Source organism: Anaerobiospirillum sp. NML120449 (genome assembly GCF_023051105.1).
Lineage (GTDB): Bacteria > Pseudomonadota > Gammaproteobacteria > Enterobacterales > Succinivibrionaceae > Anaerobiospirillum.
In genome coordinates this window covers 57672-173014 of the sequence record NZ_JALKIL010000003.1, presented here as the reverse complement: position 1 = coordinate 173014, position 115343 = coordinate 57672, and the positions used below count along the sequence as shown (strand labels likewise).

The following is a 115343-nucleotide window of genomic DNA, read 5'->3' as shown; positions in this document are numbered from 1 at the left end:
GCAGCCCGACAGCAATCTGCTGGGCGGCAGCTACAGCATGCAGTCACTGCCACCACGCCCTGCAGGCAGGGGAGCTCCCGAGCACATGACTGCAGCTGCGGGTGTTGCCCGACCTGCAGGTCAGGCCGTACACCAGTTCAAGACTGGCATCAGCCATAATAAGACGGGAGGTGCACTTCAAGGCACAGCAGGTCATGGCAACGGTGTACGTCTGCCTTCGCAGCCTATGCTAAGTGGCATTGGTCGTGATGATTCTGATTACCAGCTGCCTCATGAAGCCCAGATACAAATGGCAGCCCGTGCTAAGTCACAGGCAGCTGCACAGACAAAGGCACCGGCTCATAGCCAGGCACCATACCAGCATCAGGAAGCGGCTCATAGCCAGGAGTCAGTCCAGCCTGCAGGGCACAATCAATCACGGACAGCTCAGCCATCTCAGCCTCAGTCATGGCAGCATCGCCCTTATCAGGGGGAGCATGATTATGAGACAGCCAGCAATTATGGCCCCGCATATCCCTCTGCACATAATTCAATCCCGGCATGGGGAGTAACTCAGAGTGCTGATCCTGGTAAGGCTGTCCCTTTGTCGGGCTCTGTAGCTCAGGCCTCTGGGGCATCTCAGCCTTTGCTGCAGCAAGTGCCTCAGGACCACTCTTACCCTCATGCTCAACAGCATGCCGGTGCTGACGGAGCGCCAGCTTTTTACCAGAGCTCTGAGGTACAGGTAAATGCCTGGCATGGCCCTCAGCAGACAGCTGATATGCAGGGCACAGGTGCGGGCGCTGCTGTAGCAGCTGGTACAGCCATCAGCTCAGCGATGAGCAGTCAGAATGGCACGTCAGCTCTAAGAGGCAGTAGCAGAGGAAATTCCGGTAAGGATGGATTTAATCCAGATCTGGCTATTGCCCTTGCGTCAGCACGCTCACAGCTTATGCCACATAAGCGCAAGGTACGCCGATCAATTGGCAGTGCTCCAGTACTGCCTCGCGCAGCATCTTTACAGTCAGCACAAAAGCCTGCAGCAGTGCCTGGCCAGTATGGTCCTGCAGCAGCTGCGGCTGCCCAGGCAAATGGCAATGGTCATAGCACTGCCACTGGTGCTGGCAATTGGTCCGGCAACAGCTACGGACAGGGGCAGGGCTCCTGGTCAGCTCCATCTGGTGCAGGGGAGCATGGACAGGGGGATGCGCCGTATTACAGGGGCGCGCCTCAGCCTTTTGCAGGTCCTACTCAGGGTGCAGTGCCTCACGGAGCGGCTGTCCGCAGTCAGAATGCAGGGTATCAGGACCCATCTGCTCAAGGAGCGGCTGTCCACAGTCAGGAGCCTGGATATCAGGGGGCTCCAGCATCTGCAATGCCATTGTCATCTGCAGCTGCATCAGGTGCACCGGCTGAATTTCAGAGCCGCCAGCAATGGCAGGCTCAGCCGCCGCATGGCCAGAACATGCCTGGCCAGAAGCTGCCAGGCCAGCTCGCCAATACCAGTATGCCTAATGGCCAGGTTCCTGATTATCAGGGACTGCCTCATGCATGCCCAGCAGGTGTTGAGCAAGGCAGTGCAGATGAGAGCAGATGGGCGGGCGCTGCTCAGGACAGTACTCATACACGTGGTGCAGAGGGCTCAGGTTCCGGTCATGATTATGGGGCTGGAACAATGGGTGGTGCCGCTCCTGCTGCCATGCAGCATGCAGCTTTTAATCAGACGGCTGTATCAGGATTTGATAAGGCAGGCGCGCCATTGCCTGGCGGTCAGGCGGGGGCCTGGGGATCTGCAGGTCCTGATGGATACCATGGGGCCGCCCTGGACGGCGGTCATGCCTTTGGTCCTGAGTCGGGATTCGGTGCTGGTTTTCAGGGCATGCCTGACACAGCCATGAGTGCTCAGGGATGCAATGGCCAGTGGCATGGTGATTTTGCTCATGCAGACACAGCCGCCGCTTCCCCTTTTGCCTCCTCAATGGGGGCGGCCCCAGGCAGGTACGCCGATTCTGGCAGGTACAGTCAGCCCGGTATGTACAGAGCTAATGAAATTGCTGCCAGTCACAGTATGTCTGCAGGGTCTGGTATGTCCGGAGCTCCTGGTATGTCCGCAGAACAGGGATGGGCATATGGAGCGGGAATGACCGGAGGACCGCGCATGGGCGGTGGTCCAGGCATGGCTGGTGTACCGGGCAAGGACGGAGGTCCAGGTGTGGCAGGTGGCCCAGGCATGGCTGACCACCGTGGTATTGGGGAGCCTGGTATGTCAGGTATGGGCAGCTGGGGCGGCGGTTCTGCGCCTGATGAGGCTGATGCATCTGCATGGCCAGAGGCAGCCTCAGCTGTGCCTGGTGTAGTGGGAGAGCCTGGCTTTTATGATCGTGAGGAGCTTGAAGGGCTTGTAGAGCGTGTCACCTATCACAGTGAGGAAAGCGGCTATTGTATTCTGCGCATTAAGGTAAAGCAGCTTCCTGATCTGATTACTGTAACGGGACAGGCCGCTTCAGTGACACCAGGCGAGTATGCCCGTGCCCGTGGTGTGTGGGTGGTTGATAAGGATTATGGACGTCAGTTTCGTGCTGAGAAACTGGAGATTTTCCCGCCTAATACCCTTACAGGTATTGAAAAGTATCTGGGATCAGGCATGGTTAAAGGTATTGGACCAGCCTGTGCGCGAATTCTGGTAGAGGCTTATGGTGAGGAGGTCTTTGATGTCATTGAAAAAGATCCCGAAAGCATGCTGGAGCTGCGCGGTATTGGCCGCAAGCGTGTAGACCGTATTGTTGCCGGATGGTCTGATCAGAAGGTTATCCGGTCCATTATGGTGTTCTTACACTCTCATGGCGTATCCACCTCCAAATCAGTACGTATCTTTAAGCGCTATGGACCTGATGCAATCGACAAGGTCACGGAAAATCCTTACTGCCTTGCAAGGGATATCAGAGGTATTGGCTTTAAGTCAGCCGATACCATTGCCCGCTCTCTTGGTATTGGTCCGCATTCAGAGATCAGAGCCAATGCCGGTGTAGCCTGGACACTGTCAGAGTTTTCCAATGACGGTCACTGCTGTGTGCCGCGCTGGCAGCTGGTAAAAAAGGCCATTGAGCTGCTGCAGATCCCTGAGGACATTATTGATAATGCCATTGATCATGAGATCAGAACCGGTGAGCTGATCTGCGCCAACCTGCCGCGCAAAAACTCCCTTTATCTGGCACCTTTATACCGCGCTGAGATACGTCTGGCTGAAAGTCTGGCAGATCTTTCCGAGGGCTTTTTGCCATGGCCGGAAATCGATCCTCAAAGAGCTCTGCCATGGGTGGAGTACAAGCTGGGCATAACTCTGGCCGAATCACAAAAGGAAGCGGTTGCAACAGCTCTGAGCTCACGTCTGCTGGTTATTACAGGCGGTCCTGGTGTAGGCAAGACCACCATTATCAAATCCATTCTGACCATTCTGAGCGTCAAGAACATCAAAATATCACTTTGTGCCCCTACAGGACGCGCAGCCCGACGCCTGTCTGAAAGCTCAGGCTATGAGGCCACCACGATTCACCGCCTGCTGGAGGTGGATCCGGCAACCATGCGTTTTGTCCGTGACAGTGACAATCCTCTGGACTGTGATCTGCTGGTAGTAGATGAGTGTTCCATGGTTGATATCCCAATGGCCAACAGTCTGCTTAAGGCCGTTCCGCCTCATGCAGCCGTTATTCTGGTAGGCGATGTCGACCAGCTGCCATCTGTTGGGCCAGGCGCCTTCCTTGCTGACGTCATATCCTCCATGTGTATTCCGGTAATTCGTCTTACCGAGGTTTTCCGTCAGGCCGCCACCTCATGGATTATCCGTATCGCCCATCAGATTAACCGGGGCGAAATGCCTGACTTTCCGGGCAAGGGCGTAGCCGGAGACTGCTATTTTGTCACCGAGGAGGATCTTGAGCTTATCAACAGCACCATTGTTGAGCTGGTATGTCAGAGACTGCCGCGCGCCTATGGCTTTGATCCGCTCAGAGAAATACAGGTGCTCTGCCCTATGAACCGCTCTGAAAGTGGAGCCCGTGCGCTTAATCTAGCTATTAAGGCTGCACTCAATCCGGCAAACGAGAACAACAGTGTGGTCAGATACGGCACCACCTTCAGTGTGGGCGACAAGGTCATGCAGATCGAAAACAATTACGATCGCGAGGTCTATAACGGCGATATGGGCTTTGTAACAGGCATCAACTTTGAAGATGAGGAAATGACCATTAATTTTGAGGGTAATGAGGTGGTCTATCCTTTTACCGAGCTTGATGAAGTAGTGCTGTGCTATGCCACAACCATTCATAAATCTCAGGGCAGTGAATTTCCTGTTGTGGTCATGCCGGTGACCATGCAGCACTATATGATGCTGCGCCGCAACCTCATTTATACAGGCGTTACCCGTGGCAAAAAAATGGTAGTGATGGTGGGGCAGAAAAAGGCCCTCGATCTGGCTATCCGCGATTTGCGTACAGAAAAGCGCAACAGCGGCCTGTGTGACAATATCCAGAAGCTTCTTTACGAACCTGATCTGGTGGAAATAGCCTTTTCCAGCGACTCAGGCCCTGCCGGCCCTGACTCAAGTGAGCTCATTGCCGCAGCAGATGCCGCTGCCGCAGCTGCCGCTGCAAATGAACAAAGCAACGGCGCTGACAGCACCTTCAGGCAGATAGTGGGCGGCAAGCGGGCAGGCAGCAAAGACGCTGCTGAGCAACCACGTAAGCGCCGCCGCCGCACCGCCGACCAGATCTCCCAGGAGGAGGCAGCATCAGCATCGTCAGCCACTGCCGGTGCAGCGTCTTCGTCCGCCACTGCCGGCGCAGCGGCCGCACCAGCGGCAAGTGCGGCTGCAACCAGCAGTGGGGATGATTCATCTCAAAAAGGTAGCGATGGCAAGTCAGAGACAGGCACTGCAGTGCGCAAGGCTCGTGCTGGCAGGAAAAAGGCTGCAGCGAGCTCTGCCAATGCGACAGCTGCGGCCCCAGGATCGGCTGCAGGCGCGGGCGCTGCCGGTACAGCCGCCTCAGCGTCGCCAGCAGCCGCTTCTGAGTCTGTGCTTGACTGGGGTGGTGATGCTGACTTTGCAGCAGCGGCTGCAGCGGCCTTTGCCTGGGGCGACAGCGTAGAGGAATTTCACAAAAGGCAGGCGGCTCAGACAGCTCAGACTGCTCAAACAGCACCTAAGCGCAAAAGGGGGCGTCCAGCAGGCAGCTCAAAGAAAATCAAAGCTGCAGAGTCAGCACAGTAACCGCTGTTTCTGTAATTATTGCTTTATAAATCGCAAAAGACAGCATTTATGACCATGGATCAGCATCTGATGGCGCTTGTCTTTTTGTCTTTGCTGCTGGCATAAATTGCTGTCTGTCTCAATTGGCAATGGTCAGGTGCGGACAGGTCCTGATGAGCTGTGAGGGGAATTGAGTGAAGTCACGCCTGATCTGAAATGCTGGGCGCGCAGCTCAGGGAAAACAGGCAAATTCAGAAAATGTGCAGAAAAAGCAGAAATTGCTGAAATTGCAGCATTTACCTGATTTTGCAAAATCAGAGAATTATCAGGCCTTTCTGAAAATAGTGAACTCGGCGAGCTGAGCGAATGATGCAATTTACTGAATTTGTGTGGCGGCCTGGATTTTTTGGTTTGATTTTGACTTTGAAATTCAGTGGTTGCCGGTCTGGAAGTGAAATTTAAAGCGATCCTGAGTTTAATGTGAGCTGCTCTGTTAAACATATGGGATTGTGCCCGGGCATAAAGCGACACAGCCCCGTCACTTTTGAGGTGGCGGGGCTGAGGGCGCGCGTGCAGTGTGCGCGGTGGCACGCGGCTGGCGCGGGACTATGGCGCGAGCATTGGCCAGGGCCTGTGCTCTGGCACTGGCTCGGGCCAGTGCGCAGACAGGGGCTGGTCTGCGCTGGTGTTATTCGAGGAAGGTCAGCTGAGGCTTCTGGTTTGTGCAGCTGTCACGGGTGAATGGACGCTTTGGTCCATTGGTTGGGCGAAGGTTGTCGGCATCATCTTCCTCAGGAATGATGAAAGTGACAGGGCGGCGTGGCTCTGACTCACGTGAGGCTGATGAGCGTGATGGCTTTGCCACTTCGGCCTCTGGCTCGTCGTCCTCTGATGGAGGCACCAGCTCGTCTTCATGACAGGCAAGCTCAATGGTGTTGAGCCACATGTACATTGGAATGGACATGCCGGCATCGGTAATGACCACTTCTGACATGGCATTGTAAGGGATAACCACAAATTCTTTTCTGCCGTCAAAAGTGCTGTTAAAGGAGATGCGATTCTGCCAGATTTCCAGATCGGTAATTCGGTTAGGGGCAATGGAGATTACAATCACGCCGTTAACAACATAGCGCTGCGGTACGGTTACACCAGGACGGGTGGCGTCCACGATCATACGGGGATTGACATTGTTGTCACGCAGCCAGTTGTAAAAGGCGGTAAACATGTAAGAGTAAGTACTAATCATGATAAATACTCCATTGCGAGGTACATTTGATGGTTGGCACCTCTTTTGTGAAAATCCGGGCGCGATATGCATCTGCCATACTGACTGACTGGCTGTTATCAGATTGTTCCTGGCCCGTTATGGCCATGAGCATACCGTCAGCTAATGGTGTCTGAACTGTTAAGACCGGGCTGGGGACAAAAAATTCCCGGTGGCCGCTGCCTGTGCAGCAGAATTTATTCAAATAATGCCATGACTTTAGACAGTCAGAGCAGTTTTCCCCGCCGTTAAGAGAGAGAAACGGTCCAAATCAGTAAGCTGATTATACTCTACAAAAACTTTGTCTGTGCCTGGGACAGGTCATTTGTCCACATGCCTTATTTCTTTGAGGGCTCTATCATTAGTCCACATGCCTTATTTCTTTGAGGGTTCCATCATTAGTCTCGTAGCCAAAGAGATTGGAGATGAGGCAATTAAGTACTACTCAGCCGCTTGTACAAAAAGAATGCAGTCGTGATATGCGCCAGCATGATGAGCCACCGGGAGAGAATCAGGGCTCAAAGAAGCACGATAAACAGCTGGCCATGGCAGTAGCCCACCCTGAGCATTGGGGTAATTCCAGAAAAGTCTCCCTAATGTCAGGCCAGGGCACTTTTGCCTGATTTGGTGCTGTTCTGGGTACTTTTGCCTGATTTGGGGCTGTTATGGGCAGTTTTAGCCATTTTTGAGCTGTTTTGCTCACTTTTTGATGACGTTTAGCTGTTTTTTGGGGGCCGGATGGAGGAGGGGGACATAAGGTGCAGCTGAAGTCGGATTGCGCACAAAAAATGTGAGAAATCTGTGATCCATTTCAAGCATGCTGCAACAAAACAGGGAAATCAATGTATGGTGATCGGCTTTTTTTGATTAAAAATTCACGTCTTGTACATTTTCGCTGAAGAGTGCAGTCCATGTCGCTTAAAAGTACCAGAAAATCAGGATTTCCAGGCTTCAGAACGGCAGTGTGTGTCCTGCATGGAGCTGCAAATGATTTATATGCAGGTTATGTCATTTCAACACCTTGTTTAAGGTGAAAATAGCATATTTATCGCGGGCATTCACTGGTCAATAGATAGTGCCCAAAATTATCATTAATGCCGCTGCAACAGCCCGCCGGGAGCGTGTTCCCTTGTTGAACGGAATTTCCTTTCTGACTGACAATGGACCTGCAGTCACGCATGAGCTCCGGCAGGCGGCGATAACCTTGAACATCGTATCTGTACAGCAGCTCTCCTGATAATTCGATCCTTATTCTCATACCCGGGCCCTGTCGCCATTGAGCGCCGCAGCTGCAAAGCTGAACATACTGTACAACGCAGTGCCGCGCAGTACAGATTTACTGTAAAGCGCAGCGCGGGCACTGAGCCTGCTTTTAAGGCCGGTGATACCCGGGGTTATGAGATCTGTGCAGATAAGTCTGCAGGGGCTTGCGTGATTCTCAAGAAACAGCAATAGCAAAACGTATAATCAAAGGTATCACAATGAAAAGCTTATTTACTAAATCCTTAATGTCCATAGCTCTCTCTGCCGCCCTTTTCAGTAACTCTGCCTATGCCGAAGGAATTGACCGCAGCACACTGTCGCGCAAGCCCATAGACAATCTTGTATACGCGTCCTCATCAGAGCCTGTAGGATTTGATCCGCATCTGACCAATGATAATGAGTCGGCCAACATTCTGGTCAATATTTATGAGAGCCTGCTTAAATTTAAGCCTGACAGTGCTGATGTTGAACCGGCCCTGGCCAAAAGCTGGACCATAAGCGATGACGGTCTGACCTACACCCTGAAACTGCAGGAAGGCGTCAAATTCCATGATGGAACTGACTTTAATGCCCAGGCAGTCAAATATAATATCGACCGCCAGATGCCGGGCAAGCGCCTGCCTGGGATGGGCTATGCCGACCTGGTCTACTCCGATGTCAAATCATCCCGTGTCATCGATGACCACACTATTGAAATCACCCTCAAAGCTCCATCCACTCCTTTCATTCGCAACCTGGCCATGGCATTTGCTGCTCCCGTCATTTCCCCGGCAGCCCTTGAGAAGCACGGCAATAATGTCATGGAGCACCCGTCAGGAACCGGCCCTTACCAGCTGGTTGCATGGGATAAGGGGCAGCAGGTAGTGGTAACCACCTTTAAGGACTACTGGGGTCCTAAACCTCCGGTTCAAAATGTTATCTACAAGGTGATTAAAGACACCTCAGCCCGCGTGGTTGCTCTCAACAACGGAGAGGTGGACATCATTACCGGTATTGATGCCAATGTGGTAGATCGTATTGAAAAAGGCGGCTCCAAAGTCTTCACTGTTGAGGGCAACAATACCAATTACATCAGCTTCAACTCCCGTCCGGGCTTTGTTACTGCTGACCGTGAGGTACGCAGGGCCATTGCCCAGGCCATTAATGTCCCTGAACTGGTCAAAACACTCTACAGGCAGTATTCCACTCCGGCCCATTCCTTCTTCCCACCAATTGTACCGGGCTACTCTCCTGACACCAGGACTGTTACCTATAATCCTGATGAGGCCCGTAAGACTCTGGCTGCCAAAGGCGTAAAGGAACTGACTCTGCTTACCTACTCAGATGTACGTACCTATAATCCGGCCGGTGGCCAGGTGCTGGCTGAAGCCATTCAGGACTATCTGAGCAAGGTGGGCGTCAAGGTCAATATCCATGCTTACGACTGGACCAGCTACAAGAACCGTGTGGTCACCGACTCATGGGATCTTTCCCTGATTGGCTGGACCGGTGACAATGGTGATCCTGACAACTTCATTAACATTCTGGCCTCCAAAGACCCGCTAATGAACCAGGGCATGTGGCAGAATCCTGAGTTTATCGACATCATCCAAAAGGCAGTAAGACTGCCTGACGGCCCGGAGCGCATTGCTCTTTATCAGAAGGCAGATGGCATTGTGGCTGAAGATGTCGGCGCTTTCCCTATTTCCCATGCCATGACCATGGCTGCTCACCGCCCTAATGTTGAGGGTCACATCATCCATCCTAAGGCTGTATTCCGCTTCTTTGAAGTAAGAAAGAAATAGCAGCTCCCGCCTTTCATAATCTGATGGTGTCGACAGCGCCCGGCGCTGCCGGCACCATCAGAAAATCACCTCTGGCTGCCACTGTGCCTGTCCCGTAGCCTGGATTTCCTGCAGACAGGAATCTCATGCAGCAGATTGCTCCGCAGCAAGGATGCACCGCAGCAAGACTACGGTGCAGCAAGACTGCGGCACAGCAAGGATGCACATGCCGCCTGGACTTACGCCCGGTCTGCTCCGCAGCATATCTCCCGGGCAGAGCTGCTCCAGTTACAGGCAGTGTTCCAGTCAGGGCTTTACTCATAAGGATGGAAAAATGAATTTATTTAATACCCGCCATGTACTGGCCGCCCTCAGTGCCGCCGTGCTTTCCGTAACTCTCCTCAACCCGGCAGCCTTGGCATCAGGTCTGTCCCGTAAGGCCCAGGACAATCTCTTCTACGGTGTAGCCTCAGAACCAATAGGTCTGGATCCGGCTCTGGTAGATGACAATGACTCCAGCAACGTCAACTCCAATATCTACGAAACCCTTCTCAAATACAAAAACGACAGCATAGATCTTGAGCCTGGCCTTGCTCAGAGCTGGACCATCAGCGATGACGGCCTTACTTATACCTTTAAGCTGCGAAAAGGCGTCAAATTCCATGATGGTACAGACTTTAATGCCAGGGCTGTAAAGTACAACTTCGACCGTCAGATGCCCGGCAGGAGAACAGCCAACATGCCTTATGCTCCGGTAATGTTCGGCGATGTCAAATCCATCACCGCTGTAGATGACTATACTCTGGAGATTGTGCTCAACCGCCGCTCGACCCCGTTCCTGCGCAACATGGCCCTGTGCATTTCAGCTCCAATAATTTCTCCTGCAGCTCTTGAGAAATACGGCAACAATGTATCTGAGCATCCTGTTGGTACAGGTCCATACAAATTCGTTGCCTGGGATCGCGGTCAGCAGCTGATTCTGACAGCCAATGAAAACTACTGGGGCGCCAAACCTCATGTCAGAAACGTAATCTATAAAATCATCAAAGATCCTTCAGCCCGTGTGGTAGCCCTCAATAATGGTGAGGTCGACATCATCAACGGCATTGACGCTCATGTTATCGAGCAGATCAAGAAGAGCGGCTCTCAAATCTACAAAGGCGAGGGCATAAATACCAGTTACATTGCCTTCAACAACCGTGACGGCTTTGTAACTGCTGATAAAACGGTACGTCTTGCCATTGCTCAGGCCATCAATGTTCCTGAGATGATTAATACTCTCTACCAGGACTATGCCAGCCCGGCCCACTCCTATATTCCACCTGGTCTTGCCGGTTATGACCCTGCAGTCAAGGCTCCTGAATTCAACCCTGAGGCAGCAGCAAAGGCTCTCAAAGAAAAAGGAATAACCAGACTGCGTGCTATTACCAGCTCCTCAGCACGTGCCACCAATCCTCTTGGTGGTCAGGTCCTGGCTGAAGCCGTGCAGGCCTACCTCAAAAAGGCCGGAGTAGAGCTTACTATTGATGTCTATGACTGGGCCGGTTTTAAGAGCCGTCTGCTCACCGAAAGCTGGGATCTGGCCTTTGTGGGCTGGATGGGCAATGGCGATCCTGACCAGTTCATTAAGAATCTGGCCTCAAAGCAGCCGGTAGCCAACAATGGTCTGTGGCATAACAAGGAGTTTGAAAAGATTGTCCAAAATGCCACCTGGGTACCGGACGGCCCGGAACGCTCCAGGCTCTACAGCCGCGCTGACGCCATTTTGATGGAGGACGTAGGTATTCTGCCGCTGTTCCACTCCAGCATCTTACTGGCCTCTCGCCCTGGCATTGGCGGCACCCTCATCAACCCTCTGTGCGTATTCCTCTTTGCTGAGACCACCAAAAAATAGACAAAGCAAGCTGCAGCCCCAGCTGCAGCCACTGCTGCAAACCAGCCCAGTGACTTACTGTCAGGTAATACGACCAGCAGTACAACAGTGACTGGCAGTACAAATGCGGTCTGCCGGCCACAGTTCTGAGCTCACTTAGGGCTTATTGACAGCAGCGACATCTTAAAGGGGCAACCAGGCTGTCATTCAGACGTTACACTGAGCAAACAGGTCTGCAACATTTACTGCAGCAGGCAGAGCCTCAAGGCTCTGCCTGCTGTGCTTGAAGCTGACCTCCTCTGGTCAGCTGTTTTTACAGGCCAGAGTAACCATATCAAACCGCAAAAAGGCCATAGAATAGCCGTTCTATGGCCTTTTTGCTGTCCATATAGTTACCCTGGACTAACTTTTGACATGCGCCCTGTCAGATATGTGGTGCCTGGGGTTCGCCGCATTCTCGTATGCAGGTTAACACTGGTGTCAGATTTCAAAAGCTTTGACCCAATGAGTACTGGTACTAAATTACAAAAGTTTTGCCCCTCCCTCTGACATATCCGGATAGAGGGGGATATCAACATCCCAGCATAGATGATTTAAGGCTTTATCTTGAGCAGGGAGACTTACATGAGCGCTGATCTGGCTCTATGACAGGCAGTCATGCCCTCCGGGCCGTCAGCCTGGACAGGCATGTCGGCTGATAAGGCAGAACTGGGCCGAAACGGCCGGGCAGCCAGACTTGGCAGTCAGCCTTGCCGGGCAGGATGACCGAGCAGCCAGTGATGACAGTATGGCTGGAGAGACGGACGCCAGGCTGGACGTACGGCCGTCCTGGGGTGCTGGCGGCTGCAGGGCGGCTTAGCCTGGTATGGCGCAGCGCAGGCAGGGTACAGAGCTGAAAAAGCCCTCTCAGAGTCATCTGAGAGGGCTTTTGTGTGACCGGCCCTAAGGCCGGTCAGGCAGCCTGCAGGCCGCAGGGCGGCATGCAGGTGCTGTGGCTGTTAGCCAACAATAACGCTTTCCAGGGAGCGGGAGATATCGCTGCTCTTTGGAGGCTTAACCTCGGCAGGCTCGATCTTCTCGCCATTGCGGGCCTCCTTGGCCTCCTTGGTCTTGTCAGCTGCAGTAGTATTTTCACCACGCATGGCTGACTTGGCAGACTCAAGACGCTCTTCGCTCTTTTCCTTGTTCTCCTGAGCCAGCTCCTGACGGGCACGAGCCTCCTTCTGAGTGGCCTCCTGGTAAACCTTGCGATCCTGAGCAGATGGCTCAGCAGGGGCCATGGCAGCACGCTTTACGATCTGCATCTTTTCGATAGTGGCCTGAGGATTGTCCTCTTCACCAATATCGATGCTTACCTCACCGTCAGTGATGTAGCGCTTGCCATCAGGGCCGGTCTCGTAGCTGTAGGAAGGAGCACCTGCATACTGGCCACCGGCGCTCTTGTGAGCCTGCTCGTGTACCTGGACCTCTTCATGACGGGCCTGCATGTCCTGGATTTCCTGAAGCTCTTCTTCAGTCAGCTCCTTGCCATTGGCACCCTTTTGCTGCTGGGTGGAGCTCTTGCTGTTGTCTACAGGACGGCCTTTCTCATCAACAGCCTTGGATTTTTCTTCTTCAGCCTCAGCAGCAGCGCCCTTGCCACTGCCAGTTAAGGCCTGGGAACTGGTCTTTTCACCACCGCCTACCTTGTCAGCGCCGGTTGAAGTATTGCCAGGAAGAGTCATTTGCTTGCGTACTTCAGCATCGGACTCAACGGCTGCGCCCTTACCGCTGCCGGTAATGGCCTGTGCGGAGGTCTTATCTTCGCCGCCAGTCTGGTCAGCAGAAGCAGGCTGAGCAGACTTGAACATCTTCTCAAAAGCTTCATCAGCAGCCTCGGAAGCAGCACCCTTTCCGCCACCAATAGTGGCTGGCTGCTGCTCACCTTCGTCCTTGCCATAGTTGATATAACCCTGGAGGGCTACATAACGCTGATGGGAGTACTGCTCATCACCTTCGGTCTGCTGGGTCTGGGAAGTTGCAAGCTCTACCAGATCATCCTGGCTCTGACCGGCAACACGGGTACTCTTTGAGTTACCGGTGATTTGCTGAGCCTCAATCCTGCTCTGAGAAACATTAATATTGTTCTGGGTACTGTTTACGATTCCTATGCCTGCCATAAACACCTCGACAAAAAAAATGACTGCATTGGCAGTCCCCTGTGCTGGCTTCCAGCACCTTATGAGAGCACCGCACTCACGGGGAACTGAATAAGAACTACGACCGGTAAAGATTTACCGGCTGTTCCAGACAGGGCCACGCGGGCCCGATTACTCTCTGGCTATAGATGCATCAGCACAGCGTACTGTCAGCTGTGCACGGAGGCCTGGATCTCAGAAAAAGCCCATGAAATAAAACTTCTCCTGAAAAGATCTGCATACAAACTGGCTCCATACATTCCTAACGGCAGTTCCTGAACATAATTAAGAGATGTGGAAAAATATTATGACAAAAATTCAGTCCCCTGTCAGGCCCGACGCAGCTCTTGCAAAAAGCCGATATCTGCGGGCTCCCTGCGCACTGTCTGCACCCTGTTTGCCCCTGTCTGCACCATTTGAGCAGTCCTGAATTCCCCAATACCCGGAGCACTGACAAAGACCCGCATGCCACGTAAGTCTCATGCCTGTCCTGGCAGTGCTCTCACTGCCATGGTCCTGTGCATCAAATGGCAGCACCATATCCAGGCTCCATGCGGTGTAAAGGCTATGGCCCTGCCAGGGACAGGGCCATGGCAGCACAGATAAATGGGATGAATACTGGGCTCATGAATATATTCTGTGGAAAACTACTGCAGCCATCAGTTGCAGGGCAGCAGGGCAGCAGAGAAGAAATCAGCACTTGTCCCTTTAGTGTGCACCATACTTCAGGCATTCATACAGTTATGCTGCAGGCTGCGCCTGGCATGAGTTCCCGCTTTGCGCGAGTGCGCACAGAGCCGCATGAACGTAACGCCCGGCAAGCGGCAAGTATCAGGGGCCGCATGCAGGGGCGGACGCAAAGCCGGACGGGCGGTCCGGATGCCAGGCGGTCACCTGGCTGGGATAACTGGCAGCTTGACGGTCAGTTGGCCAGGAGAACGCGCCGCAGGGCCGGCTGGCGGACGGCAGGCCCAGGCAGCTGGGCGGGCTGCAGGCCGAAGTCAGGTGCAGGTGGTGGGCACAAAGGGCTGGTTTTGGCCGGTGCAAAATAAAAGGGCCCGCAGCATGTTTTGTTCATGCTGCGGGCCCTGTTGTTAAGGCTTGCCTGACACCAGGCCACCGGCTGAGCTGGCGTGCTCAGCCTGTGTGTGCCGCTCCGGAGGCTGCCCGTATCCCGTTGCCGTTGACGGACTGTGGTGCCGGGAGCGGTGGCATGGCTGTCAGGCGACTCTGGGATTATTGGTCCTGAGTGTTGTCTACCACCTTGACTGTGGAGGTGTCGCGGGCGGCGGCCTTGTCCTCGCTGTTTCGGGTAGCTTCGGCAGCGCTGACGCCCTCGCCGGTACGGCCCGACAGTGCGCGGGCTTCCTTGCGGGCACGGGCCTGAGCAAGGGAGCTCGAGGTAGTGCCTATGGAGCTGCCCGGTGCAGTAGCAGTAGTGGTGCGTCCACCCATAGCGGCCTTGGCTGCCTTGGCACCCTGAGCGGCACGGGCACCGATAGAGCCGATAATGCCGCCCTGAGTGGCGCTGCCTGGAGCTGCTGAGCTTGAGGCTGTGCTTCCTGCGCTGCTGTCGCTGACAGTCTCGGCTGAAGGGGCGCCGTCACGGGCTGACTTGAGTGCAGCCTTGCGGGCACGTGCATCAGCAAGAGAGCTCATGGTGGTGGCGCGGGTTACGGCCTTGCCATCAAGCTCACTGTTCTCAAGACCATGAGGATTCATGGTGTCCTCAGACTCTACCACCTTGGCCATACCGGCCTGAGCAAGGGTAGATGAGGCAACACGCTGAGCGGCAGTGGCATCGCGGGCAGATGAACCACGGTCAGCGGCAGCACGATCATCATTGTCTGCTGTCTGACCTGACTGAGCGGTGCGGGCTGTTTCGGCACGGGCAGCGGCACGGGCCTGAGCCAGAGCCTCTTCCTGAGCTGCAGCCTGAGCGGCTCGGGCAGCCTTGAGAGCGGCCTCACGGGCAGCTTCCTTGGCAGCCTCAATAGCCTCGTAATTGGCCTCGATCTGCTCTTCACTTACTGTGGGACGGTTAGCTTCAGCGCTGTCAGAGTCGCTGTCTGTGCTTTCAGCCTGAGAGGTGTCACCGGCAGCCACAGCAGCCTGAGCCACTGCCTGAGCAGCAGCGGCCTGTGCGGCAGCTGCCTGAGCGGCAGCCTGGGCGGCGGCCTGAGCAGCCTGATCGGCATGATAGCCCATCTCGCGCAGGCGCGCTGAGGTAGCAGCAGAGGTGTCCTCACCACGGGCAAGGGCAGCTGCCTGCTCCTTGAGTACAGCCAGAGTGGCATCATCAAGGCGGCGCTTGATACCCAGAGCATCCTCACCGTGAGGAGCGCTGTAATGCAGCTTCTCTTCAATGGCGGCAGCCTGGGCGGCCTTGGCGGCGTCAGCACGCATACGCTTTTGCTTCTTGACCATGGAAAGCCAGGCAAAGAAGGTAAAGACAGACACGATGAAAACAATGATGGTGGCCAGAGCATTGATTTCAGGTGACAGACCACGGCGTACTGAGGAGAAAATGAGCATTGGCAGAGTGGTTGAGTCCGGACCTGCGATAAAGGAGGCCACAACCAGATCGTCCATGGACATGGTAAAGGCCAGCAGGAAAGCGGCAACCTCTGATGGCATCAGGGCTGGCAGGATCACAGCAAAGAAGACCTTGACCGGACCTGCACCCAGATCCATGGCTGCTTCCTCAATGGAAATATCCAGCTCACGGAAACGGGAGCGGATTACTACGGTAGCGTAGGAGGAGCAGAAGGTTACGTGGGCAATCCAGATAGCCATAATGCCACGGTCGGCAAAGATGGAGATCTCTGAACTGAGGGTTACAAAGATCAGCAGCAGGGCCAGACCGGTAATAACCTCTGGGAGAATCATTGGTGCGGTAATCAGCAGCACAAACAGTGATTCACCTCTGAAGCGGCCTACACGTACCAGAACGAAGGCGGCCAGGGTACCGATAACTACAGAGGCGCAGGCTGTCATGAAAGCCACGGTCAGAGATACACCCACAGCGCGGAAGATATCAGCGTTGTTAAAGAGGGCGCGGTACCACTTCAGGGAGGCCTCAGTCCATACCGTAACCATGCGTGACTCATTAAAGGAGTAAATAATGAGGGTCACAATTGGCAGGTACAGGAAAATCAGTGCGCAAAGAATAATGACATTGCGCATCAGAGCATTCTTGCTGCTATTTGCGTGCATTGAGCTTCTCCTGTTCCTTGCGCTCAATCTTGTAGAAGAGCAGTATTGGTATTACCAGGATAATCAGCATGACTATGGCTACAGCTGAGGCTAAAGGCCAGTCACGGTTATTGAAGAACTCCTGCCAGAGAATACGTCCAATGAGGATGGAGCCCTTGCCACCGAGCAGCTCAGGGATTACGTATTCACCGATAGCCGGGATGAAGACCAGCATGGAGCCGGCCATGATTCCAGAGCGGGTCTGAGGTACCAGAGTGGTAAAGAAAGTCTTTACCGGACGGCAGCCCAGATCGTAGGCAGCTTCAATAAGTGAGTAATCAACCTTCATCAGGGCCGAGAACAGCGGAAGCACCATGTATGGCAGATAACAGTAGACAATGCCTATGTATACGGCGGCATCGGTCTGCAGAATCTGGATTGGTGAGTCGATGATTCCCAGAGCCATGAGAATATCGTTGATCAGGCCATCCCTTTTCAAAATGGTCATCCAGGCATAAATACGCACTACAAATGAGGTCCAGCTTGGCATGATAACCAGCATGAACAGCACGTTGCGTACGGCAGGACGGGCCGTAGCCAGAGCCCAGGCTATAGGGTAGCCGATGAGCAGGCAGAAAAAGGTTGAAAAGGCTGCTACCTGCAGAGACTTGAGGTAGGAGCGAATATAGGTGCCTTCCTCATCGGTGAAGATCCAGGTGTAGTTTTCCAGATGCAGAATAATCTGCATGGCACCATCTTCAAAAGTCACCAGAGGAGAGTAAGGAGGAATCGCAATTGCCGAAACTGACAGACTGATCTTGAAGATGATCAGAAATGGCAGCAGGAAAAAGAGAATCATCCACATGTAAGGCACGAAGATAAGGGCATAATCGCGCCAGGTATGGTGATGATTGGACATCTGAACCTCGCTGACAACACGCTTCTGTGCAAAGGCACGTTTTATAAAGGACATATTGGCAAAGCCGGTGGACATGGCAATGTTCCTGAATTCTACAAGTGAGCCGCTGATGCCGGCACTGACCTTTCCTGCTCTTACCGTCGCTGCGGCCATGCTGCTGACAGGCAACCTGCCATGCCATCCATGGCCCAGGGCAACTGCCGCCGCAGCTCACGGTCCCAGCCGCAGCTCAAGGTCACAGCCCCCAGGTCCCAGGTCCCAAGCCCCAGGCCCGTGAACATGAGCCTGACGTCACAGCAGCTGCCCGCGCCTGCGGGGCCTTGCCTGAGGCAGGGGCGACAGCCGGTATATGACAGCTGCAGCAAGCTCCTAAGGGCGGCCATTATTACCGGGGCGTTACGGATAAACAGGAAAGTAAATACGGTAAAGAGAATACTGCCCAGTACAGTCAGTCTCTGGGGCTGACCTTACTGCCCTGCAAGCCTCACTGCCAGAGTGCAGGTACATGCCATGGCCCTGCGCCGCTACGCTTTTCAGCCACCTCACTGTGCAGGACATACAGTGCACGCAAGCTTACACTCACAGCTGCACAGGCCTGTGCGGGCCAGATCTGCAACTGACAGAGCCTGTTGGCTGGCCAGCAGGCCGTGCGGCTTGCGCACCGGCCTGAACAGCAAAGCTCATGACCTGAGACAGCTCATAAGCTCAAGCTTTTGTGGTGCAGCATATTTCGCTGTGTGCTGTGGCAGCCAAAGATCAGATGGCAGCCAAAGAGCAAGCAGATGGCGGCCACTGAATCCTCAGGCTGAGCGGCGTCGGGGGATCAGGCCTGGCTGTCATGCCTGTCTGATGCTTAGCGGTATGCCTGCCAGCGGCCGTGATGCAGCCTGCAGGGCCAGCTGCCATGATGGCAGCACAGGCACGGCAGGAGGGCAGCCCAATGGCAGCTGTCCAGGTCCGTTCAACGGGCTGATGGAACAGCGGGCTGGAGGGCAGCTCTTTACGTTAAATAGTCAGTGCGATACAGGAATCAGGGTCCCAGCTTAAATAGACGTGATCATCCCAGGTTGGCAGACCCTGCTTGAAACGGTCAACGTTTGGCAGGGTGGAGCTGATGATACGGCCATTGGTCAGACGCACATAGTAAATGGAGATATCGCCAAGGTAGGCAATATTCTCTACTACGCCCTCACACCAGTTGGTGTTTTCCTCAGGTTTCTGATGAGAGATGTAGATCTTCTCAGGGCGCATGGCGATGATAAGCGGCATGCCGTCAGCAAGGTCGATATCATGGCTGAGCTCAATCAGGTGATTGAAGTCACGGGCCTTAATCAGAGACTGGGTGGCTGAAGAGGTAACCAGGGAGCATTCAAAGATATTTACAGAACCAATGAACTCAGCGCAGAAGCGGCAGTTAGGGTTCTCGTAGATTTCGCGTGGGCCGCCAATCTGGATAAATTCACCACGATCCATAATTGCAATACGATCAGCCATGGTCATGGCTTCTTCCTGATCGTGGGTAACCATCAGACAGGTAACGCCTACGGAGTTGATGATGTCCACAAGCTCAAGGCGCATCTGCTCACGCAGCTTCTTGTCAAGAGCACCCATAGGCTCATCAAGCAGCAGCAGACGTGGCTCTTTGGCAAGGGAGCGGGCCAGGGCAACACGCTGACGCTGACCACCAGAGAGCTGATAAGGCTTGCGGTCAACGTAATCTTCCATGTGCACAAGGCGCAGCATGCGCTCTACGCGCTCCTGAATCTGATCCTTGGGCAGACGGCTCTGCTTGAGGCCAAAGGCAATGTTCTGGCCTACGGTCATATAAGGGAAGAGGGCGTAGGACTGGAACATCATGTTCAGAGGGCGCTTGTAAGGTGGCACGCCAATCATTTCCTGACCGCCGAGCATGATGCTGCCTGAGGTTGGAGTCTCAAAGCCTGCCAGCATACGCAGCAGGGTGGACTTGCCACATCCTGAGGAGCCCAGCAGAGCAAAGATCTCGCCTTCATAAATTGTAAGGTCGACATCATCTACAGCAACGAAGCTGTCAAAACGCTTGGTCAGATGAGAGATGGTAAGAATTGGCCTGCGGTTCTGAGCGGCAGGAGATGGTTTCTGTCCCGGAAGGTCGCCCGGGCGGTGTGCGGCAGTGCCGCTGCGGCTCTGAGCCGGCTGAGTATTGTTAGGTACAGTACCGGTGCCGGCTCCTGCTACAGAGCCGGAATCTTTGGAGGCAGCATCGGCTGCCGGCAACTTAGGAACATTAGTAGTCACTCAGTTAATTCCCAAATCAGATTGCAAAAAAGCTGAAAAACAGCACCCCTGCCTCACCGCTGGTCCGGTACAGCCCTCAAAAGGACTGCGCCGCTGCGCACTCAGGCAGCCTGACTAAAACAAAATGCTGATTTATATCAGGCCAGGTCTTTGCCTGCAGCCGTACTCACCTGCTGCAGGAACATGCAGTTTGCCTCTTAATTCCTTACATATCACAAGGCCCATACGAGATAGCCATACACAAGCCTGGCTGCTGGACCATTGCCATTGCCATTGCAATTGGCATTACCATTACCATTGCCACTGCAACTGCAATTGCCATTGCAATTGCCATTGCCAGGATCATGGACTGCAGGTCCCCATGGCAGGGCAGCCTGCAGACACCATTTATCCATTGGGCTCATGGCAGACAGAAAGCACCTGCATTGCATGCCCTGTCAGACTGTAACAGCCGACAATAGCCTTTAAGTTCTCTGCAGGAGCCGCAAAGCTCTCAGGGACTTAAAAGGATTATGAGGTGATCTAAAGGCATGTGACGGCCAGAAAGTGGCTTAAGCTGGCCCACAGGGGCTCTGGTATTTTGGCTGCGATATGCAGGCTTACGAAAGCGAAACTGCCCGAATACCAAAAGGCTGAAAAACCGCTGACATAACAGAATCTGTCTCCGGGTACTGTCCCTGATCATAAATCAGCTGCATAAACGCTGAGCGAAAGAGCAAAACTGTATGCCTGTTCATCCCTTAAACAGCTCGCCAGCGGCACAAAAATGAGCTTCGTGACGAAAAATAAGCTGTCCTGGGTGCGGAATTTTCCGACATATTACTGTATATCCCACATAAAAGGTGAATTATTTTCACTTTTGACAGGGCGGTGATTTACGTGCACCACAAATGCCAGCAAATCCCGCGCAAATACAGGCCGGGCAGCGCATAAATTAACCTGAAGAAAACATGGACTTTATCTCGCCCCGCCCCGGCAGATGCAGCTGCCATTACCTGCGCCTGCCAGACAATCACCATCCCAGGCCCTATGAGGACAACACAATACTTCCGCTGACAAAGCCAGGAGCATTCTCAGGCCCGTACATCAGCCCTCCCAGGAGCGCTCAAATGGACATTACCATGAGCCTGAGCCGTCGCCTGAGCCAACGACAGAGCCTGAGCCTGCGCCGACGCAAGCACCAGGTGCGCCCATGGCAGATGCTATCTGGTCAGGCCACGGAGCCCGAGACTGTGCCGGCATCTGAGAATGCGCCAGCTCATTAGACTGTACACTCAGCCATCATTTGCCCACCCGATGGACCTTTAGACCGGCTGCAAAAGAAGCCCAACCTCTGAACACTCTACAGGACCATTCATCAAGAGCCTGTCTTTGTCCCGACCTTGTCCCTGTTTGTGAACAACAAGTGGCATTACCTGGGCAACCATTCAAATGCAGACGATATCAATTCAACCATTTGGCTGTGTACTATCTGAAATCTGGACTGGCAATAATGCAGACAGAAAGGCTGCAATAGCCTCTGCTGGCACAGTCAGGCACGTACAGCCTGTCTGTCACAGGCAAGGAGGTCAGCAATCTGAGCAAAGATGAAGTGGCAAGCAAGTCAAACATGGTCCAGCAGCCAGTCTGAGTGCAGAAAATGAAGAGGACATCCAGCATCAACTGTGGAATATAAAAACGGGCAATATGACAGCTCGGGTCATGACCTGAACATTGCAGGGAGGTCAGAAAAAAATCAGCCCGGGCATGGTGATATGTTTCATATCTATCAGAAAATCAATGCATCAAAATTGTGCCCGGAGTGATATATCAATTATAGATTAATGTCTATTTATAGATAGGCACGGATACATTCATTTTCTGTGATGAGGAGACTGCTGATCTGCGTTTGAGTTTCCTTGATTATCCCTGTTTTGATGCGTACGGTAAGCACAGGTCAAAATTTAACAAAATGGCGGATCTGCCGATATTGTCAGTCGAAGCAAAATGAATAATAGCTTCAAAAGCTATGAATCGACCTGCATAAAAGGTTACATTCTGTACTGCAGGCTCCTGTCGTGAACAGATCAAGTACAGGTGCTCTCTTAATTCCTGACATCAAAAAACCTTAGCCGGCTCTCACCAGCGGCCAGTGCTGTAATTTTGGAGTATGTATGCAACATCCATCACAAGATAATGCAGTTCATGCGACTGCTGGCTCAACAGGCTCCTCAAAGCTGAAACTTAGTCTGATCACAGTTGCCCTGTCCTGTTTACTTACTGCCTGCGGATCTGGCGGTGGTGGCGGTGGCGGTGCCAGCAGCTTCATTCCAGGCCCCGGCGGTGGCGGTGGTGGTGGCGGCGGTGGCGGCGGCACCTCACCTGTTACTCCACCACCTCCAGACGGAGGCGATGGCGGAAGTGGTGACGGCAGCGGCGGCTCAGGCACTGGCGGCCCATTCAGGCCAACCGAAATCCCTAATGTATCCAATGTAAACCCGACAAGCTGGCAAAGAGCCAACCCATGGTCACTTCCATATCTGGGCATTATTGACTCTGCTTTTACAGCAGGAAACGGTCTTACCAATGTGGGCGGGGCATCACCGGGCAACTATCGCTCACACGGCGCTATTGTTTTTTCCACTCTGTACGCAAATCTGAGCCCCGAGCTGAAAAGCGGCGGCGTACAGATGCGTGGCTATACAGCAGGTAATGCTGCTAATGCGACCAGAATCAGCGTAAGTCTGGACTACTTTAAGGATGCCTATAACAACGGCGCACGTGTTTTTAACAACTCATGGGGCGGTTCACCTAACTCAGCCTCAGCCCATGGCAATGTCACTGCAGAAACCAGAGTTGTAACCGGTCTTCCGTCAAACCCTGGTTCAATAAAGGACAACAGTCTGGTCGCCGGTATATGGGATCTTGCTGCTAATAAGGATTCGATTATTGTCTTTGCTGCAGGTAATGACAACCTGACAGAGGCCGATGCCTATGCTCAGATTCCTACTGCATCCGGTTATCAGGGAGCCCGTAAAGGCTGGCTGGCCGCCACTGCACTTAATGGAGAACACGGTGCTATTGCCGGAAATGGTCAGGGCAATGCATCTCCAGTACAGTATGCCAACTACATTGGTAAAGACGCCATGCTTTGGGGTATTGCAGCCAATGGTAATGCCAGTGGTGAGGTAGGTACCTCCTTCGCAGCTCCTCGTGTCAGCGCAACAGCCATGAATGTATGGTACAAGTACCCATGGATGAGTAATCATCTCGTTACCATGTCCATTCTTACCACAGCTGACAAGATGTCAGATGGCAAGAAGGACAGCGGTATCACTACAGGCCCGGACAGCATAACCGGCTGGGGAGCCCTGAACAAAGATCGAGCCATGAATGGCCCTGCCATGCTGCATAATGACCTTATAGGTCAGTTTGCCGTGGACTCAGGTAGATTGACAGCTGATGGCTATACAGGCTCTGCCAAATTCGTTGAAGTCAAAGTCAAAGACGTAGGTGATCCCCGTCTTAATGACACCAACTACACCTGGTCAAATAACATTACCGGTCCTGGAGGTATTTATAAGACCGGCTCTAAGCCTCTGATTCTGACTGGCAATAACACCTTTACAGGCGGCATTGTTGTCCATCAGGGCCAGATGCACCTCAGAGGCAATAATACAGCCCCTATTTACAACGGTACTGGTGGTGAGCTGGTGCTGGGTAAATACAATCCTGCTACCTCAGGCACAACTGATCAGATCACTTTGACCTCTATTTCAAGCAAAGGTAAGACCTCTGTTGTAGGCCCAGTTCAGGCTGGTGCTGTTAATATGAGCGGCAGCTCGGCCAAACTTCATATTGACCTGATTGACGGCTACCTCAGTGCAAGCAGTGTCAACCTGGATGCCAGCAATAACAAGGTATATCTGTACTCATATCAGGCCACCAATCTTGGAACCGTAGGCAGCTCTGTTACTCGTGATGTAATTAAACCAGGCAGTGGCAACTACACCGGAGCTTATGACTCAACAGAGGCAATGAAGTCTATCTCTGGACTCAAAATAGGTGGAAATACAGCAACCTCTGGAAATCTGACAAACAGCAATGGTACCTACCAGGTAACCTACGAGATCCCTACCCGTACCAAAGCCGTAAGGTCTATGGGTCTGGCCAATGAGCAGACTCTGAATACAGCAGCATCGCTCGATGGTCTTATTGCGGGCCTGCAGAACACTCAGAGCCAGCAGCAGGCTGCGATTGCAGCTGGGGCCGGTAACAGTGCTGCACGCAGCGCTGATGGTGCTCAGGCAGTGGCTGCCGTATCAGCAGCTGGCGATTCTGGAGTTGCTCCGGAGCAGACTGAGGTTTACAGCTCACCTGCCTATCAGGCAGCCCTGAAGCTGGTTAACACTCCTGCAGCAGATTTTGCCCGTGCAATGGACAGTCTGTCAGGTGAAATCCATGCCAGCTCTCAGAACATCATCGCCCGTCAGGCTCAGGTGGTTAACCGTACCTTAGCTGAGCGTATGGCTGCCGTACGTATGCTGGGCATGGACGGTTTCTACGGTGATGCCGGATATAACGATATCGAGCTTTCACAGGACGGCTTTGCCGGTACTGATACCTCAATCTATACTGCTCATGTTGGTTTTGACCGTCGTATTGGTGATAACTACATGATTGGTGCTGCACTGGCTCAGTCTCATGCCAAAACCACTTTTGGTGAGCTGGGCGGCCGCACTGAGATTGATCTGAGCAATGTCTCTTTCTATGGTTCATACAGACAGGACTGGTTCTATGTAGCCTCCCGTCTGGGCGCAAGCTACATTGACTCTGACATTAGACGTGATGTCATGGATGCTCAGGTACACTCAGATCACACTGACTGGTATGCCAACTGGTATAACGAAGCCGGTATGCAGCTTGAGTTTGGATCTGTGCGTTTCAACCCTTATCTGGGCCTTGATATCAACAGATTCCACCGTGGTTCTTTTGCAGAAAAGGAATATGCTCTGGGCATAGAGGACAGTGCTGAGGACTACAATGGCCTTGATCTGTATATTGGTGCACGTATGGCCATGCAGATGAGCTCCTGGCTGCAGCTTACTGCTGAGCTTGAGCATATGACTGCTCTTAAGGACGTAAGCTACGACTTTGACGGCTCTTATCTCAATACCGGAATAAATGCCCATATCAACGGCATAGAGCGCTCAGATAATCTGACCTCTGCTGCCCTTGGTCTGTGGGCAACCTTTGGTAACTTTACCTGGGGTACCCGTCTGCGTTCGGGCTTTGCTGATGCCAGCGATCTTGAGGATCTGAGCTGGAACGTCAGCATGAACTATCAGTTCTGATGAACTGACCTTCCAGGTCGTTGACCAAAACAAAAAGGGCTCCCTCAGGGAGCCCTTTTTGCTGGTTAAAAGAAAGATCAGGCAAGTTTGACCATGGTACGTAATGCTCTGATGGTTACTTCCAGCTCGTGGTCTTCAATTCTGGTGGTGTTTTCCAGAGCTTCAGTAAACTGAGAGCAGGCCAGCTCACGGTCACCACCAGGGGCAATGGCACAGTGCTGGGCATCAGCAGGACCCCAGCCTGAGGAGTCCTCTTCAAAGGCATTGCCTACAGCATCCCAGTCAATTTCATTGTTTACCGGCTGGGCAGGTGCTGGCTCATCACTGTCCTCCATATCAAGAAGGGCACAGGTTGCAGCACGGCAACGGGCAAAAACAGCAAGGTAAAGAGCATGATTAAGCTTTTGCTGTTCGTCAGTGCAGTGTTCAACCAGATCAGCGGCTGCCTTGAGATGCTCATTAAAAGTACGGTGGGACTGGTGCAGATAAGTAGGGTTAAGTTTCTCACTGAAGGAGAACATTTCGCGCCATACCTGGAAAATTTCACAGAGCAGGCCAAAACGTGCTTCAGCCATACGACGGACTGCAGTACTGTTACAGCTGCAGCTGCCGTAGGCACTGCCACTTTCACCGGTGTTGTCACTGCTGGCGTTGCCACAGGCATTGTCAGCATCATGGGCTGAACCCGCAGCAGAGCTGTACTGCTCAGAGGCTTCCTTGAGGGCAGCGTCTATCTCAGGGCCTCGAGCACGCAGATAAATACCAAATTCATCTGCTTTGCCGCCAGCATAAAAGAGCATGCCCAGTGACATGGTGCGGGCAATCAGACGCATGCCGCTTGAGGTGTCCAGAGGTAAAACGCGCATGAGACGGGCGGCTTCCCAGGCGGTCTTTACCAGGTCAAGACGTTGCTGTTCCTTGTCAGCATCCTTAACCAGCAGGGTCTGCAGACCAAGCACAGCCTTTACTTCCTGAGTAAAGGCCAGCTCTTCAATTAATGCCATCTGAGCGGCATGAGTCTGCTGAGCCTGAGCTGCAGCTTCAGCATCTGCTGCAACCTGCTCAGGACTGTCTTTATCTTCAGTTGCACCATTGCCCTTATTAGCAGTGCGCACATTGCTGCGGGTAGCTGCATTTTCAGCAGCTTTGCGTCCTGAAGAATCGGAAGTGCCACCTGTTACAGTCTTGCCATTACCCTGGCCAGATGGGCTGTTGCCCGGAGCAGCAGCTGGTGATGAGAAGTCAAAAGTTCTGGCTGGGGCTGATGCGAACATGCGGCTGCACCAGGCGTTAACCATTTGCTCCCACTGACGGTCTGCGTACTCAAGTGCTGCAGGCAGGCGGGAGCTGTCATTGTCTCCGCTGTGCAGTTTATGGCCTGCGGCAAGTTCCAGTACGCGGGCGCTGATGTCCATGGCTTATCTCCTCTACAAACTACAGCTAAAGTTTATAGCACAGTGCACAATCTGACCACTGCAATATGCAGCTTTTGCGGCAACTGCGATATTTCTGCACAAAAAATCCGCGCCATATCCACACCTGTAAAACTCACACAACAGATTTTCACACATCCTTAGCCAAAATCAGGAACAGCCAGTCCGCCTTCAGAAATGCGCTCTGCAGCGCACTGCCTCCATCCTCGCATTCACGTTTGAGCGCATTGCAGCTCTGTATGCGGCTATGATTAAGCGTTTTGCAGGCCAAAATTAAGCCTTGCTTGCAATGCTCTGCAGACCGTCACACAGACTTGCTGGAGCGATCTACAGACCGTCACACAGACTTGCTGGAGCGATCTACAGTCCGTCACACAGACTTGCTGGAGCGATCTACAGTCCGTCACACAGACTTGCTGGAGCGATCTACAGTCCGTCACACAGTCATGATTAAGCGCGCTGGGGCCAGCCATACAGTCATGAGTATGCGACTGCACTCCGCAATACCGCCAGACTTGCAGGGCTCAAAAGTACGCCACTGGTTTATGCCTGCTGCCTAATGAAACCTGCCATTCATACCTGCATGCAGTTACTGTTTCCTGGCCTCTCAACGGCACTGGAGCACTCTGATGCAAGGATCAATGCATGTTTTCATTTAGCAGCGTTCATATTCAGCCATATACAAATATATTATGAGCAGCCACAGCATGTGCTCCTGTAACTGCTGTTGATCTTTGATCAGAGCTCAGATCAAGTCCACAGTCACTAAAGGCTGACACGGGTATCAGATACCATAAGGCTGTTAACAGACTGAACAGCTGTCATAAGCAATATTGGACGGGTACACGACATGTCTGCTGGAGCAATTCAGGGTATAAGTGCTTACACCTGCTGATCTTGATGAAACTGTGTCTGGTGAAAAGAGGTTGCTTGCATTAAGATCGGGGCAGTCCCCAGTAAACAAGGCAGGGAGAGAGCATGGAAAATTTCGACTATCAGCGCCGTACCTTTATGATGTTTGGCCGCGCCCGTGAAAATGAGGTGGGTTCCCAGGTAAAGATTGAGGGCGGACGCAGAGTGCTTCTGCATTATGGCGTTGAGGCTCTTGATAAACCTGATCTGCTTGACCGTATTCGTCGCTCCCTTGATCGTGCCGGTCTTGAGATTTTTGATCTCAAGTTTGAGGACGAAAACGAGCCATCACTGGACTCAATCTATAGAGGCATTGCATTTTGCCGCCAGCATCATATTGATACCATTGTCGCAATTGGCCGCTCCAATGTGATTAACAGCGGAAAAGTACTCAGTGTCGGCGCAATTTACAATGGTGATGTGCTCGATTTCTTCGTTGGAACCCGTGATCCCGCTCATTCACTGGCTTTAGGTGCTCTGGTAACTACTCCTGATGCCGGTGCTGAATGCTCTCCTGTCTGTACCATTGTTCAGATCCGTGACGGTATCAGTCGTAAATTTACCCGTTCCAGCCCGCAGTTCCTGCCTCGCTTTGCCATTCTGAACCCTGAGCTGTCACTGAGTACCTCACGTGACGACACCCTTCTGGGTTCAATGGACATGATTACTCATGTCATTGAATGCTATTTCACCAATACACAGAATGTTCAGATTACTGATGAGCTCTGTGAAGGCTTGCTGCGTACCATCTTGCGTATTCTTCCGCAGATCCTTGAAGAGCCTAATAACATTGAAGCCCGTGGCAACCTGATGCTGGCCGGTACTCTGGCTCAAAATGGCATGTGCAGCCTTGGTCGTGAGCCTGACTTTGCTCTGCATGCTCTTGAGAGTGCCTTAAATGCCGTTTACGGTACCTCACATGGTGGGGGACTGGCTGTTCTTATCCCGGCCTGGCTTACCTATTGTCTGCCCGCCAATATCATGCGCATGGCTCAGTTTGCCAACAGGGTATTTGGCATTCCTATGAACTTTGATGATCCTGAGTCTACTGCACGATCCGGTATCAACGCGCTGCGCAACTTCTTCAGTGACTGCGGTCTTCCGCAGAATTTTATAGACATGGGCATTCCGGTAGTAGACGTATCCCGTCTGGTAGCTGAGCTCAACCTCTCCGAGAGCAACAGCCTTGGCTGTTACGTCAAGCTCGATGCCTATGCCTGCGAATCAATCTACACCATAGCCTATACCTGGCGACCAGGCCAGGAAGTCCGCCGCCTGGGCATATAGCCTTTCATAATCTCACCACACAGCCGCCGTAGCCGCAGCAACCTTAAAAGCAATCGACAGTCACAGCCACAGCAACCGACAGCAAAAGCTGCAGCTGCAGCCTTAGCCACGACCATAGCCATAGCAATGGCCATAGACATGGCCAAAGCCATCCAATGGCAAAACTGTAACCCTGCCCGTGATAAGCCCCGTCATTCTTACAGGGGCATAATCATATCTTACATAAGAAGCACAAAATCCTGCCAAATATTCTTTATAAAATAATATGTATAAATATCGATTATCGTAGATATAAAGGGCGATTAAAAAGGCGGGTGTTACCCCGCCTCGATGATAAAGAGAGAAAGAAATCTGTAATTATTAACCGCCTAACAGGCTCAGAGCGATAGTTGGACGCTGGTTAGCCTGAGCAAGAACGGACTGTGATGCCTGCTGGATAATGTTGTTCTGAGTCAGTGCTGCAGTCTCAGAGGCGAAGTCTGTGTCTCTAATTCTGCTACGGGCATCGGACTGATTTTCGGAGATGTTAGCCTGATTACGGATAGTGCTCTCCATTCTGTTTTGTAAAGCGCCCAGTCCGGCACGCTTGGAGTCAACAACCTGAATCAGGGCATCAATGTGCGCGAGGGTATTGGTTGCAACCTGAGCAGTACATACACCAAAACGTACTACGGCAGCAGCACCACCTGCACCACCAGATAAAACCAGACCTTTGTCGCCAGTTCCTTTAACATCATTTTTTGAAATGCCTGCAGCGTCGCCGATTGAGGACAGGGTAAATGCCATGCCCCAGTCGAGGTCCAGGGTGTTACCTGCGTTTGCACCTACCTGAAAAGTTAATTTTCCATCGGCTGGAATAAGACTGTTAGGATTGTTGGTTTTATCGTATTTGCCATTGAGGACCAGCTGACCTGCAAAAGTGGTTTGCTTGGCAATACGGGTAATTTCAGCAGACAGCTGGGTAACCTCTTCCTGAAGAGCTTTGCGGTCTGCAGCAGAGTTAGTACCGTTGGCGGACTGTACGGCCAGTACACGGATACGCTGGAGCATGTTGGTAGTTTCGTCCAGAGCACCTTCAATTGTCTGGGCCAGAGCGATACCATCATTGGTGTTACGGTTGCCTTGATTCAGACCATTGATCTGGGAAGTCAGTCTGTCGCTGATCTGCAGACCGGCAGCGTCATCCTTGGCAGAGTTGATTCTCAGGCCTGATGAGAGGCGCTGGTAGCTGGTATTCAGGCTAAGAGTGGCATTGCTAAGCTTGCGTTGAGCATTGATGGAACTGACATTCGTATTAACGTACAGGGCCATAACTTTTCTCCTTTATAAAGCAGAAAGATCGACCTTACAAAGACAAGGTCATTTCACTTTCCAAGGCCTGTCTGCCTCGGACAGTTGAGCAGACCTTTCTATATTTCTCTTAAAAGTAGTGGAGCAACGCATATGCCAATATGACGCATAAATCTATGCAAATAGGTAAAATTTTACTGCAGGTAAGGCATTAATATGCCGTTCGTCTCTCTGCATGAAAATACCACATAGATGTAACTTTATGGGTAAAACACGCCAGATTAGCTGTTATATAAGAGTAATGACTGCAAAATGACAGAACATATTTGCGTTTCTTTATAACCTTGCCATTTTGTGCAATTCAATCCGTACTAACATGGCAAGATGATCCTTTAGATTCCCTTAAATACAGGAACCATAAAGCATTTAGGACTGCTTGAGCATAGTTTGATCTGAAAGTCATGATAAGGAGGATGATGACGCTTCGCTGCTAACATTCTCAATGATTTCACATTAAACTGACAAATAGTAATACATAACGATTTATAAAGAATTTCAAAATAGACGTAGTTCAATGTGTAGGGTCATTAAAAAGGCGGGTGTTACCCCGCCTCGATGATAAAGAGAGAAAGAAATCTGTACTGTTAACCGCCTAACAGGCTCAGAGCGATAGTTGGACGCTGGTTAGCCTGAGCAAGAACGGACTGTGATGCCTGCTGGATAATGTTGTTCTGGGTCAGAGCAGCAGTCTCAGAGGCGAAGTCTGTGTCTCTAATTCTGCTACGGGCATCAGACTGATTCTCGGAGATATTAGCCTGATTACGAATGGTACTCTCCATTCTGTTCTGCATTGCACCTAGTGCAGCACGCTTGGAGTCAACAGCCTGAATAAGCTTGTCAATGTTTTCAAGTACATAGGTGGCACGGGATGCAGTAGAGATAGCAAAGCGAATCTTTCCACTACCTGCATCTTTTGTAAAGCCTTTCTTTGCATTTGTATCTTCAAGGTCGGCTTTAGCTGTAATACCAGACTGTGATGCGATGCCACTTAAGGTGAACTCTGAGCCCCAGTCAAGAGTAAGGGTGTTGCCGGCGTTAGCACCTACCTGGAATACCAGCTTTCCATCGGCTGGAATTAAGCTGTTCTTGTTATTGTTGGTGTATTTGCCGTTGATGACCAGCTGACCTGCAAAGGTTGTCTGCTGTGCAATACGGGTGATTTCCTCAGACAGCTGGGTTACTTCTTCCTGAAGAGCATCACGGTCTTTCTGGGAGTTGGTACCATTGGCTGACTGTACTGCCAGTACACGGATACGCTGGAGCATGTTGGTGGTTTCGTCCAGAGCACCTTCAATTGTCTGAGCGAGGGCGATACCGTCGTTGGTGTTTCGGTTGCCCTGATTCAGACCATTAATCTGGGTGGTCAGTCTGTCGCTGATCTGCAGACCGGCGGCGTCATCCTTAGCTGAGTTAATGCGCAGACCTGATGACAGTCTCTGATAGGAGACATTGAGGTTCAGAGTCGCATTACTGAGTTTGCGCTGGGCATTAATCGAACTGACATTCGTGTTTACGTACAGGGCCATAACTTTTCTCCTTTATAAAGCAGAAAGATCGACCTTACATAAGACAAGGCCGTCTCACTTTCCAAGGCCTGTCTGCCTCGGACAGTTGAGCAGACCTTTCTATAATTCTGTTATGCAATATTGAGCAACAGGTATGCCATAAGTTTGCGTAAAGGGCAGGATGCAGGCAAAAAATATGTAGATAAAGAGCATAAATAAGCGCTTTGTCCGTCAAGGTCAAAAACTTACATATGGAGATCTGGCTATATTTCTAAGTCGCATAACATGAATAAGTGTAAGTTAACTGGTGCTCAAATGTGCTCAAGTACTTTAAATCCATAGCTTGCTACGCCTGCGAGCATATGAACTTGCCATTGGTGGCAAGAATGTAAATCCAATGCCGTACGAATCATGAAATATGGCAGCAATACGAACCTGTATGGCGTAGAGGAAGCCTGTACCAGGCTGAAGCATCCCAAGGGTATAAAAAGCCCGAATCATCAATATTTGCCAGCCACATTCATGCATTGTGTGGGGCCAGAGCGTGGACCAGAGTATGGACCAGAGCGTGGGGGCAGAGCGCAGGGAGGCGCGCGTGACCATGGTGTGGGGCCATGGCTGTGAGGCATGGGTAGCAGTATGGATATGAGTGCTTGCTTATGTTCTGAGGTTTTTTGCGTCTGCAGGTGTGTTGTAGAGGGATGTGCTGGGAATTAGACGGATGGCTGTGTTTTCAAAAGTGTTTTGCATTGTCTTTTCTCCTGATGCAGAAAAGCTCTGATGCGTTTGTGATTGTGCCCGGTAATATGCTGTTTATACAGGCTGTTTGCGGTTCGTCTGGACTCTTCTTTGCCATCACGAAAACACACTTGTTTAACCATTGAAGATAGCATGTTAGTGACGAGGGTCACATATAGTCACAGGTGGTATTTGCTGTGTTAAAACCAGGTAAAGCTTTATGGCAGTAATGCCATTATTTTTTAACAATAACAGATCAGCTGCATAGACAGCATTCAGGGGGATTTTCCTGGTATTAATGGACTCCGTATATGTTTGAGTGGAAGGTAGATAAATCAGGTAAACAGGCTGTTTTTGTGGCTTGTTTATGAGTTCATCCATTTCAGTTTTGCTGTGGTTTCTGGAGCCTGCTGAGCGGATGTGGGTGCATGGACAGGTGGTGAATGATAAGCAGTCATTTTGCCAGTGCAATATGACAGTATGCTCTGTCATTTGCGGACATTTTTCTTAGTGAGTTACTGCCGGGAAGATGCGGTGCTGGCGGTACTTTTGGCTGAGATAAATGATCAGAATTCAAACTGTCAGCTGGAGCTTTTTATTATCATTTATCATCGATATTTCAATTGAGAAATGGCATGTATATCGTGATTTAACAATGTGCTCCAGTTGAGAATCTGTTGATAAATTTTATCGTTTATCTATGCAGGTACCATAGATATGCGAATGTCTCTTATGGTTTTATTCATCACCTGCAAAATAGATATAGACAATGCCCCCTGGGTGTGCAATTAATTAAATCAGTCCAGCGAGCAAAAAGGCCTTGTTGGACAGATTCATTACTAAAATGAATAAAGCATGGCTATGCTTTAATCAGTGAGGTCTGAAGGGCGCTCAGTTACCATCAGAGTCGCTTTGTGAAAGTTTCAGATCTCGTGGCACAGCGCAGCTGCGCGGCCCGCAGATGGTCCACGGAACCGTGGGCTCATTATGTTTCCACAACCTTTTTGGTTATGGAAAGTATTCCTTGTACGAAAAGTAAGCCATCGGCTTTTATTGCCTGTTCCTGTCCTCTGTCAGGGATAAGGCATAAAACTTTGATAACGGTAAGACGCTGTCAGCGTCGTGATGCCTGAAATTAAATCCTGAAATCACTGCGGATCTGATACCAGCTCTGGTTGTTCCAGCTTACTGGTAATCAGAACTGTTCGCTTTTTGCGGATCCTTGAATCCGGCTTCAATATGCCAGCCCAGCTTGTCATTGCTTTGATTGGCCATGCTCAGTTCAGGTGTCATTATTTTTTGAGCAGAAAAGAAAAGGTTGTTGTGCTGCCTCAGGCAGTGAAAATTTGAAAATTTAATTGCTATCAGCTGACTGCCAGCAGTTTTGGTCCAATGGCAAACAGCGGCAGTGCTTATCCATATCTGATCAGGACAATGTTCATTTCGTTATGGAAAGCATTAATAACTAAGATGACAGTCTGTACAACTGTACTCATACCTTACCCGTATCCATTACCCGTTCCGTATCCGTACTTTAGTCTGACCTTTGTCCTTACCACTCGTGTATTCACAGTATTACTGTACCTGCTCCACGGACCTGAAAGTGTCCTGTCCTGTAATGTCCATTCCAGGTGATATGCGGTTCAGGTACTGTTCGAGCCGTGCCTTAACCCAGGGAGTCTGGCATAAAGACTTCTTTGTTCAAAGACTCATGTGTCACTGAGCCTGTTATGACATAAGCATTTGTGTGCCTGGTGTAGTGGCGTGGCGTGGAGTGGGGCGGTGTGACGTGGTGTGGCGACGGCGGTGGCGTGGTGCGGCGAGTCGGTAGCGTGGTGCGGCGGTCTTCTGGTAGTAAACAGCTTATATCAGCCCAGTCATATGGGATTTTTTAACGTAAATTAAAAGTGGGCTAAGTGCCCGTAACAGTAACGGCTTGAAAGCCAGTAAGAAGCCGTAAGGAGTTAAACATGGCATCCCGTAATTCCCTCATTTCTGCTCTTAATCGCCTCAATTCCAGGTCTGAGAATGTAAGCACAGCTGAACTCGACCGCGTCAGCATCATCCATGCTGACAGCATAAATGGCTGTGAGGATTATGACTTTGCAGGTGATACTGCAGTGACAACTGTTGTCAGTGACATCGAGCTCATAAGCTGCGAGGGTGACACCGCCAGTTGTTCCGAGCATAGAGAACCATGTTGTGCCGCTTATGAAGCCGGAGACAGCTCTTATTCTAAGGCTGTAAGTGCTGACGAATGCATGGAGTTAAGGGATTACATCATGCCTGAGAGTGCAGGCGATCCAGATGAAGAACAATCCGTCTGTACCTGCTTATGGATTGATGATCTGCCCGATAGCTGTGGCAGAGCAGACTGTGATTCTGTCAGCAGCGCATCTTGCGACCATTGCGCAGATGCCGATGATTATGTTGATGCTGGTGCCTTTTGCAGCGGTGAGCGTGAGTATGATTATTACGCTGGAATGGGATATTTCTCTGAGCGTAGCGCTGACAGCCTCAGTGATGCTGGCTGTGGCTGCGGCTGTGCCGGTAAGAGGGAGTCCTTATCTGTAATCTACAGTGCTCTTGAGGACTTTTTCGGAGCTGAGGGTAAGCTATCTGGCCTTAACAGCAGTGTAAACAACAATGTAAGCAACAGTGTAAGACGCAGCTCCTGCCATGAAGAGCTGTCAGAACATGCTCATGCTCTTTCAGGTCTCAACTTATCAGCTTTACAGAGCACCTGTGCTGGCAAGTCCGATAACTGGCGTCGTTTCTGTAATCTGAACGTCGGCAGAGCAAGCCGTTTTTATGAACCAGCACGTGCATCTGGCAGTGCTGCCGCACGTGCCTCATCCTCGCGTTCTGTGTCTGTTTCAGGCAAGGGACGTCGTTATTTTTCCGTCAACGCTGACCGCTGATTTTTGCCTGGCTTGTGCTGCCTGAACTTATGTCGCTCAGCCATCTGCTCTGAGTCATGGCTGCACAGAGCTGCCATGGTCTTGCAGATCAAAAGGCCAGTCATGGCTTATGGGCGTAGTGCGGGCTCTTACATGCCTTTGCAGGTGACGAAGTCATGCATTTGTACTCATACGTACGCTTTATGTACGCCATCATATGTACGCACTCATGTGTACGAATGCCTCAGGCCTGGCTCGTACAGCTTTTATCCATGCCTGCTCCATGCTGACACCATGTGAGCACCTGCGGCAGTTTTCGTTGAACGTTGATCTTTGATCGATAATTTTGCTTTGCTTTGTGTTTTGATGCACATAGTGTCTGAGGCCTCGTTTGCAGGCAGGACATTTTGATAACAGTTACGGGGAGAACCCTGGATGTTTGCCCATGTTAAATATCTGAACAAGGCGCTGGGTTTCTTGTTTTCATCGCGCATTAACTCCGATGGCCACTATCATCGTGATGACATGCTGCTTGGCCATGGCCTTGATAATGTTGCCTCCATTAGAGTGGTTACCGGCCTTGCTCTGGTCAGTGCGCTGCTGGTACTGGTTGCCTTCATGCTTGAAGCAACTGCCGGTATGGGCCTGCTCTTTGTCATTATCATGCAGGCTCTGTATCTTTACGTGGTAACCCTGCCACGAGTAGGTATGGGCCCTGGTTCGGCTGTGCTCAACTCTCCCATGCTGGCACAGCGTTCTTACCGTTCATATCTGCAGGGACGTGTTCTGTTCACCCCTTTACGCCTGTCTTTATCATGGCGGGCCCGCACCCCTGAAACCGTAGCAGCTGATCGCATCAGAGCCGCCCGCCTTGAGGCAGCCTGTCAGGGCGTAAAGTCCGGCAGCGTAAGTGCCGCCTCCGGTGCAAGTGCACGTGCTGGTGCCAGTTCCTGTGACGGTGCCAGTGCCCGTGCCGGTGCAAGTGCTGGCGAGGGGCTTGCCGGTGATTTGCTCAAAGCAGAGCAGGAGCACAATCTGCAAGCCTATATTGCCAATGGTGGCCATAAGAGTGGCCGTATGATTATGAGCACTCCGGTAACAGTAGAGGATTACATCATTGCTCAGGGCGTACTGGCTGCACAGCGTGCACCAGGCTCAGCATCTGCTCAGGCAGGCCGCACAATTATCAACAGCGGTCATATCAAAAGTCTGAGTGTTCCATTGCTTTGTGACCAGCCCGTCTATGCCGGACGCCTTATGACCATGGAAGCCATTGCTCAGACTCTGGCAGTACGGGCCCAGGAACTGAGTATCGAGGCCGGTGCCTGCGGTGAAGAAGCTGCTCAGGCCGTGCGTCAGGCTCGTGAGCGTGCCGGTGGCAGTCTGTCTCAGGGCGCTGCTGTCAGCGCCGCCATTAAGGAAGTTGCCAGCTCCTGGTCATCACAACAGGGAGCTGCCCGCTCCTGGGCATCACAGCAGGGATCAGCCTTTGCCGCTGGTGGAGCCAGTGATCCTTATGGCGCTCAGGGCGCTGCTCTTGATGGCACGGCAATGCTGCCTGCAGTTAACGCCAAAGCACAGGTTCTGCCCTCTGATCTCTGCCTGTATGGCTTTGGTTTTGAGTGGCTGCCCCGTCATACCCGTGCCCTCATGCACATAATGGAGGCAGGCAATAATCCTTCGCCTTTTGGCACCAATGGATCGCCTGATATTCATGCTGTGGCCTGCGATGACGGCTATGAGCCTATTGTAGTTCCCGTACGTGATCTTGCTGGTCATACTCTGCTGCTGGGTACTACAGGTTCGGGCAAGACCCGTTTCTTTGATTTGCTGGTATCTCAGGCCATTATGCGTGGCGATACCGTAATTGTGCTCGACCCAAAGGGCGATCGTGATCTGCAGATGTCCCTTATCAGGGCCGCCCGCGCCGCTGAGCGTGAGCCCCTTGAGAATATGGTATGCCTTGATGTGGGCCGCCCGGCAGCTCCTTCCCTTAACAGTGAGCGCGGCCGTGCCTTTGCTTCAGCAAGCACAGGTGTGGCCTCTGTACCTCAGGCCTTTGACAATGCAGTAATTACCAGTAAGACCATGAACATAGCCCCTATGAGCGCTTTTGAGCTTGCTGCCAACTCAAGAGTTCGCAAAGGACTGTCAAGTCTGGTAAGCGCCGAGCACTATGATGCTGCCGGTCTGGAGCGCTGCGGACGTGCCTCATCCCGTCTCATTGCTGCATGGCACGAAGAAGTCCATGGCAGCACCATGGCTGATAACAGACAACAGGACAGCTCAGCTGACGGCGCCCGCTCCTGGAGCTGTGAGCACAGCGAAGTGCTGAACACAGAGCAATCCATTTATGATGGCCGGGAATCTCAGAGTGGTCGCAATATTAGTACTTATGGAAAGCATCATGATTCAGGATCGCCTTTAACCGGATCACTGAACGCTGACCAGTCTGCTGCCGGACAGGCAGCCGTCGGTCCGGGAGCAAGAGTGGTGATTGACGGCTCTGATCTCATGCCTGACAGCGACTTTCTTAAGGGCATAGCCCAGCTCAGATCCCTGCGCACAGACAGCAGTAATGGCTATGACAATACTATTTATGATACCAGGCTTGATGACCGTCTCTTTGATGAAATCAACAGAGGAATTAATCCTACAGCAACTTTTGAGCGCGCTTCGGAAATCGGTTCGCGTCTGAAAACCCTGATTGACGGTCCTGACAGCGTCTTTAAGGACTATGCCATTATGGCCGTAAGCGCCGCCGTTGAGTGCTGTCGTCTGCTGGGTGAAAAGGTCACTCTGTCCAATATTCGCCGCTATGTCTGTCAGCACCGTAATTATGAAATGGCTCTGCGTCAGATCATCAATCTTACTGTTATTGCCATTAACAATCCGGCCTGCTCGGTCTACTACAACCGTATTCACGGTATCTCAGACAAGCGCCTGATAGTAAGCCGTTTTGCTGTCAGTGCCCTGATGGGCGACAGCTTTAAGACCGTGTCCCAGTCTCAGGTAGAAAAAGCCGTAGTCAGACTCTCGGAGATTGGTGAGATTGCCGCCAGTGACGGTCAGGCAGCTGCACAGCGCCTTGCCGCCATGGAAGCAGAAGATGAGGACGGCCTGCATCAGGATGTAGAGGAAATGCCTTCTGATGATGAGCTGCTCAATGAGCTCAATGGATCGTCTGCCTGTTCAGCTGACCTGGCTGGCAGCAGTGCCGGATGCGGTGAAGGCAGTGACTGTGCTGACGATGATGAGGACAGCTCCCTGAACTCACGACGCAGCCGTCGTGCCTACAGACGCGCTCATGCAGCATCTGCAGCTGCCTCTGGCGGCGAGGACGGCAGTGCTGCCATGGGAGCTGGCTTTGACATGGCAGCTGCCATGGGCGGCCGTCTTAATGTCAGCTCCGAAGGTGGAGCCTCGGCTCTGGACCTTGATGAAATGGAGCGTCAGATTGAATCTGATGCCCTGGCAGCTGAGGAGCGTGCCGCTGCAGTGGCAAGCAAGAGCAAAACAAAGACAGTACGCTCCAGTGCAGCCCGTCCGGCAGCCCTTGTTGCCCTCAAGGAATTTTATGACTGGCTTACTGCCAGTGGCTATGTACGCTCTGATACCTCAATGAGCCAGATCTTTCAGGTATGCCTGACCAACAGCCTCTACTTTGACAAGACAACATCCTCTATCAGGCCGTCCATTACCGGGCTTACTTCAGGTGACCTGCTCGAGCTGCTGTCCTCAGAGCAGCCTCAGGCTTCGTTTCGCAGCATAGTACGCAATAACATGATTTTCTATGCCGGTCTGCACTGCCTTAAGGACAGCAATACCGGCCGTAATCTGGGCAAGTTGCTGCTGTCAGACCTGGCCGCTACTGCAGGTCAGATCATTGCCGGTAATATCAACGATCACCGCCGTATTTCAGTCTTTATTGACGAGGCCTCAGAGCTTGCCAATGAGCCTTTGCTGCAGCTGCTTAACAAGTCGCGTTCGGCAGGATTCAATATCACCATTGCCACTCAGTCAACAGCTGACCTTGCAGCCCGTATGGGCTCACGTGACATAGCCCAGCAGTTTATCGACAACTGCAATAATGTCATTTCTCTGCGCGTTATGAACAGGGAAACGGCCTCAGTTGTTACTTCAGGACTGCCAGCTACTTCACGTACCCATATCAATACTTCAGTGTCCTCGTCCCAGGTAGGATCAGGCACGTCATCATCCATTTCCCGGGGCATGATGCAGGAGGAATGTGAGAAGTTTCCGCCTTCCATGCTCTCGCTGCTGCCTAATTTTGAATTTGTCGCCCGCTTTGCCAACGGTCATTTCTACAAGGGTTTCATTCCCATTATCGACCGTCGCGGCTCGGGCAGCTTCCGCCCTGATTTGCATACTCTGCAGCAGTGGCAGGAGCATGCCGCACAGACAGCCGCACGCAGCCGCAGTAACTTCTCAGATGCCCCTGCATCTGCCTCAGCCAGCGCAGCCACCGCGTCTGCCACCGCTGCCGACGCCGCGTCTGCATCTGCCAGTTCCTGCCCGCCAGACTCAGATAACCGTGCAGCAGCTGACAGCTCTGGCCTTACTCATACTGATAAGTCCACTGCCAGCAGTGCCTCAGATCCGGTATCTCCACAGGATTGCAGGGCAGCATTACCGGCTGACAGAGCAAGTGGAAGCCCTGTGCCTGATTCAGCCTCTTTCTTTGTCCCCGGACCTCCTGATTTTGCACCAGCTGAAAGTCCATCACTGCCTGCGTCAGCAGCCTCACAGCGTGCATCATGCTCACAGCCATGGCATGGGGCTCAGGCTCATCAGCCATATCTGTCTGATCAGGCTCTTGAGGAGTCCGCCAGACACCATGGCAGTGCCGGCCTGGAGCACAAAGCTTTTGAAATTGATGATCCTGTGGGCTACAGGGACGGCATTGCTCCTTTTGCCATAAACATTGAGCCTGTAATCAGAGTAAGCACAGCTCAGAATCTGACTGTCATGCCGCTGCGTGATGAGGACTTTCTGTCCATGCACATAAGCTCATCGCGCATGCAGGCGCACAGCAGTGCTGATGTTATTGGCTCTGATGGCAGCACCCGTGCAGCTGCCCATGGCATTGGTCACGGGGGCATCCCGGAAGCACCAGGCGCCACGGGCCATAACTGTGATGACGTTATCCATGAGCTGCTCAGCTGTGACAATCCTGAGCGCCCGGGATGTAATGACAGAGTACTTGTCTCCCCTGCTCCTTTAACTGCCGCCGCGCTCAAGTCCACTGTACCTGGTATGGACCGATCCTGTATTGCCAGCTCGCCCTTCAGTCAGCAGGCCCGCTCAGCCGCCCATGACCATAATCAGGCTTATGCCGGATCAGTTAATGGCAGCAGCCATGGCAGCAGCGATGGCCGAGCCCATCAGGGCCGCCAGCGCAGCAGCATGCTCACCCGTGCTGCACTGCTGCCTGTTTATGTATTCAGACTTGTTAAGAGCGGCTGCATACGGGTTATTTATGCCCTGACCGCCCTTATTTTCAGTCAGATGCTCATACGCATGTACAGCCTTGCTCTTGAGGCAGGGCTGATACTGCTTATGGTGCTGGTACCGGGGATGATTATCGATGACGGACAGCTTGATTCGCTGCTCTCCTCATCCCTTGAGATGGGCCAGAGTGTAACGGCTTACAGCGCCATTGCCCTTGAGGTAATGCTGCGAGGCAGCGGAGAGCTCAGTGCCCTGCTTTATGAGCACACCAGCTTTACCGACAGATGTATGGCCGTATGGCAGGTAGTCAGCTCCTCATGGCAGCTGCCTTTGACCATGGCCGTAACCGGCATGCTCTGGGGCCATCATGTGGGACTTACCAGTGAGCTCCATCACCGCTCCCTGATGGGCCTGCGTTATTTCACCCGCATACGCTCGCCCCTTAATCTGGTGATCAGCGCCCTTGCAGTATTAATGCTCTGGCAGGGCTGGTTATTCTGCATTGAATACACCCTGGTGGTGCTGTGGCTGCAGTGCTTTATTCAGGCCTTTGCCCTGAGCTGTTTCTTCTCCCGCCACAGCCGCTGACCCCAGCCCGGCCCGGCGGCCATACAGCGCACAGCCCCGGCCCGGCACCAGCCTGGTACAGCTGCGGCTGTGCATTGCCTGGCAGTGCCTGTGCCCTGCACCGCCTGTTCAACTGACAGGCGCGGAGCATGGCTTAAAGCGGCCCCACCTGCCAGCTGCAGTCAGGGCATGACCATGGCCATTGGCCATGGCTGGCCCGGCACACAGGCATGCAAGCCTTCATTTGAGGGACAGTAATGAGACGTCCCTTAACAGTTTTTACTTCCCGAGCTTTAAGCATAAGGAAGATAACAGTATCCAGTCGTGCTCCCATGCAGGACTGGCGATAACAGTTCCGGCCCGGCTTATTGTCATTGCTATCAGTGACACGGGCCTGAAGATAACGGTATCAGGGTTTATGTCCCGCATAAGCTCTGGTGATAACAGTATCCAGTCGTGCTCCCATGCATGACTGGTGATAACAGTATCAGGCACTGCCTGTCAGAGCGGCTGCTCTGAGATCGGGGAGCTGTCATTGCTGCAGCTCCCCGGCCAGCGCCTGAGTTCTTACATCTCAGCCATGGCAGCACGGCCCAGGGCCGCTGCTGCAAGTCAACACAAACAAAGGTAATAAACAGTCAGGGGCGGCCGTGGCCGCCAGCATAATCGGCGTACCCCCAGTTACGGCGCCTGCCGCCGTCAGAGCCGGGCCCGGTTGCCCAAACCTGGAGCCAGTACAGCCTGCTGCATGCACAGTGCTGCAAGGCCAGGGCTGCCAGGAGGGCTGCTGGGCCGTACAGGATGCTCATTGCCATATGGAGCGCTGGCGGTGCGCTCGATGCTGCTGCAGTTGCGCTCCGGTCAGTGCTGCGACTGTGCTCCCGGTGCAGCTGCGCAACCCCCTGATTAATACCCATGAAACATGCTTATCAAGCTTAAGGAGTAACACTATGACCTGTTGTCATAAAAGGCTCAATCTGAGCATGCACAAGGTCGATCTGGGAGCTTATGCCTCCTTTGTTCAGACCAGGCCTGACAGTGCCCGTCTTACTGTTCAGCCCCTGTGCCATCACGGCCTCAATCTTACTTACTGTGTCCCGGGCACTGTGCCTTCATATCAAAACGTCTCCTCCAGTGCAGCCACAAGTGCAGCTGATGGCAGGTATCTGATCTCAGGTGCAGCCCGCAGCCCAGGTGCGCTGCGGGCTGCCTCAGACAGCTCCACCTTCCCGGTCTCGGCCCTGCCCCGTATGTGGCAACTGGTGCGCTCATTATGCGGCCTGTATCAGCGCCCGCAGTCGCAGGAGCCAGGTACAGTATCCCGCCTTACCAGGGTTCAGGCCCCTGCACCGTCTCCTGTCCCTGCTCCAGCACCAGCACTGGATCCCGCTCCAGCGTCTGCTTCAGCTCCGTCCCCCGGTGTTTCCCTGAATAAGGGCTCAGGCACACAGTCTTCTCAATCCCAGGAGAGCAGCTCCGAGTGCCCCGTCACTGGTGATAAAGCCAGTCAATCCGTCCGCTCCCTGACTGCACCAGCTGACTCAGGATCAGCTCACAGTGTTCACAGCCACTGTGAACAGCGCCTATCAGCAGCCAGGGGCGGAGCAGCTGCGGCCGCCGCACGCAGCTCTGTGCTCCAGACCATGGAGCTTTGCGGGGCAGGCCACGGCAAAACAGCCGCTCACAAGGCCACTTTGCAGGCAGCCAGCTGCGAGCTTATGGGCCTTGCAAAGTACGGCCTGAGCAAAGGGGCACAGCCTCATGCCCTTAGTCGCAGCGCCCGCACCAGACAAAGCCGCATGCAGTCCGCCCGGGCTGCTGCCTGTGTCCGTGACTTTATCCACGCGGCCACCCCGGACAGCGCTGCTGCCATCAAATGCGGTCAGCCCGATGACAGCATGGCCGCTCTCAAGGCAGCTCGTGCAGGTATGTGCAGCTCCCACGTCCCTGGCGCAGATAACGTCCAGTAGTACACAGGGGCCTGCATTGCAAGGCCGTCCTTCCCGCTGAATGAAATCTTTCCCCAATTGAGGTGACCGCAGCTGACCGGGCATGACAGCCCAGGGCTGTTGCCTGATCTGCAGCCAGGGCAGATGAACATACGTCCGGCTGTCACCTCAGCTGCAGCTGCACATACGTCAGGCTGCAGCTTCAGGTTTAACTTCATTGAGCTGGGGAAGTCTGAGGGGGCCTTTAATCAACAGGCATGGTCATTAGTGAGCCCTGGAGGGGCTATGAGAAATTTGTTTAAACCTCTGCTCTTTGTCTTTAATCACCCGCTTTCCAGCGTGTTTTCCCTGATTAGGACAGCTTTTTCCCTTACTTTGATTGCCGCTGTTGCTGCTTTCTTTGTGCCTTTTAACCACTTTGTCGCCGAGGAGGATAAAGACAGCCTCATGGGCACTCTGGGTTCACTGAGCCACCGCCTGGCTCAGGACTTTACCCATGATGTACTGCCCCTGCTTACCTTTACCACACTTGAGCCTTCTGATACTGACCATATGGGCCAGATAGTGGGCCAGCAGCTGGGTGGCGTCTATTACGGCAGCGACCAGCAAAAGGTCTTAAATCCCGATGGCCATATGAGCGATGAGGAGCTCTTTGTGCTCTCAGGCGAGTCCATGCGCAATATCACTGCCTCAGCTGCTGACTTTCAGGGCAGAGACAGCCGTGAGCTGTACATGGACATGCTTCATCTGTGGGGCAGTCCTGCCTATACAGCCGCCATGGCTCAGGCCAATGAGCAGACAATGGCCCGCGACTATCTGGGCATGTTCAGGCTGCCAGATCACATGTCAGTGCAGCAGGGCATTGATAACCTGACCGCACTGCGTCAGGTGCGTCCCTTAATAAAGACCATTGACTATCAGCCCCGTGCCCTTGAGGACGGTGCCGCAGTCACCGGAACCAGCCCGGCCGCTCTGGCATCTGCAGCGCCTGAGCACTCTGCCCCACAGGCACAGAATGCTGCCAGAGCACAGGATGCTGCCATAACACCAGATGCTGCCAGAGCTCCGGCCGCGCCGGCAGCTCAGTCTCGGCCGGGTGCTGCTGCATCGGGCCTGGCTGCAGCCTCAGGCAGCAGGACAGCGGCAGCTTCGGGGAATATGGCTGATTTCACTCCTGTACATCAGGCCATAGCAGCAGGCGGCCGTGCCGGATGGCTGCATGTGGAGCACTTTTTAACGCAGACAGTGATGGCCTGGCATGAGCTTGAGCGTCAGGGTACAGCCTCGCACGACAGCTTTATGGCCTTTGCCGGGCTGATGCCGCACCGCCTGCAGGCAGCCATTGAAAACAAGCTGCGTGCCTGGGGCAGCCTGGGCATACTCGATGAGGCCATGGCCGCTCAGCTGTGGCAGCAGGGCCTGCGCAAGGCCGATAACAGCCCTGAGTTCAGACAGGCCCTGGCTGCAGCCTCTGCCGCCCGTGCCGCTCAGGGCAGCGCTGCCAGCGGCAGCACCAGGCAGAGCACACAGACGTTGTGGCCTGAAGTGCCTTTTGAGCAGCAGGGCCTGGTAGAGCAGGTGCTGAGCACCTTAAGCCCTCTTGAGCAGGCTGAGCTTGAGTCCTTCATCATTGCTCATGTGGCTCTTAAGGACAGCATGGCTTACAGCAGCTCCCCTTTATGGCAGGCCACTGACGGCCTTGATGTCAGCATTGAGCAGGCCGTGGAAAAGCAGCTTGAGGCTTATGGACTGTTTGCCCTCAAGCCTGAGCATCTGCAGGCCCTGCATGATGGCCAGCGCAACTCATATCTTGCCTGGCAGTCCCATTATCAGGCTGACAGCACTCAGGCCGGTACCACGCAGCGCAGCTCACAGAGCTCAAAGAGCACAGCCCCTGAGCAACAGCAGGACAGGACCCTGAGCTCCTCATCCCGGGCAGGACAGAGCAGGTACATTCATGAGCCAGCCACCGGGGCAGCCCATTCCAGCCCTGCAGCTCATAACAGCTTCGCTGCCACTTCCCGCCCTGCAACACCTGAGCTGTCGGCAGGAGCAGCGCTCATGGAGCACGGGGAATTGTCCGGGCTTCACGACGCGCACAGCGTTCACAGTGTGCAGAGTACTGGCCTTGCAGCCAGCCTTTCAACCAGCCTTGCAGCCAGCCTTGCTGACGGCGGTGTGGGCAGTAAGGGCGCCAAAGCCGCAGCAGCATCAGCTGAGCTTGAGCAGGCCCGCAGGGCTTTTGAACTTACTGCTGTGCCTGAGACTGTCACAGCCGCACTTGACGGAGCGGCAGTTTACAGCTCATCAGCTCCGCGCAACAGCAGCACTCAGGGGGCTCAGGCAGGACGCATTGAGCTTGCGCAGCTCAGTGAGCGCAGCGCTCAGGCCGCTGCCGGGGACGGTGGCTTGTCTGTGACTGCCGACATGGCTGACAGCAGTGAGGTGGATGATGCCGACGCTGTGTCTGACACTGACGCTGTGGCTTACATCGACACTGTAGCTGATAACAGAGCTGTGACTGCTGCCGGTAAGGGATCTGACAGCGGCGCCGGGGATCAGGGCGGGGACTTTGTCTGTCCTGTGGATCTGGATCGCAGCAGTGCTGTCTATAGCTGGCTTACAGCCATGGACGACAGTCAGCGTCAGGATCTGGCCACCTTCCTTGAGCAGCTGCAGGGCTGGCAGTTTTATCTCAATCTGCACGGCCTTGCCGATCCAGTAGTTTTCAGTGCCACGCTGCTGCCTGATACTCTGGCAGCTCACCTTGCAATGCTATCTGAGCGCTATCAGGAGCTGCTGGTCTTTGGATCACAGCGGGCCGCTCTGGCTCATGAGCGCCATATTGTCTCCCTGGTAAGCTTCAGAGCCAGTCAGACCACTGTTGATGAGCTTTGCGAGCGCAGGGGCTGTGAGCTCAGCCCCTCCTCTACTGCAAAGGTACTGGCTGCACTTGATGACAGTGAGCTCAGGGAGCTTGCACGTGCTCTGCTTACTCTGGTTGAGGATGGCGCGGCTGTGGAAATGCTCGTTCCTGACAGCATGATGTCATGGGCCATTCATGCCATGCCGGGCTCACTTTATGACCTTGCGCTCAACTCCCTTGAGAGCAGCTCCTGTGGCTATCTGGCCCTGACCCGCAACTGGGTAGAGCAGCACCCTGAGCATGACGCAGGTCTGCAGCTGCTGGCCACCCTCAATGCCCACGGCACAGCCAGTGCTGCGCCCGCCCCGGACCCTGCCTCTTCCGAGGCTACTGACCTTGCCTCTTCCGAGGCGGCTGACCTGGCCATGGCCGTAAGCTCACAGTCAGGCGCCCGCGCTCCTGCAGCGCCTGATCGTGAGACTGTAAAGGCGGCAGCCGCACCGGAAGACACTGAACTGAGCACCAGGTCACTGTCTGCAGTGGCTCCGGCCCGTGCGGTCACGGTCCCGGGCTCAGAGCGGACTTCAGCCAGGGATAACATGGCCTTTCCCAGGCCGGGCCGGGGTAACACAGGTATGGGCTGACAGGGCAGCCCCGCCTTTAAGTCAGGCCCGTATAGCTGTGGGGCCGGGGCCGGATCGCTCAGAGGCGGCCCGGGCGCGCGCAGAGGCTGAGCGCGCCTTTATGCCTGACCCGGCTACCGACGGGCAGCCGGCCATACTTGCCACCTCTCAGGGCGCTGCAACCTGGCATTACCCCGGCAATGTCTATTCCCATCAGGAGCGTGAACTGAGCTACAGGCGCCAGAGCTCAGCCTGGCAAAGAAAGCAGAGCCGCCTTGCAGGCTCCTATGCCGGTTCCGCTTACCAGGACCCGGCCTCAGCTCAGGACTGTGCGAACTGTTATGAGCAGGGAACTGACTGGTTTAAATGGCGCGGCCGTGACCTGACCCGCACCGAGCGCCTGCAGCGCGTGGTTGATAAAGAGGCCCTGACCAGCCTTTTTGATGACAGCCTCGAGCTGGCTGCCCGGCGCTCGGTCCAGGCGGTTCAGTCCGCCTCAGCCCCGTCAGTGCAGCTGTCTCAGTCTGACCGGCAGACTAAGGCCGGTCAGTACGACCAACAGGCTAAGGCCGCTCAGTACGACCGGCAGGCTCAGGCCGGTAAGTCCAGTCAGGTGGCTCATGCGGTCCCTGATGCCGCCACCACAGCCTCAGCTGTGGCAGGCGTATCTGCGGCCTCTGACGGCCCTGACAGTAAGGCCGACGCTCAGATAAGGCGCGTTTCGCTTTACGAGCTTATGACCTCTTACAACAGCCCTGAGCCGGGGGACGGCCCTGGTAAATCCCGGCCCCAAAAGAGCAGTGACCGCAACATGGCCGGCTCTTATCAGAGGTCGCATCAGGGCGGAGGCGAACCCGATGAGGGGACGGCAGGGCGTACTTTCAGGGGCTCTGACAGTGAATCTGCTCAATCAGCAGCTTTTCTTACAGGAGCTGACAGTCACTTGCCTGAGCGGGGCGCTTTTCTTACCAGCAGTGAAAGGGCAGACAAAGCACAGATAAATGAGCTGTCCCCATCATCGCCAGCCCAGGCCCAGGCTAAGGACCAGGCCCATGATCAATCCCAGCCCCGTGACCCCGGGCGCCCGTCTGCTGCCATGAGCGCCCTGAGGGGGACAGCCATGGGCCTGGCATTGCCTGAGTCATCACAGACACAGCGCAGCCGGGCCCGAAGCGGGAGGCCTGCAGAGGCCATGAGCTCTGCCCCGGCGCAGGACCAGGCCGCAGCTGCTGGCACTTACGGGGCAGCCAGTGCACAGGCGAGCGCGGATCACTCCCAGCAGGCAGGTGCAACCGGCAGTGATGAAGGAGCGTCGGGCCGTAAGTGGCTGAGCTCCCGGGCCGGGGCGCACGACAGTGAGTCCCTGTATGGCTCAAATCTCAGTGAGCGCAGGGTGCTCATGGCTGCCGCCGGTCACTCAGGGCCATGGGCAGATGTCTATGGCAATGGCCCGGCCATAGGCAATACCCAGGCCGCTGCCATGGCCCTTGCTCAGGCCGGTGAGCATATACCAGGCTACGGCCCTTCAGCACTGGCAGCTGCCGCGCATACAGGGGAGGCCAGTCTGCCCCGGCGCGCCCTGCCGGCCCGCAAGTCAGAATCTGACCCGCAGATACACAGGCGCAGTGGGCCACACCGCTCCCTGAACCACAGCCCGGCCCCGGCCACGGCTCCGCCCCCAGGGCAGAGCCGTCCAGCCCTTAAGGGCAGCAGCCTGACCCTGTCAGCGCTCCCGGAGCTGGCAGCAGGGCTGAGCTTGCGCCCAGTGACACAGGGATGGCTTACGCATAAGGCCCCGGGGCTGCTGATGACAGCCCTGAACCGTGCTGCCAGCACAGCTCTGGGCACAGTTGCCGCCCGGCATGCTCACACAGCCGTGGGCACAGCCGTAAGCACAGCCATTGGCACGGCCATAAATACCGCCGTGGGTACAGCTGTGAGCACAGCCGAGGCTTATCTCAGTACCTGTCTGTCAGAGCTCCATGGTGACTTTGATGGGCCAGGTGAGACCGCAGACCTGACAGAGATAAAAGAGCTCACCGGGCCGACCGGGCTTGCAGAGCTCACCAGACTGACTGGGCTGCCTGGATGGCCTGCGCTCACAGGACTTGCCGCGCTTGCAGATCACTCTGAGCTCAAGGCTGTTAAGTATGTGCAAGCTGTGAAAGCTTTTACTGCCATCAAAGCCCTCAAAGCTCTCAAATCCCTGGCGCAGCAGGCAGGACTGAGAGCTCTGAGCCGCCTTGATGAGCATGGTGACTTTAATGCCCCTGACAGTGTCCATTACGGGGCCGGTGTCAGGACCTCTGAAGCCGGCAGCTCTGAGGGCAGTGCCACAGGCCGGGAGGAGCGCCCCGCAGGCCGGGGCCTGCTGGTAATTGACCTGCTGCGCCATGGCAAGCTGCCGCGCAGCGCGGCTGACAGAGCCCCAGGGCAGTCTCAAAAGGTCTCTGACGGTCAGCTGCCCGGCAGCTCTGAGCAGCCGGGCCGGGCTGCCCGGACGGACCTTAGCGGTAAGCAGGCCACGGATAAGCTCTCTGACAGTCCTGAACACCAGTCTGATCCGCCTTACCAGGGAGCTCAGTCTGAGAACTCAGGCGCCATGGCCAGTGGTAGGCAGACGGCTGCTGGCGCCCCTGATGGGCAAAAAGCCCTGACAGCCGCCAGAGCCATTCATGAGCAGGTGCACAAGCAGGAGCAGGCTCAGGAGCCCGGGCAGGTGAACACAGCGCAGCTGTCTGAGGCAGCCCTGTACTCAGGACAGCAGGCCAGGTCCGGGGCTGCGCAGGCAGCACTTGCAGCACAGGAAGTACTGGCAGCACAGGCCGGCGACCCGGTCAGTAATGCTGCGCGCACCGGCAAGGACTCAGGTCCGGGCCTGGCAGTTGGGGCAGCTGATACCGGGGAACAGGCCAGCGCATCTGCAGGTCAGGCCCATAGTGGATCTGATGATGAGCTCAGCACCGGGTCGCGCCTGCAGCGTGCTTTTGAGGCGGGGCGTGCGGTTAGAGAGGCTCTTATTGAGGCCGGATCGGCTCTTATCAGGGGCATGGACCCTGATAACACCAGGGAGGCCGGATCTGATCGCGATGACAGTGGTGCACTGCGCCCTCTGTACAGCCAGCGTGAGGCTCACATCAGGCCCGTGCCCGGCATGGAGCCTGAAGGCAGCCAGCCTTTAAGTCCGGCAGCGGAAAACAGCACTGACAGTACAGCCCGCATGGCCAATGCTTCTGACTCCGTCAGCGGCGCCCGGCCGATTAGCGCCGATCAAAACACAGCCGGAGGCGCCCGCCCTCTAAGTGCCGATAAGGACACAGCCGGCGGCGCGCGCCCTGTCAGCTCTGAGGGCATTAACAGAGCAGGCCCAGCTGACCGTGCAGGCCCTGACGGCCATGCTGACCAGGCAGCCTCTGTATACAGCGCTGACAGTAAAGCCCAAAGGGCCTGGTCTTACGGGGCTGGTAAAGCTGACAGCTCTTACGGGGGTAAGGCAGGCAGCGACGTCCTGCAGGGCGCACCTGCCACTGAGCGCACTGACGGGGCCGTGGGATCTGACAGTGGCAGCTCCGCACCGCACGGTGTCGGGCAGGACGCTTTCGCCCGGTCTGTCTCTAAGGCCGGTGCCCAGGGGCACACCGCGCCTGCGCTCCTGGCTCAGGGGGCAGCTGCTGCTTCAGCCCGGCCTGAGCACAGGCCTGATGCCCTTGAGGAGGGGCTCTCTGACTGGCGCCGCCGTGGCCGTGGGCTGTATGAGCGCTGCCTTATTGAGCAGGGCTATCTTCAGGCCAGCCACTATCAGCCTCTCAGTGCGGACAGTACCAGGGCCGCGCAGCTGCTGTGGCTTAATGCTGCGCTGCAGCACTGGACTGATCCCCGTGCCATCAGCTCCCTGCTCAGGGCCATGGCCGGCCCGTCAGTACAAAGGCACACAGAGCCCGGCAGTACAGCCCCAGGCCATGGCACTGCAGGCAGCATTATGGCGCCAGGCAGTGTCGCAGCTGCAGGCGCTTACGGGCTCTCAGAGGGCGCCGGGGCGCTCACAGGCTCACTGATGACTGTTGCCAGGCTGGCGCCGGGCTTTGACTGTAACAGTCTGCCTGATGGCGCTGCGCAGCTGTGCGCTTACGGTCCTGGTCTGTCAGGGCCGCTGACCCTGTGGCAGCTGTCTTTATATGCCCCGTCAGCTATGGGCTGCTCGGGGGAGGACCTGGAGGTCAGAGACAGGCACTACCGCGCCGAGCTTGCTGCCTGGGCCCGCAGAAAGGCACAGGCCGCCCTGAGCGGCAGCTGCAGCTGCAGCGACGCTCACAGCTGTGCGCTGGACTCAGGCTGCAGCAGTGATAGCGGCCTTGAGGGCGGCGCAACGCCTGTAGATGATCCCCCGCCTGTCAGCGCCCGGCAGATAGCCGCCGCCTGGGGGCTGGAGCCGGAAGTGAGCGTGATTGCCCCGGGTGATTTGCTGCTTGAGCCCCTGCGCTGGCGCCAGCTTAGTCGCAGTGACAGGCGCTTTGCCCCCGTGCTGGGCGCCGCCCCTGAAGGGGGCGGTCAGCGACCAGACGCAGCAGCCCCATGGACCGCCGCTGCTACCGGATCTCCAGCTCAGGCCCGAACTGCAGTGCCGGTCTCTCCTGACTCAGCTGCAGATATCAGAGCAGCTGCGCCTGTACAGGACGGAGGCGCCCTGGGCATAGCTGATCTGGCAGGAGCATCTGCTGCCACCGCCCCCGGAGCAAGTTCACAGGCCCGTAGCCTGGCAACACCATCGTTAACACAACATAAGGAAAGTTCTATGCAAATGAACAACAGCAGTGAAAGCAAATACCTCAGTGACAGCTCCAGTGGCCCAGCCGCCGGGGTGACCGTGGAGAGCGCAAAGAGTCAGAGCGCCGTACCTGCAGCGCCCGCATGTGCACAGCCGGGAGCTGGCTCAGCAACGGCTGCAGCCCAGGTTTCAGTAGCGGCTGGCGATGTGGCAGCTGATGAGGCTGCTGGAGCCGCGCAGCTTGCAAAGTCCCTGTATACCTTGCAGGGAGCGGCCGGGCGTGAGGCCCTGCGTGAGTTGCCGCCTGAGCAGCTCTTACATGACAGCCGCACCGATGATCCCCGAAATCTCAGGGCACGTGAGCTGCTCAGTGAAGCCAGGCGCAATCATCAGCGCCTCGACAGACTGGTTGAGTATGCCGTACGCAAAAAGGCTTTACGTGAGCGCACCGGCGAGGCCCCTCCTGAGCGTCCGGGACGCCAGGGTGGACCAGCTTCTGAACACCCTGAAGCCGGGCGTCCTGCGGCCGGGCGCAGTGCCGCCCCGGCACAGAAAGCAGGGGCTTTCCTGGCACAGCCAGCAGGTGCTTTTAATAATGGCCATGACAGAGCCGGAGCCATGGCCCATGGTGAGGGCAGGGCCAGCTTAGATAAGCGCACTTTTGCAGCCGCCACTGGCAGCGGCGCCGACCGTGGGGCTGATACAGGCGCGGCAGGCGCGCCGGACAGAGCAGTGAGCGCGGCCATGCATCCAGAGATGGGCGGGGCTTATGCCCAAGAGAGTGATGAGGGCCGCAGGGGTGGCCGGGTTACGGTGAGCATGACAGGATCGGGAGCCCGCTACCGGCTGCATAAGGACACACTTTCAGGCAGATCAGGGGATGAGGCTGCCCAGCGGGCGCGTCTTGAGTGGTACCGCTCTTTGCCTTTTGCGCGCCTTGATGAGCTGTGGCACTCAGGGCAGGACCTGACTGAGCAGCTTGCTTTGCCGGCCCACGAGCTCTTTGATCAGGCCCGCAAGGTCTTAAAACGCAATATCAAGGCTCTGCATGAGCAGGGGCTAATCAGCAAAGCCCAGATGCTCTCTGTTTATGACAGTGACGGGCGGGGCCTTTATCTGGGCGGCGATCCTGTGCTGGCTTCGCTCTCGTCAGCCCTTGCCAATGTGTCCAGTGAGGATCTGCCCGACATACCTGAATTTCGCCGCGAAAACACCAGCTGGCTGGCCCGCCTCACTGTAGAGGGCTCCATTGAAGGCCGCCACCTGGGCATTTTCAATGCCCATGACCACAGCGATCAGGCCCGCGCTGCCCAGACCATGGTACTGCGCTCGCTGTGGAGCTCCTGCCTTACCTCCATGTGGTGGTCAGAGCACCGCCTGGAGATAGCAAGAGCCCACCTCACTGCTGAAGACCACAATAAGGCCGCTGCACAGCACTCAGCACTGACTGAGCCCCAGCCCCTGGCCACCGGCGCAGCAGCCCCGGCCGGGCACAGTCATACCGGCAGTACTGCAGACAGTTCTGCTCAGCCGCTTAACCCCAGTGCAGAACACAGCTGTGCAGGCAAGACAGAGCAACAGTACCTGGCCCGGGCCGATCTCATGAGAACACAGGGCAATGAGGGCAGCAGCTCAGGGCGGGACAGAGGCGGAGTCATGCTTACTCTGGCAGCGGCCCTGTCAGCCCTGGCTCTGGGTGTGGCTGTACCTCAGGCGGCTGCCCAGGAGCCCGGTGCTGTTGAGCAGGCCGGAACAGTGCTCAGCGAATTTGCCCGCCTGCACTCCCTGCAGCAGCGCTTTAAGAACAGTCAGAGCGCTCAAGACACGGCCTGGGCCGTACTGGAAGCAGCGCGCAGCCTCGGGCAGCTCAGTGAGCAGGCCGGAGGCCCCGGCAACAGCGCCCATGGCAGTGCCGGCGACCCGCCACCATGGGCCGCTCAGGGCCCGCTTAAAGTACCTGATGACACTCAGGCAGCCGCAGCAGACAGGGGCCGCCCGCCTCAGTCGCCCATGGCAGCAGCTGCCACGGCCACCGGCTCTCTCAGAAAAAGCGCCGCGCCTGATTTGAGCGCGCAGGCGGCCTCCCGGGGGCACTCTCATGCCAGGGCACAAGCACAGGCCCACGATCAGTTACAAGCCAGGGCTCGTCCCCGGCCCGGATCTGAGCAGGCCAGAGCAGAGCATGAACTCCCCTGGTGAGCCCGGAACCCGTCCGGCTGCCCCTGGCAGTGTCCACGGGCAATTACGCAGCAGCTCCCAGGAAAACCTTTATTCACTACCTTCATGGTCACAACATAAGGACAGCACTATGCAAGAGCACAATCTCAATAACAATATGGCCCCGGCTGCAGCCGGATCCTTAAAAATCACAGCTCCTTTCAGGGATTCAGACCCACGAGCTGACCGACAGGCTGACCGCCGCGATGACAACCAGGCTGACCGCCCAGCTGACCGCCTCGCTGACAGTCTTGCCGGGTATAGGGCTGAGGGCGTTGCATATCACGCCAGCCATGGCCCGCACGACATTCATGGCCCGCATGGCAGCCATGCTCAGGCAGCCGTGGCTGCCATGCTGGCAGCCGGTGTGGCTCTGGGCCTGCCTGAAAGTGCCGCCGCCAGTGCCAATGCCCCTGACTATGCTCTGATGAGTACTTTAATGGGCGCTGATGAGGCGGATATGAGTGGTGGTGTCCATAAAGCAGGGGCTGATTTTAATGGTGATGCCGTGGTGCAAAATGCCCTGTGGGATGGGGACTGTGCTGATGAAAGGGGCGCGGGCGCTGCAGGAGTAGAAGCGCATTACTGTGCTGTTCAGGCCCGCAGCCCGCAGCGCCGTGTGCAGCCATGGAACGGAGCTGTGCCTTCAAGTGAGGACATGGAAGAGGCCGCTGCCGGCCTTGGGGTACCAGGTGCCAAAGGCTATACCCCGCCAGATGATCAGGGCGGATCTACCCCATGGTGGCGTCTGCATGTCATAGGCGAGGCTCAGGCTGCTGACTTTGCCCATGGTGATGCAGCCTCACGTGAGCGTGAGGCCGCTGCTCTGTGGCAGCGCATCAATGCCCGTAATAACTCTGCTCTGGACCCGGCTGCTGAATCCCCGGTCAGCACCACCGCCGCCGGTCTAGCCGGCGCATACGCAACCATCTCGGAAAATGACCGTAATGTTTATTCAGCCGTCACCGCCCCGGCTCCGGCCACTGCCTTAAATGCAGATGGCGCCGCTGCGCCGGGTGCCACAGCAGCAGGCTCAGGCCAGACAGCCGCTGGTGCGGGCCAGCATGGCCCAGGCCAGACAGGCGATGAAGTGATAATTGATGTTTATCAGGAGTCCTTTCCCATACGCAAAAATCCCCGCAATCTCATGGAGCTGCGCAGCAATGCCATAGCCTTTGATACCGGACGCATTATCAGACGCGTATATAACCGCAGTGCCCTGCTCTCAAGGATACATGACTGGTCAAATCTCGATCTCACCACCGATAAGCAGCCCTATCTGTTCATGTCCTGGGATCATGTTCATTCAGCTGTTAATGACGGGGTACCTGCACCAGGCACTGCCCCTGCTGCCTACGGCAGTTATGAGGGCAGCATGGCCTCTTACTCCCAAAGCGACGCAAGCCTCAATGGCGCTCCGCCTGCCCAGACTCATGGCGGTACAGCTCCGGCACAGTCTGTGACAGCGGCAGCTGCAGCAGCTCCAGGTGCTGCAGTGGCCCCGGCTGATGCCGCAGACTCTGCAAGGAGCGATACTGTGAGCACAGCAAAGGTCAGAGCTCCAGCAGCTACTGCCACAGCAGCTGCAACAGTGGCTCCATCAGGAGTTGCAACAGTGGCTGCAACCGCAGCTGCAGCCGCCGCTGCAGCAGCGGAGAGTCAGGGGGCATACATGAAGGCAGTGCCGGGCTTTCCGGGCATAAAGGCAGCCAGGACTTACATCCCGGGCTTACCGGCTGTTACGGCTTATTCGCCAGCCCGCATGGCTGTGCCTCATGGCCGGGCTAATACTCACTCAGCTCCGGTAGCAGGAGCTGCACAGGCAGCAGCCCCTGACCCTTATGCACCTGCAGGTACCGGCTTGCCCGGCAGTGGCAGCAGCTGGGGTTACAGCCTGAGCTCATTGCCTCCTGCTATGCCTTATCGTGATCTTAATCCTCAGGCGGTAGCTGATTTGCAGGCCGTTACTGACCCATTACGTCTTAGCCGTGTCAGCGAAGAGCTCAGTTTGCGTGAAAGTCCTCAGCGTCAGCTTGATTTTCACAATGGCAATGGCGGGCGCCGCGCCATTATGCTGGCTGCGGTCACCCGCCCGGGCGCAGCTGCAGCAGCTGACGAGGCCGCTCAGGCTCAGGAGCGCAGCGCTCTGGACAGCCACGACCAGGCCCTGAGCTCATAAGAGCACTGGGCGCATGGTAATAAAGCCCGAACGGGGGCAGATACAGGCACTGTCCTGCGGATAGAAACAGGCCCGGCAGGCATTAAATGGCCCGTAGCTGCAGCTGCCACTTGTCTGGTCTTGCAGGCACCCAAAGAGCCGGGACAGCAGGCGCTACAGGCGCTGGCTCTGCAGGTGACCAAAGCGCCAGCTTTGCAGGCAGTAAAGGGCCGGTCTTATCAGGCAGGTAAGGTACCTGTCCGGGCGGCCGGACAGGCAGGACAGGTCCTTTGATAACAGTAATGGTGCCTGCCTGCTGCCAGCACAGCAGGAGCGTGCCTGTACTTGCCGGTCCTCACCGGGACTGAAGATAACAGTGGCCCTGCTTTCAGGGCCTGGATTACAGGCTGACCGTCCGACGGCAGCCTGAAGTGAGATTTACCTTTTTTTATCTTTTGAGATAACAGTTGAGATAACAGACAGGGAGAACAGCTATGCGCAGTGTCAGCTGGATAGAGCAGCGAATGGCGTCCATGAGTCAGGTATGGGCGTCATTTTTTGAGCGCAAGGGAGCTGCCATGGAAGGACGCCATGGTCATAAAGCCGCAAGGCAGAAATCTGCAGAGCCTTGCCCACATGGTCAGCAAGGCGCCGGTGGCGCACAATACGGACAGCCGGCCGGATCAGGCGCAGCTTATGGCCAGGGCGCGGGTGCCGCTAACTTCGGCACAGCAACTGGTGCGGGTTATGGTGCGGGCGCCGCTAAAGGCGGCACAGGGACGGTTGCTGGAGGGGCCAGCCCGGGCGTGCAGCCGGGCGGTCTTTATATGCTTGATGACAGCTGGGATGAGGTCAGAGACGACGGGGCCGCTCCCTTATGCCTTAATGCCTCGCAGCAGGGCACAGGTGAGCTTGATGCTGCGCTGATGCGTCCGAGTTATGCCTTTGCCGAAGATGGCTGGGTACGCTTTGAGGTCTTAAGTGATCAGCAGTTAATCGATCACTGTCAGGGTGAAATAGCTGTCCTGCTGCGCAGCTTTCAGGGCAATCCTGAGGAAAGAGCTCTGCTGCTCATGCCTCTTATCCGCATGCTGGTCCGTCAGTGCGGCCCCCTGCCTGTGGAGCTGACGCGCTGTGCCATGGACAGGGCTGATATGCTGCGTCGCTCCCTGCGCCTTGCCAATACCGCCCTTGAGGTCTATGGCACTTTGTCTGCCAGTCTGGTCAAAAGCAGCACTATCTTAAAATCCCTGAGCGCTCAGGCAGCCCGCCAGGCTCAGCAGAGCGATGCTGATGAGGACAGTGAGGGCGGCGCTGAAGAGGACATGGACAGCAGCGTAAGAGACAGCAGCGCCAGGGACAGCACTTCATCAGGACGTGCCCGCAGCCGTGGCCGTGCCCCGGATGCGCAGCCCGGCGCCGCTGCAGGCAGCGCTGCGGGCAGCACGGCTGATGGCGCTGACGGGGCTGATGAGGAGATTGAAGACAGCCGCAACTGGCGCTTTTTTGCTGTGGGCAGTCGCCCTGAAGGGTCCGGTGAGAGCTGCAGGGTGTTTAAAGGCTATCAGTGCTCCCAGCCTGGCCTTATCTGCGGAGATTCCACTGAGCTTGCCATGTATAACAGCAGCTGGTGCACAGCTCTTATGTTTGATAATGACGAATATGAGGGCATTATTCATGAGAGTGACTGGGAGAGCAGGTGGGACTGTGCCGGTTATGAGCTCAATGATTTGCACCATGAGCTCAACGACTTTATTTCCGTACTGCACAACAGTGAGCTTCCCGGCCAGATAAGCGCCGACCTGCTGGCCCGTCAGGCTACGGGCCTTGATTATTACGAGCATAATGCCAGTGGCAGCACCTGGCTTGCCTCCCCGGCGGCTCACGTAGCAGCAAAAGGCCGTGCAGGCACAGGCGCTGCAGCCGGCAGCAAAGCCGCTGGCAGCAGGCCTGAGAGCACTCACAAATGGCTGGAGCTTACAGGTAAGGAGGCCTGTAATCTGGCACGCACCTTATGGGGTACGGGAACAGGCAACTGCTATCCCCAGGTAACAGCCTCGGCCTGGGGCAAAGCTCTGAGCAGCATGGGAGCCACTGCCCTGTACGACAGTGAGCTTCAGCCAGGGGCTCAGCCTTATGGAAATCAGCCAGCCGGGGCCCTGCCCGCAGCAGCGTATGGCGGCACCACCTGTGCCGGTGGAGCATGGGACAGCGGCGCATGGGGCAGCGGCGCATGGGGCAGCGGCGCATGGGGCAGCGACGCATTTGCAGGCATGGGACAGGGCCAGGGTATCTTTATGCTCCCTGAGCTTGAACGTGTGGGTAAAAAGGGCAGACCATTTTGCGGCGACAGCCTGGATATGCGCCGCCTTGCCACCTCAAGAGTGCTCGGTCCCATGGTGGGCATGGCTGCCTCAGATGATGAATGGGCGCGCTGGCATGAGGAGGCCTTAAACCGCTGCCGCTCCAACATCATGGTCAGAACAGCAGGATTCAGTGAACTCTCAGTTAACCGCGACCACAACAGTGATGGTGTGCTCAATGCCTTTAAAAAAGAGCATTTTGGCCCTCTGTGTCAGAGCCTGTACCATCAGGCCGTGCAGGCCTCACTGGGCCGCTATGATCATGAGCAGCTTCAGGTAATAGTACAGCTGTCTCTTATCATGATCTGCTTTGCCCATCAGCTCTGGCGCATTCCTTATGAATACGAAATCTGCTCAGATAATGGTCAGCGTTATGATGCTGCCTGTGGCACCGTAAGTTTAAGCCAGTTCTGTGAAAACACAGGAGCTCACATGCTCTATGTGCGCTACCGCGCCCAGTGCGAGCGTCTTAATCCCTGGACAGCCACTTTTCATGACAGTCTGTCTGATTATCAGTATCACGATCGTATTGAAAGATATGGCGTGGAGGTCTTCAGGCATTTCTGCTCTCATACCACAGCTGTTATCTCCCAGATTTTCCCATATCAGGAGCTGCGCCTTGCAGATCATGTAGTACCCACCCTGGTATCAGGACTGTGTGACTTTCTGGAGGCCGTGGAGCAGCCTGTATGGGAGCCTGTCCACGCCCAGTACATTATTCAGTATCTGACCCGTGAGCAGCTGGCCTGCGGCCTGATGCTGCGCACCCAGATAAAGCACGATCTGTCCCGCCTGCACGCCCTTGGTCTGGCCTGCAATATCGATCTTAACGCTCCGCCATCATGCGCTGCTGCCGCCTGGCAGCGCGCTCTGGCAGCAGCACAGACGCCCCTTGACTCAGTAACATACGCCCAGGAGCCTGGCCTGAATGCCGACGCAGACACTGCCGCATCCGCGTCAGCCGCTGCCGCAGACACCGACAGCGCCTGGGCTGCCGCAGGCGGCGCTGAGGCTGGCGCCACCGGTCTTTCAGCTGGCCTTGACAGCCATGATAACAGTACAGCTGATGCCAGGGTGCCGGGCAGTGTGGTGGCTCCTGACAGCTCTATGAGCGCTGACCCTGATGATCCCGAAGCTGCCTTTGACATGGAGGATGACGAGTTTGAGCTGGTCATTCCGTCATCTGCCATGCAGGCCGTACAGGGAAGCGGCGCTCAGGCGGGCAGCAAGGACGCTGTAAGCCTTGCAGATACAGATATGGTAATGGACTTTGATCCAGATGCTCCTTTTGATCCTGAGGACCTGGAAGGCAGTTATCCTGACATGGGAGCCGATGATTTTTCAGGCATTGATGACCTGGCAGCAGCAGACCTGTCCTGCCTGAGCTCAGCTGTTGACGATACATCCCCGTCAGACTGCACAGGCCTGGCAGCAGACACTTCTGTGGCACAAGCAGGTGCAGCTGCAGCCTCAGCTGAGGCTGATAAAGGTGCCCAGGGTGGTGACAATATGGACGCTGACTCTGATGCTGATGATTCCTGTGACGCTGCTGACAATGACAGTGACAGTGACAGTGACAGCGCCATTGCTGATGAATGGGACTTTATTGATCCTGAGGCCCTGCTGGCCGCGCAGAAGGAAAACATGTCAGCCGACAGCAGTGAGAGCAGTAACTGCAATATAGCAGACAAAACTGAAAATAAAGTGTGTGATGGCGACAGTAAACAGAGCCTTTGCGGGTCTTCTGAGGTCTCATCAGCAGGGGGCGAAGAGGTTCAAAACGGGGCGGCAAAAATTGCCGGAGGTGCTCACGAGGCTGACAGTGAGGCCATTTGTAGCGGCAAGAATCATACTGGCAGTAGAGCTGTAAATACCTGCAGTTCAGGTGATGACAAGGCCGAATCAGGCAGTGCTGACAGTGCTGACAGTGCTGATAATGCTTTACAAATTAATATCGACAGCACTGCAGCTGACAGCTCCAGGCATAACAAGACCTCCAGCTCACATTGTGATTACACTTTCCTGCAGTATGCCGACGACAGCATGGTCGAATACTGCGAGATACTTGATATGGAAACTCAGCTGCTGTGCGGTATGAGAGCCGCTCCTGCAAACGCAGAAAAGGCTGTGGTTGCAGCGCAGGCAGCTGCTGCAGCTGACGCAGCTGATGCATATGCTGCAGCCGTTGCTGCAGGCGCTCATAATGACAGGAATGGGGAGCTTGCAGACTCATGCAGCCACGACGGCATGGACAGTCTTCCTGCGGCTGATAAAGCAGCTAAAAATGGTGCATTTAACAATACACAAAATAATTTGCAGAGTATTAACAGTGATGACGCTGCCTGCACTGATACTGACTTTGCTGATGTTGACTGCACTGATGGTACTCTGGCCGGAAATAAAGTAAGCAAAAGTGCTGAGCAATCTATGAGCAGCGAGCACTCAGCTGGCGCTTATTCATGCCTGTCAGGCATTACTGAGAATGCGAACGGGAGTGTGAATGAGAGTGAAACTAATATTAGCTCCCAAAGCTGTGCGTCCGTTAAGCAAAGTGATGAAACAGATGATTTGCAAAACGATTTGCAAAACAGTTTGCAGAACGATTCATCAGCTGACTCACAAAATTATGTGAAGCATGCTTTACATAATTGTTTACAAAATACTATGACGGATGATTTGCACAACAGTGTGAACAATAACTCACACTATTCTGAGCAGGATAATTTACAGGAATCTGAGCAGGATGATTTACAGGAATCTGAGCAAAATAATTTACAAAATAATTTGCAGGATGATTTACCTGTTGAGCAGCCAGATGACCAGAGCAATGATCTGCATAATGAGCAACACAATGACTTGCAAAATGACTCTCAGGATAATAGCCAGCCTGATTTGAAAGCTGTAAGTACCGACAGCTGCTGCAGCGACAGCTGTGCAGCAGGGGCTGATGCGGCTGCAGGGGATGAGGAAGATGCTGAGCTTAAGGAGCTGCCTGAGCTTACTGATGAGCTGCGCCTTGAGCTGCAGCTCAGAGAGATGAAGGAGCTCTTTGAGAGTGCGCTGCGCCGTGTGAGCATCAATCGCAGTGATTCTGATGTCTATGTCAGCGGCAATTACGTATTCTTTGTGGATCGCACCCGTGCCTGGGCCGTGCTTAACAGCAGCTGGCAGGAGTATATCTACGGGCCTTTCTCCCGTCAGTCCGAGTCCAACAGTAATGCCCTTGGTATGGAAATTCTGCAGTCCTTTATTGCCGCTCCCCCTCTTTCAGAGACCAGTACTGTTATCCAGCCATATCCGGTACTGATAAGAACAGCCACCGACGTCATTATTGCCCGGGGCTATTATCTGTGCTTCCGTGAAATGGATCTGGGAGCTCAGGTGCTGATGCAGGAGTATAACCAGCAAGAGGATCATGCCTTTCTGGACTGGCAGCTGCGCGTAGCTGTAAGCCTCTATCTGCTGGCCTGCTCACGAGCAGGTCGTGGTCAGGATCCTCTTAAGGTCGATCTGGGTGAAAAGGCTCTTATGACAGCCCTGAGCACCCCGACCGGCTTTAAGGGCGCAGCGCTGTCACCGGCCTCAGCTGAAGCTGGCGCCGCCGCCGGCAGCTGTGCCGGTGGCGTTGCCAGCGGGTGCGGCGCCAGAGAGGGAGGCGCATGCGGGAGCAGCGCATACCGGAGCGGCGCATGCCGGAGCAGCGCATGTACTGATTGGGACGGAGCTTACAGTGACCCTGGCTCCTATTACACCAGTGGTATTGGTGATAACTGCGATGTCTTTAACGCTGGGGAATTCTTTGGCTCTGGTGAGGACAGGTTTTATGACAGTCTGGACGCTGGCGAACTGGATGACATTGAGGATGATTATGGCCTTGTCTTTGACAGTGATGGCCGTCTGGTCACTTACAGCAATGATGAGGTTATAACTGAGCAGTGTGATCGCTCAGAGGCTGATAACAGCAGGCTGATGCGCTGCCTGTCAGGTCGTGGCTTTGACTGGAGACGCGTAAGCCTTCATGGTTTTGGTCCTGAAGGCCCGCGCGTCAGAGTAAGAGCCTCAACCTCAGTTGAATCAATACTCTCAGGATCTGCTGTTATCAGGGAGATCTTTGGCCGTGTGGTCATTAAGAACAGTTCTCATCTGAACTTCAGGCCAGGCGAGGATCTGTCAGGGGTGGATATTGAGATTCATGCCATCAATATTGATCCTCTCTTCACCAGCTTTTCTGTTGAGCGTCGTCGCACTCGAGAGATATTGGGCCGCAATGCCATAGTTGACAGTGCCGCTCAGGCCCGTAAAGCCCTCAATCTGTCCAGTGCTGTAGAAAAGGAAAACCAGAAAGCCCTGCGTGAGGCCTGCTCAGATGAGTTCTTAAGAAACAGCCTTGAGGACATGATTACCCCTGAGCAGATGGAACTCAATGCCAAAAAGCCCCGCACCCGCAAGAGCAAGGCAGAAAAAACAGCATCTGAGTCTTCAGGTGCCACGGCATCAGCAGGCAGGGGCCGCAAGAGCGCCGCCACCACTGCCACCGCAGCTGAAGCAGCGGCAGGTGCCGGTGCCGTAGGTGCCAGTGCCGGAGGTAGTACTGAGGTCATAAGTGACGAAGCCGCTCCGGTCAAAGCCCGTAGTGGCCGTAAGCCAAAGGGGGCCAGTGCAGCCAGTGCAGCCTGTTCAGATACAGCTGCACCTTCAGCCAGTGCTGATGGTGACAGTGCTGTATCGGATGCGGGCAGCGATATGCCTGTTAAGGCCAGACGAGGTCGCAGGAAAAAGTCAGAGGCTGCTGATGCATCAGCAGTATCTGGGGCTGCTACAGGATCCGGTGGCGGTACAGGATCCGGTATTGATGGCGATGCTGATACTGGCGCAGCAGTCATTGGCGCAGCCGTAAGTGCTGATAATAATGCTGATGCTTCAGGCCAGAGTGTGGTAAAGCGCACCCGTGGCCGCAAGAAGAAAGCTGACAGCGCTGCTGATGCTCAGGAGGCTGGTTCAACACCGGCTTGCAGAGGCAGGGGCAGACCAAAGGGCTCAACCAGAGCTGCTGCCGCAGGTACTACCCAGGGTACAACAAGGGCCGGGGCCAAAGGCAAGACCAAAGCCGGTGACGGTGGTCAGGCTGTACGCTCAGGTGGGCGCCGCAAGCTCAAGGACGAGGCTCTGGTAAAGGCCGATGCCATTGAAGAGCGGGCAAAGGCTCGCGACGAGCAGGTTCAGACTGATCCTGAGTATGCACGTGTCATACAGCGCCGCAGCGCTCTGGCCCGCCCTGAGGTCAGTCCTGAGGAGCTGGCTGCTGCCCTTGCAGATCCGACCTTATGCCCTGACTTTGAGATCACATCAGCTGATGAGTATGACGACTGCGTATAGCTGACAGCACAGCTGACAAAGGGCCGCTCTATACTTATGGCCTGCCAGTGCCATTACAGGCCATGAGCGGCCCGGAAAAGTGCTGCTTATCAGCTGTTTAACGGCCCTTAATACTGTCCACTGGCCATACTGTGATCCTCCATCTGGTCTCCAGTGAACAGTCGGTGGCCATTAGAAAAAAACTCCACTTCTGGTGATGGGGGAACCTGATTTTGAGCCAAAGCTTAAACATGCTCTGGAAGAGTATAAGAAGTGATGAAAGGCACCCAGTACGGGTGCTTTTTTGTTTTAAGTAGAACTGTACTAAAAGAAAGACGTAATCCGGGCTTCTGTGGTACATGGCGCCATGGGAGCGGCTGTTGAAAGTATGGCGGGCATAGCCTAATGCGAGCGGCTGTTGAGAGTGGGCCGGACATGGCAGCATGGGGCGCGGACAGCCTGACAGCGCAGGCCTGGTCTGGCCAGGCCTGACCTTGACAGGACAGGGATTGAGCAAGGGGGGCGTGACATCCTGACAGCACGGGCCTTGACTGGACCTGGCGGGATTTATGGTGTATGTGAGGTGGAGGCCATGGTTTTTATGGCCACAGGTGTTTGAGGGCTGCTGTGCAGGGGAGGGTTGCAAACAGGGAGCAAAAGCTTACATGAAAGCCGCTCAGAGCGCATTATGAGCTCATATCCTGTGATTGCATTGACTGAGTCTGTCTCATCTTGCGGGGCCACAGTTATGGCCCCTGCCGGGCAGATCTGCAGCAATGTGATGACAGGGGTAAACCGGCCCTGCCAGGTGGCTTTATGAGCCTTGCCTGGATCAACAGGGCTGCCTGCAAACATTACAGCCCCCTGGAGTATTGTATGCAAGTCAATAATACAGTTCTTGCTCATGTTGAATCATCTCAGGACAGCTGCTGGCACAGCTGTGAAGACACCATGTCAGCTCATGCTCATTTACCTGCCGAGGCTTATGGCCGCTGGTGCCTGAGTCGTCTGTCAGGTGAATCTCTGACCGCCCTTACTCTCGACCTGCCCCGCTGCTGCTCAACTGTCGGCATGGCTCTTAACTGTGCCAACAGCAGCCATGAATCATCAGGTACCCAGGTGCCAGCCAGGTCAGATAAGGATGTCCAGACTGCACAGTCGTACAGGGATGAAAGGGACGTCAAGGCAGTCAGCTCCTGTATGGCTCAAATGTCCGGTCTGCAGAGGTTATGTGGTTCTGCGTCTGAACACGCCTGTGCGTCTGACAGAGAAGCCCGTGCAGCTGCTGCAGCTGCATCAGCTTCAGGTGAGGCTGCAGCGTCCACGGGCAATTTGTCCGGAGGCTGTCACAGCAGTGGCACTGATTGTCAGGCTGAACATGGGGAGAGAGCTGTGAGCGTGTTATCTGATGGCCAAAACATCAAGAAAGACTGTGAGTCTTTGGAGGGCAAATGCACTCAGAGAAATGACAGTGCGGGCAGAGACGCAGACACAGGAGCGGGCGCGGGCAGAGATGCAGGCGAAGGCGTGGGCACGGCCAGCGGCGCGGGCGCTGGCAGCGGAAGCTGTGCCGGAGCAGAGGATGGCCGTGCGTACGGGATTTGTGAGGCCGATCTTGATGAGATTATAGCCTGGTGGGAAAGTCAGGGCGGTGATGCTGACGATGGCCAGAGCACGTTGCTGGTTGCCACATATGGCAATGACAGCTGCAGCAACTCTCAGAGCGCTGCGGCGGACAGCGTGCTGCGCGGTGGCGGTGGCCGCAGGGCCTACAGTGATCTCATGGCCAGTGAGCGCAGGGCTGACCGCATATTGTCCGCGCGCTGTGTGCATCGTAACCTCGGAGACATCCTTGCACGCGCGGGCATGACCTCGCTGTATTAGCCAGTCTGCAGGCAGGTCCCTGTCAGGAACTGGCGGCCTGTCTGCCCATGTCAGGCACTGCGTCGCATTGTCTGGCTTTGTCTGACATTGTCAGTCAGGCAAGGTCTGTCTGTCTGGCAGTGAGAGGCGGGCAGCTGTGGCTTTAAAGGCCTGTCATGGTTACATGACAGGCCTTTTTTGCGGGCAAGGTTTGCGTAGGGATGGGGATATTAACAGGTGATGATACGTAATTGCAGCCGGGAGTATTAGTGCTGGACCTGCGTGGGGACGGTGCTCTGTATTTTGTCCATTATCTCGTGTGGCCTGTGGTCGGTACCGGGATCCTGGATGGCGGTGGGGCCATGGGCGCCCATATGGGCCTTACGGGGCTGCCCCTGGCCCTTTAAGTGCATGCTTTTTGGGGTCAGGTGTGAGCTGTGAGGTTTTTCCTGTGTGCTATCCCTGATATCATTATATGTTTAGACAGACAAAGCGCTCAGCGGTCTGTCCCAAGGCCCTTGTGGCGCCAGGTTATTGTAAAAGTTTCTATATATAAAAATATTTAAAAACAACTATGAAAAATTTAATGAATCTCAACAGATACTTTATTCTCAAACCTTATTTTGAAATTTCCGTTCATCCTGAGACTATCCGCTACCCGGTAGTAGCGGCGGCCGAAAGTGGCCTCAGGGGCGTGGACATACTGGTAGCCGGTAAAGATTTTAAAGATGTAGCATTTACCCGCATTGCCCTTACCAGAAGCACTGCGCTGAAAAATTCAGGAAGAAAAAAACTTGATACCTCTTTGATGCCCGGCAGCGCCGCATCATTACTGCCTGACATAGGAGAAGAGTGTCGCAATATAGAATACCGTTATCTTCAGCTTGATCCGTCGGGCCTGTTTGGATTTCTGGTGCGCATGCTGCGCAAGGTCGACTCCCAGAGCATTCTGTGTGCTGAAGATGCCGATGAGCTTGAGGCTTTAAGCCTGTGGTGCCACATTCACAGTGTGGGCCGCGAAGAAAAGCTTACTGTTGATCTCACCGGTCTTTTTGATCGCGTTATTGATCTGACCACCCTGGCCAAGGGCGCTGTTTTTGCGCGCCGTGAGCTGGGCTGTGGTGACTGTTCCGTGGATCTTAACGCCACTGCTGTATCCCCTGTTTGTGCAGACGGCCAGACAGCAGAGACTGCATCTGGTGCTGCCACAACTGTATCTGATGAGTCTGAAGGCGCTGCAGCAGCCCATGCCGGTGGCGTGGACGCCGGTGTAGACGCCGATGCTGGCGCGGGCGCTGGCAAGAGCAAGGGAAGAAAGGGCAAGGCTAAATCAAAGACTGTAGCCAGGGTTGATGCTGAGGCTAAGGCAAAGTCTGCTGATGCATCAGCCGGTGCTGATGCCGGCGCGGGTTATGAAGCCGATGCAGGAGCTCAATCCGGTGCTGATGGAGCTGCCGCTGAGGGCAATGCTGAAAATCTCATCAGTGACTTTGTCATTGAGACTGAGGATTTTGAGTTTGGCCGTCAGACCTTCTTTGACCTGTGCTCAGTGCTGGCCTTAATCGATGAGCCGGACTGGCTCAAAAACGGTGCCATTCAGGGCAGCACTGCTGTCATGGCTCTGTGGTTCCTGCGCCGCCTCAATGCAGAGCAGGATTCGCTGCTGGCGCTGATGGAGCTGCCTTTAACCGAGCGTTTAAACGATCGTGCCGCCTCCCATGGCCTTGCTCTGTGCATCAATGACAATGGCCTGGCACCAGTTCGTCTGGGCGCCTACATGCGCTCTTACAATTATGAGATTACCCGCTATCTCGATGATGAAGAGCTCTCAGGACGTATCAGTCAGTTCCGTTTTCTTGAGTCCCAGGATCTCGATCCTGCCGGACAGAGTGACCGTCCTTATTTTGAAGAAGTAACCCGCCTTATCAATCTGCGCGGTGGTGAGCTGCTGTTGCCTATGCGCGCTGCCGGTATGTTCCTGCGTTTCTGGGACATGCATGTTTATGAGCAGATTGCCATTGATGAAGCCAGCGGTCGCAGCTGGGACGGCACTGATCTGTATTTTGGCGAAAGACAGTATCTGGCCGAATGTGCCCTGCGCCGCAAGCAGCTGGCTCTGTTAAGCGCCCAGCTGCCAGAATCTCTTACCTCCTGCCTGCCTGAAGAGCTGCGCTGTGATGAAGCTGAGCCGGTAAGCCCTGAAGATGAGGCTACCTGTAAGGCTCTCTTTACCTCAGTAGCTCCGCACAGTCTCTTTATTTACCGCAATGAAGCCCAGCTCAATCTGCTGCGCTATCAGTCTCATTACGAGAGCAATCTTGAATATGCCCGTGATCGTGCCCGTGCCAATATCAGACATTGCGGTGCGGCCTTTGCCTCACGCAATCTGGTAACCAGCTGGCGCCCTGAGGCAGACAGTCAGGGCATGTTCCCAGGCTATAACTTCCTGCACACCACAGGTGGTATTGTGCAGGCCAGTGATCCTGATTGCCAGTACGCCCTTAGCTTTACTGATGTTGGTCCTCTGTATCTTTCCTCTGCAGCCGCAGAGTCTGAAATCAGGGCACGCGCTGCCAGGGCTGATAATACAATGGCCCAGGATGTTGCCAGTGCTGTTGCTGATGCCATGGCTGATGCTGATGATATTGGACTTGGTGCCTCTGATGGTAAGGGCGCCCAGGACGGCGCTATCTGGAATTCACAGCTGCTCGGTGATGATATTGATCCTGAGGTGGCCGCCAGCCTGAACAGTCTGCACAGCGCTTCAGTCGATTCTGACGACGATCCTGTACTTCATGATTACATGCAGGACATGCTCCTTGATGTCGACGAAGTAGCCGGTGCCGGTCGTCAGCTGCCAGCCGATATCATTATTGAGGATAACTCTGACAATATGGATCGCCTTGACCTCGATGCCGAGGTCAACAGTGATCTGGCCACTGATCCTGAGGCTCAGGGCTATGCCCGTCAGCCAGGTGATGTAGATGCCGCTGCTGCAGCCCGTGCTGCTGCTGAAAGTGCGGCTGACAGGCACTGTGCAGGTGCTGTTGCTGGCACTGGCTCTGATCTTGATGAGGAGGTCGAGGAAGACGATCCTCTGGGCGATCTCATTGATGGCGCCATAGGCGTAATGGGCGGTGCCATGGGTGACGTATTTACCGGTGCGGCTGATGCCACCGGTCACGCCTCCCTTGCCGTAGCCATGACTGAGAGCTCTCAGGTCACTGCCGCTGCCGCTCAGGAGTCAGAAGGCAGCAGCCAGAAGGCCCCAACCTCAGCTGACGGAGCTGTGGTCGACATGTCTGACCCTGTCAGCATGGGCGGTGCTATTGGCATTATGGGCGGCGCCATTGGTGATTTCTGCGTCAGCACAGCTGATGCCATGGGCGATGGTTCTTCCCAGGGCAGCGTCGAGGGCGCGCAAGCAGGCATGCAGCCGGGCATGCAGCCGGAGCTGGATACTGGCATGCAGGCAGGTGACTCAGGTGAGCCTTACCAGGGAAGTCTTTTTGACAGCCCTGAGGATATGGCTGCTCAGGCTTCGCTGCTTGCTGATGCCTCAGCTGCCGATCCGGGCATGGCTGATGACCTTGAAGATTTTAATGATGATATTGATGAGGATCTGTCAGATGAGGATCTGGCCGCCTCTCTGGTCATACCTGATGACATGGAGGCTGCCGCAGCAGCTGCCGTCAAGTCAGCTTCAGGACTCGATGAGCTTGAGGAAGTTGATGCCGCAATAGTTGACGGTATTGATACCGGTATACGTTCTGACTCCATGGGAGCTGCTGAGCATGGTGCTGCTCTTACCTCTGGTATGGCAGGGGACATGGTAGCCAGCGCTATGGATCGTCAGCTTGCTGATGGCGATCTGGCCGACAGCATTGTTGCCGGTGATCTTGATGATCACTCCGGCATCTCCTTCAGTCTTGCTGATGGTGCCATTGCCGCCGGTGTTGGTATCGACGGCTTTGAAGATACCGGCATGGCAGCAGCAGGTATTTATGAATATTCAGTAAGTCCGGCCGCCCGATCCCGTCGTGACCAGTCTGCTCAGCTCCAGGACCAGACCCTTGCTGATACCATGGCAGCATCAGCTGTCGTTGATACCGGCTCTGCACGTGCTGATGGTGTTGAGGATCAGGTATTTGATGAGGCCGGCGCTGTCTTTGATACACCGCTGCCAGATGACGGATTTGATGCTGACGAGCTCGATGCCGGTGCTTATGGCACTGACGGCATGAAGGATCGCGTAGTGCATGAGGCCATAATCGCTGAGCTTGATGATGCCCAGAGTGCTGCTGATGCCTATGCATCTGAGGGCTATGCAGATGAGCCTTATGCGGCTGATGATTATCAGGACGATGCCGGTGAGGCAGGCGCTTATGAGGCCGGTTCTTATCAGGACGATGCCGGTGAGGCAGGCGCTTATGAGGCTGGTTCTTATCAGGACGATGCCGGTGAGGCATGCGCTTATGAGGCTGGTTCTTATCAGGGCGATGCCGGTGAGGCAGGCGCTTATGAGGATCGTTCTTATCAGGGCGATGCCGGTGAGACTGTGGCCTGTGAGGCCGGCTCTTATGAAGATGAGGCTTATGCTGAGCAGCCTTATGGTTCACAGTCCGACGAGCCTGAGCTTTACGAGGCTGAGCCTGTTGAGGCCGAGATGATTGAGCTGGACAGCATTGATGTCAACGGCTATCGCGAGGTGCCGCTGCATGTAACTGTCCGACACGATGAGACCCGCTCCTTTGAAGCTGGCGATGCTGACTCTCTTGATGATGCCTACTCCCGTGCCGTGGCTGCAGCAGCTGCTGCTGGCGATATGGTCTCAGGGGGCAGCGGCATGGGCGGCTATGCGGCTTTCAAGGGCATGGTGGCCCGTGGCATTATTTTCTGGCGTATGCCTCTGGAGCGCCGTATCAGTGGCAGCTGGATGCGTGAGCCTCTTAGCGATTTCTACCGCTCGGTACGCTTTGCTCTTAACCGCTATCAGGATTCCTATCCTTACTTCTTCAATTCCGGCCGCTCCAGTGAGCAGCTGGCTTCTGCTTTCCTGCAGCGCTTCTTCATGGATGGTCAAAATACTCCACTGCGCTGCTTTATCAGCAACATCACCCTTGATAATACTGTGGAAAGCCGTTTCTACCTTTCCATCCGTATTCCTCTGCATCCTTTCTTTGACAGGGTGGATGAAGGCGCAGCTCTGTGCGTGGTTGGCTCATGCCCTCTGGACAAGAGCTCACCTGTGTTCCTGCCAGGCCGTGCTTCCATCAGCTTTGGTGGCGATGATCGCGCCGACTGGGAGCTTGAGTGCTTTATCAGATTTACCCTGCTTGCTCAGGGCTGCGCACCTCAGGGTGATCTGCCAGATGTAAGCCTGGAGCCTTTTGAAGAGGCTCTGGCGGCCACCCCTGATCTGGCCAATCCGCCACGCAGACGCAACAGAGGCGGTGCTGCCGGTGCCAGCGCCTCCGGTCGCGCACTGGTCATTTCCGCAGGCCTTGCTGATGCTGCCGGGGCTGCAGGAGCTGCAGGCTCAGCAGCAGCTGCTGGCACAGCAGGGGCTGAGGCCGCCAGCGTTGCCGTGGACAGTGCTACTGATAAGGGCTCTGATGTCTCAGGTACTGGCAGGATGGGCAATGTGCTGGCTGCCGCCTGCATGCGCGTTATTCCTCCATTTGCCGCCCATACCGCCCGTCGTCTGCGCGACTGGGAGGACTTCCTTTACTTCAAGGAGGCCCTGGTAAAGCACCGCTCTCAGGGTCTGCGCTATTTCAGCTGGTCCTACAACGAAGACAGCGGCTGCCTTGAGTTCCTGGTAGCTGCCAGTGATAACGATGATCTGCGCAGCACCATACGCTCTTTCCGCCGCCAGAATCTGCATGCCTACAATCTCAGATCTTCGGCTGATCCTTATGTTTTCCGTCTGCCACCTCAGTTAAATGATCGCCAGAGCTTCAGCGTCGAAATCGATTTTGATGACATTGGACAGATTAACTCCAGTGCCACTGAGATCATCTCCGAGAGCAGTGCTCATGCTTTCATGATGGAGCAGTGCCAGTCTCTGCGCGAGCGCATGGCCCGTCGTATTGAGGATGAAAACCGCCGTATCAGCCGCCGCCGTGGCGACAAGGATGCCGATGAGAGCATATCCTCTCTTGATCCGCACAGCGCCGTTTTTGCCCTGGTAAGCGTGGAGCTTTCAGAAGAGCTCAGTTATGCCATTGGGCGCCTTAGTGCCCTTAACTCAAAAGGCGCAGCTTCAAAGTCTGGCAAGGCAGACAGGAGCGGCAGTGCCTCTCAGGCCGGAGGTGAGGGCGGTGCAGCTGATGCCGATGCCGCCATCAGTGCCGGTATTGCCAGTGTGCTCAGGGATCTGCCAAAGGAGGGCTTCCTTGCTCTGTCCATTGTAGGCGACCTTGCCCTGATAGCCCGTCACCGCTCAGCCGTGCGCTCCCTTAAGACCAATGAGGGCTGTTATGCCCCTTATCTGTCAAGCTATCTGTTTGACATCAAGGGGGCCCATCAGCCTGAGGTTATTGAGCCGGTAACCAGGTGGTTTAATACCGAGCTTAACAACAATCAGAAGCTGGCCGTGCGCAAGATGCTGGCCGCACCTAATATCTGTCTGATTCAGGGCCCACCAGGCACTGGCAAGACCACGGTTATTGCCGAGGCCTGTGCCCAGTTTGCCCGTCGCAATCAGCGTGTGCTGCTGGCCTCCCAGTCCCATGACGCTCTTGATAATGCCCTTGCGCGCCTTGAAAACCATCCGCATCTGCGCGCCCTGCGTCTTGCCGGCAATATCAAGCGCATTACTCCATCAGGCCGTGAGTTTACCGGTCCTGAGGTACTGGTGCGCCAGTACCGTGCGCTAGCCGATCATGCCGGTCAGCTTTGCGATGAGAGCTCCTCACTGCGTCAGTCACTGAGTGCTGCTGCCGCCATGATGTTAAGCCGCGAGGCTGACCGTCTGCGTGGCGGTCAGGGCGCTGACTTATCTGGCTGTGTCGTTCTGGAAAACTATGCCTCAGATCAGAGCTACCACAGCTATGGAAGCACTGATCTGCCTCTGCTGGATATCAAATATGAGATCTTCGGCGGCAGTGAAGAGGAAATGATTTCCTGGTATGACTGCATTGACGAGGATGTGGTCTCTTCCTTTGAGTTTGCCCAGTTTGACGACTATTCAGATGAGTTTGGCAATGATGACAAGGGTTCTGCTCAAGAGGCCGTAGCCGCCGAACTGGCTGAGCGTGCTCAGCAGGCTCAGCGTGCTGTGCTGCCAAAGACTCAGGACGAGCGTTCTGCTGAGGCCGAAGCTGTTTACGAATATGCTCAGGGCCTTGCCAAGCTCTTTGAGGATGACAGCGATCCTTATGCCCTTGATGAAAGTGCTCATACCATTGCTCAGCTTCTGGACACTGACAGCATTGATGAGGATCAAGAGAGCGATCCTCTCAATCACAATACCATTGCCCCTGAGGACGATGATAATGCAGCCGCTGCCCGTGTCGATGAGATCGAGCAGGATCTGCAGGATGTAGTTGATCGTCTTGCTGCCAGCAGCATGCCGGCTCTGATTGCCATGTGTGAGCGTATTGATGCTGACAGCAACAGTCAGGGCGCTGCCCGTGCCGAGCTTGAAAGCATGGGTGTGGATTTCAGTACCAGCACAACAGTTGAAGGCAAGTCTTACGACTTTGTCGATTCAGTCTATTCCTGTCTTAAGAAGCACTGCCGTCTTCGTCTTCCAGGCCTTGAGCAGGCTGTAGCTGAAGCCGATGAGATTTCAGCCATTCTTCATCAGACCGATCCTTTCTCCGATGGCGGTTTTGATCTGGCCTTACGTATTGTCATGCTGGGCATGACAGGTTATGGCATGCCTCTGGTTACCAGCGAAATGCTGGGTTTTACCCAGCAGCTGGAAAAGGCTGCTGTGGCTGACATGCGCCGTCTTACCGTAGCTGATCAGCTGCCATTGCTGACCGGCTGCCGCAATATCACTACTGCTCTTAATGAAGTGCCTTCCTTTGCTCAAAAGGAAATTGCTGAACTGAACACAGACCTTGAGCATGCTACCCCTGATCTGACTGGTCTTAAGCGTCCTGTCGGCCGACTGTCTGCACGTCTGCGCCGCCTGGTGCTCAAGGCAGTGAGAATAGGACCTCTGGCCCGTGCCTTAAATACCAGCGGCTGCAGCTCCTTTGAGGCTGCAGATGAACTCAGACAATCCCTTGAGAATGTGGTTGGCCGCCTTGATCTGGCTCTTGAACATGCCGGCAGCTGGCTTGAAGAGCTGGCCCGTCCATGTGAGCTGATAAGCGCCATGGACAGCGCCGTGCTGTCCATGGGACCTGGCTTTACCGGCAGTGCTCTGCGTCCAGAGGGCGATGCTGTCCATGTCTCAAGCATCAGTGCTGATACCGACATTCATGCCGTTGCTGCCAGTGCCAGTATGGCCGCCAGTGACCTTGCTCATGGCGCCAGCCTTATGGCCGGCACCACTGCAGCTGCCGGCTCTGCAGGCAGGGCTGCCGCCTCAGCCGCTGCAGCTGCCGACACTGCTGCATCAGGTGCCGCCACAGCCAGTGCAGCTGATGCCGCTGATGCCGCTGATGCATCAGGTGCCGGCGCAGCCGGTGCAGGTGCCGGTGCCGGGTCCGGACAGCTCAGTGAGGGCGTGGACGAGGCCATGCAGCAGCTTGGTGACTTCTATCCTTTTGGCAACGACTTTGTTGCCGCCTTTGACCGCTATATTGCCTCAGTGCGCTCAGAGAGCTTTGAGGACAGGATGGAAGGTCTTTTCGCCTTCGTTGAGGCAGTAAAGGCTATCCCTGATTTTGAGCGCCGCAGAGAATATTTCCGCTCTGTGCGTGGCGAGACTGACAGCGTCGATTATCAGAGCATGATTAAGAGCCTGATGGAGCACATCAAACAGGTACGTGCCAGCGTAGTTGACATGATTGCTCTGCTTGACAGTGACAGCAAAGAGGCCGATCTGTCAGCTCTGTCTGCCATGGGCATTGCTCAGAGAGATCTGCGTGATGCTGCTGCATCTGCAGACTATGAGGAACTTTTCGATGAGGATGATCTCAATGAGCTCAGACTGATCTTCAAGTCCCTTGTTCATAATCCGGCAGTCACGCTCAGGGACACTGAAGATGCACAGATCAGTGACAAAGAACTGATCCTTTTGAAGGATATGCAGTTTTATATCGAGCATTCGGAGATCACCAAAGCCGAAAGGCTCAACTGTGCCAGGCGCCTTGCCAGAGAGCTCATGGAGCGTGAAGGCATTGAAATGGATGATAAGCTGGTTGATGACGTGCTTGAGGAAGTCAACTATGTTTCACAAAAGCATCCTGCAGTTGCCCGTGCTCTTGGCAAGTCAGTAATCTCCGCAGCAAAGAATGAGACTGTACAGCAGCCTGCATCTGCATCTGAGGCTGCTGCAGCTGCCTCCGGTGCCAAATCTGCCTCCGGTGCCAAATCTGCCTCCATTGCCAGTGCGTCAGCCGGGACTGCTGCAGCCGATGCGGCAGCCGCTGCGGCAGTGTCTGCCGGCGCAGGTACAGATGCTGGCAAGACCGCCAGGGCTGGATCCGTGGCCTCAGCTGCCACCTCATGGGTCGGAGCTTCAGCTGATTGTGTAGAAAAAAGACAGAAGGAAATTCTGAGCCAGCTTGATGAGATCATTGACTGGATTGTAGACAATGCTCAGCCAATGATGAAGCTTCAGAATGCTGAGGAGCGCGCTTACAAAGCCGCAGATGCTCTTGCCAGCCGTAAAACTCCTGCAACACTGATGAACACCCATGCAGAGGCATGCTTCCGTGCCCAGGTGGAGTTCGATACTGTTGAGCCATTTGCCTTCATGGTTAAAAACATATGCTCAATGGCATCGATCATGGCATCTGATCTGTCTTCACTGTCCGGAACCAACAGGATTGGTCCGCGCATGCTCTCTACAGTAAATGAAAGCGATGAGCTGCAGAGGATTTTTCATTGCGTCAACATGGAGTGGAATTCCAGGGATGCCGGCATTGTAGAAAAACTTGCGGGTCTGTCCCGTAAGCTTGAAGAGGTGCGCAAAAAAATCAGAGAGCTTGTCAGCTCAACTGACTTCAAGATTGGGGAGCTGTCCATGATGGATCCCGAGCTCGTCAGAGAGTTTTGCCAGACCTTCATGTCAGCCCGCAACTTCCTGTGCTTTAGTCCGTTGATTGCATTTGATCCGGATAATTACGAGGAACGCTTCAATAAAGTTTTAGATATTTATGACAAAGTTGCCAGGTCTTTTGAAGAAGGCGACATCCCTACAAAGCTCATGGGTTTCTATATTCCTGATGAGTTTGATATTCAGGCAGTTACCAGTGCCATCACAGGTACCATACTCAATATGGTCAGTCACGAGGAGTCAACTGGTTTTGAAGCCTTAAACCTGCTGCGCACTTTAAGTCATATCAGTTCTCTTGACGATGCTGGCATATTCAAGGTTGATTACAACGCCGAGAAAAGCTCCAGTGGGGATGATAATGAGTCTTATCTTCATTATCAGTCTGTCACCATGGTCGATGCCCGTGACAACAGAGATGGTGTTTTCAGGCAGCGTCATGCGGTAATCAAGAAGCTGGTACGCAAGAGCCTGGTAGACATGCTCAAGAATACAGCTGTTTTCAACAACTGGCTGCTTGAGCCTGTATGCCCTGAATATGACCTGAGCAGTGACAACAGTGCTCAGCTCTTTAATGTCATCAGCATCATGAGTTCCTTTACTCAGCTGATGTCAGTAATGTTCAGGTTCTGCTTTGAAATGAACAGGTACGATGAATCAAAGAAGCAGGACCAGGATATTGAGCTCAATTTAAGCCAGTCTGACGCAGAACTCATGGATCGCCTTGCGGTCCGTGCCGAACAGCTGCGCGTGCTTATTGACTCCTGTGCCGGTGCTGATGATTTGATTATGCGTCCTGAGGACTCTTCAGAGGACCTGGCTGACAAGGCTCAGAGTCAGCCGGCAAAGAGCGGACGTTTAAGACGTGGTGCCCGTAAGAACAAGGCCAAAATCGAGGCTGAAAATGCCCGTGCTCAGGCTCAGCGTCAGGAAGATATTAAAAAGCAGCAGGAGAGAATTAAAAAGGCTCTTGATTATGCTGCTGAGCACCGTGGCTGTACTGCCATTTTTGCTCCTGTGGGCAAAATTTCACAGTCGGCTGACGGCCTTGTCTCCACAGCGCACAATTTTGCTGTATTTGAGAGCAAACTGGATGCTCTCTTTGGTCCTCTGGATGACGATCTCAGACAGGCTGCTCTCGAGCAGACCCGTGGTTCTCTTACAAGAGACCTCAGTTCAGAGCTCAGCGATGTAGACAAAGGTCTTATTAAATCATTTGTAAAGCACTTTAACGCTAATATCGAGAATGACTCGATGCACTGCAATATGAGCTTTACAGGTACCCGTCTTGGTGACGTCCATGATCTCTATGTGAGCGGATTGATGCACCAGGAGTTTGTCAGAAGAAGTGGAACCGTTCTGGCTGCCGGTTCTTTTGTACCAACGGCTATGAGCGCTGAGGCCAGGGCCGCTGCCGGCATAGACCTGTCGGCAGTCAGTGAGGAGGCAAGAGCAAAGGCCTGGGCAGAGCATAAGGCCAGAATCAGTGACCTTGAGGAGGTCGTTAAATCTACCGTTTCAGCTTCTTTTGCAGCTTACAGCGCAGAAGATGCAACCCAGGAGGATAAAAAGGCTGCTTATGCTGCTGTTAATGCTGCAAATCAGGAACTTGAGTATGCGGAGTCCAGGATAACAGTAAAACTTACCCGTGCCGATCTGTGTGCTGTTTATGCCCGTATTGTGGCAATTATGATCTCATTGAGAGCAAAGGCAGCCGGCAGTTCCGATCTTGATCTGTCATGCCTTGCCTTATATCCAATGGCAACTGGTCACCGTATTGCCGCCTGCTGTGATTTGAGCAAGCTCAGGGGGCTGTACAGGGATATTTGCGAACTGCGTCCGCTGTTCCGCAGCAAGTTTGGCGAGTTCATTAACAAGAACATCAAGACCTATAACGATTTGACCACTGATGCCAGAAATCAGAAGGTTGAAAATCAGGGCACCACGGAGCTCGTAAGAGGTCCAAAGGGACCTATGGAGTTTATTGACACCGGCTGTAACTACTTTAATACCATGGCCGAGTGTCACGAAATTCTCGAGAAGGCAGTAGATTTTGGTAATACTGTTGCCGGAGAGGAGTTCTTCACTCTGGGCTCGATAATGGCTGATGTGGATCTGAATGTCCGCCGTACCTTAAATGCCGGTCATCCTGTTCTTGAGGGCACTATGGATGAGGATCTGGAAGACCTTATCCCTCGCGATACTCACAGTAAAGGTCTGAGTCTGCTCAGTCCTCCTGAAAAGCCTGAATATCTGTTACTGCCATACTCCATGCTGGAAGTTGCAGATGATCCTGATCACAGGGAGGAAGTTAAAGCTCAGCTGGAAAAGAGCAGGAAGCAGTTTACGTCAAGATACTCCAATGCTTTTGACAGCAGCATGAAGTATCTGTATGACAAATACAAAGACTTTTATAAAGTAGCTTTGCTGTCCCGTACCATTGTTAATGACATGAGGAGGATTACCGAAGAGGATCTTCTGCCTGAGGTCTATCATCACCTCATGAAACTCTCATGGGCAGACAATGTGCGTCTTGCCTCTGCCCGTGTTGAGCTTTGCCCTTGTCAGGAAACAATTGAAATGTTCTGGGCCTGTGTCTGTACAGAGCCTGGTGAGCTTGAATTCAGATTTGATGATGCTGCTGCTCTGGCTGAGAAGTATGGCATGCCTCAGGGTATTTACAGATTCTTCCAGATTCTCAAAAAGCATGAGTTTGAAACTCTGCCTGATGTAGAGCAGGTTTCATCCTCAGGTCTGATTCCATTACAGGTAGGTCATAACGGTGTTATGGCCAGCATGACCAATCTGCTGGCTGAGCTTCTTGAGTCAGGCTATCCTGAAAACAGGCTTTCATCTCAGAACCTGAAGTTCATCAAGAAATTTGCCGATGATTTCATTGACAGATTTAAGGAAGGCAATTACAGCAATCCTTTCACTAACAAGATAGATCCGCGCCGTCTGCTCAAGGCACTTGCCAATCGCCCTCAGATGCTCAAGATGCTGAAGATCGATCTGTCCGAAGTTGACCTTGATACCGATTACAGGAAACTGGCCCCGGATGCAGATGTAAAAGATGCCAGCGGGGAAGACCACAAGCAAGAGCACGAGCAAGGCCACGAGCAAGGCCACGAGCAAGGCTCTGCCGGTGCCTCCGGATCAGATGCTGCCGCATCAGATGCTGTTGCATCAGATGCTGCCGCATCAGACAGCTCAAAGGACAGCTCCGCCGGCACTGACCAGCAGTCAGCTGACTCTGCCTCTGCCTCTGAAGCTGCTGATGAGGCCTCTGGCTTCGAGGCTGGCGCTGAGGGTAACAGTCATGATGCAGGCGGAACAGCCAGTTATGAGACTGAAAGCAAGTCTGCAGCTTCTGATAATGCTTCACAAAACATTACAGATAAGCATGCTGCTCATGATGATGAAGAGGCACAGTCTGAGCTGGTTACTGATGTTGCCAGTGGTGACATTGAGCCATCTGTTCAGGCCGATGCTGCCATTCAGGTAGATGCTGCTATTCAGGCCGATGCCGGAGTTGCGGCCGATGCTGGCCTTGAGTCCGAGGTCAGGGGTGAAGACTCTGTCGATGGTGATGACGTGGCCTGTGCAGAGGATGAATCCTGTTGTGGTGCTCTGTCTTCATATAGCTTTAGTGAAGAACAAATCCTCAATGGTACTGTGCAGGTGGTACCTCATGAGCGCTTTGTAGCTTATATGACCCTCAAGGAGGCACTCGAGTACGACGATCTCTATATACATGCAGATGACGATTACATAAATGACATTTGCATTTACGAGGATCTGGCTGTAGAGCTTGGATTTAATATTACTTTTAAAGAAAGTATTGCCTCGGTAACCAGGGTTGAGAGTCTGATAGCAGAACTTGGCGATGAGGACAGGTCTCACTTTGCCTATGCCATGTCACTGCTGGGCCGAACTCTTATCAGCCACATGCAGACTTCTCTGCAGCAGATAAGCGAGCGTCTGAGTGGTGTTGAGGAAGGTATCAGGGAGCTGGGCAGCAGTCTGCTTACTGTATGCAATGATGTTATTACCGGTTACAGCGGCAACGCTGCCAGCCGTATTCTTTCCATGAGACGCTGCGGCTTTATTTCCGAGCTGGTGCGCAGCACTGAGCAGTTCTTCTTCTCAGGTATGACTATGAAGGATGAAATTCCTTCACTGGCTCCTGCCCTTGAGCTGGCCCGCCGTCGAGTGCAGGCCTGTGATTGCGCTCAGCCGCTGCCACTTTCTGCCCATGAGCAGGCTGTTGCTAAACGTGCCGCTGCTGCTGCAGCTGAGCAGGCCCGTCGCAGGTCTTCAGCAGGTCTTGCCTTTGCCGGTGCAGCTGCATCTGCAGCTGGTAAGGGCGTCAGGGGCGGTGGCGTAATGGCAGCCGGTTATGCTGCTGGTAAGGCAGCTGCCACACTGGCAGCTGAAACCTCACCTGAGGCACTGCGTCTGGTGGCAAGTGATGGCTTTGGTGCTCTGGCATCAGAGTGGGCAGATATCCTTGGTAATGCCGACGGTCATGCCCGCCGTGACTGGGATGAGGTCGAAGCAGCCTATATTCAGAGCTGTAATGTGGTCGCAGTTTCCTGTAATGAAAACGAACGTACCCTGGCTGCTCACGATTTTGATGCTTTTGACGTGGTCATTATTGACGAGGTTTCCAAGGCCACTCCTCTGGAGCTGCTGCTGCCTTTAATGCGCGCTCCAAAGGCCGTGCTGGTAGGTGACCACCGTCAGCTGCCTCCTATTTTCAATGAGCGTGACGGCATGACCTTTGAAGATGAGGTCGACCGTCTTGAAAATGCCCGTAATAATGCCAGTGCCGGTATTGCTGGCGAAGATGAGGAGGGTGCATTTGATGAGTCTGTAGCCCAGCTGACCCGCTCGAACTTTGAGCGTTATGAAAACATGGTCACTGCCTCCCTGTTCAAGGAACTCTTTGAGCAGGCTCCGGAGAGCTTAAGACAGCGTCTTGACATGCAGTTCCGCATGCATCCTGAGATCATGCGTCTCGTTAACTTCTTCTATGACGAGAGTCTGCACTGCGGTAACCCTGAGCGTGATCGTTCTCATCCTGTAGTACTTCAGGATGAGGCCGGCCATACTCTTATTGGCCCTGATGATCACATTCTGTGGGTGGATACTACCCTTAATGAACAGGGTAAAGCCTATACCATTGAAAGTAACCGCAACGTCAACTATGTCGAGGCTCATCTGATTGCCAAGACCCTGATTGAGATGGAGCATATCTGCACTGCTGCCGGTTATGGTCCGGGCAGAAAGCTGCAGGTAGGTGTGGTTTCCTTCTATCAGCCTCAGTGCCGTGCCATTCGTGAGCAGATAACTGCCATGGTGGGACGCAACAGCAACTGGTTTGATGCCCTTGATGTGGAGATCAATACCGTTATCCGCTATCAGGGTAAGGAAAAGCCGGTAGTAATACTGTCGCTGGTCAAGAATAATGGCGGTCCTTTCAATCAGCACTTCCCGGCAGGAAGAGCCAATGTGTCACGCTTTGAGTTCATCAACGTGGCCATGAGCCGTGCTCAGAATCTGCTGATGGTCTTTGGTGCCCGCAATATGTACAACAACCGTGATGTACGTATGCCAGCCATGGATCGCAAGGGTACTGAAACCCGTCAGGTCTACCGCGCCATGTTTGACTATCTGGAGCTCAATTCCAGCTCCGGCCGCATGACTACCGCTCCGGCTTTCACCACAGTGCTGGGCACTGCCAATGAAATTGCCCGTGAGAACAATGTTACTGCCGCCTCCCGTCATGGTGGTCACCAGACCTTTTACGCCGACGCAGAAAGCAGGAACAGACGCCGTGCATCGGGCTCACACAGGAATGGTGCTGAGCAGGCACACAAGGTCAATGAGGTCACCCAGGTGCCTTCAGTTTGGGAAGAGCATGCCCGTCTTGAGCAAAGTGATCAGATCAACACCCATGAGAGCATGGATGACTCATCTGTACTGAAGAGTGACCAGTATGCTCAGTCCCAGGATCGCCGCTCCGACCGTGCGGGCTCTTATGGCCAGGATCGTTATGACAACAGTGCCCAGTGGCGCAGTGCCAACGCCTTTGCCTCATCATCGGATCAAGACCGTGCTGCACCGTCAGCTGATGCCACTGACAGGACTGATGCTGGCAGCTCACGTAACGCCAGCTCAGGTGTATGGCAGCGTTCTGCCAGGAGCAGTACTGAAAGCTCAGGTGGCTGGAATCGTGGCAGCACAGGCGGCGGCAGCTCTGCCGCTGGCAGCAGGACTGGTGGATACACTGCTGCTGGCAGCAAGACCGGCGGATACACTGCCGGTGGCTCCAGCAACGGATCAAGTGGTGGCTGGAGCAGTGGTACAGGCGGCAAGGGTGTCTGGAACAGTAGCAACAGTACCAATGGTGTCTGGAACAGCGGCAACAGCAGCAATGGCGGCTGGAGCAGTGGCAACAGCAGCAACAGCAGCTGGAGCAGCGGCAACAACAGTGGTGGCTGGGGCAATGCAAGCTGGAAGCGCAACAGCTGGGGCAATACTGGCTGGAAGCGCAAAAACAGCAATGCTGGCGGCTGGAACAGCAACAGTAACAGCACCGGCAGTGGCTTCAATGGCAACAGTAATGGTGCCGGTCCGGGCGGTGGCTGGAACAGCAGTTCCCGCAACTCCTGGCAGGATAACCGCAGCAGTCGCAGTGAGGGCTATAACAGCTCAGGCTTTGGACGTTCGTCAGATTCAGGAGATTACCGCTCTGGTCGCGACAATGAGACCAGGGGATGGAATAACTCCGATGAACTGGTTTACAGCAGCGGCAATGTAGAGCAAAGCTCACTTGCAAGTCAGCTGGCCTCAATGCTTAACACCTCGCTAAAACCTGATCTGCCTCCGGCTGTCAGGGTTGACGAGGACACGGACTCCGACGTCTCAAATGACAGGGACGTCATTGGCGGAGATTCCAGCACAAGAGCTGACGCAGCAGGCTCCAGTGCCAGAGCAGGCGCCGGATCATCAGCCACTAAGGCATCAGCCACCAGGGCAGATGGGGCGCAGAGCTCTGGAGCTGGCAGCGCAGCTGACAGTGATGACAGTTCAGGTGCTGACACTTCAGGTGCTGACAGGGGCTCAACATCGGGCAATCTTCCTGATGCACCGGAGCTGATTCCTCCTGTTGCTGAGGACATGAGTTCTCAAAGTGACAGCGATGATGAGGCAGATGGTGATGATGGCGAGTCCTTTGCGGCCCTGCTTGCCAGCGAGGGCTTTGGACAGATCAGAAAGCAGCCACAGGAGCGTTCATCCGCCACTGTCTACAGCACGGGCAAAAAGGCCACGGCTGCAAAGGTGGGGGCTGCCTCAAAGGCCGGTGCCGCCTCAAAGGACGCAGCTGCCTCTAAGGGCGGGGCTGGGGCACAATCCGGGACAGCAGCAAAAGCTGCCCGGTCAGAAAGTGGCAGCACCGGAAATTCCGGAAGCTCCAAAGGGGTCAGCGCAGCTTCTTTAGCAAGCCTGGCAGAACATTTTGGCGGCGGCAAAAAGGGCCGCAAGTAACAGGAGAAGGTAAACGTGAGTACTGTAAGTCTTGTCAAGGCTCAGCTTTGCTGTCCGCTCAATCCGTTACGTGTCTCCTATTACTATCGTGAGGTACGTTACGCCACCGTTTTTGATGAGCTGCTCTTAAGCCTGCCACTGCGTCACCATGATCTGGGCAATGCTTCGCTCAGTGCCATATGCGAGGTCTTTAAAATTGAGCCTGTCTTCATTCGCAGCTCTTTGAGCGCCCTGCTCTCTGCCGGCCTGCTGACCATTGACGACAGGGGCACAGCTGCTGCAGGCAGCAGCCGCGCTGCTGGCAGTGCAGCTGCCAGTGAGGCTGGAAGTGGCGGCACTGACGGCAGTGGCGTCAGTGATGATGACGGGCGCCGTGATCTGGAGGCCGGAGAAGGATCTGCTGTTAATGCTGCAGCTCTTGATCTGCAGGCCATTACCGTGGGCAGTCTGAGCATTACCCCTAAGGGCCAGGATTTCTTTAAGGACAAGCTGGTTCCGGGCATGCTTACCCGTGCTGATAATACTTTCTTCTATCATCCGCTTGAGGATGATCTGTGTTCGCACAATGTCACCATGGCGCTGTTGCAGCGTGCTGCTGCTCATGCAGACAGCGTGACCGCCGCCCGTATGGCTCAGTTTGCTCAGCCAGGCTCCGTCGGTGACGGTCTGGCCGTAGTGAACTGGTATGGCCTTGCCCGCGCTCTTTCTTTTAATGACGGTGAAGATGAAGGCCACGGTTCGGGCAGAGACGAGGATGGCGGGAGCAAAAACAGCTCTCTGCCTGCATGGGAGAGTAATGCTGCTTCTTCATGGGCCCGTGGTGAGGCTGCACTTCCTGAAGATGAGGACAGTGCTGAAGATGAGCCTGAGATAATTGCCGATCAGGCCTCTTATGCAGAGCAGGCCCGTACTCTGTTAGATGACAAGGGACAGGAGGCGCTGCGCAATCTGGTAATGCCAGGCGACAGACGTCTTAAGGAACTTGGCCATCACGAACTGCCACATATGGAGTGGTTTACTGACAGTGTCATGCTGGAAAATGACGGCATTAAGTGCAGCGTGCAAAATGATATCAGGGTTGAGCCTCAGATCATGTCTTTCGAGCTTTCACTTGATCAGGACAACAGACTGAGTGTAGTCAGCACCGATCCTGATCTCAGTGCCTGGCTTGAACGCACTGACAGCAGCACTGTATTCAGCCTGATTACCCGTCCACTGATGCAGCGTATGGTGCCGGACGCCATGGTGGCTGTTCCGGCATCATCAAGTGCACGACAGAGCAAAAACATAGCCCGTGATATGGAGAGATTTGAGGCTCTGGCTGCAAGGGTGCGTAAAGGCGGTAAGACAACTCCGGCTGATATCAGCTTCTTTACCCGCAAATATGATCTGAAAACCGCTCAGGTAAAGGATCTCTTCCGTCTGCCAGATCCTGTCGACGGTCTGCGCCAGCTCATTATGGGACATAAAACCTCTGCCCTGTCGCGAGTACTTGCAGGCCGTAAGGCTGTAATCAGTCTGCCGTCTCAAAGCACTCAGATAATGATTGCCCGCAAGAAGGTGACCCCGCGTTCAGCTGAAGTCTGTGAGGGAGAGGAGCGTGCTGTTCCTGCCAGCCTCAGTGAAGTCGAAGCTGCAGCCGGATCGCTGTGTATTGTGATTGACAATACAGTTAAAGAGGCCTGTGTGGACAGCTCTCTGGTAATGCATCTGCCCAACAGTGCCCTGTCTTTGCCTGGCAATGACACTCAGGTGTTTTATACCGGACTTGAAAGCTCTGATTACTGCGCTCTGGTCAGCAGCTCAATACAGGCCATTATGGGCGATGACTGCATCAATCTTCCCATGGTTGAGGCCGTGATCCACAAGGGGCCGTCCTTAAGTTCCATGGCTCCATTTGACCGCCCAGGTCCTGCTGTTGTGGTATGGCTGGCCCAGAGCAGCTCTGTTGATATCAGCTCATGGTTAAAGGGCTGGTCACAGCTTTATCTGGTTGAGCTGCTCAGAGTAATGAAGATCTGCTCAGTTAATGTTACTGATCGATCCTCATGGATTAAGGCAGCCACTCCGGCCAGCACCTGGCATGAGCTGGCCGCCATGCTGGCTTTAAGTGACAGCACTTATGAGCCTGAGGCAGCAGCCGGAAGTGCCCTTAGCCAATTTGAAAGCCGTGTTGCCGAGCAGACTCTCAACGACAGCACCATGCAGAAAACTGTCATTTCCATAAGTCAGGTTGCCAGCTGGCTGGGTCAGGCTCTGTTTGACCTGGCATTCCGTCAGCAAAGCCCGGATCAGGTGCTCAGGAGCACATCAAAGGTCAATAAGGAGAACCTGGACAGGGTCATTGCTCAGGATCGGGCTGAACAGGGCAACCGCCGCCGTTCATCGCTTGAGCTGCCTGGCGGTGCCGGACGTGGCAGTGTGGGCATGATGGACCCTGACAACTCGCTAAGTGCTGTTTATTCAGGTATCAGCACTGATGTCATAACAGCCAATATGCTCGAGCATATTATGCTGCGTCTGCGTATCAGCGAGTTTGAAGAAGTGCAGCGTTACTTCAACATGATCAGCAATGCCTGCGAGGGTGAGCAGCCTGATCCTAAGCTGGTTGGACCTGAACTGTCCCGTGCCATTCTGTCCTGGACTGCTGTGCTTAACACATTCCGTAAGGACTGCAGCGGAATTGACTCAACAGGTCTTAACAGTCTGACCGGCCGCATCAGTACGCTGATGCAAAAGCTCAATGAATACTTTGAGCCTTATCATGCCGGTGAGCGCTTTGCCATTGTCGATACCAATTACCTGATAGACAACAGCGACAGACTTGCTCTGCTCAAGAAGGACTTCACCATTGTGGTTCCTGAGGTGGTGCTGCGTGAGCTTGATCGCAAGAAGTTTGACAGCCGCAACGGCAGTAATGGCGGCAATGCTCAGCTTGGTCATGCCGTGCGTAAGGCCGTGACCGCTCTTGAGGAGCTTGATCTCAAGCGCTCAGCTGTAGCTGCTCCACAAAACTGTCGTGACTATCTAAACTCTTTTGGAAAGGATCGTACCAGTGGCGATGATCTGATACTGGCAACAGCTTTACATTACAAGCTCAATGACATTGTTCTGTACACAGCTGACCGCATTTTAAGCAGCCGTGCTCAGATGCTGGGTATCCCGACCAAATCCTTATAGCACCTGCCGCCCTCAGTCAGTCTGCAACTGCAGCCTGGCCTGTGGGCGGGCATGGCGACCCTCCGGGCCTTGCGATCTGCTTCAGGCCTGGCATCAACAAAAAGACCCGCAAACAGCGGGTCTCTTTTTATCTGTATATATTGAAATATTTAAATTGTCAGGCCAATGTGGCCGTCTGGGCTGAATCTCAGCCTGCGGCTGCCGCTGCAGCAGCTGCCAGTGCAGCTGCAGTGGCAGCAGCTTTGACAGCGGCTTTGACAGCGGCTTTCCTGTTATTTAGGGGAGCGGACCACAATGGTCTGAGGGACGCTGGTGTCCTCCTGGACCTTTTTGAGCTGGTTGCGCAGTGAGTTTTCAGCTGAGCGGGCCAGGTCTTCAGTGGAGCCGGCAATGGCAGTAGGTGCTACAGGCTTGCCCTCATCGGACCTGTCTCTGGAAGGGGCTGACTTTTTATCCTTCTTGGGAGCAGCCACCACCATGGTAGGAGCTACGCTGTCATCTTCCTGCACTTTCTTGAGCTGATTGCGCAGGGAGTTTTCAGCTGAGCGAGCCAGCTCCTCGGTAGAGCCCTCGATAGCAGTAGGAGAGGCCGGTTCCGGACGGGCCGGAGCAGCTGCCTTGTTATCTTTGCGTGGGGCACCGACCACCATGGTAGGTGCGACGCTGGCATCTTCCTGAGCCTTCTTGCGCTGAACGCGCAGGGAGTTTTCAGCTGAGCGCTCCAGAGCGGCTACAGATCCCTCAATAGCGGTAGGAGAGGCCGGCTGTGGGGCATCGTCCTTCTTTTCCTTGCGCTGGGCACCTACCACCATGGTAGGGGCTACGCTGTCATCTTCCTGCACTTTCTTGAGCTGATTGCGCAGGGAGTTTTCAGCTGAGCGGGCCAGTACCTCGGTAGAGCCTTCGATAGCAGTAGGAGAGGCCGGTTCCGGACGGGCCGGAGCTTCTGCCTTGTTCTCCTTGCGCGTGGCTCCTACCACCATGGTAGGAGCGACACTGGCATCTTCCTGAACTTTCTTGCGCTGCACACGCAGAGAGTTTTCCGCAGAGCGGGCCAGGTCAGCTACTGATCCCTCAATAGCTGTTGGTGATGCCGGCTCAGGGCGTGAAGCGGCTGTGGCAGCCTCCGGCTGAGCACCTTTGCGCTTGGAAATCAGAGCATTACCGTCATCAGAGAGGCTGAACTCCTGATCACTGCTGCCAGTCTTGTCCTGAGACTGAACGCGCTGAGCGCGACGCAGGTTGGCATTTGGAGTGCGCAGAATACGTACACCTGGATTTGATGAGGCTACAGTCTCCATTGGCTCCTGAGTGTAGGTGGAATTCTTGAAAGTATCGCTCTTTGGCTCAGCCATAGGCAGAGAGGTGGAGCGTCCTACTACACGGGTGGTGGACGGATTCTGAGCCGGGGCGGCGACGGTACCAATGCTGGTGGCCAGTACCGGCTCGGGCTCCTTCATGGCAGTGCTGGTAGTGGTATAGCCCTGCTCTACAGCATCAGGGTCGATATTCTTGGCTACACCAAAGTTATCAAGGTCAATATAGGTGCCCTTGCGGCGGCTGCCACTGTCGGCTGAGTCGTCGCCATACATGGCACGGCGCAGAGCGGCACGGCGGGCCTGACGCTCGGCATCCTCTTCTGACAGAGGCTCCTGGTCCTGATCCGGGGTCACATCTGTGGCCTCAATAGTCAGGGTTTCAAGGGCATTATCATCACCATGCTGACGGCTCTGATTTATGCGCTCATCGGCATCATCAGAGAAGTCCTCATCAGCATAAAGCAGCTGGGCAATGGCCTCTTCGGTGCCTACGCGGCGCAGACCGTCAAGCTCGCGGCGGGTAGCATCATCAAGAGGCTCCACATCAACAGAGTTGCGCAGCGCAGCCTTGGTCTGCAGTTTGTCAAAGACCAGCACGTTCTGACCGGTGCCAGTGTCTGAACCAAATTCAGGGGCCGGGCTGACCTGCTCCTGTACCTTGGCATCAGCAGCACTCTTCTCCCAGAATCTGTGCTCATTGTGAATCTGGGCAGCATCAACCACCACAGCCTCAGCATCGGCCACAGTTTCAGCCTCAGCCACCACAGTCTCAGCCACCGGCTGGGCAACAGCAGTAACCGGCTCAGCAGCTGCAGCTGCAGCCTGCGCAGCTGCGGCAGCCTCTCTGACAAGGCGTCTGGCCTCACGTGCTGCCTCAGCCTCAGCCATGGCACGGTTAGCTTTCTCCTCAGCAGCGGCTGTGGCAGCAGCTGCAGCGGCGCTTTCTTCGGCGGCCTGCTCACGGGCATTTTCAATAAGCTGATTGAGAGCTGCAATGTCAGGACGATCCTGCGCTGCAGCCTGGCTGGCAGCAGCGTTGCTGGCTGTGCTGTCTGCAGCAGCTGCCTCAACAGCGGCACCAGCGTCCTCACTGGCACTGGCAGTGGCGGCGTCTGAGCTCTGGCTGCGCTGCTCATCTTCGCGGGCCATGGCCTCGGTAATGCGCTTACGGCGCTCCTCAACCTCAGCACGCAGAGCAGCTGCCTCGGCTTCAGCCTCGGCAAAGACTTCCTCAGGATCACGGGTGTTATGAGGGTCTTCGCTAACTACAAAGCGATTGCGGGCCATCATGTTCACGCTGGTATCAATAGCGCGGGTGACATCACTGTCTGATGGCAGACTAAAGGCGTTACCCCCTGCAGCGCTTGCTGCAGCGGCGCCAGCAGCACCGGCTGCACCTGCGGCGCTGGCAGCTGCAGCAGCTGCGGCTGCTGTTTTGGCGGCTGCGGCAGCACCAGCGGCACCACCTTCAGGGCGCTCACTGATTTCAGGGCGCTGGGCGTCCATGCGCTCCTTGAGAGCGGAGGCTTCCATGCCTGAGGCACGGGCAGCAAGGCGCATGGTGATTTCTTCGAGCTTGCGACGGGCCTTTTCAGACTGACCGGCCTTCTGAGACTTGCTTGTGTCCTTACCCTTGCTGTCAGCTTCAGTTCTGGCCGCATCGGCAGATTTGTTGGCCCTGGCATCCTTGTCAGCACGCTTTTCACCGGCCTTGCCAGAGACGCTTGCGGCCCTGGTGCTGGAATTTGAAGCATCTGCACTGTGCTCAGCAGCGACTGCAGCTGAATCAGCTGCAGCAGCGGAGGCAGCAGCCTCAGGCTCAGCCTCAGGCTCAGTCTTAGCCTGTGGGGCAGTGCCGGCGGCAGCAGCTGAATCGGCTGCCTGGGCCACTGTGGTGGCTGGGGCAGCTGCAGCATTATCTGCCATGGCGCCATCCTGAGCAGGCACAGCTGCTGTGGCGGTGCTTTCCTCACCGGCCAGAGGATTGGCGGCAAATTCAGGAGTCTGCTCGGCCAGAGGATTGGTCATACCGTCAGCAAGAGCCGGTGCCACATCGTCATGACGGGCTGGGCGTAAATGTTCGGCAGCTGGAGATGGACGTACCTGCAGCTGGTCGTGGGCCGGTGAGCTGCGGCTTAAGGCAGCTGCACCCTCGGATGTTGCTGTGCCGCTTTCAGGATTACCCAGCACTGACAATGCAAGGCTGGACTGCTCAGCAGCGCCGGCAGCAGCTTCATCGGCTGCAGCGGCGGATGTGGCCGGGGCGTCAACTTCATCAGCTGCGGCTACAGCGGCGTCTGCGGCCGGGGCTGAGGCGCTCTCTGGTGCCTGAGCTTCATTATCCTGAACTGTCTGTGTATAAGACTGTGCAGGGCTGTAAGGGGCTGCAGGTATGCCTGTGGCGGCCTCGAGGAAGGCTGCATCATAAGCGGCGGCAGCACCTGGCCTGTCATGTGCCTTGTGCTCGGCAGCCATGGAGTCAGGGCTGTCTCTGGTATCACGGCTGTCGCTGGTCTCAGGGGCATCCTGGGCTTCAATGGCATCAGCCTGTGGCTGGTAGTCAGCGGACAGGGCAGGTTCTGAGCTCAGCTGTGAGCCGGATTCATCGCGCAGATGCAGGCTGGCGGCGTCACTGGCATCATTGTCAGCAGTGCGGTCATTGTCCTGTGCAGGTGGCTCTCCTGACTGGGCGCTTTGACCAGAGGAAATGATTGCAGCCTCACCTTCAGGGGTGAGCAGGCTGCCCATCTGGTCGCGGTCAATGTCAGTGGCGTAGACACCGTTGTTGAGCGGTAAATCGTTGTGCTGATAAGAACTTGGCTCATCAATGGAGGCAAGAGTGTTGGAATTGATCTTCTCGTTAATGGAGGAAGCCAGCATGCTGGCAACCTGCTCAGAGCTGACCTCATTGCCCATTACATCAGAATCGGCTGCAGAGTCAGCTGCCTGTGCAGCAGCATCGGCCTTGTCCTCAGCCTCGGCGTCAGCTGCGTCAGCAGCTGCTGCATCGGCATCGGCGTCCGGGGCGGCTGCGTCAGCTGCGGCGGCCTCAGGCTGGGCTTCGTCGGCCTGAGGCTGGATTTCATCGGCCACACCAATGTCCATGGCAGGCTGAGCATCATTGTCGGCCTGCTGGTCGTCTGACTGGGCGGTACTGTCTGCCGGGGCCGGCTCGCTATCGGTGATGACAGTGGCCACGTCGGCAGGCTGGGTGTAGGCAGTCTGAGCCTCTGCAGACTGGGCGTCTGCAGGAGCCTGGGATGCAGCTGCAGCGTCAGCTGCAGGGGCAGTCTCCGGGGCCTGGGCTGCGGCCTGGAAGGCATCGGACATGGAGGCGGTGGCAGCCTGCATGCTGTCATTCAGGTCGGACTGGCTGCCGGTCTGGTCAGCCTTGCCGGCCTGAGTGGCGGCATCATCGGAAAGATTGAGGGCGTTGTCGGCAATAGCAGCAATGCGCTCAGCTTCAGCTGTAGTAGCGGCAGTGCCTGAGGTAAGGCCGGTGCCCTGAGCGGCTGCACCTGTGATGGCATCGCCTGACTGGTTGTCAGATCCGCGTCCCAGACGCAGGCTCTTAAAGAAAGAGGAAACGAGTTTTAAGGCTCCCTTGCCCTCTTCAACAGGGGCAGCGGCAGCAGGCTGGCTCAGCTCTGGCAGCGGCTCGGCACCATCAGAGCTCATGACTGTGCCCTGAGCATCCTGACTGTCCCTGTCAGCTGTGCTGCCTGCCGGGGTAATATCAAGCTCAGAGCTCTGGGAGCTCAGATCTACCGGGGCAGCATTGTCATCAAGGCTGATGACGGTGCCGGTGGCGCCGGTGGAGGCGGCGTCAGGCAGACCTGGCTGAACAGACTGGTCTTGCAGGCCAGGCTGACCAGACTGGCCTTGCTGGCCTGAAAGGCCGGACGGGGCGGTCTGGGATGCCTGAGCTTCCCATGGCATGACCTCGCCTTCAGGAGCCTGGCTTACAGGAGCAAGGCCCGGGCTGGCAGGCTCGCCATCTGACTGTCTGGACTGGTCACGATTAAAGAGCTTTTTGATGCCCGAAAGAGGATCTCGCTCGTCAGCGGCCATGACCTCAACCTGGGTAGGCTTGAGCAGGTCTGCAAGTTCCTGACGGGAGCGCTCATCATCAGACATGGCGCCAGCTGAAGCACTGCTGGTGGAGCCGTCGGCTGATTTTTCGTTGATGCTGCGGGCAATGGCATCCTGGATGTCACTGCTGCGGGCCAGCTCACGCTGCTCCTTTGCCTGGGCAGCTTCCTGATCTTTGCGGGAGCTTTCGCTGTCTTCAAGATTCTGTATGGTCAGCGCATCAATGGCTGACTGTGAGTCATCACCCTGACCGGCGGTAGATACGGAAATAGGGCGGGCTGAAAGCGGCTCTTCACTGGCACGTGCAGCAGCCTCGGCAGCAGTACGACTGGAGCGGGCAGCAGCAGCGGCCTCAGCCTGAGCGGCATTGGCAGCTTCAGCTGTGGTATAGCCATAGCCTGAATCAATATTGTTGCCCTCCTGACCCTCAGGGCGTGGACGGGCCGGACCGCTCAGGCGCTGAGCAAGGCGCAGCTCGGCTCCTGGCAGAGGTGAACCGTCAGGCTTGAGGAAGGCAGAAAGGGACTGTGGCTCGAGAGTGCCACGGGCAATCTGGGTATAAAAAGAGCCGTCCTCGTTGTGCTCCTGGCGAATTTCCTGAACCTGGCTTACAGTCTCACTGGACAGAGCCTCGGCGCGCTCGCTCAGCTGCTCAAGAGTGAGGGTAAGACGATCAGGACCATCAGGATCCATGTTGTTAACTGAAGTACCTTCACTGACAGCGGCGGCAGCAGGGCCAGCCAGGGCAGCAAAGGCACCTTCGGCACTGGCCGGAGTTACATAGCCAAGGCTGGCTTCTGGACTGGCGGTAACGGCCTCAACAATGTTGACAATCAGAGATGGCAGATACTCGAACATGCGCTTGTCGACATGCTCGGTAAGCAGGCTCAGGTGATCGCCCTTAATACCAAGAGTAATGGCAGGTACATTCAGGCCGTGAAGATTTTCAATGCCTACAGGGCACTCTCTTGCCAGAGTGGTCAGTGAGGAGTTCAAATTGACCGGACGGAGCAGACAGGCCTCACCAGGGGCATAGTGCATGGCCAGGGTAGGGGTAATCTTGCTTACGGAGGCAAAGCGGCTGATAAGGCCGTCAAGCATCATAAAGAGCTCGCGATCCTGGCTTAAGCTGGCACTCAGACCCTGAGGAGGCAGGAAGTTGTCAGTAAAGTAAACCACTACTGACGGGCGTGGCAGCTTGGCCAGCTCGTTGAGGCGCTCAATAATGGTAATACTGGCCTGATGCAGTGACAGACCCTCAGAGCGGCACTTCTGCACCATGCCCTGCAGAGCCTTCTGCAGATTGCCATTGAAGTTATGACTGGCGCGCTCGAGCAGATCCGAGAATGAGACAACCTCGGCATCCTGTGACATTGGTACGAATACTTCGCCATTGAGCTCAGCATAGGCAGACTCACGCTGATCTACCAGTTCGGCAGCGTGTTCAATGGCTGCAGCAGCGGCTTTTTTAAGCAGCGCGAGCAGATCACCAAGGTCAACATTGACTATAGGCAGGGAGAAAGATACCTGCATGCCGTCAGGGCTGTAATCCTTGCCAAATTCCTTGACGCGCAGACTGTCAAAGGTAGGGACCAGCGGGGTATTGTTGAGTGCACGGATGATGTCAGGATTGAGCTCAAGCTGACGGATCAGCTCAGAGGCAATAATGGATGCTGAGAAACCGGAGAATGGGCGGAAAGCGGATGTGGAGTTTCCGATAATGTAGAACGATGGCTCGACCTTGCCATAGTTGCCGGTGTAGATATGCAGATCCCTGTCATTGCGATGCAGAGGGAAGTTAGGGCGGGCATTGATGGCCAGCTTGAGATGCAGGCGCTCGCGCTCGGTCAGCTCCTCAAGATAAGGGATGCACTTCTTGATGCCGCGATGCGAAATGGCACTTTCAGAAGTACAGATAAAGAGGACGTTGACATTGAGGCGTACCTGATTGTCAGAAAGCTCCTTGAGAGCCACCAGCATGGAGCCGGTAGCGCACTTGGACTGCAGGACACCAAGGCCAAAGAGCAGCTCATCGTTTTCAATACCGGCACGGATGACAGGATCGGTAATGTCATCCATGGTGCTCAGACGGTTGCGCAGCTCATCACAGTTGGTGGAAAAACCCTTGAGGGCACCATAGTGATAAGGAGAGCTGGTGTCGGTGTCGCACAGCAGCACGATGGTATCGTCAACCGTATCCATGGCCCTGACCAGGGCTACAACTGAGCTCTTGCCTGATTCTCCATGGGAGATCAGGGTCAGATTTTCACTGTTCTTTTTGAAATAGGGAAATTCGCTCAGTCCATCATAGATGGCCTTGCAGATCAGGGCAGGGCCCTTGGCATGGGCCACAGATGGAATGGAAACCAGCCACCTGGTCAGGGTAGCAGCTTCTTTGGAAAGGTTAGTATTGGACAGCATCGCGATATCTACAGCGGGAAATACTCCCCGCCCTTAGGTAAAAAAGTCATCCTGTGCAACGACAGCTTCAGCTCTGAGCATGCTGTGCAGCCCCTGACGACCCTGCCAGGGCCCGGGCCTGCACCATCTGCCGGGCAGCCTGCATGCCCCTGAAGTCCGCTGCGCCGGAAATCAGGACAGATGCCTTTTAAAGAGGACTGAGCCTCAGGCTGCATACAGGTCCCAGTCTCAACTGCCATCAGGATCGTCACCCTGAGCAGCGAGCATGGTCAGACTGATACTGGTTGTTATGCCTGTCAGCAGATACTGTCCTGCAAGACAGTTCCTGCCGCCACATGAGGCATATTCAGAAAAATAAACCGGTGATTAACAGATTATATTGGACAGCGTACATCCGGCAAGAGATGAAACAGCAGTGGCATACTGATGCCGGCAGTACGGCATATCCGTGAAGGCAATCTTTTCTGCTCTCAGGCCGGCCGGAACACCTGGGCCGGCATGCCCGGCGCCGATATGTCCGACACCGGGCACGGCATGCCCGGCGCCGATATGTCCGACACCGGGCACTGCATGCCCGGCTCCGGCCACGGTATGCCTGGCGCCGGCAACGGTACTCCGGCGCGGGCAGAGCCCGGGCGCTGGTAACTGCCGGGTGCCAGGTGTGATATCAGCTGCATAACGCCTTATGTTGTGCAGAGAGCTCAACCTGACAGAGCCGCCAGGCCTGCCTTAATAAAATCCATGACCCTGACCGGGTCGGATCAAGCTATTATAGCCATAACCACGCCCGGTCCCAATACTTCCAGCTTGCAGGTGCGCGCCCGGTACCTTCTTTTTGGCATGCCCGGGCCATAACCAGCCCCCAAAATGACCTGACCTGGCATGCCACAGGTATGGTCCTGACAGGTCAGACGCACATGGACTGCCCTGTCGTAAGCGGCGGCCGGGGCGGCTGCAGCTCCTGCCGGAGCGGCTGGAGCGTAGGTTGCAGGGGCGGTGGCTGTAGTGGGCTGCATACAAATCAGGCCGCCCGTGGGGCGGCCTGATTGAGTGAACTGAGTCCGCCTGCTCTTATCTTGTGGCAGCCAGACGGTCGTTGTTCATGTCGGCACGCAGAATCTTTACGTTATTGGCAAAGGCCTCACGCTGCTCACGGGCCAGATTTGGATGATTGGAGCTTGGCAGCTCAATCTTGAGCGGGTTTACCGGACGGTCGTTAATACGGATCTCATAGTGCAGGTGCGGACCTGTGGTACGGCCGGTATTGCCTGATCGGGCAATGAGCTGACCTACAATAACCTTCTGACCGCGCTTGACCTCAGTTTTGGACAGGTGCATGTATACGGTGGAGAAGTTATTGGCGTGGCTGACAATCACGTAGTAACCGGCAGCACGCTGATAGCCTGAGAAGGTAACCATACCATCGGCAGGGGCATATACAGGGGTACCGACACTGGCCTTAAAGTCCACGCCATTATGAGGACTTACACGACGGGTCACAGGGTGACGGCGTGAAGGGTTAAAGTGTGATGTAACCTTGATGTCTCCGGCCAGAGGGAAGCGACGGAAGATACCTGCAGTAGGAGTAAATTCGTTTTCGCCGTAGAAATTGTTGTCCTCAGGATTGATAAAGGACTCGAAATTGCCACGGTGGGTCTCAAAACGTACGGCATAAAGGGTAGCGTTGGTACCGATGCCGCTGAAGAGCACACGGAACTTGTCGCCCTGCTTTAAGGTACGGACATTGATCTTCTGCTTGAAGATATTTTCGATATTACGTATGTCAGCAGGGGTAAGACCGGCACGGCGACCTGCGGTGGCAAAGCTTTCACCCTTTTTGACTTCGGCAATGAGCAGACGAGGACGCTTGAGGTTGACGTTGTTGGCGCGATCGCGGGCTTCCTGCTCAGCACGGGCCTTTGCAAGAGCAGCCTCGCGAATGGCACGCTGCTTTGCGGCCTCAACGGCAAGAGGCATGGTCTCAGCCTGAGGAATGGATGCCAGCAGTTTCTGATCGTCAACATGATCATTGAGGTTTTCATAAACCACTCTGAAGTCATCTGTGGCGGCCATGCGGGTAAAGCGTACCTGCTCGGTTTTGTTAAGCGGCTTGACCATTTCCATGACCACATTTTCCTTGTCGATAAGGAAATAAATAGGGTCTCCCACCTTAAGACGCAGGTCTTTGTTACCGGCTACCTTGGTAATACGGTTTAAGGTGGCATATGGCAGGTCAAGGAAGGTAAAGATGTCAGAGAGGGTATCGCCCCTGCGGATAGTCTGCTGATACCAGCTGCCCTCAGGACGGACCTCAGGGACATTGCCCATGGTCTCATCAGCTCCTTCGGCAGCACCAGGAGTGGTAATATCTGTTGAAGCCAGCTGATCGCCTGCAGTCTCTTCAGTAGCTGGCTGATCAGCAGCGCCTGGAGTAATGGTTACACCAGGGGCAGGAGTTTCGGCCTGAGCGGTCAGGTCGCCGCCAGTTGCCTCTTTGGTGCCGTCAGCCCAGGTGCCCTCTACAGGCGGAGCTGCCGGAGGTACTTCTGTTTCTGCGACAAAGATTTCGTCATCTTCAGGGATGTCAGTACCGGTCAGAGCAGTTCCCTGAGTGCCGGTAAGCTGATCGGCTGCATCGTTCTTGAAGTACTGGCTCGGGATGTCGTAATCGTCGTAGTTTTCGTTGTGCATGCCGGTAATTTCATTACTGGCGGCAAGCTCGTCAGCGGTCTGATCGCTTTTGAGATATTCGCGGCTGTCTGCAGTAAGGGCAGGAGTTCCCTCATCGCTGAAACGCTCCCATGTTGATGGCATAGGAAGCACGATTACGGCACACAGGGCGACGGTAATGACGACACTGGCAATGTGTTTGCGCGGCAAAATATAAGGGGCAATATTGTCACTGGCAATAAAGTCCTCATGCATCATGCGGTTAGTTACTTTGATATTTAACATGACTTACAAACACAGATTAACAGTAGTGAACTTACAGATGAGCAGCAGCTGCATCAGCAGGGCTGGTGCATACTCTGCCCGGTGCGATTACCTTTTATAACAGTCGCCGGGACTGCAGATCCCGGGGACAGGCTGGATAAGTCTGTGCGGCCTTCTCCTGGGGGCGCAGCAGACCATTGTGGGGGCTCAGATCAGCCTGGCCATACCTTGCAGAGCATTGCCTTGCCTGGCAGGGCAATGCCTGCAGGCAATACCAGCAATTTGCCCGGCGGCCCTGACTGCAGGACCTGCAATGCATCTGAGGCTGTGCAGATAACCACGTGCAGCTACAATGGCATGCCTTTCGGGCTTTGAGCGCAATGCTCAGCACACGGGCACGCCCTGACCTTAACCATAAAGGCTGGGGTAAATAATGACTGCAGCGGAAACAGGCTCACTGATTCTGGAGCTGGTGATTCTTGTCCCGGTGGCGCAAGGCCATTGGGGTGGATAATTCAGTGTCCGGTACGAGGCGTACGGAGCGGCTGATACTGTCAGTCAGAGCGCGGCAGGCCTGTCTGAACAGCAAACGTTTTCAGCACGCTTGTCAGGATATGAAAGCTTGTACCCCGATGACAAAAATGCTGTACACAAAATTCAGCCAAAAATACTCGGGTGGGGTACGGATATGACGGTATTAAGCCGTCGGTTGTGTTTCCCTAGCTCATACAGATGATACAACATAAGCCGGGACTGTATTCCCGGTCTTTTTGTGAAAAAGTATCCTGCTGTGGCACGGAGGCACAAGTATAAAAGTATAGCAACTTGAGCGAATTATAAAAGGCAAAATTTACACTTTATGTACATTTTTTGCCGTATCAGCTTCATTTTTCATTCAGGATATTAATAAGCCTGTCATTCCTGAGCTGCCTCAGTCCTTTAACTGCAGTGACGACCTGCAGACAGGTCCGCCCCAAAACAGGGACTGATCATATGTATGGCATTATCCATGCCGGATCTGAAAATGCGATGAACATGCGGAAAAATCAGCCATTATAGTTCCAGCATTGCAGCACAATCAGGTCCCGCCTCACCGCCCCGTGGCTGTCCCCTGTTCCGGCCCGGGCAGCGCTCAGTCACTTTACTTGCAGCACTGTCGCCTTTTCGTCCCATGCTGTCAGCTTCACTGACCCGGCTGTGACCATGGAGGTTCTGCCCGTCACTTTTACTGCTGTCACAGTCACCTTTGAGAAAAGTCATCATGCTGTCGAGCAGTTTACGTTCAAGCTCCTCAGAGCGCATGGCCTTTTTGATGGTGCACTCCCAGATAATAAGACAGCGTATGCCCCTTTCTTTGAGCTGCACTCTGACCTCACGGTCGCGGGCCACATTGCGGTCAAATTTAGCCTGCCAGAACTCAACCCTTGATTTGGGCATATATGCCTGGGAGCAGCCTTGATGGCGGTGCCAGAAGCAGCCGTGCACAAAGACAGCGGTATTAAAGCGTCGGCTGTACAGGTCAGGGTGACCGGGAATCTTGCCCGGAGCTATGGAGTAGCGCACCCCGGCACCATGGAGCAGCTTTCTTATGTAAAGTTCAGGCCTGGTATTTTTCGACCTGATGGCCTGCATATTAGCCCGCCTTTTCTCAGCACTGACTATATCCATACGCCCTCCTTACAGACAAAAAAAACAGACAGCAGTCCCGCCGCGCCGGCTCCCGGCCATTCACAACGCCCATCACCTGCTCCCGGCCATTCACAACGCCCATCACCTGCTCCCGGCAAGCCCAGTGCACGCAAACCAACCCGCTGCCCCCCAGGACAGACCAGGAAATTACAGGTCGCCATTGAGCACCGGTCACCCGTCATGCAAGGACTGACGTGCCCTTTGCGCCAGTATCATTTTGTCGCCCCCATGTATCAGCCGTACCGGCACTCATTGCTCCAGACGCAGAACTGTGCAAACGTTGTCTATACCGCTGGACCAGGCATGCCAGCTCTCAGCTGCATCATGGCACAGCTGCAGGCAGCTTTCAGCTGCATCATGGCACGGTTGCAGGCAGCGCTCAGCTGAGCCAGGTCGACCTGACAGCATGGCAGTGCCAGGCTTGCCAGAGAGGGGCGGACCAAAGACAGAGTGCACAGGCAGCCTGCAGCCTGCGGCGCAGCCTGTTGCCTGCAGGGACTGGTGCGGCTGGGCTGGCTAGAGCAGGTGTTCAGGCAGGGCGAAGATAAAAAGGCCGGCAATTATGATGGTGCACACGATTGCAACAGTAACGGCATAGCCCTGAACAGTGACCGGATAGCCAAGGGACAGCCAGTTACCAATAGCCCCGCGCATATGAATGATAGTGCTGGGAGTGCGGGCAAACCACTGGTCTCTGCGACCGGCAAAGGCAAAACGGAATGCAGCGGCTATTATCAGAGCCGCAATAATAAATATGCCCAGACGGGCAGGTGTTACCTGAAAGGTAAAGGATGCTATTTCAAAGGTATGCATGATTGATGGTACTGGCTGAGGTTATTACAGTTCAAGTTTAATGCACCTGAACACAAAATCGCACCCTGCGATCACTTTTGAGCAGAAAGGAGGCGCAGGTAAAGACACGTCATAAAGCATGAAGTGGTGCATATATAAGGACTATGACCTGAGTCTGAACATCGGCATCTTATTACATGCGTGTACCATGACGCGTCACAAAGCCGGAAATGGTGCATATGAACGGCATAAAGCTACGACTGTATATGGGACACAGTATATGACCACAACCTGGCCTGAGCAGGCAATAAGAGCACAGGGGGGCTTTCACAGATGCTCTTTAGCGGCTTCAGGCCAATACTTAGAGCATGCCTCAGCAAATATCTGCTCACTGCTTGACCTGACCTGTCCCCTTTAATGGCAGGGGATAGTCCAGTACCATGAGAGAGCTCCTTGCAGGTCGCAGCCTGTTGACAGCATTTGCTGCAGTCGATAGTGCTGCAGTCAGCTTCTTTACCTGCATGTGCCTGCAGCCTGATACCCCTGACCATGGCACATGATGGTAAATGGCAGAGGTGTTGACTTATGTTCCTGGCTTCACGTTATCAGCATGGCAAACAGTGCACACATTACGTATCTGCCGGTTATCAGAATCTGCGGCTGGAGCAGACTGCCCAGTCTGATCAGCTCAATGCTTTAAGACAGTACAGTTGTGTCAGGTATTATTGCACTATTGTCTATTTTAGAAATTGTCTATTACTTATTATCCTTGCCGGGTTGAAGTATACATTGAGTGCTCTGAGCATGGATGGCAGCGCTGTTTTGGCAGCCATCTTTTGGCTTGTTCCGTGTGGACCGTGTGGTCGCCGGGATTGCTCAGCGTATGGCGGCAGCCTGGGCGGCGTGAGGCCTGTGTAAGGTTGGGCTGCTTGAATCTGGTGGCATCCAGGGCGGCGTGAGGCCTTTGTGAGGTCGGGATTCGTTAGTGCGCTTTTTATGTTGAGGCGTGGATTTACGGTGGTGGTGGTGGAGGCAGGGATGGTTGGGATGTGGTGGGTTGAGGAGCCCGGCTGTCGGGCAAAACAAAGGGGAGCACTCAGGCTCCCCCTTTTATTAAATCAGATTATTTCCCGGGCCAGGTGGTGCTCGCAGCTGCAATGCTCTTTTGAGTCATGCGGCTGCTGCTGCCGGCTGTGGCCTCCCGGACCAGGAGCCGGGCCTGAAAGTCACGGAGCATATTGAGCTCTTTTTGTGACCAGACCCGACGCTAAGGACTCTGTTACAGGAAGAAGAAGTAGGCACCGACGGCGATAACGATTGAACATACTATGTTCAGAACGAGACCGACGCGGACCATGTCCTGCTGCTTGACATAACCGGTACCGAACACGATGGCGTTTGGTGGGGTAGCAACTGGCAGCATGAAGGCACAGGATGCGCCCAGACCGATGATCAGAGACAGACCTAATGGAGGGGCACCAATGCTCTCGGCGATAGTGATGAACAGTGGTACCAGCAGAGCTGCTGATGCGGTGTTGGAGGTAAACTCGGTTAAGAACACGATGAAGAAGGATACTAACAGACCGATGACGAAGTAGTGCTGACCCTGAACCAGGAACACGATACCGTCAGCCATGATCTTGGAAGCGCCGGAGTCCTTGAGCACGGCAGATAAGGTAATACCGCCGCCGAAGAGCATCAGAACGCCCCAGTCAGTGTTTTCCTGAACTTCCTTCCATGAGATAAGCTTGAGAACAACTACGACAATGGCAGCTGCAATAGCAATTACGGAGTCGAAAGAGGCAATCTTCTCAGCAAGGCCGAAGAGTCCGGAAAGGAACGGATTGATCTGAGCGGAGAAAATCCAGCACAGAGCAACAATTACGAATACAGCCAGAGTCAGGTAGCGCTGACCGTTGAACTCAACCTTATCGTCCTTGAAGTCAACTTCGATCTTCAGATTAGGACGGAATACGAAGTACAGACATAGCAGCATGAGTGGCATGAGGACCAGCATGAATGGGAAGCCGATGACAAACCAGTCAGCAAAGGTCATGTCCATGTTGGAAGCAACGATGGCGTTTGGAGGAGAGCCTACCAGGGTACCCATACCACCGATAGAGGCGGAGTAGGCAATACCGAGCATTACGAAAGTGAAGACGCTCTTGTTTTCCTGAGGATCAACCTTGGAGAGGATACCAAGTGCAAGTGGAAGCATCATGGCAGCGGTAGCAGTATTACTCATCCACATGGAGAGGAATGCTGTTACGGTGAACAGGAAGACAACGGACATCAGGAAGTTGCCGCGGGCCATGGCCAGGATTCGCTGAGCGATAATACGGTCGATCTTCTGATAGTGCATGGCTGCTGCCAGAGCAAAACCACCGAAGAACAGGTAGATATTAGGGTCAGAGAAGCCGTTGAGTGCCTTGTTGGTAGTTACAAGACCCATCATGGCGGCAAGAATTGGGATGGAAATGGCGGTGATAGTAACGTGAACTGCTTCAGTCAGCCACAGGATACCAACGAAGAGTAACAGGGCCAGACCCTTGTTCTCAAGTGGCTCGAATGGCAGGAAGTTCAAAAGCAGGAAAAACAGTACTATATCGCCCACAACAATCAGCGATTTCGCTTTCGGGGACATAAGTTTAAGCTCCTTTTTACTAACTCGACGGCTCTCGTAACTGGAGTGGGATTCAGGCCCCTCATACAAACAGGCTGATATCAGCTGCTCATATCCTGAAAGTTCATGGACAATTCCCACAGGAACGGACTTTAAAGACGCATACCTGCAGAGGCAGACAGCGCATGTCATGAAATCAGGTGGTTGTTACAGCACAGGGCAGTCAGCTCATCAGACCTGTAACCGGCTTATGGAACCAGCCGGATGTGCAGCTGGCGCTGCAGGTACTGAAAATCGGTCTGTAATACTGTCTTTTTGCCTGTGAAACAAGGGTATAAGGGGAAAGTTCAGTTATAAGGCTGCAGGCTTCAGGCCTGTCAGTTAATGCTTTTTGCAGGCTGCTAACCTTGCCTGCAAAGTCTTTGCTCGCCAGGGCTTTACGCCGGCCTGTGAGCTCTCCATGTCTGTTGATTTCACCATTTTGTAGAGCTTTAACGCTGCATTCGCGCAGCCTGATTCGCAAGTCGCACAGCTTACTGCTCAATGGTGACAAACAGAACCTTACGTTAATGTTCTTCCCGGCTGATGTAATCACTGCACTGAGGGGCTGTCCTTAAAGCACCATCCCAGTTGCCTTTTGTGTGATGTCCTTAATGATGTCAGTCCGCTTGTATGAAGAACCTGAACTCATTCTTAAGCACGAGGGCTTGTATACAAAATAATCAAAAACAAAATTGGAGCAAGTGCACTTTTGACAAAATTTGAGTTTCGTCCGTCAGTGAAATTAAATTTTTAGCGGGAGTTCACAAAATTGAAGTGAAATTTACCATCCTGGACATGTTTGTTGCAAAAACGTATCAAATAAGCCGTTTTTGAAGGCGCCCAGGCCATACCAAAAGTCCTGGCAACTTGCATACAAGATAGATAAATAAGCCCCTTTACTATTGCATGGTCACTGCAAAAGTCCTGATAATTTTCTCACTTGACAATATACAAAGCCCTTAGCGATGTGATCTGAATCATGAATATGTTCAAAAACGGTGCGATTTTTATCCGTGCGTACGCAAGAAAATTAACAGAATACGATAAACAGGCTTTTCCCGGGAAGGTTTTCACAGGAGCGTCCAAAAGTACTGGGATAATATGACATTGTTGTAACTACATAATTTTGACCTTGCTTCTGCTCATCGGGCCTGAATCAGTGGGCATGATTTCCCGGGAGTGCACAGCCGGAAAATGACAAAATCAGAGGCGTCAGGGCTGTATTGCATGAACAGTTTAACCTTGCCTGATAAGGCCTGAAAACAGCATTTTTATGCCGACTTTTATCTGAAACACCGGCATGCCAGTGTACGGCAAAGTGACGCGCCGTCCTTATCCTGGACGCAACTTGGATCCAGGCATGTTTGACATTGTGTCCTGCTGCTGTTCCATACAAATTGTGTGTTTTTGTCAGTGAATTTTGCGCAGTGAAAACAGACCCTTTACCGGGAACAGCAAGGTGCTCCCATGAGAGCGCACAGTATTTCCTCGTAGGGGCTGCCGACAGCACAGACACTGCTCATCTGCATTGCAGTGGCTGGCGGTCATATTAAGCACTTATGCAGATAAGGGGCACGGCGGCCAGGGGCGGCTTATGCGACTTTGAGATGGCCGAGCAGAGGACAGGCTTACAGTTTTGTCAGTCAGTACAGGCATAGCTTACATTCATGACATAAAGTCCTGGAGTGCGCGGTGCTACGCCGGGGCTTCGAGCTAAGGAAAGCAGGCCGGCACGGGCCGGGCATCAGTGCTGGAACAGCGTGCTTACACAGTATGGGGGGGCAGCGCAGCGAAAGAGAGCTCACATGTAATGGGCATCAGTGCTGGGACAACAGGCTTATAGAGGATGGGCTTCAGCACTGGGAAGTCAGGGCATAAGTGATGGTCACAAGCCCGGGACAGATGGTCTGCAGGGTATGGGGCAATGCCTGGACTGTGTTCTTGCTCGGGAGGTGCGTAAGCCTTGGGAAAGAGCGCTGATACAGGGATGGTCAGTTCCGGGAAAGGTGTGTCTGTTGAAACTGCGGGCTAAGAGGGATCTGTGCAGACAGTCAGGTGACAGGCGGGGCTGGGGAGGTCAACCTGCAGGGTAACATGATGCAGGCTGTTTTGTATATTTGTGGGTAATGCGTGTTTTGCTTATATCCGCTGGCAAAGTGCATGTCCGCAGGCATGGTAAGTTGGCTGCAGGTAGCACTGGTACAGCGATTCACATGGATACAAGTTTGCATCAGTTTGTGATCCAAATCCTCGACCTGGATTAAGTGCTGTTCTAATATGGGGCGCAGGCATCCCTTCAGGGAGTGCCCGCCTGTCTTTTCAAGTTGTGGCTGGAAAGATGGCGGCTGCCAGAAGCCGTTAATTATGAGGATACTTGTGGAGGTGGGAAAAGAGGCAGTGACAACTGCTCCTGCTTACTGCCTGACCATTTGATATCCGGGTCACAGACTTTTGTGCAGCATTTCCTGAAGACCACATGGGTTTTCAGGTATTGAGTGGGGCATGGCCTTGCTTTTCTCCGCATCATCTTCCTCAGGGAAGAACTTACCATTGGGGCATCAGAAATGGCCGGGAGTTTCCGTCTGATGCCTGAAAGATTGTTAGCACTGTGGCGTATCCTGATGTTTTGCTGGAGGTACCTGCTGACAGGAGGCGCATGCCTTTTGAAAGTCGTACTGACAGCCCCGGCTGCAGCACAGCGGCAGAGCCTTTACATGCGGGCCTGCCGACCTGGGAGCATCTGAGCTCTGTTTCTTTGTAATTCCATTCGCTGTTTTTTTCTGAGCTGGACCGCAGGTCTTATGACCTTGCGGGGCTGCCATATTAGTTTTACCTGATGATTTATGGTTATAACAGGCCGCAAGTTACTACAGGAGAGGCAGATTAACCAGAATTACACGAAGGGCCTGAGTTGAACATACCTCCTGTTGTGAACAGACTTCGTGCTGTAAGCATACTTACGTGTTGTGAGCAGGTCTCATGCTGAACAGAGTTCTTGTTTAACAGACTTTAATGGCAAGTGCAGTTTTTTAGTGGTGAGCTGGTAATGCTGACGGCCGTGTCGGCCTGTCAGAGGTGATACTGCAGCGGCGCAGGGCCGCAAGCGTGGAGAGGCGTGTAACAGGACCGGGTAACACCCTGCGGTGGGCGTTGTATTAAGGACATCGTTATGGATCAATCAGCAGCAATTATTACTCTTGAAGTGCTGGCCGTTGTGGCGATTTTATTTGTGACCGAGCTCATCCCGCTTGCTGTCACTGCTATTGGTGCCACAGTGGCACTGGGCATTCTGGGCGTACTGGGACCAAAGGAGGTGTTCTCAGGTCTGTCCAACTCCACAGTAGTGCTCTTTGCGGGCATGTTTGTGGTGGGTGCGGCCATGCTTGAATCAGGACTTGCGCAGGTAATAGGCAACTCGGTAGTCAAAAGAGTAGGAACAAAGGAAATACCTCTGCTGGTGGCCATGATGGTACTGACCATTGTCATGTCATCCTTTGCCTCCAATACCGGTACTGTAGCCTGTCTGATGCCGGTTATTATCGGTATCTGCGTGGCGGCCAAAATACCTTCCTCGCCCCTGCTTATGGGTATGGCCATAGCTGCCAATGCCGGTGGCTCTATTACCATGGTAGGTACTCCGCCGAACATCATTGCTTCGGCCTCTCTTGAGACTGCCAATATTACCCCTTTCGGCTTCTTTGAGTTTGCCTGGATAGGTGTGCCTTTATCTCTGGCTGCTATTGTCTACATGGTTTTCATGGGCCGTTTCATTGTTCCGAAGAACTATTCTGACGTAAGCTCTGCAGGCCAGGTAACAACCTCAGGTACGCCACGCTCCCGCATGATCTGCGTGTTCATCCTGCTCTTCGTTATCTACGGCCTTATCTTTGGTATTCCAGGTCTGACTCAGGAAATGGTAGCCGTAATTGGCGCTCTGGCCTGCGTACTCACTGGCGTACTCAGTGAAAAGAAGGCCTATCAGGGTATCGACTGGGTAACTATCTTCCTCTTTGCCGGTATGCTGCCTCTGGCCAGTGCCATGGAGAAGACCGGTGCCGGTGCCATGATTGCTGATGTGGTAGTAGGCATTATGGGTGACAGCCCAAGCCCATACATGTTCATGACTGTGCTCTTTGCCCTGTCCTGTGGCCTGACCCAGTTTATGTCCAATACCGCCGCCGCAGCTCTGCTCTGCCCTATCGGTATTTCCATTGCTGCCAAGATGAACGTATCTCCATATCCTGTCATCATGGCTATTGCCATCGCCGCCTCCTGTGCCTATACCACTCCTGTAGCTACCCCTCCAAACACTCTGGTGCTGGCCCCAGGCAAGTTCAAGTTTATGGACTATGTGAAGGTAGGTGGTCCACTGGTTATTGTTTCTCTGCTCATCTGCGTGGTGATTATTCCAATGGTCTGGCCTTTTGATGACGTAGCCAGCTCAGCTGCCGCACAGGGCGTTGAGGCAGCTGCTGCCACTGCCGATCAGGCCGCTGCCGCTGTCAGTGCCGCACCTGATACCGCCGCAGCCGCTGATACTGCCGCACAGACAGCTGCAGTAGCGGGCGCTGATACATCAGGCACTGCTGCTCAGGCTGAAGCAGAAGATACAGGAACTGAGGCTGCTGCAGACGCTCAGCCTGAGGGTTAATCTGCAGCCAGGTAATAACAGCTGCAAGCTCGAGAATTACCATGGTCAAGGAAGCATCAGGCATTCATTGCTGATGCTCTGTGGTGGCTGACAGTTAATGCTACTGTCTGATGCTCCCAGGTGACTGGAGCTAAATCGACTGTATGACCTTGATAAAAGTGGCTTCCCAATGGGAAGCCAATTTTGTTTCTGGCGCCTGCAGACGGTAGTGCACAGCGGCTTGAGATCATGTCCTCAGCCCCTTACCTGGTGCTGATAAAGTGCAGGATCTTTTTGCATGCCCGCATTGCGCCATAGCCGTAAGGCAAAGTTATGATGTGGCTCAGCTTTACAGTAGAGCGTTGCTCCTGGGGCGTGGCTGGCTCAGACCTGCATGATTACATGGTAATGATATGGGCGGCATACGCAGATGGTGGGCATCGTATGGCGATGTAATGGCCGCATGCGCAGATGGAGGTCATCGTATGGCGATGGAGAGACATAATATGACGATGGAATGGCCGCACGCGCAGATGGTGGTCATCGTATGGCGATGTAATGGCCGCATGCGCAGATGGAGGTTATCGTATGGCGATGGAGAGACATCATATGACGATGGAATGGCAGCATGCGCAGAAGGAGGAACTGCGCATGCAGAGTGATGCACTGCCTGACGTTCTGACCATGTATGAGTACGCTGCTGGAGCTCTATGGGGATCAGTGGGTGTCTGGGCCTGGTCATAAGGCTGGCTCTTGCAGGTGGGGCCAGTTAGAGTGATAGATGATTGTCGATTTTTGGACTAAACATAACAGAAAAGTGGAGCAAGCCCGCAAAACCGCACCATAGTTATTGGCCGCTTACTGGTGCTGGTGTATATTTTAATGAGAAATATATGCACGTAGGTTTAGTCATGAGCAGGCCTGGTTGCAGGGCAGCATCTTGAGCTGCCTGGCAGGTGTGTTCTGTTAAACGTGCATTATCTCCGCGTCTTCTGCTGTGAACAGAGGCGTGCCTTTAAAGGGAGCTCAGTACAGCGTGAGTCCCATCTGATACAGGCTGGTAAAGCCGGTATTAATGAACCATGAATGTCTGACTCCGGGATGATCTGATAGGCATGCCGGGCACTGTGCTGCGGCTTGCTTGTGATAGTGAGAGCCTGTATTTTTCCGGATTAAGCTCTGTGCTGTCTTATCAGAACTGTGGGGTATGGTTGACCCTCATGCGGGTGTTGACCGCTTGATACGGTCCACCGTTGTCTTCCTGTGCAGGAGGGAACGGATGACTGTAATGACTGTGGCAGTCTAGGGATTTATTTATGAATCTTCTTAATATCATTCAGGGCTTTGACTCCGAACTGTACGATTTTTACGAGAAGGAACTGGAGCGCCAGTACTACTCTGTATCCTTTATCCCGGACGAAAACAGTATTTCGCCTCTTTGCTCGGCCATAATGGGCAATGTGCTGGTAAACACCCAGCATTCCACTCCTTATTCAAATGGCAACTTCATCGAGAAGCTCACTGCCCGCCGTGTCTGCGAGCTGTTCAATGCTGAGCATGCCAACGTCAAGTCCATTACCATTGAAGTTGCCTCACGTGTAGTATTCAGCGCTCTTGCCGCTCGTGGCGATACTGTCATGTCACTGGACATGCGCAAGAAAGAGCACTGCAACAGTGAGTCCCTTGCCTACCACTTCGTAAACTTCGGTGTTGACCCTAAGACTCAGCACCTGGATTACGATGCCCTGGAAGCATCAGTTAAGACTACCAGACCAAAACTGCTGGTTGTTTCCCCTATCAACTATCCACAGCCAATTGATTACGAGCGTTTTGGCCGTATTGCCCATGAGAATGGTGCCTTACTGTGGTGTGATATTTCCCAGATCGCAGGTCTGGTTACCGCCGGTGTTATGGCTACCCCGCTGCCTCATGCTGATGTGGTTACTTTCACCACTCAGGGCGCTCTGCAGGGCCCTCACTGCTCTATCATTGTGTGCAAGAAGAGCCTGTCATCAGCAATTGATCGTGCAGCTGTCAGCTCCGGTCAGGGCGGCCTTGGCTCCTCTGAGCTTACCGCTCTTGCTGTTCGTATGCAGGAAATGCAGTCTCAGGAGTACAAGCAGTACTGCCAGGCCGTGCTCACCAATGCCCGCTCCCTGTCCAAGGGCCTTTCTGACAGTGGCATGCGCCTGATTGGTGGCGATACCAACTCCCACTTTGTCATTGTTGATGCTCAAAGCTGTGGCATGTCAGGTCGTGGTGCCATGGAGAGCCTTGCTGACTGCGGTATTTTTGCTCGCAGCTGCCATATCTACACTGCAGATCCTGATGTCAAGTTTGATGCAGTACGCTTCAGCTCCATGCCAGCTACTACCCGTGGTATCAATACTGATGACATGTACCGCCTTGGTGTACTCATTGGCAAATTCCTGGCAAGCCCAACTCCTGAAAATGAAAAGAAGCTGCATGGCCTGGTCCGCGATCTTACCCTGATGCTGCCTTTATTCAACGAGCGCTGGCTGCAGGAAACTGTTAAGGGCAATCTCGGTGGCAGCTACAGCTATATTGTCAAGTCAGACTCCAGCACCGGATCAGATCAGTTCCGTATACCTTCTCTCTTTAGAAAGGTCAGAAAGTAGGCTTTTCAGGGAGCGCAACATAAAGCATGTGCTTTGCTCTGCGCGTCTCTATGCTCAAAGCTCAAATCATGAATCATAAAAAGGCTATATTGCTTAGGCAGTGTAGCCTTTTTATTTTGTCTGACCAAACCGGAAAGTGACGGATATTTTGTTTGCACTTTGCAAAAGACTGCAAAATTTGCTGCAACAAAATGCTAAAAAAGCAAATTTTACATAGAAAATTATTGGTATAAATCTGATAAAATTGCCTTAAATATCGAATTCTGATGCCTGCCAGTTACTCATATTATGATTTATCGATTGCAAGCAGATTTTGAATTTTACTCAAAAATTGCGAGTCATATCGCGTTTTGCAGTGAAGTAATGCATAGCATTTGACAGTTTATTTGATAAATCAGCGCTTTTTGTGGACAATGGCAGCAAATTCATGTACTGCAAATAATTACATTTTTTGCTGCAAAATTTGCAATATCACACTCACTGCACTTGCTGTACCTGAGGGCCATACTGTCATGACTCCTGTCATCGCGAGGTAACAACTGCTGCCCTCGCTGCCTGCTGCAGGCTCCTGTCATCGTGAGGTAACAACTGCGGCCCTTGCTGCCTGCTGCAGGCTCCTGTTGCTACAGTAGCGAAGGCATGCTTCAGAGTACAGAGAGAGTGTCCCTTTTATCATCAGGTCAGTCAGGGGCAGGTCAGACACCAGACGCATACTGAGCATAAGCTGCATTAGTTCTTTTGTGCCGCCATTTGAGGTGTCTTTTGCGCTGATTTATGCGATCATTGGGCGTTTTTCAGGCCGGTCAGAATATTGATGCTGGCCATTTCAGACAGTGGTCTTAAGCATTCTGCCCTGATCTGGCAGATGGATAAAGGAAAGAAGATGAGCACTTCAATGAGCACCTCAATGGAGAGTGATATGGATGCAGCATGCGCAGTCTCAAAGGTGCAGTCAGACTCAGGTGCGGGCGCTGACACAGACAGCAGTAAGCGCACTGTATTTCTGGACAGTGAGCGATTTTCTGTTGCCCCCATGGTGGATGTAACCGACTCGGTATTTCGTCGTATGGCCCGCATTATGTGTCATAAGGCCATGCTCTATACCGAAATGATTGCAGCTCAGGCTCTTGTGCATGAGAAGTATCACCTTATTGATTTCAGGGATGAAGAGCTGCCATGCACGCTCCAGCTTGGTGGCAGCGAGCCTCAGGCTCTGGCGCTTGCAACCCGTGTGGGGGCTCAGCGTGGCTACAGTGCCATTAACCTCAATGCCGGCTGCCCATCAGACAAGGTACAGAGCGGCAATTTTGGCGCTGTGCTGATGAAGACTCCGGCCCTTATTGCTCAGTGCTGGCAGGCCATGCAGGAGGCTGCAGGAGATATCCCTGTTTCAGTAAAGACCCGTATTGGCGTGGATGAACTCGACAGTGAGGATTTCACCATGGAGCTTATGGGTACCATTTATGAGGCTGGCTGTCGTCACATCATTGTGCATGCTCGCAAGGCTTGGCTTACTGGTCTGTCTCCTAAGGAGAACCGCACTGTTCCACCACTGGACTATGAGCGTGTCTTCAAGATTAAGAATACCTTTGACGGCCTTAAGGTCACCATCAATGGCGGTATTACCACCATTGAACAGTGCCGTGACCTGCTGGGCCTTGTTGATGGCGTAATGCTCGGTCGAGCCATTATCGACAACCCATATCTGCTGACCCGTGTGGACAGCGATATTTTTGGTGCTGACACCGGCACCGCTGAACTGACCCGTGAGGCCATAGTAGAGAAGATGGTAAATCTTGGAGAGCAGCTGGCTGCAGAAGGCCGTGCCGTACATTTCCTTTACCGTCATCTGCTGGGACTGTATAACGGCTGTCCTAACTCACGACTCTATCGACGTTATCTTTCTGAAAACATGAACCTCAGAGGAGCCAGCCCTTCCGTTCTTGCCCATGCCGTTAAGGCCATGCAGCGCGCTGGTGGCACCTCATGCTTATCTGGCGCAGATACTGTTACCACTCCGGCAGACTGTGGCTGCAGCTGATCAGCAACTGCTCATCTGGTCGTGCGACAACCATGATATGAACGCGTTTTATAGCGCTGTATGTGATCTTGTCGCTGATCTGCACCAGTCAATCGTGACATAATGGTTGATGGCCCGCTGCAGGTTACAGACCTGCACATAAGCTGTACTTTTTGCTCTTTCAGGCAGGACAGGTCTGCTTAACATAAAAATGGCGCATGCCTGGACTGTGCACTATGCTGCGACGCGCCGCACCGCGCTGCACAGCACCGCACTGCATTGTGCCGGCTGCTCTGCACAGCACTGCGCAGTAACGCGCAGTAACGCACTGCATTGTGCCGACTGCTCCCCACCGCGCTGCACGCGCATGAACTGGCTGATGGACTGTTTATCCGGTTCTGTAACAGCCAGTCAGGGAGTAAAGAGCAATGAGATCAGCTTCATAAGGAGAGCGGGTTGATATCGCCATGCAGAGCATGGGAACACGGGGGCACGTGCATTCTCACACGTTCAGACACGTCTGCCTGTGTTCCAGTGCTTGCTGATACAGCCAGAGCCGTCAGGCTAACCTCGGCTTGTCAGGGCGTAAAGAGTGTGAGTGAGGTGATTGTTATGGATTTGAATTCCCGCGTAGAGCTCAACAATGGCGTGAGCATGCCACTGCTTGGTCTTGGAGTTTTTCGTGCCCATGGAGGCGAGGAGGCCAGGTCAGCAGTGCGTACTGCTCTGGAAAACGGCTACCGCATGATTGATACTGCCCGCATTTACTGTAATGAGCGCAGTGTCGGCAGAGGTGTCCGTGACTCCATGGTTGCCCGAGAAGATATTTTCATCATCACCAAACTCTGGAAGGATGACTTTGACAATCCCCGCCGTGGTCTTGAGCAATCACTTGAGCGCCTCGGTATGGATTATGTTGATCAGTTTCTGCTGCACTGGCCTTTCAAGGGCTTTGAGAAAGCCTGGCTGGAGCTTGAAAAGCTCTGCTCTGAAGGTCTGTGCCGCTCAATAGGTGTCTCCAACTTCAAGATTCATCATCTTGAAGAGCTCAAGGAGGCCGGGGCAAGTGTTGTTCCTCAGGTAAATCAGGTGGAATGCCACCCTTACAATCATGAGACTGAGCTTATCAACTGGTGCCGTCGCAGGAACATTGTGGTACAGGCCTATGCCCCTCTTGGTGGTGTAGGTAATACAGTGCTCAGTGATCCGCGTATCACTACCCTTGCTGACTATTACAAGGTCACTCCTGCTCAGCTGGTACTGCGCTGGAACATGCAGCGTGGTGTTGCTGTTATACCAAAGTCTGTCCGGGCCGAGCGTATTCTCGAAAACTCGCGTGTTTTCGGCTTTGAGCTTTCTCAGGACGACATGGATGTAATGTCCGATATCAACTCGAATCTGCGCCGCGCCTATGATCCTGACAAGATTGATCAAAGACCGGCAGGAACCTTTCCTAAAATTATCGAAGAGGATTAAACAGTGGATAATGCCAAGAAGATTACCTGTGTAGGTTTAGGTGAAATCCTTTGGGACATTCTGCCTGACGGACCTCGTGTAGGTGGCGCCCCTGGTAATTTCACCTTCCACTCCATGCAGATGGGCCTTGATGCCTGCGCAGTTACAAGTCTTGGTGATGATGAGCGTGGCCATGAGGCTTTACGTATCCTCAAAGAGTATGGACTTAAGGTCCATGTATGGACCTCAGACAAGGAAACAGGCTATGTAAAGGCTACCCTTGACGAGCGTGGTGTTCCAGCCTACAACTTCGCTCTCGACACAGCCTATGACAATATGCCGTTTACTCATGAGTTTGAGAGTGTTGCCCGCAATGCTGATGTGTGCTGCTTTGGCACTCTGGCCCAGCGTCAGGAAAACGGTTTAAGCCGCAAAACCATAAGAGCTTTCCTGGATGCCATGCCTGCAGGATCAATTAAGGTATTTGACATCAATCTGCGTCAGAACTTCTTTGATCTTGAGGTAATCAAGGCAGGCCTGGAGCGCTGCACTGCATTCAAGTGCAATGATGATGAGCTGCCTGTAGTATGCAGTCTTTTTGGTATTGATCCGGTCCTGACTCCAGAGGACTTTTATAACAGCTTCCTGCGCGAGAAGTTTGATATCGACACCTTTATCTACACCTGTGGTGAAAAAGGTTCAGAAATCTTCTACAAGGGCGAGCATTCCTTTGTCCCAACTCCAAAGGTTAATGTTGTAGATACTGTCGGTGCCGGCGATTCCTTTACTGCTACTTTTATAGCTCTGACTGTTCAGGGCGTAGACTTCCGTATCGCACACCAGACAGCTGCCGAGGTAGCAGGCTATGTATGCACCCAGCATGGTGCCATGCCTGTGCTCAGCCCTGAGCTCAAGAAGAAAGTTGAGGATCTGGTAGCCTCCGCAAGACCGGCATAACAGCCACCCATTAGAGCTGTCTCCAGCTGTCCAGGGCTCTGCTGCACTGTCAGCTACTTCCAGCCGCTGCCAGCTTAATCAGATAACATCAGCAGATATCATCATCAGACAGCTTCAAAGTATATTATCTCAGGCTGTTCCACTCACACAGCAAAACAAAAAGCCGCCCATGGGCGGCTTTTTTGTGTCTGAAAATCATCAGGAGAAGGACAAGCAGTTATTTTCCATTTACACAGTATCAGGCCTGCGCCTGCAGCATGGAATGGTGCTACTCGCCACGAACTGGTTCATTGCAGTCAAAGTGACCGTCAAATACTTTAATTGCGTCCATACGGGCGGCTGCAGCTCCTTTCATACCCAGAACGCTGTCCTCAAATACCAGGCAGTTGGTATATGGCATATTCAGAGTAGAGGCAGCCAGCTGGTAGATATCAGGTGCCGGTTTGCCATTTTCCACCATGTCTCCGGAGATAATGGAGTCCAGATAAGGGGTAAGACCGGCCTTGTCCATCAGGTATCGAGCCTCATGCTGACGTGAGCTGGTAGCAATGGCAATACGCTGGCCACGGGCATGAGCCTCCTTAATAAGCTTTACAAAACAGGCAAAAGGATCAGCCTGCTTTATGTAGATATTCTCATAGAGCTCATTTTTGCGGGTATTCATGGCCTCTGGATCAGCTTTTTCAGGAGTGGAAGACTGGTACTGTTCGCAGATGCGTCGGGTGATAACAATACCTGGCAGACTGGCAAAGCCATATAAGATATCTGAGCTCAGACGCTCAAAGCCAAACTCCTCGAGCATGTGATTCCAGGCATCGTGGTGCCTGATTTCAGAGTTAATAACAGTGCCGTCCATATCAAAGATGAGTGCAGGATAAAGAGCAATGGTGCGCTCAAGCTGAGCAGTGGCGCTGTCAAAGCTGCAGCCACAATCGCATGAGCAGTCATTACCGCCAGCAGCTGTCACCTTGACCTCAGCATCGCAGCTGGAGTTATGGCAAACGTTATTACTCATCTTTTCTCCCTAAAAAACGCCTGTATATCGCCTAAATCAGCAAACAAACCTCACCATGAGAATTCAAAAATTCATCATTTAGTGGATACGTTTGCCGCTACGGCTGACTATTGTATCGCCAAAAGCCACCCCCTGACAAAGCCACCTCAAAAAGCTCACCCTGCAATGGGCACACTCCTGCAACAGGCAC

Annotated in this window: 35 protein-coding genes (1 of these 35 only partly in view); 20 read left to right on the top strand and 15 right to left on the bottom strand. The window is 54.3% G+C overall.

What is annotated here, in order from left to right:
* A protein-coding gene (locus tag MXE41_RS01880; protein ID WP_247099161.1) for an ATP-dependent RecD-like DNA helicase crosses the window boundary here: on the top strand, positions 1-5245 show its 3' portion. Its footprint begins 2024 nt before the window's first position; 5245 of the gene's 7269 nt are visible here — the last part of the coding sequence; its start codon lies off the left edge, out of view; its stop codon occupies positions 5243-5245.
* Between the two features lie 132 nt (positions 5246-5377).
* On the opposite strand, the gene MXE41_RS01875 is transcribed toward MXE41_RS01880, so the two are convergent.
* Together MXE41_RS01875 and MXE41_RS01870 are read right to left on the bottom strand one after the other, a co-directional pair.
* Positions 5378-5755 carry a hypothetical protein gene (locus MXE41_RS01875; RefSeq protein ID WP_247099160.1) on the bottom strand — a complete coding sequence of 126 codons (378 nt, stop codon included), beginning with the start codon at positions 5753-5755 and terminating at the stop codon, positions 5378-5380.
* A 157-nt stretch (positions 5756-5912) separates the two neighbouring features.
* Positions 5913-6470 (bottom strand): ClpXP protease specificity-enhancing factor SspB, encoded by a 558-nt coding sequence (locus MXE41_RS01870; RefSeq protein WP_246977768.1) that lies wholly within the window; start codon positions 6468-6470, stop codon positions 5913-5915.
* Between the two features lie 1499 nt (positions 6471-7969).
* Between MXE41_RS01870 and MXE41_RS01865 the strand changes: the two genes are divergently transcribed.
* Both MXE41_RS01865 and MXE41_RS01860 read left to right on the top strand, forming a co-directional pair.
* The gene (locus tag MXE41_RS01865; RefSeq protein WP_247099159.1) at positions 7970-9535 is read left to right on the top strand and encodes an ABC transporter substrate-binding protein; all 1566 of its coding nucleotides are present in this window, start codon (positions 7970-7972) and stop codon (positions 9533-9535) included.
* Between the two features lie 313 nt (positions 9536-9848).
* A complete protein-coding gene (locus MXE41_RS01860) occupies positions 9849-11408 on the top strand; it encodes an ABC transporter substrate-binding protein (protein ID WP_247099158.1) in 1560 nt (519 codons plus the stop codon).
* 977 nt (positions 11409-12385) lie between these two features.
* On the opposite strand, the gene MXE41_RS01855 is transcribed toward MXE41_RS01860, so the two are convergent.
* The 4 genes from MXE41_RS01855 to potA all read right to left on the bottom strand — a co-directional run bounded on the left by MXE41_RS01855 (position 12386) and on the right by potA (position 19955).
* A complete protein-coding gene (locus MXE41_RS01855; protein WP_247099157.1) occupies positions 12386-13546 on the bottom strand; it encodes a putative metalloprotease CJM1_0395 family protein in 1161 nt (386 codons plus the stop codon).
* A 1254-nt stretch (positions 13547-14800) separates the two neighbouring features.
* Entirely contained in the window at positions 14801-16780 is a 1980-nt protein-coding gene (locus tag MXE41_RS13190) for an ABC transporter permease subunit (protein WP_348647407.1), read from the bottom strand.
* Positions 16767-17678: an ABC transporter permease subunit gene (locus tag MXE41_RS01845; protein ID WP_246977789.1), complete on the bottom strand. Its 912-nt coding sequence runs from the start codon at positions 17676-17678 to the stop codon at positions 16767-16769. Before MXE41_RS01845 ends, MXE41_RS13190 begins: the two co-directional genes overlap by 14 nt.
* Positions 17679-18683: 1005 nt before the next feature.
* On the bottom strand, positions 18684-19955 hold the full coding sequence (gene potA, locus MXE41_RS01840) for a polyamine ABC transporter ATP-binding protein (RefSeq protein WP_246977773.1): 1272 nt from the start codon (positions 19953-19955) through the stop codon (positions 18684-18686).
* A gap of 2153 nt (positions 19956-22108) precedes the next feature.
* Here potA and MXE41_RS01835 point away from each other — a divergent pair.
* Positions 22109-25288: an autotransporter domain-containing protein gene (locus MXE41_RS01835; RefSeq protein ID WP_247099156.1), complete on the top strand. Its 3180-nt coding sequence runs from the start codon at positions 22109-22111 to the stop codon at positions 25286-25288.
* Between the two features lie 77 nt (positions 25289-25365).
* Here MXE41_RS01835 and MXE41_RS01830 read toward each other — a convergent pair whose 3' ends face one another.
* Entirely contained in the window at positions 25366-26703 is a 1338-nt protein-coding gene (locus MXE41_RS01830) for a hypothetical protein (RefSeq protein WP_247099155.1), read from the bottom strand.
* A 996-nt stretch (positions 26704-27699) separates the two neighbouring features.
* Here MXE41_RS01830 and MXE41_RS01825 point away from each other — a divergent pair.
* On the top strand, positions 27700-28920 hold the full coding sequence (locus MXE41_RS01825) for an iron-containing alcohol dehydrogenase (RefSeq protein ID WP_247099154.1): 1221 nt from the start codon (positions 27700-27702) through the stop codon (positions 28918-28920).
* A 360-nt stretch (positions 28921-29280) separates the two neighbouring features.
* Here the strand turns inward: MXE41_RS01825 and MXE41_RS01820 are convergent, their stop codons facing one another.
* Both MXE41_RS01820 and MXE41_RS01815 read right to left on the bottom strand, forming a co-directional pair.
* A complete protein-coding gene (locus tag MXE41_RS01820; protein ID WP_247099153.1) occupies positions 29281-30231 on the bottom strand; it encodes a flagellin in 951 nt (316 codons plus the stop codon).
* A gap of 623 nt (positions 30232-30854) precedes the next feature.
* The gene (locus MXE41_RS01815; RefSeq protein ID WP_247099152.1) at positions 30855-31796 is read right to left on the bottom strand and encodes a flagellin; all 942 of its coding nucleotides are present in this window, start codon (positions 31794-31796) and stop codon (positions 30855-30857) included.
* 2687 nt (positions 31797-34483) lie between these two features.
* Here MXE41_RS01815 and MXE41_RS01810 point away from each other — a divergent pair.
* The 10 genes from MXE41_RS01810 (at position 34484) to MXE41_RS13185 (ending at position 86525) form a co-directional block, all read left to right on the top strand.
* On the top strand, positions 34484-35434 hold the full coding sequence (locus tag MXE41_RS01810) for a hypothetical protein (protein WP_247099151.1): 951 nt from the start codon (positions 34484-34486) through the stop codon (positions 35432-35434).
* Between the two features lie 414 nt (positions 35435-35848).
* Positions 35849-41473 carry a type IV secretion system DNA-binding domain-containing protein gene (locus MXE41_RS01805; protein WP_247099150.1) on the top strand — a complete coding sequence of 1875 codons (5625 nt, stop codon included), beginning with the start codon at positions 35849-35851 and terminating at the stop codon, positions 41471-41473.
* 929 nt (positions 41474-42402) lie between these two features.
* Positions 42403-43422: a hypothetical protein gene (locus MXE41_RS01800; protein WP_247099178.1), complete on the top strand. Its 1020-nt coding sequence runs from the start codon at positions 42403-42405 to the stop codon at positions 43420-43422.
* A 264-nt stretch (positions 43423-43686) separates the two neighbouring features.
* Positions 43687-46911, top strand: coding sequence for a hypothetical protein (locus tag MXE41_RS01795; protein WP_247099149.1), 3225 nt, complete (start codon positions 43687-43689; stop codon positions 46909-46911).
* A 100-nt stretch (positions 46912-47011) separates the two neighbouring features.
* Positions 47012-53854: a hypothetical protein gene (locus MXE41_RS01790; protein ID WP_247099148.1), complete on the top strand. Its 6843-nt coding sequence runs from the start codon at positions 47012-47014 to the stop codon at positions 53852-53854.
* Positions 53855-53963: 109 nt separating this feature from the next.
* Positions 53964-56051 carry a hypothetical protein gene (locus tag MXE41_RS01785; protein WP_247099147.1) on the top strand — a complete coding sequence of 696 codons (2088 nt, stop codon included), beginning with the start codon at positions 53964-53966 and terminating at the stop codon, positions 56049-56051.
* Between the two features lie 473 nt (positions 56052-56524).
* Positions 56525-63769, top strand: coding sequence for a hypothetical protein (locus MXE41_RS01780; RefSeq protein WP_247099146.1), 7245 nt, complete (start codon positions 56525-56527; stop codon positions 63767-63769).
* A gap of 855 nt (positions 63770-64624) precedes the next feature.
* Complete coding sequence (locus MXE41_RS01775) at positions 64625-65632, top strand: hypothetical protein (RefSeq protein ID WP_247099145.1); 1008 nt, start codon at positions 64625-64627, stop codon at positions 65630-65632.
* A gap of 565 nt (positions 65633-66197) precedes the next feature.
* Positions 66198-83345, top strand: coding sequence for an AAA domain-containing protein (locus MXE41_RS01770; protein ID WP_247099144.1), 17148 nt, complete (start codon positions 66198-66200; stop codon positions 83343-83345).
* 15 nt (positions 83346-83360) lie between these two features.
* A complete protein-coding gene (locus tag MXE41_RS13185; protein ID WP_247099143.1) occupies positions 83361-86525 on the top strand; it encodes a PIN domain-containing protein in 3165 nt (1054 codons plus the stop codon).
* Between the two features lie 272 nt (positions 86526-86797).
* Here the strand turns inward: MXE41_RS13185 and MXE41_RS01760 are convergent, their stop codons facing one another.
* From MXE41_RS01760 to MXE41_RS01740, 5 genes are all read right to left on the bottom strand, one after another.
* Positions 86798-94357, bottom strand: coding sequence for a hypothetical protein (locus tag MXE41_RS01760; RefSeq protein ID WP_247099142.1), 7560 nt, complete (start codon positions 94355-94357; stop codon positions 86798-86800).
* A 1071-nt stretch (positions 94358-95428) separates the two neighbouring features.
* Positions 95429-97312, bottom strand: a complete 1884-nt coding sequence (locus tag MXE41_RS01755; protein ID WP_247099141.1) for a peptidoglycan DD-metalloendopeptidase family protein — start codon at positions 97310-97312, stop codon at positions 95429-95431.
* A 1032-nt stretch (positions 97313-98344) separates the two neighbouring features.
* A complete protein-coding gene (locus MXE41_RS01750) occupies positions 98345-98959 on the bottom strand; it encodes a very short patch repair endonuclease (protein WP_247099140.1) in 615 nt (204 codons plus the stop codon).
* Between the two features lie 537 nt (positions 98960-99496).
* On the bottom strand, positions 99497-99793 hold the full coding sequence (locus tag MXE41_RS01745) for a hypothetical protein (protein ID WP_247099139.1): 297 nt from the start codon (positions 99791-99793) through the stop codon (positions 99497-99499).
* 1258 nt (positions 99794-101051) lie between these two features.
* Entirely contained in the window at positions 101052-102416 is a 1365-nt protein-coding gene (locus tag MXE41_RS01740; RefSeq protein WP_247099138.1) for a DASS family sodium-coupled anion symporter, read from the bottom strand.
* A 3190-nt stretch (positions 102417-105606) separates the two neighbouring features.
* Here MXE41_RS01740 and MXE41_RS01735 point away from each other — a divergent pair.
* The 5 genes from MXE41_RS01735 (at position 105607) to MXE41_RS01715 (ending at position 114138) form a co-directional block, all read left to right on the top strand.
* Positions 105607-107088 carry an SLC13 family permease gene (locus MXE41_RS01735; RefSeq protein WP_247099137.1) on the top strand — a complete coding sequence of 494 codons (1482 nt, stop codon included), beginning with the start codon at positions 105607-105609 and terminating at the stop codon, positions 107086-107088.
* A 1295-nt stretch (positions 107089-108383) separates the two neighbouring features.
* Positions 108384-109706: a hypothetical protein gene (locus MXE41_RS01730; protein WP_246977377.1), complete on the top strand. Its 1323-nt coding sequence runs from the start codon at positions 108384-108386 to the stop codon at positions 109704-109706.
* A gap of 865 nt (positions 109707-110571) precedes the next feature.
* A complete protein-coding gene (gene dusA / locus MXE41_RS01725) occupies positions 110572-111747 on the top strand; it encodes a tRNA dihydrouridine(20/20a) synthase DusA (protein ID WP_247099136.1) in 1176 nt (391 codons plus the stop codon).
* A gap of 591 nt (positions 111748-112338) precedes the next feature.
* Positions 112339-113202: an aldo/keto reductase gene (locus MXE41_RS01720; RefSeq protein ID WP_246977374.1), complete on the top strand. Its 864-nt coding sequence runs from the start codon at positions 112339-112341 to the stop codon at positions 113200-113202.
* Between the two features lie 3 nt (positions 113203-113205).
* A complete protein-coding gene (locus MXE41_RS01715) occupies positions 113206-114138 on the top strand; it encodes a carbohydrate kinase (protein WP_247099135.1) in 933 nt (310 codons plus the stop codon).
* Between the two features lie 268 nt (positions 114139-114406).
* On the opposite strand, the gene MXE41_RS01710 is transcribed toward MXE41_RS01715, so the two are convergent.
* Positions 114407-115153 carry an HAD-IA family hydrolase gene (locus MXE41_RS01710; protein ID WP_247099134.1) on the bottom strand — a complete coding sequence of 249 codons (747 nt, stop codon included), beginning with the start codon at positions 115151-115153 and terminating at the stop codon, positions 114407-114409.
* Positions 115154-115343 lie beyond the last annotated feature (190 nt).

Excerpts from the sequence above, each read along its gene's own strand:
- MXE41_RS01800 (WP_247099178.1), top strand. The coding sequence starts at position 42,403 with ATGACCTGTTGTCATAAAAGGCTCAATCTGAGCATGCACAAGGTCGAT.
- MXE41_RS01805 (WP_247099150.1), top strand. The coding sequence starts at position 35,849 with ATGTTTGCCCATGTTAAATATCTGAACAAGGCGCTGGGTTTCTTGTTT.
- MXE41_RS01815 (WP_247099152.1), bottom strand. The coding sequence starts at position 31,796 with ATGGCCCTGTACGTAAACACGAATGTCAGTTCGATTAATGCCCAGCGC.
- MXE41_RS01740 (WP_247099138.1), bottom strand. The coding sequence starts at position 102,416 with ATGTCCCCGAAAGCGAAATCGCTGATTGTTGTGGGCGATATAGTACTG.
- MXE41_RS01750 (WP_247099140.1), bottom strand. The coding sequence starts at position 98,959 with ATGGATATAGTCAGTGCTGAGAAAAGGCGGGCTAATATGCAGGCCATC.
- MXE41_RS01735 (WP_247099137.1), top strand. The coding sequence starts at position 105,607 with ATGGATCAATCAGCAGCAATTATTACTCTTGAAGTGCTGGCCGTTGTG.
- MXE41_RS01780 (WP_247099146.1), top strand. The coding sequence starts at position 56,525 with ATGCGCAGTGTCAGCTGGATAGAGCAGCGAATGGCGTCCATGAGTCAG.
- MXE41_RS01835 (WP_247099156.1), top strand. The coding sequence starts at position 22,109 with ATGCAACATCCATCACAAGATAATGCAGTTCATGCGACTGCTGGCTCA.
- MXE41_RS01820 (WP_247099153.1), bottom strand. The coding sequence starts at position 30,231 with ATGGCCCTGTACGTTAATACGAATGTCAGTTCCATCAATGCTCAACGC.
- MXE41_RS01870 (WP_246977768.1), bottom strand. The coding sequence starts at position 6,470 with ATGATTAGTACTTACTCTTACATGTTTACCGCCTTTTACAACTGGCTG.
- MXE41_RS01790 (WP_247099148.1), top strand. The coding sequence starts at position 47,012 with ATGCCTGACCCGGCTACCGACGGGCAGCCGGCCATACTTGCCACCTCT.
- MXE41_RS01785 (WP_247099147.1), top strand. The coding sequence starts at position 53,964 with ATGCAAGAGCACAATCTCAATAACAATATGGCCCCGGCTGCAGCCGGA.
- MXE41_RS01830 (WP_247099155.1), bottom strand. The coding sequence starts at position 26,703 with ATGGACATCAGCGCCCGCGTACTGGAACTTGCCGCAGGCCATAAACTG.
- MXE41_RS01775 (WP_247099145.1), top strand. The coding sequence starts at position 64,625 with ATGCAAGTCAATAATACAGTTCTTGCTCATGTTGAATCATCTCAGGAC.
- MXE41_RS01825 (WP_247099154.1), top strand. The coding sequence starts at position 27,700 with ATGGAAAATTTCGACTATCAGCGCCGTACCTTTATGATGTTTGGCCGC.
- MXE41_RS01710 (WP_247099134.1), bottom strand. The coding sequence starts at position 115,153 with ATGAGTAATAACGTTTGCCATAACTCCAGCTGCGATGCTGAGGTCAAG.
- MXE41_RS01760 (WP_247099142.1), bottom strand. The coding sequence starts at position 94,357 with ATGCTGTCCAATACTAACCTTTCCAAAGAAGCTGCTACCCTGACCAGG.
- MXE41_RS01855 (WP_247099157.1), bottom strand. The coding sequence starts at position 13,546 with ATGGCAGGCATAGGAATCGTAAACAGTACCCAGAACAATATTAATGTT.
- MXE41_RS01795 (WP_247099149.1), top strand. The coding sequence starts at position 43,687 with ATGAGAAATTTGTTTAAACCTCTGCTCTTTGTCTTTAATCACCCGCTT.
- MXE41_RS01755 (WP_247099141.1), bottom strand. The coding sequence starts at position 97,312 with ATGTTAAATATCAAAGTAACTAACCGCATGATGCATGAGGACTTTATT.
- MXE41_RS01730 (WP_246977377.1), top strand. The coding sequence starts at position 108,384 with ATGAATCTTCTTAATATCATTCAGGGCTTTGACTCCGAACTGTACGAT.
- MXE41_RS01720 (WP_246977374.1), top strand. The coding sequence starts at position 112,339 with ATGGATTTGAATTCCCGCGTAGAGCTCAACAATGGCGTGAGCATGCCA.
- MXE41_RS01770 (WP_247099144.1), top strand. The coding sequence starts at position 66,198 with ATGAATCTCAACAGATACTTTATTCTCAAACCTTATTTTGAAATTTCC.
- dusA (WP_247099136.1), top strand. The coding sequence starts at position 110,572 with ATGGATAAAGGAAAGAAGATGAGCACTTCAATGAGCACCTCAATGGAG.
- MXE41_RS13190 (WP_348647407.1), bottom strand. The coding sequence starts at position 16,780 with ATGCACGCAAATAGCAGCAAGAATGCTCTGATGCGCAATGTCATTATT.
- MXE41_RS01865 (WP_247099159.1), top strand. The coding sequence starts at position 7,970 with ATGAAAAGCTTATTTACTAAATCCTTAATGTCCATAGCTCTCTCTGCC.
- MXE41_RS01810 (WP_247099151.1), top strand. The coding sequence starts at position 34,484 with ATGGCATCCCGTAATTCCCTCATTTCTGCTCTTAATCGCCTCAATTCC.
- MXE41_RS01745 (WP_247099139.1), bottom strand. The coding sequence starts at position 99,793 with ATGCATACCTTTGAAATAGCATCCTTTACCTTTCAGGTAACACCTGCC.
- MXE41_RS01860 (WP_247099158.1), top strand. The coding sequence starts at position 9,849 with ATGAATTTATTTAATACCCGCCATGTACTGGCCGCCCTCAGTGCCGCC.
- MXE41_RS01845 (WP_246977789.1), bottom strand. The coding sequence starts at position 17,678 with ATGTCCAATCATCACCATACCTGGCGCGATTATGCCCTTATCTTCGTG.